General features: G+C 43.4%; 95 protein-coding genes, 6 tRNA genes, 3 rRNA genes and 6 pseudogenes (2 of these 110 running past the window's edge). 36 read left to right on the top strand and 74 right to left on the bottom strand.

What is annotated here, in order from left to right:
* From NQ564_RS02840 to NQ564_RS02815, 6 genes are all read right to left on the bottom strand, one after another.
* A protein-coding gene (locus NQ564_RS02840) for an ABC transporter permease (protein ID WP_008145821.1) crosses the window boundary here: on the bottom strand, positions 1-311 show its 5' end (the start). 910 nt of this gene lie to the left of the window's left edge; only the first 311 of its 1,221 coding nucleotides appear in the window; it begins with the start codon at positions 309-311; its stop codon lies beyond the left edge, outside the window.
* A gap of 10 nt (positions 312-321) precedes the next feature.
* Entirely contained in the window at positions 322-1,542 is a 1,221-nt protein-coding gene (locus NQ564_RS02835) for an ABC transporter permease (protein WP_008145819.1), read from the bottom strand.
* A gap of 2 nt (positions 1,543-1,544) precedes the next feature.
* Complete coding sequence (locus NQ564_RS02830; RefSeq protein ID WP_008145817.1) at positions 1,545-2,540, bottom strand: HlyD family secretion protein; 996 nt, start codon at positions 2,538-2,540, stop codon at positions 1,545-1,547.
* Between the two features lie 18 nt (positions 2,541-2,558).
* The gene (locus NQ564_RS02825) at positions 2,559-3,992 is read right to left on the bottom strand and encodes a TolC family protein (protein WP_008145815.1); all 1,434 of its coding nucleotides are present in this window, start codon (positions 3,990-3,992) and stop codon (positions 2,559-2,561) included.
* A 74-nt stretch (positions 3,993-4,066) separates the two neighbouring features.
* Entirely contained in the window at positions 4,067-5,272 is a 1,206-nt protein-coding gene (locus NQ564_RS02820; protein ID WP_008145813.1) for an MFS transporter, read from the bottom strand.
* A gap of 421 nt (positions 5,273-5,693) precedes the next feature.
* Positions 5,694-6,227, bottom strand: coding sequence for an FHA domain-containing protein (locus NQ564_RS02815; RefSeq protein WP_008145811.1), 534 nt, complete (start codon positions 6,225-6,227; stop codon positions 5,694-5,696).
* 522 nt (positions 6,228-6,749) lie between these two features.
* Here NQ564_RS02815 and NQ564_RS02810 point away from each other — a divergent pair.
* Complete coding sequence (locus tag NQ564_RS02810; RefSeq protein WP_370758597.1) at positions 6,750-8,324, top strand: PAS domain-containing sensor histidine kinase; 1,575 nt, start codon at positions 6,750-6,752, stop codon at positions 8,322-8,324.
* Between the two features lie 17 nt (positions 8,325-8,341).
* Here the strand turns inward: NQ564_RS02810 and NQ564_RS02805 are convergent, their stop codons facing one another.
* Together NQ564_RS02805 and NQ564_RS02800 are read right to left on the bottom strand one after the other, a co-directional pair.
* Complete coding sequence (locus NQ564_RS02805; protein WP_008145807.1) at positions 8,342-9,220, bottom strand: NAD kinase; 879 nt, start codon at positions 9,218-9,220, stop codon at positions 8,342-8,344.
* Positions 9,221-9,259: 39 nt separating this feature from the next.
* Positions 9,260-9,919 (bottom strand): CBS domain-containing protein, encoded by a 660-nt coding sequence (locus NQ564_RS02800; RefSeq protein WP_008158683.1) that lies wholly within the window; start codon positions 9,917-9,919, stop codon positions 9,260-9,262.
* An 85-nt stretch (positions 9,920-10,004) separates the two neighbouring features.
* Here NQ564_RS02800 and NQ564_RS02795 point away from each other — a divergent pair, with 85 nt between their 5' ends.
* The 5 genes from NQ564_RS02795 to NQ564_RS02775 all read left to right on the top strand — a co-directional run bounded on the left by NQ564_RS02795 (position 10,005) and on the right by NQ564_RS02775 (position 13,545).
* Entirely contained in the window at positions 10,005-10,736 is a 732-nt protein-coding gene (locus NQ564_RS02795) for a pyridoxine 5'-phosphate synthase (protein WP_008153509.1), read from the top strand.
* An 83-nt stretch (positions 10,737-10,819) separates the two neighbouring features.
* On the top strand, positions 10,820-11,530 hold the full coding sequence (locus tag NQ564_RS02790) for a MotA/TolQ/ExbB proton channel family protein (protein WP_129649751.1): 711 nt from the start codon (positions 10,820-10,822) through the stop codon (positions 11,528-11,530).
* An 82-nt stretch (positions 11,531-11,612) separates the two neighbouring features.
* A complete protein-coding gene (locus NQ564_RS02785) occupies positions 11,613-12,023 on the top strand; it encodes an ExbD/TolR family protein (protein ID WP_008145800.1) in 411 nt (136 codons plus the stop codon).
* Positions 12,024-12,125: 102 nt separating this feature from the next.
* Positions 12,126-12,980, top strand: coding sequence for an energy transducer TonB family protein (locus NQ564_RS02780; RefSeq protein WP_008145798.1), 855 nt, complete (start codon positions 12,126-12,128; stop codon positions 12,978-12,980).
* Between the two features lie 7 nt (positions 12,981-12,987).
* A complete protein-coding gene (locus tag NQ564_RS02775) occupies positions 12,988-13,545 on the top strand; it encodes a DJ-1 family glyoxalase III (protein WP_008145796.1) in 558 nt (185 codons plus the stop codon).
* A 105-nt stretch (positions 13,546-13,650) separates the two neighbouring features.
* Here the strand turns inward: NQ564_RS02775 and NQ564_RS02770 are convergent, their stop codons facing one another.
* The 3 genes and pseudogenes from NQ564_RS02770 to NQ564_RS02760 all read right to left on the bottom strand — a co-directional run.
* Positions 13,651-14,034 carry a hypothetical protein gene (locus tag NQ564_RS02770; protein ID WP_129649749.1) on the bottom strand — a complete coding sequence of 128 codons (384 nt, stop codon included), beginning with the start codon at positions 14,032-14,034 and terminating at the stop codon, positions 13,651-13,653.
* Positions 14,035-14,163: 129 nt separating this feature from the next.
* Positions 14,164-15,822, bottom strand: a pseudogene (locus NQ564_RS02765) (IS1182 family transposase).
* A 463-nt stretch (positions 15,823-16,285) separates the two neighbouring features.
* Positions 16,286-17,227: pseudogene (locus tag NQ564_RS02760) on the bottom strand (IS30 family transposase); the annotation flags it as partial.
* Positions 17,228-17,449: 222 nt separating this feature from the next.
* Between NQ564_RS02760 and NQ564_RS02755 the strand changes: the two are divergent.
* From NQ564_RS02755 to NQ564_RS02745, 3 genes and pseudogenes are all read left to right on the top strand, one after another.
* Positions 17,450-18,385 carry a transposase gene (locus NQ564_RS02755; protein ID WP_227963209.1) on the top strand — a complete coding sequence of 312 codons (936 nt, stop codon included), beginning with the start codon at positions 17,450-17,452 and terminating at the stop codon, positions 18,383-18,385.
* A 125-nt stretch (positions 18,386-18,510) separates the two neighbouring features.
* Positions 18,511-19,323 (top strand): annotated as a pseudogene (locus tag NQ564_RS02750) (GntT/GntP/DsdX family permease).
* A 270-nt stretch (positions 19,324-19,593) separates the two neighbouring features.
* Positions 19,594-20,547 (top strand): glycosyltransferase family 2 protein, encoded by a 954-nt coding sequence (locus tag NQ564_RS02745; RefSeq protein WP_008153337.1) that lies wholly within the window; start codon positions 19,594-19,596, stop codon positions 20,545-20,547.
* On the opposite strand, the gene NQ564_RS02740 is transcribed toward NQ564_RS02745, so the two are convergent.
* Positions 20,530-21,525, bottom strand: coding sequence for an O-fucosyltransferase family protein (locus tag NQ564_RS02740; RefSeq protein ID WP_008153338.1), 996 nt, complete (start codon positions 21,523-21,525; stop codon positions 20,530-20,532). The genes NQ564_RS02745 and NQ564_RS02740 overlap by 18 nt on opposite strands.
* A 225-nt stretch (positions 21,526-21,750) precedes the next feature.
* Between NQ564_RS02740 and NQ564_RS02735 the strand changes: the two genes are divergently transcribed.
* Genes NQ564_RS02735 through NQ564_RS02725 form a run of 3 tightly spaced genes read left to right on the top strand, consistent with a single transcriptional unit; the run spans position 21,751 to position 23,787 of the window.
* A complete protein-coding gene (locus NQ564_RS02735; RefSeq protein WP_008153339.1) occupies positions 21,751-22,833 on the top strand; it encodes a glycosyltransferase family 4 protein in 1,083 nt (360 codons plus the stop codon).
* A gap of 14 nt (positions 22,834-22,847) precedes the next feature.
* Positions 22,848-23,309, top strand: coding sequence for a PssD/Cps14F family polysaccharide biosynthesis glycosyltransferase (gene pssD / locus NQ564_RS02730; protein ID WP_039848467.1), 462 nt, complete (start codon positions 22,848-22,850; stop codon positions 23,307-23,309).
* A gap of 46 nt (positions 23,310-23,355) precedes the next feature.
* Entirely contained in the window at positions 23,356-23,787 is a 432-nt protein-coding gene (locus NQ564_RS02725; RefSeq protein ID WP_229091024.1) for a glycosyltransferase, read from the top strand.
* 7 nt (positions 23,788-23,794) lie between these two features.
* On the opposite strand, the gene NQ564_RS02720 is transcribed toward NQ564_RS02725, so the two are convergent.
* The 7 genes from NQ564_RS02720 to NQ564_RS02690 are packed head-to-tail and all read right to left on the bottom strand — an operon-like array spanning position 23,795 to position 32,172.
* Positions 23,795-25,039, bottom strand: a complete 1,245-nt coding sequence (locus NQ564_RS02720) for an O-antigen ligase family protein (RefSeq protein ID WP_087375787.1) — start codon at positions 25,037-25,039, stop codon at positions 23,795-23,797.
* Positions 25,040-25,066: 27 nt separating this feature from the next.
* Positions 25,067-26,059, bottom strand: coding sequence for a glycosyltransferase (locus NQ564_RS02715; protein WP_008153351.1), 993 nt, complete (start codon positions 26,057-26,059; stop codon positions 25,067-25,069).
* A gap of 8 nt (positions 26,060-26,067) precedes the next feature.
* Positions 26,068-27,063 carry a glycosyltransferase family 2 protein gene (locus NQ564_RS02710; RefSeq protein ID WP_008153352.1) on the bottom strand — a complete coding sequence of 332 codons (996 nt, stop codon included), beginning with the start codon at positions 27,061-27,063 and terminating at the stop codon, positions 26,068-26,070.
* Positions 27,060-28,196: a CDP-glycerol glycerophosphotransferase family protein gene (locus NQ564_RS02705; RefSeq protein WP_008153353.1), complete on the bottom strand. Its 1,137-nt coding sequence runs from the start codon at positions 28,194-28,196 to the stop codon at positions 27,060-27,062. The genes NQ564_RS02710 and NQ564_RS02705 overlap by 4 nt, the downstream gene beginning before the upstream one ends.
* 9 nt (positions 28,197-28,205) lie before the next feature.
* Complete coding sequence (locus NQ564_RS02700; RefSeq protein ID WP_087375785.1) at positions 28,206-29,738, bottom strand: lipopolysaccharide biosynthesis protein; 1,533 nt, start codon at positions 29,736-29,738, stop codon at positions 28,206-28,208.
* Positions 29,739-29,742: 4 nt separating this feature from the next.
* Entirely contained in the window at positions 29,743-31,347 is a 1,605-nt protein-coding gene (locus NQ564_RS02695) for a GumC family protein (protein WP_008153357.1), read from the bottom strand.
* 9 nt (positions 31,348-31,356) lie between these two features.
* Positions 31,357-32,172, bottom strand: a complete 816-nt coding sequence (locus NQ564_RS02690; RefSeq protein WP_008153358.1) for a polysaccharide biosynthesis/export family protein — start codon at positions 32,170-32,172, stop codon at positions 31,357-31,359.
* Between the two features lie 216 nt (positions 32,173-32,388).
* Here NQ564_RS02690 and NQ564_RS02685 point away from each other — a divergent pair, with 216 nt between their 5' ends.
* Both NQ564_RS02685 and NQ564_RS02680 read left to right on the top strand, forming a co-directional pair.
* Complete coding sequence (locus NQ564_RS02685) at positions 32,389-33,576, top strand: glycerophosphodiester phosphodiesterase (protein ID WP_087375786.1); 1,188 nt, start codon at positions 32,389-32,391, stop codon at positions 33,574-33,576.
* Positions 33,577-33,615: 39 nt separating this feature from the next.
* Entirely contained in the window at positions 33,616-34,455 is an 840-nt protein-coding gene (locus tag NQ564_RS02680; protein WP_008153360.1) for a CvfB family protein, read from the top strand.
* Between the two features lie 263 nt (positions 34,456-34,718).
* On the opposite strand, the gene rrf is transcribed toward NQ564_RS02680, so the two are convergent.
* From rrf to NQ564_RS02590, 18 genes are all read right to left on the bottom strand, one after another.
* Positions 34,719-34,829: ribosomal RNA gene (gene rrf, locus NQ564_RS02675) — 5S ribosomal RNA — on the bottom strand.
* Positions 34,830-34,941: 112 nt separating this feature from the next.
* Positions 34,942-37,818: ribosomal RNA gene (locus NQ564_RS02670) — 23S ribosomal RNA — on the bottom strand.
* Positions 37,819-38,008: 190 nt separating this feature from the next.
* Positions 38,009-38,082: transfer RNA gene (locus NQ564_RS02665), tRNA-Ala, on the bottom strand.
* A 77-nt stretch (positions 38,083-38,159) separates the two neighbouring features.
* Positions 38,160-38,236: transfer RNA gene (locus tag NQ564_RS02660), tRNA-Ile, on the bottom strand.
* A 156-nt stretch (positions 38,237-38,392) separates the two neighbouring features.
* Positions 38,393-39,923, bottom strand: a 16S ribosomal RNA gene (locus tag NQ564_RS02655).
* The 16S, 23S and 5S rRNA genes sit together here with 2 tRNA genes alongside, the layout of an rRNA operon.
* Positions 39,924-40,876: 953 nt before the next feature.
* Positions 40,877-43,300 carry an alpha-L-rhamnosidase-related protein gene (locus NQ564_RS02650; RefSeq protein ID WP_087375617.1) on the bottom strand — a complete coding sequence of 808 codons (2,424 nt, stop codon included), beginning with the start codon at positions 43,298-43,300 and terminating at the stop codon, positions 40,877-40,879.
* A 102-nt stretch (positions 43,301-43,402) separates the two neighbouring features.
* Complete coding sequence (locus NQ564_RS02645; RefSeq protein WP_008154939.1) at positions 43,403-44,191, bottom strand: 4Fe-4S binding protein; 789 nt, start codon at positions 44,189-44,191, stop codon at positions 43,403-43,405.
* Between the two features lie 5 nt (positions 44,192-44,196).
* A complete protein-coding gene (locus tag NQ564_RS02640) occupies positions 44,197-44,706 on the bottom strand; it encodes a TlpA family protein disulfide reductase (RefSeq protein WP_129649747.1) in 510 nt (169 codons plus the stop codon).
* 4 nt (positions 44,707-44,710) lie between these two features.
* On the bottom strand, positions 44,711-45,295 hold the full coding sequence (locus NQ564_RS02635; RefSeq protein WP_021862035.1) for an indolepyruvate oxidoreductase subunit beta: 585 nt from the start codon (positions 45,293-45,295) through the stop codon (positions 44,711-44,713).
* A complete protein-coding gene (locus NQ564_RS02630) occupies positions 45,292-46,890 on the bottom strand; it encodes a thiamine pyrophosphate-dependent enzyme (RefSeq protein ID WP_039848169.1) in 1,599 nt (532 codons plus the stop codon). Before NQ564_RS02630 ends, NQ564_RS02635 begins: the two co-directional genes overlap by 4 nt.
* A 196-nt stretch (positions 46,891-47,086) precedes the next feature.
* The gene (mltG, locus tag NQ564_RS02625) at positions 47,087-48,115 is read right to left on the bottom strand and encodes an endolytic transglycosylase MltG (protein ID WP_008154930.1); all 1,029 of its coding nucleotides are present in this window, start codon (positions 48,113-48,115) and stop codon (positions 47,087-47,089) included.
* Between the two features lie 58 nt (positions 48,116-48,173).
* A tRNA-Ser gene (locus tag NQ564_RS02620) sits at positions 48,174-48,260 on the bottom strand.
* Positions 48,261-48,325: 65 nt separating this feature from the next.
* Positions 48,326-48,399 (bottom strand) — tRNA-His (locus NQ564_RS02615).
* 87 nt (positions 48,400-48,486) lie between these two features.
* The gene (locus tag NQ564_RS02610) at positions 48,487-49,572 is read right to left on the bottom strand and encodes a CapA family protein (protein ID WP_008148754.1); all 1,086 of its coding nucleotides are present in this window, start codon (positions 49,570-49,572) and stop codon (positions 48,487-48,489) included.
* The gene (gene folD / locus NQ564_RS02605) at positions 49,569-50,465 is read right to left on the bottom strand and encodes a bifunctional methylenetetrahydrofolate dehydrogenase/methenyltetrahydrofolate cyclohydrolase FolD (RefSeq protein WP_005646594.1); all 897 of its coding nucleotides are present in this window, start codon (positions 50,463-50,465) and stop codon (positions 49,569-49,571) included. Before folD ends, NQ564_RS02610 begins: the two co-directional genes overlap by 4 nt.
* Before the next feature lie 20 nt (positions 50,466-50,485).
* The gene (gene ffh / locus NQ564_RS02600) at positions 50,486-51,811 is read right to left on the bottom strand and encodes a signal recognition particle protein (protein WP_008148760.1); all 1,326 of its coding nucleotides are present in this window, start codon (positions 51,809-51,811) and stop codon (positions 50,486-50,488) included.
* A gap of 159 nt (positions 51,812-51,970) precedes the next feature.
* A complete protein-coding gene (locus NQ564_RS02595) occupies positions 51,971-52,375 on the bottom strand; it encodes a hypothetical protein (protein ID WP_008148763.1) in 405 nt (134 codons plus the stop codon).
* 149 nt (positions 52,376-52,524) lie between these two features.
* Positions 52,525-54,372 carry a hypothetical protein gene (locus tag NQ564_RS02590; protein WP_021862150.1) on the bottom strand — a complete coding sequence of 616 codons (1,848 nt, stop codon included), beginning with the start codon at positions 54,370-54,372 and terminating at the stop codon, positions 52,525-52,527.
* A 440-nt stretch (positions 54,373-54,812) separates the two neighbouring features.
* On the opposite strand from NQ564_RS02590, the gene NQ564_RS02585 reads away from it, so the two are divergent.
* Together NQ564_RS02585 and NQ564_RS02580 are read left to right on the top strand one after the other, a co-directional pair.
* On the top strand, positions 54,813-56,873 hold the full coding sequence (locus NQ564_RS02585; protein ID WP_008148768.1) for a tetratricopeptide repeat-containing sensor histidine kinase: 2,061 nt from the start codon (positions 54,813-54,815) through the stop codon (positions 56,871-56,873).
* Between the two features lie 123 nt (positions 56,874-56,996).
* Entirely contained in the window at positions 56,997-57,770 is a 774-nt protein-coding gene (locus NQ564_RS02580; protein WP_008148769.1) for a LytR/AlgR family response regulator transcription factor, read from the top strand.
* Between the two features lie 5 nt (positions 57,771-57,775).
* Here the strand turns inward: NQ564_RS02580 and NQ564_RS02575 are convergent, their stop codons facing one another.
* From NQ564_RS02575 to NQ564_RS02545, 7 genes and pseudogenes are all read right to left on the bottom strand, one after another.
* The gene (locus NQ564_RS02575) at positions 57,776-58,924 is read right to left on the bottom strand and encodes a BACON domain-containing protein (protein WP_260057017.1); all 1,149 of its coding nucleotides are present in this window, start codon (positions 58,922-58,924) and stop codon (positions 57,776-57,778) included.
* A 5-nt stretch (positions 58,925-58,929) separates the two neighbouring features.
* Positions 58,930-60,456, bottom strand: a complete 1,527-nt coding sequence (locus NQ564_RS02570; RefSeq protein WP_008154913.1) for a serine/threonine protein kinase — start codon at positions 60,454-60,456, stop codon at positions 58,930-58,932.
* A gap of 3 nt (positions 60,457-60,459) precedes the next feature.
* Positions 60,460-61,497, bottom strand: coding sequence for a PP2C family protein-serine/threonine phosphatase (locus NQ564_RS02565; RefSeq protein ID WP_008148775.1), 1,038 nt, complete (start codon positions 61,495-61,497; stop codon positions 60,460-60,462).
* 18 nt (positions 61,498-61,515) lie between these two features.
* On the bottom strand, positions 61,516-63,159 hold the full coding sequence (locus tag NQ564_RS02560; protein ID WP_039848162.1) for an FHA domain-containing protein: 1,644 nt from the start codon (positions 63,157-63,159) through the stop codon (positions 61,516-61,518).
* Between the two features lie 35 nt (positions 63,160-63,194).
* Complete coding sequence (locus NQ564_RS02555) at positions 63,195-64,487, bottom strand: FHA domain-containing serine/threonine-protein kinase (RefSeq protein WP_008148779.1); 1,293 nt, start codon at positions 64,485-64,487, stop codon at positions 63,195-63,197.
* 16 nt (positions 64,488-64,503) lie between these two features.
* The gene (locus NQ564_RS02550; protein ID WP_008154905.1) at positions 64,504-65,229 is read right to left on the bottom strand and encodes a zinc-ribbon domain-containing protein; all 726 of its coding nucleotides are present in this window, start codon (positions 65,227-65,229) and stop codon (positions 64,504-64,506) included.
* Between the two features lie 135 nt (positions 65,230-65,364).
* Positions 65,365-65,949: pseudogene (locus NQ564_RS02545) on the bottom strand (MATE family efflux transporter); the annotation flags it as partial.
* A gap of 251 nt (positions 65,950-66,200) precedes the next feature.
* Between NQ564_RS02545 and NQ564_RS02540 the strand changes: the two are divergent.
* The 7 genes from NQ564_RS02540 to NQ564_RS02510 all read left to right on the top strand — a co-directional run bounded on the left by NQ564_RS02540 (position 66,201) and on the right by NQ564_RS02510 (position 72,807).
* Positions 66,201-67,433 (top strand): site-specific integrase, encoded by a 1,233-nt coding sequence (locus NQ564_RS02540; RefSeq protein WP_054856192.1) that lies wholly within the window; start codon positions 66,201-66,203, stop codon positions 67,431-67,433.
* Positions 67,434-67,450: 17 nt separating this feature from the next.
* The gene (locus NQ564_RS02535; protein ID WP_039848164.1) at positions 67,451-67,843 is read left to right on the top strand and encodes a hypothetical protein; all 393 of its coding nucleotides are present in this window, start codon (positions 67,451-67,453) and stop codon (positions 67,841-67,843) included.
* Positions 67,844-68,428: 585 nt separating this feature from the next.
* Positions 68,429-69,796, top strand: coding sequence for a MobV family relaxase (gene mobV / locus NQ564_RS02530; protein ID WP_054858168.1), 1,368 nt, complete (start codon positions 68,429-68,431; stop codon positions 69,794-69,796).
* Positions 69,797-70,131: 335 nt separating this feature from the next.
* Positions 70,132-70,869, top strand: coding sequence for a DUF1266 domain-containing protein (locus NQ564_RS02525; protein ID WP_008144975.1), 738 nt, complete (start codon positions 70,132-70,134; stop codon positions 70,867-70,869).
* 45 nt (positions 70,870-70,914) lie between these two features.
* Positions 70,915-71,373 (top strand): hypothetical protein, encoded by a 459-nt coding sequence (locus NQ564_RS02520; RefSeq protein WP_008144976.1) that lies wholly within the window; start codon positions 70,915-70,917, stop codon positions 71,371-71,373.
* Positions 71,374-71,478: 105 nt separating this feature from the next.
* Entirely contained in the window at positions 71,479-72,219 is a 741-nt protein-coding gene (locus NQ564_RS02515) for a toxin-antitoxin system YwqK family antitoxin (RefSeq protein WP_008144979.1), read from the top strand.
* A gap of 6 nt (positions 72,220-72,225) precedes the next feature.
* A complete protein-coding gene (locus NQ564_RS02510; RefSeq protein ID WP_008144980.1) occupies positions 72,226-72,807 on the top strand; it encodes a DUF4948 family protein in 582 nt (193 codons plus the stop codon).
* Positions 72,808-73,010: 203 nt separating this feature from the next.
* On the opposite strand, the pseudogene NQ564_RS02505 reads toward NQ564_RS02510, so the two are convergent.
* The 3 genes and pseudogenes from NQ564_RS02505 to panC all read right to left on the bottom strand — a co-directional run.
* A pseudogene (locus NQ564_RS02505) lies at positions 73,011-73,775 on the bottom strand (MATE family efflux transporter); the annotation flags it as partial.
* Positions 73,776-73,881: 106 nt separating this feature from the next.
* Positions 73,882-74,232, bottom strand: a complete 351-nt coding sequence (panD, locus tag NQ564_RS02500; protein ID WP_005646588.1) for an aspartate 1-decarboxylase — start codon at positions 74,230-74,232, stop codon at positions 73,882-73,884.
* Positions 74,233-74,434: 202 nt separating this feature from the next.
* Positions 74,435-75,274: a pantoate--beta-alanine ligase gene (gene panC / locus NQ564_RS02495; protein ID WP_005646584.1), complete on the bottom strand. Its 840-nt coding sequence runs from the start codon at positions 75,272-75,274 to the stop codon at positions 74,435-74,437.
* 99 nt (positions 75,275-75,373) lie between these two features.
* Here panC and NQ564_RS02490 point away from each other — a divergent pair, with 99 nt between their 5' ends.
* Positions 75,374-76,192: a glycogen/starch synthase gene (locus NQ564_RS02490; RefSeq protein ID WP_036607025.1), complete on the top strand. Its 819-nt coding sequence runs from the start codon at positions 75,374-75,376 to the stop codon at positions 76,190-76,192.
* A gap of 10 nt (positions 76,193-76,202) precedes the next feature.
* The gene (locus NQ564_RS02485; protein ID WP_008148796.1) at positions 76,203-77,588 is read left to right on the top strand and encodes a DUF4270 domain-containing protein; all 1,386 of its coding nucleotides are present in this window, start codon (positions 76,203-76,205) and stop codon (positions 77,586-77,588) included.
* Between the two features lie 88 nt (positions 77,589-77,676).
* On the opposite strand, the gene NQ564_RS02480 is transcribed toward NQ564_RS02485, so the two are convergent.
* From NQ564_RS02480 to NQ564_RS02470, 3 genes are read right to left on the bottom strand one after another with little or no spacing between them, the layout of a single operon-like run.
* A complete protein-coding gene (locus NQ564_RS02480) occupies positions 77,677-78,984 on the bottom strand; it encodes a glycoside hydrolase family 57 protein (protein WP_129649745.1) in 1,308 nt (435 codons plus the stop codon).
* 17 nt (positions 78,985-79,001) lie between these two features.
* A complete protein-coding gene (locus NQ564_RS02475) occupies positions 79,002-80,270 on the bottom strand; it encodes a glycosyltransferase (protein ID WP_008148801.1) in 1,269 nt (422 codons plus the stop codon).
* A 14-nt stretch (positions 80,271-80,284) separates the two neighbouring features.
* The gene (locus NQ564_RS02470) at positions 80,285-82,225 is read right to left on the bottom strand and encodes a glycogen debranching enzyme N-terminal domain-containing protein (RefSeq protein WP_008148803.1); all 1,941 of its coding nucleotides are present in this window, start codon (positions 82,223-82,225) and stop codon (positions 80,285-80,287) included.
* A 322-nt stretch (positions 82,226-82,547) separates the two neighbouring features.
* On the opposite strand from NQ564_RS02470, the gene NQ564_RS02465 reads away from it, so the two are divergent.
* The 4 genes from NQ564_RS02465 (at position 82,548) to NQ564_RS02450 (ending at position 87,514) form a co-directional block, all read left to right on the top strand.
* On the top strand, positions 82,548-84,638 hold the full coding sequence (locus tag NQ564_RS02465; protein ID WP_039848165.1) for a M3 family metallopeptidase: 2,091 nt from the start codon (positions 82,548-82,550) through the stop codon (positions 84,636-84,638).
* Positions 84,639-84,874: 236 nt separating this feature from the next.
* On the top strand, positions 84,875-85,309 hold the full coding sequence (locus NQ564_RS02460; RefSeq protein ID WP_008148812.1) for a dCMP deaminase family protein: 435 nt from the start codon (positions 84,875-84,877) through the stop codon (positions 85,307-85,309).
* A gap of 11 nt (positions 85,310-85,320) precedes the next feature.
* On the top strand, positions 85,321-87,054 hold the full coding sequence (locus NQ564_RS02455; protein WP_008148814.1) for a S41 family peptidase: 1,734 nt from the start codon (positions 85,321-85,323) through the stop codon (positions 87,052-87,054).
* Positions 86,999-87,514, top strand: coding sequence for a 5-formyltetrahydrofolate cyclo-ligase (locus tag NQ564_RS02450; protein WP_039848166.1), 516 nt, complete (start codon positions 86,999-87,001; stop codon positions 87,512-87,514). The genes NQ564_RS02455 and NQ564_RS02450 overlap by 56 nt, the downstream gene beginning before the upstream one ends.
* Here NQ564_RS02450 and NQ564_RS02445 read toward each other — a convergent pair.
* Positions 87,507-87,800: a DUF721 domain-containing protein gene (locus tag NQ564_RS02445; protein WP_008148818.1), complete on the bottom strand. Its 294-nt coding sequence runs from the start codon at positions 87,798-87,800 to the stop codon at positions 87,507-87,509. The genes NQ564_RS02450 and NQ564_RS02445 overlap by 8 nt on opposite strands.
* The gene (gene recF / locus NQ564_RS02440) at positions 87,797-88,900 is read right to left on the bottom strand and encodes a DNA replication/repair protein RecF (RefSeq protein WP_008148820.1); all 1,104 of its coding nucleotides are present in this window, start codon (positions 88,898-88,900) and stop codon (positions 87,797-87,799) included. Before recF ends, NQ564_RS02445 begins: the two co-directional genes overlap by 4 nt.
* 135 nt (positions 88,901-89,035) lie before the next feature.
* Between recF and NQ564_RS02435 the strand changes: the two genes are divergently transcribed.
* The 4 genes from NQ564_RS02435 to NQ564_RS02420 all read left to right on the top strand — a co-directional run bounded on the left by NQ564_RS02435 (position 89,036) and on the right by NQ564_RS02420 (position 90,545).
* Positions 89,036-89,722, top strand: a complete 687-nt coding sequence (locus NQ564_RS02435; RefSeq protein ID WP_008148822.1) for a tetratricopeptide repeat protein — start codon at positions 89,036-89,038, stop codon at positions 89,720-89,722.
* Positions 89,723-89,797: 75 nt separating this feature from the next.
* Complete coding sequence (gene ribH / locus NQ564_RS02430; RefSeq protein WP_008148823.1) at positions 89,798-90,280, top strand: 6,7-dimethyl-8-ribityllumazine synthase; 483 nt, start codon at positions 89,798-89,800, stop codon at positions 90,278-90,280.
* Between the two features lie 55 nt (positions 90,281-90,335).
* Positions 90,336-90,418 (top strand) — tRNA-Tyr (locus NQ564_RS02425).
* Positions 90,419-90,472: 54 nt separating this feature from the next.
* A tRNA-Gly gene (locus NQ564_RS02420) sits at positions 90,473-90,545 on the top strand.
* Between the two features lie 581 nt (positions 90,546-91,126).
* Here NQ564_RS02420 and NQ564_RS02415 read toward each other — a convergent pair.
* A pseudogene (locus NQ564_RS02415) lies at positions 91,127-92,061 on the bottom strand (ISAon1 family transposase).
* 28 nt (positions 92,062-92,089) lie between these two features.
* On the bottom strand, positions 92,090-92,449 hold the full coding sequence (locus NQ564_RS02410; protein ID WP_087375800.1) for an ISAon1 family transposase N-terminal region protein: 360 nt from the start codon (positions 92,447-92,449) through the stop codon (positions 92,090-92,092).
* Here NQ564_RS02410 and NQ564_RS02405 point away from each other — a divergent pair.
* Complete coding sequence (locus NQ564_RS02405) at positions 92,435-93,220, top strand: hypothetical protein (protein ID WP_129649743.1); 786 nt, start codon at positions 92,435-92,437, stop codon at positions 93,218-93,220. The two genes, NQ564_RS02410 and NQ564_RS02405, sit on opposite strands and share 15 nt — an antisense overlap.
* 107 nt (positions 93,221-93,327) lie before the next feature.
* Positions 93,328-93,651, top strand: coding sequence for a hypothetical protein (locus NQ564_RS02400; RefSeq protein WP_008154884.1), 324 nt, complete (start codon positions 93,328-93,330; stop codon positions 93,649-93,651).
* On the opposite strand, the gene NQ564_RS02395 is transcribed toward NQ564_RS02400, so the two are convergent.
* Complete coding sequence (locus NQ564_RS02395) at positions 93,648-93,851, bottom strand: hypothetical protein (protein ID WP_008148830.1); 204 nt, start codon at positions 93,849-93,851, stop codon at positions 93,648-93,650. The genes NQ564_RS02400 and NQ564_RS02395 overlap by 4 nt on opposite strands.
* A gap of 523 nt (positions 93,852-94,374) precedes the next feature.
* Between NQ564_RS02395 and NQ564_RS02390 the strand changes: the two genes are divergently transcribed.
* Positions 94,375-94,599 (top strand): hypothetical protein, encoded by a 225-nt coding sequence (locus NQ564_RS02390; RefSeq protein ID WP_008148834.1) that lies wholly within the window; start codon positions 94,375-94,377, stop codon positions 94,597-94,599.
* A gap of 19 nt (positions 94,600-94,618) precedes the next feature.
* Here NQ564_RS02390 and NQ564_RS02385 read toward each other — a convergent pair whose 3' ends face one another.
* The 19 genes from NQ564_RS02385 to NQ564_RS02295 all read right to left on the bottom strand — a co-directional run.
* Positions 94,619-94,930, bottom strand: a complete 312-nt coding sequence (locus NQ564_RS02385) for a DUF4491 family protein (protein WP_008148836.1) — start codon at positions 94,928-94,930, stop codon at positions 94,619-94,621.
* 177 nt (positions 94,931-95,107) lie between these two features.
* Positions 95,108-95,476 carry a preprotein translocase subunit SecG gene (gene secG / locus NQ564_RS02380; protein ID WP_008148837.1) on the bottom strand — a complete coding sequence of 123 codons (369 nt, stop codon included), beginning with the start codon at positions 95,474-95,476 and terminating at the stop codon, positions 95,108-95,110.
* A 7-nt stretch (positions 95,477-95,483) separates the two neighbouring features.
* Positions 95,484-96,245, bottom strand: coding sequence for a hypothetical protein (locus NQ564_RS02375; protein WP_008148839.1), 762 nt, complete (start codon positions 96,243-96,245; stop codon positions 95,484-95,486).
* 2 nt (positions 96,246-96,247) lie between these two features.
* On the bottom strand, positions 96,248-96,760 hold the full coding sequence (gene lptE / locus NQ564_RS02370) for an LptE family protein (RefSeq protein ID WP_008148841.1): 513 nt from the start codon (positions 96,758-96,760) through the stop codon (positions 96,248-96,250).
* Between the two features lie 3 nt (positions 96,761-96,763).
* Complete coding sequence (locus NQ564_RS02365) at positions 96,764-97,951, bottom strand: sigma-54 interaction domain-containing protein (protein ID WP_008148843.1); 1,188 nt, start codon at positions 97,949-97,951, stop codon at positions 96,764-96,766.
* Between the two features lie 98 nt (positions 97,952-98,049).
* A complete protein-coding gene (locus NQ564_RS02360) occupies positions 98,050-98,877 on the bottom strand; it encodes a lysophospholipid acyltransferase family protein (RefSeq protein ID WP_008148845.1) in 828 nt (275 codons plus the stop codon).
* Between the two features lie 6 nt (positions 98,878-98,883).
* Entirely contained in the window at positions 98,884-99,771 is an 888-nt protein-coding gene (locus NQ564_RS02355) for a CDP-alcohol phosphatidyltransferase family protein (RefSeq protein ID WP_005646531.1), read from the bottom strand.
* 7 nt (positions 99,772-99,778) lie between these two features.
* The gene (locus NQ564_RS02350; RefSeq protein ID WP_021862639.1) at positions 99,779-100,507 is read right to left on the bottom strand and encodes an SDR family NAD(P)-dependent oxidoreductase; all 729 of its coding nucleotides are present in this window, start codon (positions 100,505-100,507) and stop codon (positions 99,779-99,781) included.
* 8 nt (positions 100,508-100,515) lie between these two features.
* Positions 100,516-100,986 (bottom strand): adenylyltransferase/cytidyltransferase family protein, encoded by a 471-nt coding sequence (locus NQ564_RS02345; protein WP_005636362.1) that lies wholly within the window; start codon positions 100,984-100,986, stop codon positions 100,516-100,518.
* 309 nt (positions 100,987-101,295) lie between these two features.
* Complete coding sequence (pdxA, locus tag NQ564_RS02340; protein WP_008154873.1) at positions 101,296-102,396, bottom strand: 4-hydroxythreonine-4-phosphate dehydrogenase PdxA; 1,101 nt, start codon at positions 102,394-102,396, stop codon at positions 101,296-101,298.
* A gap of 58 nt (positions 102,397-102,454) precedes the next feature.
* Positions 102,455-103,486 (bottom strand): DUF4837 family protein, encoded by a 1,032-nt coding sequence (locus NQ564_RS02335; RefSeq protein ID WP_008148848.1) that lies wholly within the window; start codon positions 103,484-103,486, stop codon positions 102,455-102,457.
* A gap of 59 nt (positions 103,487-103,545) precedes the next feature.
* Entirely contained in the window at positions 103,546-104,577 is a 1,032-nt protein-coding gene (rlmN, locus tag NQ564_RS02330; RefSeq protein WP_008148849.1) for a 23S rRNA (adenine(2503)-C(2))-methyltransferase RlmN, read from the bottom strand.
* A 112-nt stretch (positions 104,578-104,689) separates the two neighbouring features.
* Entirely contained in the window at positions 104,690-106,828 is a 2,139-nt protein-coding gene (locus tag NQ564_RS02325; RefSeq protein ID WP_021862641.1) for a peptidylprolyl isomerase, read from the bottom strand.
* 97 nt (positions 106,829-106,925) lie between these two features.
* On the bottom strand, positions 106,926-108,182 hold the full coding sequence (locus NQ564_RS02320; RefSeq protein ID WP_008148852.1) for a hemolysin family protein: 1,257 nt from the start codon (positions 108,180-108,182) through the stop codon (positions 106,926-106,928).
* Complete coding sequence (gene lptC / locus NQ564_RS02315) at positions 108,182-108,922, bottom strand: LPS export ABC transporter periplasmic protein LptC (protein WP_008148853.1); 741 nt, start codon at positions 108,920-108,922, stop codon at positions 108,182-108,184. Before lptC ends, NQ564_RS02320 begins: the two co-directional genes overlap by 1 nt.
* A 2-nt stretch (positions 108,923-108,924) precedes the next feature.
* Positions 108,925-110,289, bottom strand: coding sequence for a tetratricopeptide repeat protein (locus NQ564_RS02310; protein WP_008148854.1), 1,365 nt, complete (start codon positions 110,287-110,289; stop codon positions 108,925-108,927).
* A 29-nt stretch (positions 110,290-110,318) separates the two neighbouring features.
* On the bottom strand, positions 110,319-111,608 hold the full coding sequence (locus tag NQ564_RS02305) for a membrane protein (protein WP_008148855.1): 1,290 nt from the start codon (positions 111,606-111,608) through the stop codon (positions 110,319-110,321).
* Positions 111,595-112,374, bottom strand: coding sequence for a type III pantothenate kinase (locus NQ564_RS02300; RefSeq protein WP_081450213.1), 780 nt, complete (start codon positions 112,372-112,374; stop codon positions 111,595-111,597). The genes NQ564_RS02305 and NQ564_RS02300 overlap by 14 nt, the downstream gene beginning before the upstream one ends.
* A 75-nt stretch (positions 112,375-112,449) precedes the next feature.
* Positions 112,450-115,343 carry the 3' portion of a glycoside hydrolase family 2 TIM barrel-domain containing protein gene (locus NQ564_RS02295; RefSeq protein WP_449406519.1) on the bottom strand. The gene runs 1,078 nt beyond the window's last position, so the window shows 2,894 of its 3,972 coding nt (coding positions 1,079-3,972); the start codon falls outside the window, past its right edge — the gene reads right to left on this strand; it ends in the stop codon at positions 112,450-112,452.

The following is a 115,343-nucleotide window of genomic DNA, read 5'->3' as shown; positions in this document are numbered from 1 at the left end:
TCCGGCAGGTAGAGGATACCGGCCACCTGGCCCGCTTTCATCATGTCCTGAGCCTCCGGGTAATCAGTAGCCGTAGTCACGACATTGACCTGCGGGGTGGCGTCGAGCAGACGGACGTAGTGGCGGCCCAATTCGCTATGGGAATGATCAACGACGGCGACCGGAACTTTACGGACCAGGTCGGGGGCGTACATATAATTGTACAGCAAGCCGTAGACAAATATGCCTCCCATCAGTACGAGCAGGATGGCATAGCTACCGGCAATCGTCTTGAACTCATCATGTATAACAGATATTACCTTCATATTCATATTTCTTTTTTTAAGAGACGAGATGCCTCCACATCTCTTCGTTCACAATCGCTTTCTTCAAACGGGGCAACATCAGCAGCGAGGGAAGAAGGAAGCAGAGCAGCGCAGCGTAATTCACCCAAGTCCAGGCAAAACCGTAATCCCCGTAAAGCAAATTCTGGTAAATCTCGGTGAAATGGCGGACAGGGAACAAGTAAGAAGCATAATGCACAGGAGCATACATCGAGGACACAGGAAAGGTCACACCTGACAGCGTTGCACCAAGCGAACCGACCATCGACACGATGCTGATAATGATGCTGAGTGCGGGAAAGACAGAGAAGATGAAGACCGCCAGTGCTTGTGTCGAGACGACAAACAGGATTGCCGTAAGGTTGAGCGGCCAGAAACCACATGAAAACGGTATGTGCATAAGACCGAACATAACATAGTTCGCCAATATACTCATCAGGCTGAAAATAACGGTGTAGGGCAACAACTTTCCCGCTACCGCCGTCACAATATTGCCGCCTGCCTCCGAGAGCCACTCTGCCCCCGTCCCGAACTTAATCTCGCTACCGACGGCATAGACCGTTGTCAGCAGGATAATGACCTGAAAGAGGATAAAGAAGAAGGGGTTGCTCAAGTAAACTGAGTAGTCCAGATCAGGATTGAACAGAGGATGGCTACTGGCCTTGACGGGGAGCAGGAAGGTAGTGATCTGCTCCTCTCCGATTCCCAAGGCGGTGGCTTGCATCACAATCGGGGCCATCGAAAGTTGGCGGAGGACGGTTTCGAAAGCGCCACGCACCTCACCGCCTACGCTCAAGAGAGCATAGTGATAGTAGTAGGCAAGCGTCGTCTGCCGTCCGGCCATGACATCAGCCGTGAAACCAGTAGGGATCACGAGATAGCCGTATATTTCTTTCGACTGGGTGGCACGCCGGGCAGCCGTCTCGTCGGTATAGCGATGCATAACCTTGAAAGTAGGGACGGCTTCGACTGTCCGCACGACTTCCCTCGACATGGAGGTATTATCTCCATCGACAATACCGACGGGTATGTTCTCCATCTGCCCATTCCCGAAGATCGTGGACATGAAGAAGATGCAGAACAGCGGCAGCACGATACACACCCCAAAATAGAGACGTCGCGAGACCATCCGTACAAGTTCTCTTCGAAGAACCCGTATGAATGGACAATTGATAATTGACAGTTGACTATTCATCATACTATTCTTAAAATTGCCCATTGTCAATTATCAATTGTCAATTCAACCAGTGCCGACATTCCGGGACGCAACCCATCCACCTTTCCGACCGGCAGGGCGTGTATCTCGAACGTACGGAGATCGTAGCTACCTGTCTGCTTGGTCGATTTCCAAGTGGCGAAGCTACCTAAAGGGCTGACATAATTGATCTTAAACTCGATATTCTTCTTATTGATTGCCGGAACATCGGCAACAAACGTCCCTCCCATCGGGAAGAACGGCAGGCGGTCTTCGCGGACATTCAGCACAATATGCACGTCGTCAAGCACGATCAGGTTCATAATAGGCATACCGGCTCCGACCAACTCCCCCCTTTTCGGGAAGATGGTCGATATCTGGCCGGATTCCGGGGCTGTCAAACGGGCATCCTGCAAGAGAGCGGCAACCTCTTCAACCGTACCTTTAGCTGCGCTCACCAGAGATCGGGCACTCTCTTTATCCTGTATCTGGGCACCGTCGAGTGCCATCTGGTATTGGTTCCAGGCTGCCCGCTCACCGGCTACGGCGGCCTCATACAAAGCTTTCACCTCGTCCCTCCGTTGCGAAGAAACGACGCTGTCTTTATACAAGGCTTCGATACGGTTGTAAGTGGTCTTTGCCAGTTCGAGGTCCGACTTCGACTTGTTCCAAAGTTGCTGGACAGTGGCAATGATCTGCTTACGCGTTCCCTCGTCTACCTTCTGGTTCTGGAAACGGGCGATACTTTCGAGAGCGTTCACTTGCTGATATTTGGCGAGTGCTTCGGGGCTGTTGATGACCACAAGGGTATCGCCGGCCTTCACATTCTGCCCTTCCTTTACTAAAAATGTGTCGATACGGCCGGGCAGTTTCCCGGAGATGCGTATCTCGGTTGCTTCAATTTGTCCCTGCAAGATCACAGGTTTGTCTTTCAACAGGAGCATACCTGTGAAAGACAGGATGATGACGGCGATCAGCACTACTATGAAGGAGATCGTCAGATATTTTTTCGATTTGTCCATGATTATACGGTTTTATGTTTATAAGATCTCTGTTTTACCGTCCATCCGGTATTGATGAAAGGTTTCGGGAATACCACAAATAGACAGGAGATTGGCGAGCGCTACATCATACTGGTAGTAAGCGAGCAGGAAGGCGGTCTTCACTTTCGAGAGCACCACTTCAGCGTCTACCACATCCGAGGAGGTCGCCATTCCCTCTTTGAAGGATTTCTCACGGATACGGACCAATTCATTACTCATCTCAAGTGTCGTATTCAACGCCTTGACATTGTCCATCGCATTCTGCATCTGGGAGTAGAACTTATCGACCCCAACCTGCAAATCGCTCACAGCCTTCTCTTTTCCGATGGCGAGCGACTGACTGGTCAGGCGTGCCTGCCGGATACGTTTCTCCCGGTCGAGGCCGTCGAAGATGTTCCAGGTAAAACCAACCCCGATCATCGTACGCGGCATGAGGTACTTGTCGAGTCCGTCCGCATAGAGAGTCTGCTTGCCGATCAGGGCGATGTTGGGGAGGTAGCCTGAACGGCCGATCTTCAACTGGTCACCGGCGATATTTTCCTGTAGTTTCAGTTGGTTGACCAGGTAGTTGTTAAAAGGGATCATCTCCTTGAAGTAATTGGCCGAAGGGATGCTCTCGTTGATAAAGAGGGAGGTTGTCGTACGGATCTCCTGTTCTTCCCCTATATTGATCAGACTCTTAAGTGCCTGACTGGCGACTTCGAGGTCTTTCCGGGCAGATTCGAGTTCACGCTTCGCCTCTTCCATGCTTACCTGAGCGACAAGGCGTTCGGCCCGGTTGATCATCCCTTGCTGTTCTAACTTCAAAGCTTGGTCGTAATGGGTTTTCAGGGAGTTATAGGTTTCCGCCTTTACCTCGACAACCCGCTGGCCGAGTCGTAAACCGAAATAGCTTTCGATCAGCAATGCTTGCTGGTTCGCGCTTACCTGTTCGCGGTTGACTTCGGCGACGGACACGAGCTTCTTGCCTATCTTACTGGCATAAATACGTTTACCACCTGTAAAGATAGGCCAGGTCAGGTTGGCATCGATCGACGTGACGTTCTGCGAAATGAGCGGCAACGTCAACGTGTTTTGTCCGATCTTATCAAGAAGTGATGAGATAAACTGGTCGTTGGGCAAGATAGAATGGACATACTCTTTCGCCGGATCGGTGAATTGGTTCAAGGACTGGTGTACCTCGACCGGGTTCGACATATGCACATAAGCTCCTGCGGCACTGATAGTGGGATACCAGAAAGCATTGAGCTTCTGATGTTCGTTCTTCGCCAGCTCCACTTCCTTCCCGGCAATCCTGAGACTTTTGTTCTCGCTTTGCAAGAGCGTGAGGGATTGCTCCAGCGACAAGTCCATTGCCTCTGTTTGGGCAGAGGCAAAGGCAGGAAGAAGCCACAGCAGGGCAATGCTGAAGTGAGTAAAGTTATAAATCATAAGTGTGTCTAAATTTAGTTTGTGCGAAATTTATGATTTATAACAAGGCGATCGCCTTTATTGTTCCCCTGCCCCTATCGTTTCTTCTTAAGGTCGGGCAAGAACCACGTGACCAGTCCGATAAGGGGCATATAGCCACAGACGTTATAGACCGCCTCTATACCATACCGGTCAGCCATATTCCCCAATACGGCCGATGCAATCCCTGCCACCCCGAAGGCAAAACCAAAAAAGAGTCCGGAAATCAAGCCTAATTTATAAGGTAGCAATTCCTGTGCATACACCAATATAGCCGGGAAAGCCGACGACAGGGTCAAACCGACACAGAAACTGAGAATCGCCGTCAGATACAGGTTTTCCACATGGGGCATGATCAGTGTAAATGGGGCGGCTCCTAAGATAGAGGCCCAGATCACGTATTTCCGTCCTACTCGATCACCGATCGGTCCTCCTAATAACGTTCCGATTGCCGTCGCGATCAGGAAGACGAACAGGTAAAGTTGGGAGGCTTGCACACTAACCCCGAATTTATGAATCAGATAGAAGGTGTAGTAGCTGTTCAAACTCGCCATATAAATATATTTGGAGAAGATCAGAATCAGCAGGATCACTATCGAGAAGACGGTCTTTCCCATCGGGAGCGGAGTACGGACATGCGTCTTTGGCATTTCTACTTCCGCTTTCTTCAACCGGAGCAGGAGACCTTTATACCAGTGTCCGACGGGGATCATCACCATAATCGCGGTAAAGGCCAAGATCGTGAACAAGGCGATATGCTTCCGCCCGTAGGGAGCAACAAACACGGCAGCAAGTAACGGTCCCAATGATCCGCCCAAATTTCCCCCGACCTGGAACAGCGATTGTGCCAATCCTCGCTTTCCGCCCGATGCGAGTGAAGTCAACCGGGAGGCCTCCGGATGGAAGACTGACGAACCAATCCCGACCAATGCTACCGAGCAAAGGACCAGCGGCAACGTACCAGCAAAAGCCAGGCTCAACAACCCCACGAGCGTAAAACTCATCCCTGTCGGCAATGACCATGCCGAAGGCCATTTGTCAAAAAACAATCCAGTCAATGGCTGGCATACGGATGCTGCCGACTGGTAGACGAGCGTTATCAACCCGATCTGGGCAAAACTCAACCCTAAATCTTCCTTAAATAGTGGATAAACAGCCGAGATAACGGACTGTAACGTGTCATTCAAGCAATGACATATACTCAAAGCGACCAGTACCCGGAAGGTGATTCCCGTAGTGGCCTGTACCTTGTTCTGTTCCATTTAATTAACCTTATTGCCTCTTTCGATTGCAAAAGTACATATAAAAAAGGATCTGTCAGAAAGATTGTTCGAAATATCCGATTTAACACTTACATTTTAATACAATACAAGGATTACAGGCTAATTGATAGCCTTTTAAGGTCCACTTGGTCATAATCAATGAAACTTTCGTTTAATATCTTTGTGGTTCTTTATGTAAAAGGGCGTGAGCCAAACCCGATATGAGTTGTTTTATACTCGAAGTCGAAAACAAAAAGCATGAATAATGATTCTTTAGCTTAGTTTACTGCCCCGGAGTCGAAAGAGATTTTTTGCATCCATCTCTCCCGAAACCTACGCCAAATTCCCCCTATCTCCCTTATCGCCCTGATGCAGGAGGTCAGTTTCACTCCGGACAGTATCTAAGTTCAAATCGAAAAGACTACTCTTCCTCTCCTCCCGGTACATGGAGAATAAAGGTGGTAGCACCGATCGTTACAATGGCGCCTTCACCGATCCGCACCTGTTCTTTTTTTCCGACAAGTACGCTGCACAAAAATGTTCCGGTAAGACTCGGGAAATCGCGCAATGTATAAACGAGCTTCCCTCCTTTATCTTCTTTCACATTTATCACACAATGCTTACGGCCCATACTGGGGTCACTCGTGATGATGGGGACATCGACTCCGTCGGTATCTTTATTACGGCGACCGATCACGTTATCGCCCATTACGAGGGGAAGTTCCTGCTTGAACCCGAAAGCATTTTCGATTACTGTAATATAACCGCAGGAAAAGTCCGGTTCCTTCACCTCTTTTTCCTGTCCCGATTCGGTACGGACTATTTTTCGTCCTAACTTGATCTTGAATTGGGAACCACATTGCGGGCATACGAACGCCAACACTTTACCTTCCGGATACTTTGTTTCATCAAACGCTAACTGATTATCACATTTAGGACAGAAAACTCTCTTCATATCTATTTTTGGGTATTGACATATAAATTGTGTACAAAGATACAGTTTTTCCCTTATATAACCACTGTTCTACGGTTATCCTGCAAATCCATGTTATTATAGTCCAATGGCAAAACGACAGATATGTTATAGAAAATCATATACAAAAAAAGGCTATCCGTCACGGACAGCCAATCTTCATTGTTAACCTTAAATCTAATACCATGAAAAACACAGTGCAAATATATAGACTTTTATGTTATGTAGCATACTTTTTTACTTGGAAAATTCATTCACTTAACCATGTTTAACAAAATCATGCTACAAAACATAATTTTAGATACACATTTTCCCCCTTAGGCAACGACCTGTTCCAGTTTTGTATACAAAAGCAGCAATTCCGTATAACTTTAGCCGGGTATCAAAAATAACAATCCATTTATATTCCCTAATTTCACAATTATTTTTTTACAAAATCATAGGATTATCATTACCTTTGTCATAAAACAACAAACCAATAAACGAGATATGCAAAAAATGGATATGCCTCATTTTTCTACACACAACCCTTTGAAAAAAGAACTGAACTTGGAAAACATCTACCAGAAACTTCCAATAGGTATCGAACTATACGACGGAGAAGGCAATTTGATCGATCTGAATGAAACAGACGAACAGCTATTCGCCATAAAACGCACGGATATTATCGGCATAAACCTATTCGAAAATCCCAATTTTCCGGCAGACCAGATTCACCGCTTGAAAAAGGGTGAGGAAGTCGCGTTCGATTGCCAATATGCTTTTGACAAAATAAAGACAAACCAATATTACCACATAAATCCCCAACAAGAAAATACGATCTTATATCTATCTATCAAGTGTCTTCCTTTGAAAGACGAGGATGAAAACATATACGGGTACATCATCATGTTCAGCGATGAAACAGAGAAATATAAGAAGATCGAAGAAACCAACGAATTGTTTAACAAATTGAAAACAGTTATCGGAGACGGAGATTCTCTTATGTGGGAGTACGATATCAAAGAGGATAAGATGCATATAGACCTCGAACTACGCGATCCTGCCAAACCTTCTAAATTAAAAGAATGCAACCTGACCTCTCGAAAAGACTTCTACCAGCTTGTACATCCGGACGATCACCAACGGGTATTGACGGAAGCTTTCGAAAAGTTGATCAAGGGGGAAATAAAAGGATATACTGCCCAATACAGGCGCCTGTTCAGGGATGAATACATCTGGGTCAAAGCATTTGTACAACCATATAAATATGATGAAAACGGAAAACCTCTGAAAATACTCTATTATTTGACCGATATCACAAATGAAATAAATATACGGGAGAAACTACGTGCAGCAGAGAAAGAACGACATCAAAAAAACATCGAACTCGCAAAAGCCCAGGAATCCAATAAACTCAAATCGATGTTTCTGGCAAATATGAGCCACGAAATACGGACGCCCCTCAACGCAATCGTCGGTTTTTCCAGCATTCTCGCAGATATGCAAGAGGAAGATATGGACGAACGGCATTTCTATGTGGATATCATCAACAAGAACAGTGACCTGCTCTTGCAGCTGATCAACGACATTCTCGATTTCTCAAAAATAGAAGCCGGCACATTCGACATCCATCTAAAAAAGTTCGACTTCAAAGAAATTTGCGAGGAAATCTATGCTGTCCACGCCTTGAAAATACCAGATCATGTATGTTTCTCTTTCAATCGGGACTTACCATCCGTCGAACTCAATTCCGATCCGAAACGGCTCACACAGGTAATCTCCAATTTCCTGACCAATGCTATCAAATTCACATCGGATGGCGAAATCAAATTGGATTACCTATTGGAAAAAGATAAGATATATGTATCCGTGACAGATACAGGCATCGGAATCAGCGAAGAAGCATGCAACAACATATTCGACCGGTTTGTCAAACTGAATACCCACAAACAAGGGACGGGTCTCGGACTATCCATCAGCAAAAGCATCATTGAAAAATTAGGTGGGAAAATCGGCGTCTATTCCACTTTGGGAAAAGGCTCTACGTTCTGGTTCACACTTCCGCTAACAACAAACGGGGTTTCAGGCACACGATAACACACAAAGAGAACTACCTATTTCATCCTTGTATCGGCTCCCCACATGAGCTTTTCACGGAGGGTCTGATAAAAAGTATGGTTATATCGTTTGATCACTTTGGTCGTATAATCGGCTTTGCTCACCCGCAATTGTATACCGGTCGGGAAGATCTCGGAACGCCCATCAAGAGCGATCAGGAAATATTTATTCCGGCTTTCCACCCCCAGAGTAATCGTAAAGGAATCCGGAATTACCAGCGGACGGACATTCAACGAATGCGGTGCGACCGGGCTCAAGACTAAATTCTTGCTTTGCGGAATGATAATCGGACCGTTCACACTCATCGAATAGGCCGTCGAACCTGTCGGCGTAGAGATGACCAAACCATCAGCCTGATAAGAAGTCAGATATTCCCCGTCGAGCGCCGTATGGATCGTAATCATGGAAGAGGTGTCCCGTTTCAGGATCGCAATCTCATTCAAGGCATAATTATAACCGTGAAACACCCGGTCTTCCGTATGAAGGCGCAATAAAGTACGTTCCTCCGTCTTATAGTAATTCTTAAATAATTCATCCAGCGTATCTTCTATATCCTTGCTTGCCACATCTGCCAGAAAACCGAGGCGGCCGGTATTGATGCCCAAAATAGGAATGTCCTGCTTATTCACCCTGGCGGCAGTACGCAGGAATGTCCCGTCCCCCCCCAGACTCAACGCCACATCCAAATCAAACTCGTCGCTTGTCAAGATGCCCGATACCGCAGGTTCATAATTCAAAGCATCCGTAAGGAAGAGATAAAAGTCACGGTCCACAAAAACCTCTGCCTCCAAAGAAGCCAGTTTTTCAAATAACCGCCTAATCACAAGTTGCTTATCCGCCTGATATTCGCTCCCGAAAACCCCAACTTTCTTCATACCCGATTCATATTTTCCTAATTGTCAATTATCAATTGCTTATATATTCATATAATAGACCAATTCTTCCATCCGTTGTTGCAATAAGTCGTCCACCATCCCCTTTTCCATAAAATAGTAGAGGACTGTATAATTAAAACGTTCAAAACTACGGATCACAGGAGATACATCTTCCAGATCGATCTTGATAATCAAATGCAACCTCCCGGTCGTCTTATCCGTATAGGAAAGCAGGCTCAGGACATGCGCATTATTCGCCTCTATCAAGCGGGCGATGTCCGTCATCGAATAATCCTGCGGCATCACTTCCAGCACAAAAACACTTCCGGCCGTATCGGCATTGCAAAGTTCGGACAGGATATCGATCAGTTTATCACGCGTAATGGCCCCGCTATACTCCCCCTCCGCACTCACAACCGGAAGGAGGCTCAACTGATAGCGGGCGGCCAGTGCCAACGCCTCATGGATATGGGTATCTTCTCGGACACTCGGTGAAAACAATACCGGATCTCCGATAGTAGCAGTCGGATCAGGCATCGCCAACAGGTCTTTTTCAGAAACCAGACACCGATATACGTTTTCGTTCAACAATGGCAGATGCTTTAACTTAAAATCATCCATCAAAGCTAATGCATATTCCCCGGTGTCAAAACTTTTTAACACCGGAAATTCCTTCGTTATGAAATCTTTCACCAACATTCTTCTGTATATTCCCTAAATACTGCTAAATTTGCCGATACTTTTGTGCAAATGTAATGAAAGAAAAAAGATATAACGATATACGATGACAAATTTAAGTGTAAACATTAACAAGGTGGCAACCATTCGTAACGCACGCGGTGGCAATGTACCAAACGTATTAAAAGTAGCATTAGATTGTGAAGCTTTCGGTGCACAAGGGATTACCGTTCATCCCAGACCGGACGAACGTCATATCCGGTACAGCGATGTGTATGCCTTGAAACCGGAAATAAAAACAGAGTTTAACATAGAAGGTTATCCTTGCGAGAAGTTTATAGACCTGGTTCTGAAAGTAAAACCGACGCAGGTGACATTGGTGCCGGATGCTCCCGATGCCATCACATCGAATGCAGGTTGGGATGTAAGAACCCACTTCGACCAGTTGAGCGAGTTAGTCGAAACTTTTACCTCACACGGTATCCGTACCTCCATATTCATCGGAACAGATCTTGAGAATATTGAATGGGCCGCCAAGACAGGAACCGACCGTATCGAGTTATACACGGAACCTTATGCGACCCTCTACCCTCAGAATCGTGAAGAAGCAATCGCTCCCTTTATCGCTGCCGCCCAACTTGCCAAGAACTTGGGATTAGGTGTAAATGCCGGTCATGACCTGAGCTTAGAAAATCTGGCTTATTTCCATCAAAATATCCCGGGACTGGATGAAGTTTCCATCGGCCATGCCCTGATCAGCGATGCTCTCTATTACGGGCTGAAAGAGACGATCCGTTTGTACAAGGAGGCATTGTTAATTAAGGAATTAAAGAATTAAAAATCGACTATTCATTCTTTCATTCCTTAATTTTCAACTCTTTAAGTCTTTAATTATTCATTCTTTAATTTTTTCAAAACAATATGAGCATTTTACTTTCCCTACAAGCAGTAGGGGCACAAACAGCAGAACAGATGCCGGACCTCACGGCGGTAACAGCACCCACGGAAGCTGAAATCAATGTAATCGACCTCGCTTTTAAAGGCGGTTGGATTATGGTTGTCCTATTGTTACTCTCGTTGATGGCATGTTATATATTTATCCAGCGCCTGATGGTCATCCGTCGCGCCGGGCGGGAGGATGAAACATTTATGAACCGCATCAAGGACTATATCCATGAAGGAAAGGTCGATTCGGCCCTGAACCTATGCCGGAGCACCAATACCCCTTCCGCCCGCATGATCGAGAAAGGCATCACCCGCCTGGGACGCCCGATGAACGACGTACTGGTCGCTATCGAGAACGTGGGTAACCTGGAGATCGCCAAGCTCGAAAAAGGATTTCCGCTAATCGCCACCACAGCCGCCGGCGCCCCTATGTTAGGGTTCTTAGGTACGGTGACCGGTATGGTACGCGCTTTCTTCGATATGGCAAATGCCGGAACAAATGTAGACGTATCCCTGTTGTCCGGAGGTATCTATGAAGCGCTGGTAACAACGGTAGGCGGTCTCGTAGTCGGTATCATCACCCTGTTTGCCTACAACTATCTGGTTTCGCAGGTAGACAACGTGGTAAACAAGATGGAAGCCCGCACAATGGAATTTATGGACTTATTGAATGAACCTGCAAACTAAAGATTTATGATTTATGATTTATGATTTATGCGTCGATGATAAATCATAAATCATAAATCATAAATCATAACTCAAAAAAGTTATGGCTTTAAAACGAAGAACAAAAGTAAACGAAAGCTTCAGCATGGCTTCCATGACGGACGTCATATTCCTGCTGTTGATTTTCTTTATGGTTACCTCCACCGTCGTGATTCCGAACGCTATCAAGGTGACGCTCCCGCAGGCGCAAAAGCAGACAGCCGCCAAACCGCTTACACGTGTCACGATAGATGCGAATTTGAATTACTATGTCGCTTTCGGTAACCAGCGGGAAAAGCAAGTGTCATTCGAAGAAATCACGCCGTTCCTGCAAGACAGTTATGCAAAAGAGCCGGAGATGTTTGTTGCATTGTATGCTGACGAAACGGTCCCTTATAAGGAAATCGTGCGTATCCTGAACATCGCAAACCAGAATAAGTTTAAGATGGTGCTTGCCACAAGGCCAAATAGTTGAAAGTTGAAAGTGGAGAGTTGAAAGTGGCTTCGCGTCGCTATTCTAACTTTCAACTTTAACTCTTAAAAACTTTCAACTTTCACCTTTCAACTCTTTAAAATTATGAAGTTAAACAAAGATGACATATACGGTATAGCAGGTTCGGTGGCTTTTCACCTGTTTATCCTGCTGATTCTGGGTTTCACGGTCCTGAGGACCGTCGTGCCCGATGAGGATGGCGGTATTCTGGTGAATTTCGGTAATGTCAATGCGGCAGCAGGGACATTCGAACCTAAATATACCGGCCAGGAACCTCCCGAGGAAACGACTACTCCCCCTCCCCCCGTACCCCAGCCGAAGGTTGAAACACCCAAGGAAGAACTGATAACGCAGGATATGGAGGAAAGCGTCGCGATCGAAGAAGCGAAAAAGAAAAAAGAGAAAGAAGAGTTACGCAAGAAAGAAGAGGAAAAGAAACGGAAAGAGGAAGCCGAAAAAGAACGTATCCGCAAAGAGGAAGCCGAGAAGAAACGCCTCGCCGAAGAGCGCCGTAAGAAAGAACAGGCCATCAGCAACAAGGTCGCAGGAGCTTTCGGCATGGGAAGTCAGGAAGGGAACAGCCAGGGGGATGCCGAATCAGGAACCGGCAACCAAGGCAGCCCGTTCGGCAATTCCGACCACGGAGCCAATGAAGGCGTGGGAGGCTACGGCTCATTCAACCTGAACGGACGCTCGATCGGCCGAGGAGGGCTTCCCCGCCCTGCCTACACGATCCAAGAAGAGGGACGAATCGTAATCAACATTACGGTAGATCCAAAAGGAAATGTTATATTTGCAGAAATAGGTAAGGGTACTAACATCGACAACGGTTCTATGCGTAAGAGTGCTCTGGACGCGGCTAAACGCGCCAAGTTCAACAGCATTAGCGGAGCGAACAACCAGAGTGGTACGATCACCTATCTGTATAAACTTAAATAAGAACAACATGAAGAAAGCAATTGTATTCTTAGCGAACGGTTTCGAAGAAATGGAAGCCCTGGGCACAGTCGATATTCTACGTCGTGGAGGAATCGAAGTGACAACCGTTTCTATCACAACCAACACGGTTGTCATGGGTGCACATAATATTCCGGTCACGGCCGACACGACATTGGACAATCTCTGCCAGGGGATAAATTCCCCGGCATACGATGCCCTCATCCTCCCCGGAGGCATGCCGGGGGCATCGAACCTGAACGATTCGGAGGCTGTCAAAGAAGCATTGCTCGGGCAATACCGCGAAGGCCGTATCGTAGCAGCCATCTGTGCCGCTCCTATGGTATTGGGCGGACTCGGCTTATTAAAAGGCCGTAACGCGACCTGCTATCCAGGGTTTGAAACGAAACTGATCGGCGCAAACGTCACCGGTGAAGCCGTTGAAGTTTCCGATAATGTGATAACCGGCAAAGGTCCCGGATTAGTCATGAACTTCGGCCTCGCCCTGGTAGCCGCCATCAAGAGTGAGGCGGTAGCGGAAGAGGTGGCGGCAGGGTTGCTATTGTAAAGACGGTTCTCAAATCGCCCGTACACGAACTGCCTGTACTTGAAAATCAGAAAAACTTTAGTATGGATCATTTTTCCAAGTCCGATAAAGGAGGATATGATTTCGTTATTCACATGCATAGCGCAGCAACACCGGATTATCATCCTCCTTTATCATTTCAAAACCATCCTTTCCAGCCAGATCAACGGCTTCTTTTATCGCATATAGAGAGCCAGGGACAGATGTTTTCATCAATCTCCTACCCTTCTCCACCGACAAGTAAGCATATGAAGAAACGAGATTCGCATGTGGATAAAACAAGTTCTGTTTTTTATCATATAGTGCCATAAACGGTTTCATCTTTTCTCCCTTATATTCCGAAATTGTATAAAAGACAAAACAATAAGCATTTGTTTCAAACAGGTCGAATATCTGAATGCGCGGTCCGTCCGGTCTTACTTTCGGTGTAAAGTCCGCCACTATCGTCAATTCGTCATACCTCCATTTCATTTTACCTGTCCGAAAAAGCCATGCAGGTTCAATCCGGTTTCCATCCATGTGGTACGGGGCTGTGTCATAATTCCTGATTATGTGCAGCCTCTTTTTTGTGTCTATACAGCAATAAATTTGATTATGCCGTCATTTTTTCAAACTTATCCTGGCATATTTCCAGTTTATGCATGTAACAAATAAAAATAACCACGAATTTTCCATAAAAAGACGCTTTTCTTCCCTTTTTGTCCACTTTTCTCATCATTGAACATAGTTTCTTTATATTGAAGGCTATGGCAAAGAAGGTAAAATCCATCACGACCTTGTCTTTTCCCATATGCCTGAAACGGCGGTAAGCCATATTGGACTTCATCTGTCCGAAGACTGCCTCCGGTTCAATGCACCGCCTTCCCCTTTCCTTGATCCCTTCTTCTGAAGTCAATAATTCACAGGCCTTTCGCTTATAGGCATTAAGCCGGTGATTGACCCTGATCGTCCTTTGGTTGGCCTTGGCCTTGTAACAGAGGCAGCGCAAGGGACACCCCTTGCATCGTATGGCGCGATAACAGGCGCTCTGGGAGATATAACCGCCCTCCGTCCGGGTTTGCACCGTACCGGTCCGGGACATGCGCTGCCCCATCGGGCATATGTAATAATCTCCTTCCTCATTATAATAGAGGCTGTCGGGATGAAAGGTGTCAGGTTTATAGCGGGGACGGTGTTCCAAATGGAAACGATTGTATTTGACGAACCCCTCAATGCCGGCTTCGTCCATGAAACGGTAGTTCTCTTCCGAGCCGTATCCGGAGTCGGCGACGACCCTTTTTGGGAAACGACCGTAACGGCCCGGGAAAGAGCCAAGGAATGGTATGAAGGTCAGCGTGTCGGTCGGGTTCGGAAAGAGGGCGAAGTCTGTGATGAATTGGTTCTCGGAGGATATCTGCAAGTTGTAGCCGGGCTTGGTTTGTCCATTACACATGGCGTCTTCCTTCATGCGCATGAATGTGGCCGAGGGATCGGTCTTGGAGATGGAATTGCGGCCTTCCATCTGTTCCAGGCGGCTGTTATATTCCGCTAGCTTCTCGCCATGCCTCTCCAATTCTTTGAACATCTTGTTCTTTCCTCTTTGCGCGGCCTTCTCTTCCTTTGTCTTTGCCTCAGGTGCCGAACCGAGTGCCTCCTTGAATTCCTTGGAGATCTCGCACAATGTCTGGGGGTAAGCTCCAAGGTGTCAACATCGGCCGCCTTGTCTTGTGCCATCTGCTCGTTGATCTGCTGGAGTAACACACGGATTTTCTCCAACAGCTTCTCACGGTTCCTTTCCACGCTCTTGCGCCATACGAAGGTATACTTGTTCGCCTTGGATTCTATCTTCGTCCCGTCAAGGTACTCGACCTCAAGCGTGACAAAACCTTTCTCTACCAATATCAACACTAAGAGGGTGAATATATGTCCGATCTCATTCTTGACACGGTTACGGAAACGGTTGATGGTAGCGAAGTCAGGCTTCTGATATCCCGACAGCCAGATATAATAGATGTCCCGGTATAGGAGTTTCTCTATTTTTCGGCATGAGTATACGTTATTCATGTAACTATAAAGGATTACCATGAGCATCATTTTGGGATGATAAGGGCTGCGGCCACGCTCATGGTATAGTTTCTTGAAACCTGACAGGTCCAGGCTCTCGATAACCGACTTGAGGATACGTACAGGATCATCCTTAGGGATATCCCGGTCGATCCTCTGGGGAAAAAGTAGCGTTTGATCGGGATCATAACTTCTGAAGTGTAAATTTTCTGGCATCTTGCAAGCGTTTATTTGTCACTAAATTACAAAAATATCAGAACTTGGGCAAGTTCTTGCAATAGAAAATCAAGATAAATAACTTGATTTTCATATCTTATAAAAAGAATAAGACTGCTGTGGGAATACCGGCTTTTACAAAAGGAGCGCGCCCCAAATATGGGACACGCTCCTCGTCATAATTAAAGTTTCGGCTGTCATTATTATATTATTATTTATCCTTGTCAATCCCATATTACAAAAAAAGCCTGACACGATAAGTTGTCAAGCTACACATCCCGTATAGTCAAGGCTTCTTTTGCTTGGTTACTCTCTACTTATAATATCTCTTAAAACGAGTGACTTTGCAAAGGAACAATTTTATTTTATACAAAACAATTTTTTTAGACTTTACTTTATATGTTGGCCAGCATAAAAAAAGAAAGGGGGAATTTTGACACACCCGTTTTTGTTGCTCCCATTTCTCGAAAAAATACTCTTTGGGGCTTCTGAAGCCCAGCTTTTCCCGAGGCCTACGGTTGATCTTCTTCTGTATCTCCATGACGAAACGCTCGCTCACCGTATTAAAATCAGTGCCTTTTGGGATGTACTGCCTAACCAACTTATTGGCATTCTCTATAGCCCCTTTTTGCCAAGAGCAATAACTGTCCGTAAAATAGACGGTAGCTCTTAACTTTTTCTCTATGAGTTCATGGCAGGCAAACTCGCCTCCGTTATCTGTTGTTATGGTCCTAACGCCTTTGCCCCTATAAGGGAACAGAAGGCGGTTCACCACTCTCGGTAGGGAAGCTGCCTTCTTGCCATCGGGGAGCTTTTCCATCAGCAATAAGTTGCTTGACCTCTCGGTTAAGGTAAGGATCGCCCCTTTGCCCTCCTTGCCAACGATAAGATCCATCTCCCAGTCGCCGAAGCGGGTGCCATCCGCTTCCAAAGGGCGTTCGCGGATACTCGTGCGGTTGGGGATATTCGTGACTTTTGTAGGACAAAGACGGGATATATGCCGACGATACTTCATCTTGTGACGACAATGGGAAGCAAGCTCACCACTAAAGTCCGCACGTATACGTCTATAGAGGGTCTCATGGGAGATCTTATACCCTTTCCTCTTCAAATAACCGGATATTTGCATGGGAGACCAATCTTCTTCTACCAACAAACGCAACGCCTCTTTTTCTATGGCGCTAGGAATTTTACGATTGCCGGGGAGACGTTCACGCCGTTCGCGCGACATCTCATCCGCAAGGCTATAACTATAAACACGATGACTTTTATTGCGTCTGAGCTCACGACTTACCGTACTGGCCGACACTCCTATTTGAAGAGCTATCGCTTTTTGGGTCTTACCTTCTTTTAGTCCCAAAGATATTGCATATCTTTGCTCACGGGTTAATTGTTTATACTTCATAACAATACAAAAATAGTTAATCCTAAGGAGACTTCGGTCTCCTTTTTTATTGTATTGCTAATTGATTCTACGCTCTCAGGGGCTATGCACCCCTGCCGCTGGGCAAACCCGCAGTGGTTTTTTCATGGAGAACACACTGCGAAGTTGCACTTCTAAGTTGAATTTGCATTATTCTCATTTTGTAGGTCTTGATGTAGGGAAAAAACTTTCGATGCATCATTAATGTCTGCGGCCGAAAAAGAGTTGTCTCACAAGTCTTTTGATAACACTCCAGAAGGGATCCAATCTTTATTGGATTGGATAGCAGGTTATCATCTCTCTTTATCCAAACTCTTGTTCTGTGCTGAAAACATGGGAAGCTATGTCACAGAGTTATCTGTTTCCAGTGTCTCCATGGGATTTTCCCTGGCTTTGGTTTGCCCGTTGACCATCAAGAAGTCCATGGGCTTGCAACGAGGCAAAAACGACCGTATTGACGCCAAAAGGATAGCGAACTATGCGGTATTACACTATCGAAAACTAGAGTTATACAAATTACCTAACAAAGACTTGGTGAGACTGCGGGGATGGATTATTATACGTGACAATTTGGTCAAGCAAAAAGTATCAAACATAAAGTTATTGGAAACATTCTCCCAGATGGCTAAGTTGGCTGATGTGACAGAATCCATTTCTTTTTTAGAAGAGCAGCTCAAGTCGATAAAAGAAAAGATCCTGGAAGTGGAAAAGGATATGGAGCAACTAATAGCCGCCAGTACATCGCTTTACACAAACTACTTGCTATTAAGAAGTATAAAAGGAATAGGAATTATCAATGCCATTGTATTACTGTGTGTTACTGACAATTTTCAAAGATTTGACAACCCGAGGAAATTTGCCTGCTATTGTGGGGTTGCCCCATTTGAACATACTTCAGGTATTTCCATACGGGGAAAAACGCAGACTTCTTCATTGGCTAACAAAGAAGTAAAAGTAGACTTTACCCGAGCAGCTATTACTGCCATATCTTGGGATCCGCAGATGAAAGCATATTATAAAAGGAAAATAGCGGAGGGGAAACATAAAGCATCTGTAATCAATGCTGTAAGAGCCAAAATCATAGCAAGATCTTTTGCTGTGATACGAAGGCAGACTCCATTTGTAACATTAGCCGTATAATAAAAAGGTCCTTAACTTCGAAAACATCTTAGGTTTAGGAAGTAGCTATACACTTCTGAAGAGTTGTTATGTCTATATACGAACTTACCCAAGGATACGTTAATGTTCGTAAACTTGGGTAAGATTTGAGAGATATTGTTTGGAGAGGACTTAGAATTCAGCCCCCTTATATCGGAAACAAAATACAGGTTGCTCCTCCGCCTCACATAACCGAGGAGCTGGCAAAGAGAGACGAGACAGCCAAGGCACATTCGCTGCCTCCCTTTTGGATGGTGTCTTTCATCATCGGCATTCCATTACTCCTGATGGTGGTCAAGTCGATGATTGAATTATTCATCAAATTAGAGTATATGTATGAAGGAAAGTTTTACGAAGTTGCATCTTTCCTCGGTCATCCGTTTACAGCTCTAATCATTGCGACACTGATCTCCACCTGGTTGTTAGGCACATGACAAGGATACACGCGCAATGAACTGCTCGACATCAGCACGAAAGCTTTGGCTCCGGCTGGTATGATCATCCTGATTATCGGGTCGGGCGATGAATTTAAACAAATGTTAATCGATAGTGGTGTCGGAGACGTACTGGCGCAATCGATCTCAAAAACACAGTTTCCTCCGATCATCCTCGCCTTCATCATTGCAGCGGCAGTCCGCATCATCCTGGGCTCCGCCACAGTCTCGATGATCACAACGGCAGGTATTGTCGGACCTATATTAGAATCCTACACTCTATCGGACATACATTGTGCACTGATTGTCATATCCATAGCCTCCGGCGCCACTATCCTCTCCCACGTAAACGACAGTGGCTTCTGGCTGGTAGGTAAATACCTTGGACTTACGGAAATCCAAACACTAAAATCCTGGACAGTCATGGAAACGATCATTGCACTCGGTGGATTCGCATTCGCGTTGCTGTTCAGTTTCTTCGTATAGGATGTAAAAATTCAAATAAAACTAATATACAGACTCTTAACAACTAAAATTATATAACTGGAAGATATACAAATACTATTGTCGAAATCCCGAATAAGTAGTACCTTTGTAAACAAATGGAAGATCCCAATAACCATTGGGAAGCTCTGTGGAAACAAGGCATTTTATATCCTTATAGATGGAAGAATTGCCTCTGAATTCATTCCTAGGGGTTGCATAAACCGTTAAAAATGACAAATTAAATAAGTGTGATACAAAAACACTAATGGCATGGATACGATAATCTCTATAATAGTTCCCATTTACAATGCCGAAAAATTTCTGGCATCATGTATAGATAGCATACTTTCCCAAACTTTTAAAAATTTCGAATTATTACTTATCGATGACGGGTCACAAGATTCCTCTCTCTCCATCTGCCAAAAATACCAACAAAACGACAACCGGATAACAGTATTCCATAAAAATAACGAAGGTGTCACAGCTGCACGTAAATATGGCGTAGAAAAAGCAAAAGGAGAATATATCAGTTTTGTAGATGCAGATGATATTATACCAGAAAACTCATTGGCTCTATTATATAAAGAACACGATAATGCAGATATGGTCATTGGAAACTTTATAGAAGTAATGCCACACTATTCTAAAAAAAATAAATTATACTCTCCTCAAGTTGGTCGATTTAACGGTATTGATTATATTAGTTTGCAACTTGAAAACAAGTTATACCATGCACCTTGGGGAAAAATTATCCGTAAGAACTGCTTCAATGACGATATATTTACCACTCCACGAGACATTTTCAGAGGAGAAGACTTGATTATGAATATAAAATTAGGATTAAATATTAAAGATATAAAAATCGTCAATACAATTGTATACTATTACATGATTAGACCTTCTTCTTGCATGCAAAGCCGTAAGCCAACACTTGAATATGAAAAAATGTTTGATCGGTTTCTTATGCTAATCCTGAAAAGAAACAAACTAGATACTAAACTAAAAAAATCCATTCTTTCTCAGCGTATAGATGCCCTTACAGGCCTACTAACCGAAAAAATACATTTAGATAAAAATGACACATTTGTAAAAATGATATATTCTCAACTTAAAATATCATCCTTCGACATGAGACAAATTCTTCTAAAAACCTGCTTATCTCATCCATCTATTTTTAATATCCTTTATCGGGTCTATAGAAAACTTTCATCTATAACAACCTAAATCAAATAAATGAGTATACTCATATTTCATATTATTCATAAACATAGCGGCACAGCTTCCACCAGTATTTCCTCCAATCAAGGCTTGACACCGGGAAAGAATAACAATCGATGAAAAATATTCTAATCCTTTATAATAACTATCATTCTCTCTTTCAAAATTCACTTCCCGGATATAGGTACATTTATTTTCATAATAGTTATCATAATAAGAGCGTTTATTAATTAATATTTTTCCAGAAAATTCTTGTTTAAACCTTTCTTCTATTTTCTTTTCTTCTGTAGCCAGATAGATATAATCCATACGTAACTCTTTCATCTTAACTTTCAACAAAGAAAAGACCTGTTCCAGCGTCGGCTGTATTGGATGGCCTAAGGGTCTCAATGTAACATAATCAGTACCACGGCACAACACCCCCATTACACGTCGTCCATCTCGAAATACTTCTTGACATTCACGTTCTATATAGGTACTGGTTTCATCATTCAATTTCACAAAATTATCATAAATCTTACACCACAATTTCAAATCATTCTTATTATATATACTCTTAAATGATGGAGAAAAAAAACTTTGTATATTCTCATTTTCAACGGCCAAATAAGATGATTGATCTAAATAATTAGAAAAAGGTTGTTTCAAAAACATATCCCAAATATTTAAATCTGCATATCTAACATTAATCACTGGAATATACCCTTTATATAAGGAGAGTAAAACAATCCCTAACATATTATTCAAAAAGCACATATTAAAGAAATCATATTCATAAGCACCTTTCGTACATATATATAATTTCTTATTAACATCATCGACACCCTTAAAATCAATCGCAAACTTATATAAGCAAGCTTTATCAACCAAACTAACACCTTGAAATATTTGTAACAAACTTAAAGGAAGAAATCTTAAAGAGTGTTCAATTACTTCTAAAACATACTCCAATACCTTCCTTAAAAATCTTTTCAAAATCTTCATATTATTAAATCTAATAGAGAAAGTCCAATACAAAAGCACAATATTACACATATTTGGTAACAAAAACAAGAAAACATAAGCAAACTTACCCTTCTAAGTTGAATTTGCACCCTCTAGTTAAAACAAAACATTTTCCCGAAATTGGATTTTAGGTATTCGTTTTTTTCCTATATTTGTCAATAAATATCTGTACAGAAGCAAACAGGCTTCATTAAACCTTTAGAAATGAAACAGAATAAGCTCATTCCCAATGATCTTTCAAAAAAAATATTGATGGTAGGCATCAAACGAGATGCACCAGGAGGTATGGCTGCCGTGGTAAAAATCTACGATACATATTTTGAAAATATGCAATATATAACCACATGGACATTATCTTCCCAATGGGTAAAAGCATATTATGCACTGATTTCTATCATTAAATTCTTTTTTATCTTACTGTTCAATCCACAAATAAAGATTGTCCATATACAAGGAGCAGCAAATGCATCTTTTGAAAGAAAAGCAATTTTCATAAAACTATCGTCATTATTCAAGAAAAAAATAATATATCATATGCATGCTTGCGATTTTATCCCTTATTACGATGCAAGTAAAAAAAAAGAATGGATAAGATCAATAATTAACACTTCCAACCATTTCTTTGTGTTATCAAAATCCTGGGAAGAATATTTCATTTCAATTGGAATTGATCCAAAGAAAATTTTCGTAATGAATAATATTATTGCACCTCCGATAAAAGTTTCCACAAAAAAAGAAAGCGGAGTCATTAATTTTTTATTCTTAGGTGAAATTGGTAAGCGCAAAGGCATCTATGATCTATTACAAGTAATCTCCGACAATCAAAAGCTATTCAGAAATAAGATAAAATTACGAATTGGAGGTAATCTGGAAGAAGATATTATCAAAGCTTTCATCCAAAACAACCAAATATCAGATATAGCTGTATTTGAAGGATGGATTACAGGAGATAAAAAAATCGAATATTTGAACTGGGCAGATATCTATATCCTACCTTCTTATAATGAAGGCTTACCTATTGCCATTTTAGAGGCAATGAGCTACTCACATCCTATTATTTCAACTCCTGTCGGGGGAATTCCTGAAGTTGTTAAAGACCACCAAAACGGAATATTGGTCGAACCTGGCAACCTCGAACAAATTAAAGAAGCATTACTATTCTTTATCAAACATCCGGAAGTAATCGAAAACTATGGGCAGAAGTCTTATGAAATAGTTCAGCCCTATTTCCCTGAAAATGTATTTTTACAACTAAAGAAGATTTATTACGATCTATTAGAAAAATAAAATCGGTACACTCAATGAAAAAAATATGTTTTATATCTTCATGCGGAGGCCACCTGATGGAACTCAAACAATTATTTCCTATTGCAAAAGGATATCAATATTATATTGTTACTGAAAAAAATGAAGTAACAAAGAATGAAATCAAATCAGGTAAAAGTTATTTTCTTTTTCAACAGGAAAGGCGTAATTGGAAATTTATATTCATTTTTCTTTTTAATATATGCAAATCATTATACATTCTTGCAAGAGAAAGGCCGACACACATCTTTACAACTGGAGCTGGAGCTGTCTTTCCAACCTGTTTAATGGGTAAAATCATAGGAGCTCGAATTGTCTATATAGAATCTTTTGCCAAAATAAATTCAAAGTCTATGACAGGAAAACTCATCTATTTATTTGCAGACAGATTCTATGTCCAGTGGAAAGAGATGTTGAAAGTTTATCCTAAAGCATTATATTATGGTCCCGTCTATTAAATTATTTGTCATATTGGGAACGCAAAAATTCCCTTTTAACCGGCTAATGAAAGCATTAGACGAATTAATTGAAAAAGGTATTTATAAGCCAGAAGAAGTTTACATACAATCTGCCTACTATGATTACATCCCCCAAAAGGCTAAATATTGCAAACTATTACCCCCTGATGAATTTATCTATCTTATAAAAACAGCATCTGTCGTCATAACACATGCCGGGGTAAACAGTATCTTAACTTGTATGCAGCAAAACAAGCACTTTCTTGTTGTACCCCGCCTCAAACAATATGGTGAACACGTAGACAATCATCAAAAAGAAATAGCTCAAGTGATGGAAGAACAATTCAATGTTTTAGTACTTAAAGACACCTCAAACCTAGCAGATTATATCCAGATGGCATCTACCCACACATATATACCTTGGAAACCAAATAACCAAGCATTATTAGCGTCCCTAATCGAGTTTTTAGACAATTAAACAAGTATTATGATTTCAATTGCAACCTGTTATCCAGCACATTCTGTTCTGAGAGGATTAACCCTAAAAAGATCATCATAAAAAAGCCCCGATTGCTGGTAAAAGTCGCATCCGCAACATTTTCAATTGCCAAAAAACCAATAATAAGCAAGGACATTATTATCAGGCGGGTATCATTCGTTTTCATAAAAAACGAAAATGCCTTCTTTATAATATAGAACCAAAACAAAACAAATAGAACCAAACCTACTACTCCGAATTCAGCCAACGACGGGTAATAAGTATCCGCAATAAAAGCACTGTATGATTTACTCAATCCCCAAATATAATCGATTCCATATTCACCATAAATAGGAGAATAGTCGACTCTGGATGCATGAGTGGCAAAAGTACCCAACCCACACCCAAAAGGCATGTAATCTCCAAATATCTTAAATGATGTGGCATATAACGCAAAGCGAGCAAGTGAATCGGTACTTTCATCTCCCAAATTTTGGATAAAATAAATTTCTATTTTCTGCCAAGCAACTAATAAAACAGCGACAAACATGCCTACGAATGCAACTATATTTTTCAGATTTAATTTTAGATTCTTTGCTGTCCCGAAATAAAACACTAAAACAAAAGCACAAGCAAAAAAACCATAAAACTTCGCCCTGCCCGATAGAAGTCCTACAGATAACATTACGATAAATATAATTTTATCTTTCATAGTATAATTACTACTATATAAATATACCAACGAAACAGAAACTACTGTAGCGGCAAAAACCGTAGGATGTCCCATTACTGTAACTAAAACATCCCTAACAAAAAGTTGAGATACACCTAAAAAACACAAACAGAACCAAATAAGTAAAGATAAATCCTTTAATAATTTCCGTTGCCAGCCTGTAAACTTAGGAGCAATATGATAAACACAAAAAAAAGCCAAATAGGGTTTTAGCTGGATTATAAAATCCATAAATATACTTTTTATCGTATTACTTTTTATCTGTATCGAATAAAATAGATAAAACAAAAATACAAAAAGGATAAAGAGAAGTACTTTATTAATTCTCCATTCTGGGGTCTTGAAAACATAGAATATAAATAAGACAAGGAGCATTCCGGCACACAATTCATCAATCGCCTCAAAGCCGACTATTGTATAGAATATAACACCTAAGATCCAAGATGCTATAAACAGCTCAAAAAAATGTATATTCACAAATTTTTGCAACTGCTCTATTTTCCCATTTTCTGTTATCATATCATTACTCATATAAAACTCAACAAACTATTTCAATAGACTATTTCTCAATCTAACTACTGGAGACAACAACCCTATAACATTTGTACCTAACACATTATACAAAACAGAGACTATCACTTCTTTTATATTTCCAAACACGAGTAAAGAAGAAATAGATTTCATATCTAACTGTTTCAATAACTCTTTTCTATCTTTTACTGTAAAATTAGAAAGACTTATAAGCAAATAAACAGTTAATTGGCTAATCGTCTCCTCCAAAACACGATTTGTCTTTTCTGGATATATAATCATACCAGAATAGGACTTCAGTCCCTTTATTGCTGCAAACAAATCTAATATTTTTTTATATGTCAAATTCCTTGTAATCGAGCCATCCCTTAATCTATAAATATAAAATACTATCGGAACATACATTACCCGTTTCGCCAGAAGTGACAATTTAAAAGCGAACTCAATATCTTCAAAATAAACATGTTCTCTAAAATACAACCGGTTCTCAAGTAAAAGAGAACGTCTGATAAGAAGTAGCGGTATATAGAACTCCTTGCAATAAATACATTGAAACAAAAGATCTCCATCAATGATTTTATAAGAATACTGATACCTGTGTCTTTTCGTATCATCAAGAAGAAGAAAGTTACCAGCATCGTCACAATAGCGATACTCCCCTCTTAATACATCTAAATCTAAATCAATCGCTTTTTGCAATAAATTAGAAATAGAATCCTGTATCAAAAAATCATCAGAATCAACACATAAAATATAATCACCTTTAGCTTGCCCAATCCCATTATTTCTAGCAACAGATAAACCTTGATTTTCTTGATCTATCAGCGTTATATTCTGATATAAAGATCTATACTTCTCTATAATTTTGAGACTATTATCTGAAGATCCATCATTTATGATCACGACTTCAAAATCTACCAATTCTAAAGATTGATTATATAGACTTTGAAGACATTTATCTAAGTAAGCTTCAACGTTATAAACTGGTACTATATATGATAATTTCATGTATACAATTATTTTACGTTTAATCTTTTAATCATTCGCTTACAAAATAATAACACATATGGATTACCCACACGTATCAATTTGGACAGCCAAAAACCTTTTAATGATGGAAATGAAAAATCACGTATAACTGATAGTTTTTGAATTACAAATCGTATAGACAATACAGGATCTGGCTGGACAGAAGCCCAATCCAAACATTTCCCCCATGCCCAATACTTCATATGATTTAATATATATTCCTTCTTATCAAACGGTATTTCCTTAATGACTGCCAATCTTTCCATTTCCTTGATACGTTCTATCACAATATAACAATAATTATCTGGTATTCGGCTACTTAAAGTAATTTTTTCACCTGTATAACTCACATAATGATAAGGCTGTATATCTAATGAAGCAATCCTTGATGCTTTAAATAAACATTGATAACAAAAAATCGAATCCTCATGAATAGAAATATCCTCTCTAAAACGAATACGATTATTACGAACTAAATCCAATTTTATAGCCATAAAGCACATATACCCTAATATGCCATTCTTAAATAAAGAAAAAACAATATCAGAAAAAGCATCCTCACTCGTTTGCATAGATAATGGAGACATAATTTCCAATTGTTCTCCTGACAATTTCTCAACTCTACCTCCAAAAAATACCATATCATGGCTCCTCAGGGATTTTATTATCAAAGAAAAAAAATCTGAATCAACCCAATCATCCGAATCTATGAAACAAAGATATTCTCCCCTTGCTTCTGAAAGTCCCTTGTTCCGAGCTGAAGAAACTCCATCATTCACTTGATGAAAGACTCGAACACGGCAATCCTCGACAGAAAATTGCTCACAAATACCTCCACTAGAATCAGATGAGCCGTCATTTATCAGCAATATTTCAAAATCAGAATAGGACTGATGCAATATGCTTGTCACACATCTACATAAAACTTTTTCTGCATTATAAACAGGTACAATTACTGATATGGTAGGTCTATTTACTATCATCTTAATAAAGCTTGAATTGTATCATCCATTGTCCGATTATCAAAACACTTTTTCAGCCATCGCTTTCGATCTTCAGCATGACTATCACGCTTATAGACTTTTTCCTGCAGATTCTCTTTCAATTCATCCAATGAATAGACTCTATCTGCCGGTAAAGATTGATAATCAATTAGCAAACCTTTATCTTCATGTTCATACATATATAGATCGTAAGCATAACAAATAATATCTCTGTCCAAATACAAAAAGTCAAATAAGACAGATGAATAATCTGTTACCAAAATATCTGTTTCCTTTAAAAAGGGATAAATATCTGTTTGAGGAGGTAAACTTAATATCCTCTCTTTTACAGAATCAGCAATTGTATCATTATTACTATAATATCCTCCCGTATGAATTTTAGTCATTAGAAAATAACCATGATCATCTAAAAAATCAAAAAATAGATTTATCTTTTCAAGGTCAGTTATACCCAAAAACTGTAATTGATGTTTCCGAAATGTAGGAAGATAAAACAATATTTTCTTATTCTCTCTCTTTTTTTTCTGAATGAAATCTATGTAAAAACGTTCATCTTTTGTTAAATAAGAAATCGGCTCAGTTAAATAATAATTCCGAGGATACATCCCATGAATATAATGATTAGGTTTAGTATGGAAAGCCTTTCCTATCAATTTATCCCCAAAATCAGAACACGTAAACAAATAATCCGATTTCAAATTCCAATCTAATCCACTCCATACTCCAAATTTTTTTATCGGCATCCCATGCCAAAGGTTTACCATGCGAGACCTACGGGTAAGAACTACAAATAAATCATTATTAAACTGATCATAAAAAATATATCCAGCTCTCAAATGATAATAAATACTCATAAAAGAACGTTTCATATAGGCGGTATACCCAGCCTCATTCAACTCACGACATATCTGAGAGTCATTGGACAACCAGACAACTTGGCCTAAGCATATATTTTTTCTATATGTATTCAGATACAAAAAAATATATCGTGAATTATCTGCGAACCTTAAGCCATTCCATCCGGTACAAAGAACAATCTTCTTATCTCTTTTAAAGAAAAAAAGAAATAAGTCAATCAGACAAATAACAAATGGTCGAAAAAAATTTTTCATTTTTCTATTCTAAAAACCTATTTTTGTTTTTAATGCCATTAAGGGAACTTTGATTTGATTTTTTTCAAATTCATTACATCCCCACTTCCACATAAAAACCACATACATGACAGAATACAAGATTCCTTCTGTCAATACGACAGTAAAGGCTGAACTACTCAACCATCTCATAAACATTGCCATAAAAAAAGCACACAAAGCTGCCGGTATTGTCAATTTGAATATTTGTTTCCAGAAATAAATCAGATCCAAATGAATCTTGGTATGATAGTACCAATTCAAAATGACACCATGTCCCAAAAACAAAGCTACACTGGTAGCAAAAGCACACCCATATATACCATATCTTTTAGTTAATTCATATCCAATAAAAACACTGATGAGGGAAACGGCTACATTCAAAAAAGAACGAAATCGCTGACGGTTTTGCGCCTGTAAAATAGCAATCCCCAAATTCTGTATCAAAGGTATAGTCTGAGGGATCATAATCATGATTGCCAAAGGATATACATCATGATAATCCATTCCTGCCCAATAATAAATAAAATCACGCCCAAAAAGGGCAAAAGCAAACAAAATATAAATCATCACAAGATATTGAATACGTCCTATCCGGATAAACATCTCTGACAACTCCTTTCGTTCGCAACCTTCCGCAATCAATTGAGTCATCTTAGGCAGGAAAACTCCCGAAATAGCAACCGAAAAACTCATATAATAATTGCAGAACTGAACTACTATAGAATAGATCGCAACATCTTTTGTTCCACTCAACATTCCCAAAATAAACTGTCCCGTACTCCAAAAAGCCCGGTCAACAATAATAGTCAGAAATACATAAAAAGAATAGCTGGATATTTCTTTCAATAAAGCACCTTGATGTTTATTTTTGAAATTCAACCTGACATGCAAACGTGCAAAACAATACCAACAACAAATCAACAACGTTCCTATGTTTAGCACTGTCGTCAGAACGACCATACCAACAGCCTTATACCCAACGAGTAGTAAAGGTATCATTAGACAAGGCTGTAGGATAACTCGGGCGAGATTGATAAACTTATGAAAAATAAACTTTTCATAAGCCACCACTACTGACGAGAAAACACTGAGAGGAAAAGTCAATGCAACATTAAAAACCAACAGAAGGACCATGACACGAGCCTTTGACAGCTCCTCCCCCGTCATGGATTGTTCAAATAAAAAATCTATATTAAAATACAGTCCTAACCCCAAGAGAAAAGAAATGACTCCTATAATTGAATATAATATGAAAAAAAGTCCAAACAGTGAATATTGATCTTCAACTTTACCTTCTGCCCTATATTTAGCGGTATAGCGAACTATAGCATTTCCAAAACCAAAATCAAGTATTGTAAGATAGGCTACAACCGAAGCAACCAAAGAATATAATCCATACTCCGACTGCCCCATCATACGAAGCATGAAAGGAGTATAGATTAAAGCGATCAGATTACTCAATCCTAAAGTCAGATATGACAAAAGTACACCTACTTTAAGCTGTTTCGTGCTATTCTTCAAGACATTAAGAATGTTTACTATTTTTATATTCTATGATCAATGAACGTATTTGTTCTTTTCCGAACAAATATCCTACAGGTATAAGAATTGTAAATACGACCATAAATATTGCCGCATATAATTTGCGAGGCCCGATTGGTATATATTTCACATATGCTGAATCAAGAATTAATCCTTTATCTCGTCCATGGCCGGAAGACAAAGCTAACTCTTCTCTTTTTTGTAACAAAATCAAATATACACCCTGTAAAATTTCTTGTTGACGTTTCAAATCCAGGTATTCTCGTTCATAGGTAGGGACATTGCCCATCTTGTCCATAATCTTTTTTTCTTGTGATTTCAAATCATCCAAGACCAATTGATAACTTTTTTTCATATTAGAAATGGACTGAACAACTCCTTGACGCAATTTATCTACTTGATTGTTTGCTATTTCCGATAACGGGTTATCTGTAGTAGAAGATTTTATCAACTTCTCCCGTTCAAGTAGTGCTTCATTATAAGAACTAACAGCTCCTCCTTTTTCGCCTTCACCGACAGACAACATAGGTGGGATAATACTATACTTATTCTTAGGATCTTTGACAAAATCATCCAACAAATCAATCAAATATCCTTGAGCTTCCATTTCTATAATCTTTTCCCGGAACAATTTGACAGCATCCGTATAGAACTGAACGTCATATTCCATATCAGTCATCTTATTAGATATCTTATATGCTTCGATTGTACGCTCTATTCCATTCAAATCCTGCATCACACTCTGGACACGGCTATCCAAGAAATCCATCATTTTGAGATTTTCATCCTTCTTAATTGCATCTGTATTTTTATTATACTCCTCCATTAAAGTATTTAACAAATCAACAGCACGTTTTTTTTCATAATCCGTACAAGACAACTCCAAGGTATTCGCATTTTTAGAAAACTCCTCGATCTGAATAATTTCTTGCAAATCCTCTGCTGTCCATCCTGCAGGAGAAACCACAACATTCAACGTAAACGGTTTCTGGATTTTAGAAGTTTCTGTGCATACGATATCAAATGAACCACTTGGTGTTTTTAATTGTGCGGGTAATGATGCAAAAGAATAAGTTTCTCCAGTTTCTTTCATTTTCAATTTAGCACTTCCATCTGAATTCACCTTTATTTTAAACTCAAATCCATCTTTCAAATTATATTGAGTCACCGAATCCGGAATAACACGCAAAGGTGTATCTTCATATAATTGAATGAACGAAAAAGGTTGCTCATAGGTCACATTCAATCCTAAACGGATAGCAGTCTTTTTCAACAACTCGTTAGACGATAACATTGCTATTTCATCATCCAAAACAATCCCTGCCACACTACCGCCACCAAGGCCAAAAGATTTCATTAAACCGGCAGCCTCTCCCAATCCCATACTTCCACTGCTCGTTAAATCCTTATCTTCCTGTATTTTCATCTTAGCCATTATTTCGTATGTCTTGGGATACAACACCAAGTACAAGACAGCAGGAATAACAGAAAAACAAGCTGCAGCAACAAATAATTTCCAATGGCTTATATAATTAACTATTATCTTTTTTAAGCTAATTGTTTCATTATCAGTTTGAATAGATTCCATATTTTTCCTTTATTTGTTGTTTCTGTTTAAATTCACAATTGTAATAACCATACTTGTAATGATAGACACAGAGCTGATAAGAGACGTTAATACAGACATTGTAAACTGTCTGTCAGAACTTGTACGTGCTCGTTGCTTAATCTTAATAGGTTCAACATAGACTACATCATTCTGTTTCAAATAAAAACATGGAGATTCAAATATTGCAGGATCTGTAATGTCCATACGATGAATTTCCTTTTGGCCATCATTTTCACGAATCACCAAAATATTTTTTCTGTTTGCAGTCAAAGGCAAATCACCAGCCATCCCAATTACATCTAATATAGTAACACGATCATTTTTTATAGTATAAGACCCAGGACGATTTAGTTCCCCCATTAGCGTAACCTTAAAATTAAGTAATTGAACATTTACCAATGGATTTTCCACATATTTCGAAATCATCTCCTGCATTTTTGTTGCTAATTCTTGTCTTGTCATTCCTGCCACATGAATTTTACCTAATACAGGGAAATTAATATTTCCGTCTTTATCAACCAAATAAGTATACAATGATTGAGAAACGGATAAAGGCTGTTCGCCCTCGGTAGAATAGGCAAATGTTGGAGGATTAAAAGGTGTTACTGCAGCAGGATCCCAAGCAGCAACAGTTATAGATAATAAATCATCATAAGTGATCTTTGTTGAGTACGTTTGACTCATTTTACTAAGCTGTTCTGGAGACAAAGAGTCAACACCTTGAAAATAAACGATATCTTTTGGTGCTGAACAGGCAGACATTAAGCCACAAAAGATAACCAACAAATAATACTTCAACTTCATATTTTTTATATATTCTAGATTTTAAAAATGCAAAGATACAATTTTAGCTACTGCAAACTATAAAACAATTCTTATAAAATGCTGTTACCTTTATAAACGATGCAAATTTTGAGATATTGCTGCTTTGCTATAGAAAATATTTGGATAAAACAAAAAAGAAAATTATTTTAGAAGCAAAATCATATATTACTCAATGTTTGTAATTAATGATAGAATATGCAAAAATCATTTCTTCCATACGTAATATTCGCTATATGTATTTTGTTTCTCATTTCTTGTTCCCAAAAAGATGAGATTATCATCTATGAATTAACTCAAGAACAAAAAAATGTACTTAAGAATATTCCTCAACCATCTATTATCGCCCATAGAGGAACTTGTTATTGGGCTCCTGAGGGAACAGAAGCCGCCATGAGATGGGCCAGAAATGCGGGTGCAACGTATTTAGAATGTGATCTACAACGAACAAAAGATGGATATTTGGTTCTCTTTCATGATCTACGGCTAACACGGACTAGTGACATTGATTCAAAATATCCAGAACGTAAAAATGTTGCCATTTCAGATTTAACATTAGAAGAACTATTTAAATTAGATATGGGATCTTGGTTTAATTATACCTACCCTTCAAATGCCAGATCTTCTTTTAGCAAGTTGGATATACTCACTCTAGAAGACTTGACTATGATAGCAGAAGGATATAGGATACAAAGAGATACTTTTCAAAAACGAATTTATAAAAAAATCAATGGACGCATCATCACCTTATATGAACCTGACCCCGCCGACAATGGAAATAGACCTGGTATATACACTGAAACAAAAGAACCGGATTTATATCCTGGAATTGAACTAGATTTAAAAAAGGAATTGGAAAGATTAGGTTGGTATGCCGATAATGTTTCAAATCTAAAATCAATCAAGACTAAACCTGGACACATATATATAGCAAACACTCCAGCTCGTATAGTTGTCCAAACTTTTTCTCAAGCTTCTTTAAAAAAACTCAGACAGTCTTTTCCTCGTTTAATCCCTATGTGTTATCTTATCGGAATTGCAGCAAAGGACAATGTAAACAAAGAAACGTACGAAAAATGGATCAATTTCGCCATTGAACAAGGGGCCGTAATCATCGGCCCTAGTATTTACGAAAAAGACGGATTACTTGGTGATTTATTAAAACCTTGGATGTATGATCTTATAAAAGAAAAAGGCTTACTGATACATGCCTACACTTTCAAAAACAGGGAACAAATCATAAACTACCTTGATATGGCCGATGGATTTTTCACTAATGAGGCAGATGATTTACTTTCATTTCTCCTTAAATTAGGAAAACAGCCATTAAACAACTCAAATGATTATATTGATGGCTTGCATATTTTAGACGCATTAGGATATTAGGCTATTTTCCCGTACTTTTGCCTCAAAATAAATAGCAAAATGGTAGAGATAGGAAAATATAATATATTAAAGATCGTAAAAGATCTGGACTTTGGAGTTTATCTGGATGGTGGAAATGGAGTGGAGATACTTTTGCCGGCCCGTTATGTACCTAAGAATGTAAAACCTGGAGATGAAGTCGAGGTTTTTATTTACCACGACAATGCAGGTAGGCTGATTGCCACGACAGTTAAACCGCTTGCTCAAGCAGGAGAATTTCAGTTTATGGAAGTAAAATCGGTTAATAGTACTGGTGCTTTCTTGGAATGGGGATTAATGAAAGATTTGTTGGTTCCTTTTAAAGAACAAAAAATGCCCATGCGGGAAGGAAAATGGTATTTGGTATATGTACACGTAGATCATGTAACCGGACGTATAGTTGCCTCTGCAAGAATTGATAAATATTTGGACAATGTAATACCGAATTATACTTTTAATCAAGAAGTCGATTTGTTGGTTGCTGAAGATAATGAAATAGGATATAAAGTAATTATCAATAATACCCATTGGGGACTGGTTTATCACAGTGAGGTTTTTCAACGTCTGGAAAAGGGAGATCATGTAAAAGGATATATCAAAGAAGTCAGAGAAGACGAAAAAATAGATGTCAGCCTCACTCCTTTAGGATATCAAAAGGTCGAAGGCATTGCCAAGACGATTCTGGATTCGCTCAAAGCTCAAGGAGGATATGTAGCCGTTCATGACAAAAGTGAACCTGAACTTATTTATTCTCTATTTCGCTGCAGCAAAAAAGCATTCAAACAGGCAATCGGGGCTCTTTACAAACAAAAAATAATCAATCTCGAAGCTGAAGGAATCCGATTAATCAATAAAGGCTAACCAAGATTTCCCCCTACACGATAAGATGTATCATCTTACCCCAATAACATGACACATCTTATCCGTGTAAGATGATACATCTTCCAAGAAAGCCTTTGCCGGAAGATACTTAATCGAAAAGACATATACAAAAAGGAGCCAGCCTCACGACCTTCCCTTCCTACCTATAAAGAGAATCACCTAAATAAATATTAAACAATAAAAAAGCCGACTCAAAAATGAATCGGCTTTTTTATTGAGAGCTCTTTAACTCTACTTTCTAAAAACGGCGGCTATCTACTCTCCCACTTTTACGCAGTACCATCGACGTGGTTGGGCTTAACTTCTCTGTTCGGAATGGGAAGAGGTGGATCCCCAACGCTATAACCACCTTAATAACTTTTATATTAAGATTTTTGACCGGACAACCCCAAGTTAAGCTACATAACTCCTGAGCTAACGACCCAACTTCGGATCGTCCTAAGCGATATATCAATCCTATCCATGATACGAAAGTCTCGGGCGATTAGTACTACTCGGCTTCGACATTACTGCCCTTACACCTGTAGCCTATCTACGTCGTAGTCTACAACGACCCTCAGGGATATCTTATCTTGAGGCTGGCTTCGTACTTAGATGCTTTCAGCACTTATCCAATCCAGACTTAGATACCCGGCGGTGCACCTGGCGGTACAACCGGTAAACCAGTGGTCTGTCCAACACGGTCCTCTCGTACTAGTGTCAGAGCCCCTCAAATATCCTACGCCCACGATAGATAGAGACCGAACTGTCTCACGACGTTCTGAACCCAGCTCGCGTGCCACTTTAATGGGCGAACAGCCCAACCCTTGGGACCTTCTCCAGCCCCAGGATGTGACGAGCCGACATCGAGGTGCCAAACCGCTCCGTCGATATGAGCTCTTGGGAGCGATCAGCCTGTTATCCCCGGAGTACCTTTTATCCTTTGAGCGATGGCCCTTCCATGCGGAACCACCGGATCACTATGCTCTAGTTTCCTACCTGATCGGCTTGTAGGCCTCCCAGTCAAGCACCCTTATGCCATTACACTCTACGACCGGTTACCAATCGGTCTGAGGGTACCTTTAGAAGCCTCCGTTACTCTTTTGGAGGCGACCACCCCAGTCAAACTACCCACCATACAGTGTCCTCGCTTCTGCGAGTTAGAACTCAAACAACCAAAGGGCCGTATTTCAACGACGACTCCACAAACACTGGCGTGCCTGCTTCATAGTCTCCGGCCTATCCTACACATTAGTTGCCCAAATTCAATGTAAAGCTATAGTAAAGGTTCACGGGGTCTTTTCGTCCCATCGCGGGTAATCGGCATCTTCACCGATACTACAATTTCACCGAGCTCACGGTTGAGACAGTGTCCAGATCATTACACCATTCGTGCAGGTCGGAACTTACCCGACAAGGAATTTCGCTACCTTAGGACCGTTATAGTTACGGCCGCCGTTTACTGGGGCTTCAATTCAAACCTTCTCTTGCGATGAGTTCTCCTCTTAACCTTCCAGCACCGGGCAGGTGTCAGGCTGTATACTTCATATTTCTATTTCGCACAGCCATGTGTTTTTGTTAAACAGTTGCCTGGACCTATTCTCTGCGCCCCACATCTCTGCAGGGACCCTTTATCCCGAAGTTACAGGGTCAATTTGCCTAGTTCCTTAACCGTGAATCACTCGAGCGCCTCAGTATTTTCAACCCAACTACGTGTGTCCGTTTACGGTACGGGTACTTTATGAATTTGCTTAGCGGATTTTCTAGGGAGCCTGATTACGTCCATATTGCCTTGTACAAGTACGCGACATACTGTCAGGTTCGACTCTCAAAGCGGATTTGCCTACTTCGATCTACATCTACACCCTTTAACCATCTATTCCGTCAGATGGCAGGACTGTCACTTCTCCGTCTCCACATCGCTCCATAAAGTAGTATGGGAATATTAAACCATTCTTCCATCGGAATCGCCGTTCGGCTTATCCTTAGGTCCCGACTTACCCTGATCCGATTAACGTTGATCAGGAAACCTTAGTCTTTCGGCGAGGAGGTTTCTCACCTCCTTTATCGTTACTTATACCTACATTTGCGTTTCCATGCACTCCAGCAAGGGTCATCCCTCACCTTCGACGTACATGGAATGCTCCCCTACCATCTCATACGAGATCCATAGCTTCGGTAAACAGTTTATGCCCGAGTATTATCCACGCCAGACTCCTCGACTAGTGAGCTGTTACGCACTCTTTAAATGAATGGCTGCTTCCAAGCCAACATCCTAGCTGTCTCTGCAGTCTGACTTCGTTAGTTCAACTTAACTGTTATTTGGGGACCTTAGCTGATGGTCTGGATTCTTCTCCTCTCGGACGCGGACCTTAGCACCCGCGCCCTCACTCCTTATAAATATATATAACGCATTCGGAGTTTATCTGGACTTGATAGGCGGTGAAGCCCTCGCATCCAATCAGTCGCTCTACCTCATTATATACTATATAAAGGCTGCACCTAAATGCATTTCGGGGAGTACGAGCTATCTCCAAGTTTGATTAGCCTTTCACCCCTACCCTCAGTTCATTGGAACACTTTTCAACGTATACCCATTCGGACCTCCAGTTGGTGTTACCCAACCTTCATCCTGACCAAGGGTAGATCACTTGGTTTCGCGTCTACTCACTCCGACTATACCGCCCTTTTAAGACTCGCTTTCGCTTCGGCTCCGGACCTGAAGTCCTTAACCTTGCCGGAGAAAGTAACTCGTAGGTTCATTATGCAAAAGGCACGCCGTCACAATCAAAAGATTGCTCCGACCGCTTGTAGGCAGACGGTTTCAGGGACTATTTCACTCCTCTGTTCGAGGTGCTTTTCACCTTTCCTTCACAGTACTGGTTCGCTATCGGTCTCTCGGGAGTATTTAGCCTTACGGGATGGGCCCCGCTGGTTCACACAGAATTTCTCGTGCTCCGCGCTACTCAGGATACCACTAGGCTTCATTAAAGAGTCGTATACTGGGCTTTCACCGTCTACGGCCGTTTTTTCCAAAACGTTCTACTTCCTTAATCGCTTGCCATGGCGTGGTCCTACAACCCCGATATTGCCTAAACAACATCGGTTTGGGCTGTTCCGCGTTCGCTCGCCACTACTTGCGGAATCACTTTTGTTTTCTTCTCCTATGGGTACTTAGATGTTTCAGTTCCCCACGTTCGCTTTCCTTACGGAATGACTGGCCTTCTACCAGCCGGGTTGCCCCATTCGGAAATCTTGGGATCAAAGGTTATTTGCACCTACCCCAAGCTTATCGCAGCTTATCACGTCCTTCATCGCCTCCGAGAGCCAAGGCATCCACCGTCTGCCCTTGCTTACTTTCTTTATCACTGACACAGTTTTCAAAATTAATAATTAAACAATTAATAATTAATCTTGCGTGTCGGATTGATATATCTTTAGCTTGCTCTTACTTTTTTTGTTACTTTACTTTTTTGAAGTTGTCCAATACGTCAAAGATCTTATGTTTAATGAATAATTAATAATTAATAAATCAATAATCACTCATCTTGTGTGGAGAATAACGGATTCGAACCGTTGACCCTCTGCGTGCAAGGCAGATGCTCTAGCCAGCTGAGCTAATCCCCCGTAGAGAGTTGAAAGTGCAGAGTGCAGAGTGGAAAGTTGTTTACCTTTCAACTGTTTACTCTCAACTGTCAACTGTTTGGTAGTCCCAGGCAGAGTTGAACTGCCGACCTCTACATTATCAGTGTAGCGCTCTAACCAACTGAGCTATAGGACTGTCAACTGTTGTGCGCCTGAGATAAATACCTCAGCCTCATCTTTCTCTATACCGGCATGCCCGGTTAAGATCATATTTTATACATATTCAACCGTAGTACCAGAGAATAACATACCTCATTGAAATTACTACTTTCTCATGAGACTCTGGCTCCAGAAAGGAGGTGTTCCAGCCGCACCTTCCGGTACGGCTACCTTGTTACGACTTAGCCCCAGTCACCAGTTTTACCCTAGGCCGATCCTTGCGGTTACGGACTTCAGGTACCCCCGGCTCCCATGGCTTGACGGGCGGTGTGTACAAGGCCCGGGAACGTATTCACCGCGCCATGGCTGATGCGCGATTACTAGCGAATCCAGCTTCACGGAGTCGAGTTGCAGACTCCGATCCGAACTGAGACATGGTTTAGAGATTAGCATCCTGTCGCCAGGTAGCTGCCCTTTGTCCATGCCATTGTAACACGTGTGTCGCCCCGGATGTAAGGGCCGTGCTGATTTGACGTCATCCCCACCTTCCTCACAGCTTACGCTGGCAGTCTCACCAGAGTCCTCAGCACGACCTGTTAGTAACTAGTGATAAGGGTTGCGCTCGTTATGGCACTTAAGCCGACACCTCACGGCACGAGCTGACGACAACCATGCAGCACCTCGTAATCAGCTATTGCTAGAAGACCTCTTTCAAGGTCGGTCTGACTACGTTCAAACCCGGGTAAGGTTCCTCGCGTATCATCGAATTAAACCACATGTTCCTCCGCTTGTGCGGGCCCCCGTCAATTCCTTTGAGTTTCACCGTTGCCGGCGTACTCCCCAGGTGGATTACTTAACGCTTTCGCTGTAGAGCTTACTGTGTATCGCAAACTCCTAGTAATCATCGTTTACTGCGTGGACTACCAGGGTATCTAATCCTGTTTGATACCCACGCTTTCGTGCTTCAGTGTCAGTTATGGTTTAGTAAGCTGCCTTCGCAATTGGAGTTCTGCGTGATATCTATGCATTTCACCGCTACACCACGCATTCCGCCTACCTCAAACACACTCAAGTAACCCAGTTTCAACGGCAATTTTATGGTTGAGCCACAAACTTTCACCGCTGACTTAAATTACCACCTACGCACCCTTTAAACCCAATAAATCCGGATAACGCTCGCATCCTCCGTATTACCGCGGCTGCTGGCACGGAGTTAGCCGATGCTTATTCATAGGGTACATACAAAATGGAACACGTCCCACACTTTATTCCCCTATAAAAGAAGTTTACAAACCATAGATCCTTCATCCTTCACGCGACTTGGCTGGTTCAGCCTCTCGGCCATTGACCAATATTCCTCACTGCTGCCTCCCGTAGGAGTTTGGTCCGTGTCTCAGTACCAATGTGGGGGACCTTCCTCTCAGAACCCCTATCCATCGTCGGTTTGGTGGGCCGTTACCCCGCCAACTGCCTAATGGAACGCATGCCTATCTATCAGCGATGAATCTTTAACAAATAGTCCCATGCGGAACCCCTGTTTTATGGAGTATTAATCCGACTTTCGCCGGGCTATCCCCCTCTGATAGGTAAGTTGCATACGCGTTACTCACCCGTGCGCCGGTCGCCATCAATAAGTATTGCTACTTACCATGATGCCCCTCGACTTGCATGTGTTAAGCCTGTCGCTAGCGTTCATCCTGAGCCAGGATCAAACTCTTCGTTGTTGAAATTGTTTATATCTTCGCTCAGAATCTCGTCTTTATCGTAGTCACTGACGGTATGTTTCGTATTTCATATACGTCTCTTGTACTACTTGTTGATATGTAATATTTTCAAAGAACTTATCGCTATCGTTTCGATTGCGGCTGCAAAGGTAAGGACTTTTTTTAAACTGACAAATTTTTTAGAAGAAAATTTGAAAAGTTTTTTTCGAAACCCTCCGGGTGGTCGGACATCTCGCTTAGCCTCGCTAACCTCATCCTTCCCTATCACCGTTACCTACTTCGCATCATGTCAATCACGGCCACTCTCGCTCGAATGTGGGTGCAAAAGTAGAACGAAGATTTCTTTTATGCAAATGTTTGGGAAGGTTTTTTTTATCTTTTTTTCTCTCAAAAGAAGGAATATTATATGGTACGCATATGCGAGAAGTGATACAGCATTTTTTACAATAACCCGATGTTTTTTCTATTTTGATCCTCAAAACGGATGATTTTAAATTGACTTTTCTTCGTTAAAATTCTGCTTTTTGTGACATACGAGTAAAAGAACCGCCTACCTCACCTCAAAAACATACATTTTGTCAAGAAGTCCTCCCCCATATTATAACATACCGAAAAACCTTAACTCTCGGAGAATTGAATATTTGAACCTAAGCCGGGGAGCCATACGGAAACAGGCAAGAAAATAAGGGCTATTTTTGAGAAGCCGGGCACTTCATTTCTACGATGACCGTTCTCATGACAACAACGACCGTCCTCATCATCATGAAGTACCGAACTCGTCATACACGAAATCGGACTTCACCGCAATGAAGACGGTCATCATAGAAATTATCTGTGCATCTTTATGGAATAAATCGTTTTTTTAACCTGAAAATAATAGACCAAATACAACTTGATTTGAGTTTTTTCTGTTTTCAGGATTATTTTATACAATAAGGGAGATACCCGCTAACCTATTCTACCGTCAAGACCTGTTCACCGGATTTAAGTTGGTATTCTTTTCCTTTCCAGAGGAATACACCGTTCGTACCCGCAGGTAATACAAGACGTGCCGTCAGCTTACCTTTTTTATCGAGCTTGTAGGAAGCAGTCACGCTACCTGCCGGGTGCGGCATCGTGCCTGACACCTCTTTCAGGTTGCCCAATGACGGAGCGATACGGACAGATTTGAAACCCGGCGCATTACTATCTATGCCTAACAAAATACGGAAAAACTCAATATTCGGGCTAGCTCCCCAAGCATGGCAATCGGAACGGGTCGGTTCAGGCATTTCCGCCCAAGTTGTCAGTCCCAATGCCATCTGGTCTCGCCAAATCTGCATATTGTCTAGCAGGCGATCCCCCATCCCGGCAGCCTTCAATGCCTGATGCACATAATAACGGAAATAGATTGTCGCTTGTATCAGCGACGGATCGTTCAATGTACGTTCCATCACCTCCGTGGCCTCCTCGCCCGCCACGATACCAGCCAGTATAGCCAATGAGTTGACATGCTGCGAGAAACTGCGGTGATCGTAAGTATCGGCAAACAACCCACGGGCAGCGTCCCAATATTTCGTCCGGATCGTCCCCCGGATCGCAGAAGCAATCTGCATATAATGATCCGCCATCGACGGGATACCGAAAGCCCGTTCCATCCCGGCAGCCGATTCAAGCGTTAAGATGTACATCAAGTCCTGAAAAGCAGAGTTGCCTTCCTTTTCACGCACAGGTTCGCCAGACTGAAAACCAGCAGCCCAGTCGGCAAAGAACCAATGCGGCACATACCCCAGGCTATGATCCGGCTTCAACCACTGCTCGTACCAGGAAAGTACCCCGCGATAAGCAGGTAGCAAAGTCTTCATATAAGCCTCATCTCCACGATACATCCAGTAGTCATGCCCCATACAAATCCACCAAAGCGAGAAGGAAGAAATGAACTGATGCAGGCTCGACGGGTAACGGCTCATCGTGATCCCGTCTGCCACAATCGACTGCCGCCCCTGCTCGATTGCGTTCTTCACCATATAAGCATCATGCGTATTATATAAGGTAATCATTGCCTGAATGCGGGTATCACCGAAATACTGCAACTGCTCGTAATAAGGGCAATCCATATAAGTCTCGTTCGCACAAAGGCGTGCCGTGTGCCAGCCTATATCGAGCATCTTATTCAACTCATCATGTCCGGGTGCAGAAAAAGCGATCTCGCTTCGGAAAGGATAAGCAGAGAACGTACCATAGACATCTTCCAGCACAAGCGGTTCGTCAGCAGTCGAGATCGTCAGATCCACATACCGCCACGTACGCCACCAAAGGGTGGTAAAATCGCGCCCTTCGCCTCCGTCAGCAATCACTTTATCTTCATATCCTATGAATCTTTTCCCTTCCACCTCATTACGGTTTCCTTTTGCCGGAAGCGAATAAGATTTAGTCGTACCCTTCTCCTTACCTTCATAAAGAGCTTCGGCATAGGCAATCGCAATTTCGGCATTCTTGCCGCGACTGAACAAAAGGGAAAGATAACCCGTTGTCAGCTTTCCATTATCAAGCAGGAGATGCACCTTACTATTCGCAGGAACCGTCAGCGATGTTTCTGTTTTCAAGAATCCATCAGGCACCTTCACTCCTTCGGAGATACGCACAGCCTCAAAACGCTCGGACTGCAAATCCATCGGGGGAATCGGACAAGGCACAAGCAAGCGTCCGGGATAGTCGCGCGATCCCTTCACTCCTCCCTCGATTCCCGTGCGGGCAGGCAACCACTTGCTATCATCATAAGCAGACTGTTCCCACCCCCAAGGATACTTCGATGCAGAAAGAAGTTCACCAGGCCCTGCCACATAATAGCCCAAGACAGGCTTATGCCAAGGAGCATAGGCTTCGTTTTTCATGCACAACCAGGAAGCATCCGTATTGACCACAGCCTCAATCTCCGTATTCCCTTGCAGGAGAAATCCGGTCTGATTAAAACTGATTTGTGCAACCGGCTTCTGTTCAGCATAATTCCAAACCACGGCCGCCAGCACGTTTTTTCCCCTTTTCAGGTAAGGAGCCAGATCAACCGTTTCAAAATTCCAGTTATAGATATCCCCACGTGCCGGCCCAAGCGAGACGAAACGTCCATTCAGATAAAGCTTGTAACGGTTGTCAGCCGTCACATGAACAATAAAGCGGGATGGGACTTCACCCAGTTCGAACGTCTTGCGCATATGGTAGACGCCATACACATTGGCAGGTTCTCCTGGCATGGAAATCCAGCGTGCTTTCCAGCGTCCGGTAAGAAGTTCGGGATTGATATCGGCTTGCCGGTAACCTTCCAAACGGATCTGGGCGCCAAGCGACAGACTACAAAGCATAAAAAGAAAAATCAGTACACGTGTCTTCATTCGATACATTGGTATTAGATATTAAACAAATAAGGATAGAGGCAAAAGCCGATCCCTCGGTTCAGAAACTGAATCTCCGTGGAATCGGCTATTAACTGATATTTTAGAAAATCAAATAAACAACTCCGGTTCGCGTCGAGCACTAAAGTTCTTATGCAGCATCGCTGTATAAGGAGTATCGAACGTGCGGGCACCTTCGGGACATTCCTTCACACACGCACAACACTTGATACAAGTCGCCGGATCACTGAACATACGGTCGTCGACAATCGAAATAGCCGATACAGGGCATACATCGATGCAATATTCGCATTGCGTACACAAGTCCTCATCCGTCACAGGAGCCTGCGGCGTGGAAGGACCTTTCACCTTGTAGGGGAAATTTCCTTTCATCTCCAACGGCTTCAGACAGGAAAGTTCGTCCACCTTTTCGAGTTTCTCCTTGATGGCACGTCCGAAACTGACAGCAGTTTCATGATCAGCCTCATCGGGACGCCCGGCGGCGATAGGCATATCCTTACGGCTGAAAGAGTGCTCTCCCACGAAAGCACCTGCCGAAACAGGGACAAAACCAGCATCTACTAACGTGTCGGACAATTCCTTCAACGCATCCTCGTAATCACGGTTACCGTAAACCACGACCGGAACGACCGGAGCTTGGTGGGCGTGGAAAGCACGGAGGCGCTCCATCGCCGTCTCGGCTACACGCCCGCCATAGACGGGGGCGGCCACGATGGTCAGTTCATCATCATGGATCTCAAGTTCTTCCGCCGGAGCATCATAAGTAATGTCCGACTCCAGCAGGACGTCGCCACTCAGTCCTTCCGCAATCGCATAAGCAGTCTTGGCCGAAGTATGCGTCGGAGAGAAATAAATGATATGTATATTCTTATATTCCATATTCCTTATTTTAAAGCTGCTTCAATCTTTTTCATCAGTTCGGCAAATTCCTCGTCGCTATAGCCTTTGGTCGCATATACCACTTTACCGGTCTTGTCAACCAGATAGCTGCGCGGGATCAGATTTTTGGCAAATGCGCCATAGATAGCCCGGTTCTTATCTGGATAGAGGGGAAAGGTGAACCCTTTCTTTTCGTTATACTTCTGCAATTCAGCGTCCGTATGCTCACGTCCGATCACCAACAAGGCGAAATCCTTGTTATCCTTATACTTCAGCCAGAGCGTCTTTTGTACCTCTGCAAGCTCCTTCTGACAGGGAGGACACCAGGTTGCAAAAAAATTCACCAAGATCACTTTCCCCTTCAAAGAAGAAGAAGGCACCTGCGTACCATTGTCGTTCACAATCGTAAAAGCCGGCATCTGCTGTCCTTCTTTTACAAGATCGCCACTCTCATCCTGCGCCCTTACAACAAGGGCTAAGAGAGCAAAAAAGGCAAGGAATACACACTTTCTCATTTTATTACTTTTGCATGCTCTGCGCTACATCGTAGCCAGCTTTCAGAGCCTTAAGGTTCATTTCTACGATTTCTTCACCTTTGCGTCCGAAGATGCGGCGAATACCATCGGCAATCTTATCATATTCGATACCAATAAAGGGGGCGGCAGCTCCCAGCATCACGATATTGGCCGCACGAACGGACCCCACCTCTTTGGCGATAGCTTCTACATCCAGCACGACCTTGTGCGGCAGTTTCCCCAGTTCTTCGTTCACTTTTTCCACCTCCGGATAGTTGGGGATGTTGATGAACGGCTGCGAATTGGTTACCAACCACCCGTCCTTCTTCAGATAAGGCAGGTAGCGGAGCGCTTCCATCGGTTCGAGCGAGATGATCAGGTCAGCCTGCCCCAGCGGGATCAGGTCAGACGCAATCGGCTGGTCGGACAGGCGAAGGTTCGACTGCACGTCACCTCCACGCTGGCTCATTCCGTGAACTTCGGCTTGCTTCATGTACAAACCTTCCTTTAATGCGGCTTCTCCGATAACGGCAGCGATGGAGAGGATACCCTGTCCTCCCACACCGGATAATATGATGTCTGCTTTCATTTCTTGCTTGCTTTTTTCTTTCTTGTTAATGTCTGGATACATTCACGACGGGGGATCAGAACAGATACGCCTTTATATTCGATCTCTTCCCGGATGATCGCTTTCATCTCATCGTAGTTCTTCTTCAAAGGAACCATGACGCGGATATGGGCCGGATCGACACCGATACCGGCACATATCGATTCGAGACGGCCTGTTCCTGCAGAATCCTGTCCACCAGTCATAGCCGTTGTCTCGTTATCGGAAATAACGATCGTAATATTCGTGTTTTCATTGACGCAATCAAGCAAGCCGGTCATACCGGAGTGCGTGAATGTCGAATCGCCGATCACCGACACAGCAGGATAAACACCCGCATCGGAAGCACCTTTGGCCATCGTGATAGAAGCTCCCATGTCGATACAAGTGTCGATCGCCCGGAAAGGAGGCAAAGCTCCCAACGTATAACAACCGATATCACCGAACACTTTAGCTCCTTTGTAGCCGGCCAACACCTCGTTCAGTGCTTCGTACATATCGCGGTGTCCGCAACCCTGACATAATGCAGGCGGACGTTGTTCAACTACTTCCGGAGTGGCATAGTAGCTCTCGATCTGCTTGCCTAATGCCTTACCGACAGCATCGGGAGTCAGCTCGCCATCGCGTTGCAATGTTCCGTCGAGACGGCCATGCACCCGGATACCGATCCCGAGGAAACCTTTCAGTTGCTCCTCGACTACCGGATATCCCTCTTCGAGTACAAGGATTTCCTTGCATTCACTGACGATCTTTTCGATCATTTTGCGGGGCAACGGATACTGGCTAATCTTTAATACCGGATGTTCAAAACCGTCAGGATAGTTCTCCGAAAGATAATTGAATGCAATACCGGTCGTAATGATGCCAAGCTCCTTGTTCGGGCCATCGAAATAGGCATTATAAGGTGAAGCTTCGGAAAAAGCGGTAAATGTATCCTGCGCCACGATCAACGTCTTGAAGCGTTTGCGAGCAAGCGCCGGAAGAAGGATGAAACGCTGACGTCCGTCTTCAGGTGTATGCATTTCGTTTTCCACCTTCTGTTCACGTCTGATCACACCTGCACGGGAGTGAGCCATACGGGTAGTGATACGCACCAGAACGGGGTAACCCAACTTTTCGGATAATTCGAACCCATCATATATCATGTCGTATGCCTCCTGCTGGCTGGACGGCTCAAGCATCGGGATCATGGCAAAGTTGCCATACATACGGTTGTCCTGTTCATTCTGTGAAGAGTGCATCGAAGGGTCATCGGCTGTAATGATGATCATACCGCCATTGATACCGCTCATGGCAGCATTCATGAAACAGTCGGCGGCAACGTTCAGCCCCACATGCTTCATACAGCAAAGAGCCCGTTTACCTGCGTAGCTCATACCCAACGCTGCTTCCATTGCAGTTTTTTCATTCGTGCTCCAACGGCAGTGAATACCCCTTTCCTTTGCGACGGCCGAACTCTGTATGAATTCGGTTATCTCGGTCGAAGGGGTCCCCGGATAGGCATAAACACCGGACAGACCTGCATCGATAGCAGCTTGCGCCACGGCTTCATCCCCTAAAAATAGATGTTTTTCCATGTAACGTTTATTTTGTTTTACTTGATTTTTTCTGTTATCTTCCCACAAAGATAAGACTTTTACCCATACCCACAACAACCGGGCTATATTGGATTTTTAGTTTCATAGGCATGAAACTGTTGTTTCCTTATAATGGAACTGCCGTTTCCCTATAATGGAACGATCGTGGCATACCGGGAAAATGTTTCCGTATTGCCTACCGGATCTTCCTTCGGTTCAATTCCGCCCGATAGCGGTTAGCATTACGATTATGCTCGGCAAGAGTGACTGCAAAATTATGCCGTCCGGAGAAATCTTCTTTTGCACACATATATAGATAGTTATGCTTCATGTGGTTCAACACGGCATCCAGTCCTCTGATAGTCGGGATACGGAGCGGTCCGGGAGGAAGTCCGGCATGTTTATAGGTATTATAAGGAGAATCGATCTCCAGATGCTCAAACAGGATGCGCTGGAGAGAGAAATCGCCCACAGCAAACTTCACGGTCGGATCTGCCTGAAGGGGAATACCACGCTGCAAACGATTGAGATACAGACCTGCCACGATAGGATATTCGTCTGTGGCAGCCGTCTCTTCTTCCACAATAGAAGCGAGAATGGCAACTTCGACCGGTGTCATTCCGATTGCCTTCGCTTTTGCCAGACGAGTGTCACTCCAGAAATTTTTATATTCGCGCTGCATACGCTGCATCAGTTTCTCAGCGGAAATATTCCAGTATACCTCATAAGTATTGGGAATAAACAAGGCAAGGATCGTCTCGGGCGTAAAGCCCAGTGATGCGCAGTAGACAGAATCGGCAAGCAAAGGGAGCAAGTCATCCTCCCCGATCATCAACTGCCCGGCAAGCCTTTCGGCCAGATCCTGCTTGAAGCGTATATTATTAAAGGTGACCCGAGTGGCCTCCTGATGTCCCCGGCGCAGATTGTTAAGCAATGCCAGGTTATTCATACCTGGCTCCACAGCATAACGTCCGGTACGCATATTGGCGGGATATTTCAACATTCCGGCAAGCTGCTTGAAACTTCCGATGCGCCGGCAACCGGCAGAGTCGACCAACTGGAGGCAGAGATCACCAAAATCTTTCTTCTCGTCAATATAAACATATACGGTCTTGCGTGGCTCAAAATCAGGTGCAAGTATCAAACGGTATGCCCAGAATCCCAAACCTGCTAACAGGAGGATGATAAACGAGAGGATTCCAACAATGAGAGTACGCTTTCGCATCATAATTTCTGATTTAGCCGTTAAACAAAAAAAGGCTACTGATAATCAGTAGCCTTTGCGGAAGCGGGGGGATTCGAACCCCCGGTACGGTAACCCGTACGTCAGTTTAGCAAACTGGTGGTTTCAGCCACTCACCCACACTTCCATGAGTTTCACGCCTCATTTCCTTTAATTGCGTTACAAAAAACCGCCTTTACAGGCGGCCTTATGGGTGAAAAATGGGACTCGAACCCACGACCCTCGGAACCACAATCCGATGCTCTAACCAACTGAGCTATTCTCACCATGTTTATCTTATCAAGTGTTTATCTCTTTAAGACGGTGCAAAGATAGAGGTTTTATTTTAAACTGCAAATAATTCGGGCATTTTTTTATTCAAAAATATACTCTTCGACCTCCTTATTGTTGCCTTTTAAAAACAGGCGCGTATTATTTACATACTTAATCAATGCTGAATCGACTGAAAAAGAGGAATTTTGATTCTTTCCCGACCAAGAGGCTGCCGGAACCACCCGAATATCTTCTTTTCCTTGTTCATTCTTATAACGGGAAGAATAAATCAACGAATATTGTGCAGAAGCAATGTATCGACGCAAACCCTTCCGGCCTAAAACGACTTTCACCATGACACCCCCATCGGTATGTTCCCGGCTCATGTTCGATATAAAATTACCCAATGAATAGACAACCAGACGGTCGGGAACTCCCTCCTTTCCCCTGCGAAACTCCATTGGCTGGACAACATGAGGGTGACTGCCTATGACCAGATCGACACCCTGTCGCATCAGCCAATCGGCCAGTTCGCGTTGTTCACGGGAAGGTATCCGTTCGTATTCCAATCCCCAATGCATATTAGCTATAATAAAATCCGGATTAAAGAGCTTGGCTTCAGCAATATCACCCTTCATTATCTCCTTATCGATATAATTGACGATTCGGGGTATATCGACTTTCAAACCGTTGGTACCATAGGTATAGTTGAGCATGATGATACGAAAATCTTTCTTACGGAGCAACATCGGATATGTGCGGTGACGGTGATCACAGTCAAGAAAGGTTCCGGTATGACGGATTCCGATAGAATCCAGTGCTTGGATGGTACGGACAAGTCCGCGAGTCCGCCTATCTAAACAATGATTATTGGCTAACAAGAAAAAGTCGAAGCCTGCTTTTTGCAAAGCCAAAGCGAAGTCTTCCGGAGCGCTGAAAGCCGGATAACCACTATACGGCTCCCCTCCTAACGGGACTTCGAAGTTCACAACAGCAATATCGGCAGCTTTCACCTCTCTCTCGATATTGGCAAAATAGCTACCCAAATCAAAAAAATCCCCCCTCCGGGTATTGTCAAGTTGTTTCTGGTGCATCATGGCATCACCGGCAAACAAAATTGTCAGCGAGTCCTGAGCGGATAAAGACAGAAAGCTCAAAAGACAAAACCCGGAGAGGAGGATTTTCATTTATAAATCTCTTTCTTTCCGGCTAAAAGCGTATTGCGCATCAAAGAAATAATCGTCATCGGACCTACACCACCCGGAACCGGCGTGATATAAGAACACTTAGGAGCGACCTCGTCAAACTTGACATCGCCAGTCAACTTAAAGCCGCTTTTGCGAGTTGCATCCGGCACACGTGTCGTACCCACATCCACGATTACAGCCCCTTCTTTTACCATATCGCCTTTCAGGAATTCGGGGACACCCAATGCCACAATAATAATGTCGGCACTCAAGCACATTTCCTTCAGGTTCTCGGAGCGACTGTGGCAAACAGTAACCGTACAATCGCCCGGATAGGCTTTCTGCATCATCAAAGTAGCCATCGGTTTGCCCACGATATTACTACGCCCCAGCACTACGCAATGTTTACCGCGAGTAGGAATCTCGTAACGCCTCAACAGCTCCAAGATGCCAGCCGGAGTTGCCGACACAAAACAGGGGAGACCGATAGACATACGACCCACATTGATCGGATGGAAACCATCTACATCCTTACGGTAGTCGATCGCTTCGATAATCTTCTGTTCTGAGATATGTTTCGGAAGCGGGAGCTGTACGATGAAACCATCCACGTCCGGATCGTTGTTCAGTTCGTCCACTTTATGAAGAAGCTCTTCTTCAGTAACATCAGCTTCATAACGGATCAGAGACGATTTGAAACCGATCTCATTACATGTCTTCACTTTACTTGCGACATACGTTTCACTTCCACCATCATGACCGACCAATATGGCAGCCAAATGAGGGATTTTACCACCGGCAGCCTTGATGCGGGCCACTTCTTCCGCCATCTCCTGCTTCATCTGAGCCGAAACGGCTTTTCCGTCCAATAGCTTGTACTGCTGTTCTTCCATACTCTATTATCTTTTCGGGTTTATCTTCTGAATGAAGGGAATTTCTTGCTTCCCGGTTTGGCAGCTGTCAACATACGCATCATCTTGCGTGTTTCGTCGAATTGCTTGATCAGCTTGTTTACTTCCTGGATCGTCGTGCCGCTACCTTTGGCGATACGCTGGCGACGCGACCCGTTCAGGACAGCCGGATTCGTACGTTCTTCGGGCGTCATGGAGTAGATGATTGCTTCGATGCTCTTGAAAGCATTGTCGTCGATATCCACATCTTTCAATGCCTTACCTACACCCGGAATCATGGAGGCCAGTTCTTTCAGATTACCCATCTTCTTAATCTGCTGGATCTGAGAGATGAAGTCGTTGAAGTCGAACTGGTTCTTGGCTATCTTCTTCTGCAAGCGTTTGGCTTCTTCTTCGTCATACTGTTCTTGCGCACGTTCCACCAAAGAAACGATATCACCCATACCGAGGATACGGTCTGCCATACGTTCAGGATGGAAGATATCCAAAGCATCCATCTTTTCGCCCGTTCCGACGAACTTGATCGGTTTGTCGACCACTGTTCGGATAGAAAGAGCGGCACCACCGCGAGTATCACCATCCAACTTAGTCAATACCACACCGTCAAAATCGAGGCGTTCGTTGAATTCTTTCGCCGTATTAACTGCATCCTGTCCGGTCATGGAATCAACCACAAACAAGGTTTCATCCGGTTGGATAGCACTCTTGATCGCAGCGATCTCTTTCATCATCTGCTCATCGATAGCCAAACGGCCGGCAGTATCGACAATCACGACATCATTACCTTTCGCACGTGCTTCGCGGATCGCGTTCATCGCGATCTCCACCGGATTCTTGTTTTCCAGTTCCATATAGACAGGCACTCCGACCTGTTCACCGACTACGCGCAGCTGCTCGATAGCGGCCGGACGATACACGTCACAAGCAGCCAACAACGGCTTTTTATTTTTCTTTGTCTTCAGCAAATTCGCCAACTTACCTGAAAAAGTCGTTTTACCGGAACCTTGCAAACCGGACATCAGGATGATTGCCGGACTACCCTTCAGATCCAGATCGGTTGCCGTCCCTCCCATCAGGTCTGCCAACTCATCATGTACGATCTTGACCATTAACTGACTGGGCTTAACGGATGTAAGCACGTTTTGTCCTAATGCTTTCGTCTTTACCGTATCGGTAAAACTCTTGGCTACTTTATAGTTTACGTCGGCGTCGAGTAATGCTTTACGCACATCTTTCAATGTTTCGGCCACATTGATTTCCGTGATCTTACCTTCACCTTTCAACAGTTTAAACGATCTGTCTAACCTTTCGCTTAAATTCTCAAACATAATTCGTATGTATATTTATTTTATTTTCTATTCTTTGAATGAGGGGCAAAGGTACAAAAAAGAGGCGAATATATAACACAAAGAGAAGAATCAACAGAGGAAATAGCAAAAAAAGAGGAGGTTGCCTCCCAACCCCCTCTTACAACCGAAAGATATTCTTTATTTACGCACATATGTAAAATTTCCCCAAACCAATCGAGTCGGAGCTATCGTTACTTCATATTCGCGGTTTTCTTGATAAATGAGATTATGGGTTCCCGTCCATATAATAGTCAAGAATGTATCCCCGTTTTGTTCCTTTTTTATCACATATTCAAAATTATAGGAATCAGGATCAGTTCCATCTGTATATATACCACTTATTACACCCTTGTTATTTGAATTAAATTCAACTCTCAAAGTACCCGGATGGCCATTTATAAGCTGATCTCCAACTTCCCATACACCTACAATAGAACTATTTCCTGGAGTCACATCATCGTCATCATCTCCACAAGAAGTAAACGTGAACGACATAGTCATTGCTATGATAACCAGCAGTAAATAAGTGAATTTTGTTTTCATACACTGTTTGTTTTTTAATTAATTATATGTTTATAATATTTAATTCCGTGCCGACAAAGGTAATTATCATCTATATTTCCAAAAATCTAACATTCCCTCAAACGCAATTATTATACCAATAACAATTACTATCCGGTCAAAAAAAGAGCCTATTCGGATACTCGTATTTTCTTTCCTACCCCTGCTGCCTGAAAAATATAAATTCCAGAGTGACTGACCGGAATCCGGATCGTCCCACCATCGGACACCCCTTTCGCCAGAATAATTCCTGACAAATTGTAGAGTGCATATCGGTGGCCTGCGGGAATTCCGTCTGCTTCAACCATCCCATTACCAGTTCTGATCCGAAGTTGAGCGGGATCGATCTTTTCGTTGGCAGAAGGATCTATTTTGCGCATCAAGATACAGTCGTTGTCAAGATAAAACTCGCAACCATCTGTGATACAATTCAGTTTCAGAAGGTCGGACTTCGTCAGCCTGTAGCCGTCCACTCCTTCGGCAATCAACACCGGATTACCTACTTCGGGCTCCATTCCTACGCCAGTCAGCACATCCAGCTTGTCTCGCAGAGGGTCTGTCAAGCAAATTTTTCCTATATATGTATCGATTCTTCCCAAAAAGATCCCGACATCGATCTTCGCGTTACCTGAAAGTTTGAAAGAGGTAAACGAACTGACCTGGCCATGAACTGCTCCGGCGAGCAGCGACAAAGAACCGATACTATGAAGATGTCCCTCCATAATACCCTCATACACAAGCGTACTGGTCTTGTCGACATGCACCGTCGCCAGATGATCCGATTTCGAGTGAATCATCGTATTCGGATGAATGTTCAAAATCGATCCATTCAGCACCTCCAAAAGCGGTCGTTTGTCTATCCATTGCCCCTTTAACGTAATATTATCCAACACCAGACCGCCATTATTGACCGAGAAGATCCCGCCACTGTTCAGCGAGTTGAGCGTTCCACCGCCTCCCAACGTAATATACTTGTCCTTAACCGTCACCGGATTTGTCACTGAAATCTCAGTCTCCACTATAACATCCGACGGTTCCTCTTCCGTCCCGGCTGGCAACTCGTCAATGGCTCCTGTCAAATCCTCTTCCGTTTCGATCACCGGATCTTCCTGTCCTAACTTTACAAAAACGATCTTCCCGTTTTTCACACCGAAACCAAATTTTTTCCCGACATCATAAAATCTCGAAGCATCGGAACGGGTCGGCGTATATCCATCCACTCCGATGGCCACGACTTGTCCCAACACATTAGCACCAGGATAAAGAAATGAGATACTATGCGCAAAAATCTCATCCGTCAAAGGAGCGAATATCTCTAGTGGTTTCATGGAACTACAAAACTTTCTGATCACAGCATCCCCTCCGATTTTAGTCGTTCCATTGTTGATGACCCAGTTGGCTCGTCCGCCGTTCATGACCAATGTTCCTCCCTCTGCAACATTGATCTCCCCTTCTCCAACCGCATTCTCGCCATTGATCACAGTACCATTCATAATAAAAATGCCGCCTCCAGCTATCCGCACGCAACTGGGTACAGCCTCATCGACCCTTGCCTCCGTAATGGCTCCTCCGTTCATCTCCAAGATACCTCCTGATTTGACGTAGACTATCGGTGCCCCTTTCGAGAACTCTCCCCCCTTCAACTTTACCTCATCCAAGATCAGTTTGAAGCCGCCCCCAATTCCGAACAACAGCTCCACTTTATTCACAGAATAGCCATCCGGCCGAATAATCGTTCCGTTTTTCAACGTGACCGTTTTTTTACCGGAAAACTCGATATAATTCCACTCATAGGTTTCACCCTTCAGATCAATCACATCTCCATCTTCCGCTTCTTTAATCTGTTGCCAAACAGTTTTTCTACTTTCCTGCGCAACGGCTTCCTGTGACAGAAAGAAGGCCATCAGGAAAAATAAAAAAGAAAACAGGCAGCCCGGCTGTAGTGGGCGTTGGAAAAATTGTAGCGTCTTATGTTCCATAATATTTTTAGTTTTTAACGCTAAAATAGACATTCGCGGAGCATCGAAGATTGGAAAAAGGAAGAAAAAGTCCTATCCGGTAATTTACGACTGCTATCCGGTAAAAAAAAGCACTTATCCATAACAAATTCATCTATTTCTATCACGACACATAACATTACATTTAGACACCCAAAACAGCTATCACCTTCCTTATAGATATGTTAAAATATATTACCCGCAAGGGTAATCCTCTAAATATGCCCTACTAATCCGATTTTCATGGATAGGTAGTGACATTTTGATACTACCGTCAATCGCCATATATCAGAAAAAACAAGGGTATAATAAATAATTTATCTTTTTATCGGAACAATCTATTTTTATATCATTATATCTGTTACATTTGCCCAAACAAATAGGTTTATTTCAATACAAGCTCATCAAAAAACATCTCTTATATGAAAAAAGAATACCCTCTTTACACCATTGCTATCTTTTTATTTTCCGCAATCCTGTCCTGCAACAAGCAGGTTCCGGTAACACAGGAGATCAACTTTGCGCCTAAAGGAGATACGGTTTATGAACAAGCTCAAAAAGCGATCTATTCAGATGCCCTTTTCGCACGCCAGATATTGGAGGAAGCGATGCAGACACGCCCGGTGCAGGACAGCGTCGACTGGTATATCCTTTATAATTTATATGTCAAAACTTTTCTGACGACTTCCGAGTTCGACACGATCTTGCCACTGTGCAGGAAAGTCGAACAGTTTTGTGCACGCCAAAAGATATTGACACCCTATCATTATTACCTGCTGGCAGATGCAAGTAACAACATAGGGAACCGGTATGCAATCACCAGCATGAACGATTCCGCCCTTAAATATTTCAAACAAATGCTCTCGTACGGCCGGCAGACACACAACAGCGAGGTGCTGCTGACAGGCTACACGAACCTGGCCGACGTCTATGTCCGTAGCGGCCGCTACGACCAAGGAGCATGGTACTACCGGCAGATACTCTACATTGCCGACTCGATCGATCTGCCCGAACCAGAGCTGATCAATATCTACACCGGACTGGGACAAACCTATTCGGAACTGCGGGATTTCGATCTTTCGCACTACTACTTCAACTTGGCTTACAAGCTCTTCGACCAGATGGACATCAACCGGAAATTCGTCTATTGCACGAACCACGGAAACGTCTACTTTTTTGAAAAAAAATATCCCGAAGCGCTCGACCTATTCAAAAAAGGATACGAACTGGTCAAACCTTCACCCGAATATGTTTATGCCCAAAATGTCTGCATGCTGAATATCGGAGCCATCTATCTACTGATGGGACAGCTCGACTCAGCCCAATACTACTTGGATCAAAGTTATTCCTATTTTGAAAAGATCGGTAATTCATCAGCACTGTACCACGCCCAAACGCAGATATTCGAACTCGCGCTCCGAAAAGGGAATATCGCCGAAGCGACAAAACAGCTCCACAGCATGACCGATAATTTGCAAGCAGAACCGACTTTAGTCGATATCCGAAAAAAATTCCTACAACATTATTATGAAGAGACAGGTGATTACCGCAAGGCCTACCAATATCTCAAAGAAAACATGCGGATGGACGACTCCATCCGTAACGACCGCATCCGGATGCGAGTGGCAGAAACGGACCTTCGTTATAAACAGGATACGACACTGATGAAACAAAGGCTGTTCATACAAGAACAGCAGAGCGACATGCGATCGCTGGAACTAAGTGTCTATATCTGGATTCTCGTTTGTGTGATACTGCTGACCATTGCAGCTTTCATCTATTTCTACCAGAAAAAACAACGAGCCTTTCTGCTGGCGGAAACACGCAACAAGATCATCAGCCTCCGGATGGAAAATATCCGCAACCGCGTATCACCCCATTTTATCTTTAACACGCTCAACCGGGTCATCAGCCATTACAGCCAAAGCGACAGCAGCTACAAAGAGCTGTATAACCTGATCAAAATCATGCGCCTCAACCTGCGCCTGACAGAAAAACTATGTATCACGCTTGCCGAGGAGATAGATTTCGTCCGTACCTATCTCGACCTCGAACAAGAACGCTTCGGCTCCTCCCTTCAAACCGAGATACGGATAGACCCGCAAATCAATGCCGACCAGTTCGAACTCCCCTCCATGATGATCCAGATTCCGGTCGAGAATGCTATCAAACACGGACTTCGGGATAAAGAGGGCGAAAAACGACTATCCATCACTGTCTTTCGTCAAGACGGGAATATTATTATTAGCATAGAAGACAACGGTACCGGGTTCCGGCTGCAAACTGGCTGTCCAGCCATGCAAAGTACAGGAACGGGCCTGAAAGTATTGAACCAGACTATCGAGCTACTGAATGCTGGAAACAGTGTTCCTATCACGATCCTTATCAAAAAAAGTAGCCAGGGAACGGATGAAAACCCAGGCTGCCTCGTACAATTCACCTTGCCAGAGGGTTATTCGTACACTTTGCCGGAAGGAAAGTAATCCGCTTAGCTCCTTTTTGTAACCGAATAACCGTCCAAAAAGGGAGAATATCCATGATTTTGCCTAAAAAGGACCGGAACACTTTGGTGACAACTATTAAATTTGTAAAAAAAGAGAGTGCACATGAAGAATAACTACAAGATAGTAATCATCGACGACGACGAACTGGCTGTGGACAATTTAGCTTTCGAATTAAAGTCCTATCAGCAATTTAATGTGGAAGGGATAGCCAAAAACGGGGCAATGGGGAAAAAATTGATTTTCAAAACGATGCCGGATCTGGTATTTCTCGATGTCGAGCTTCCCGATATGCAGGGACCCGAATTACTGAACTTGGTCCGCAACGAGATCACATGGAACATGCAAGTCGTCTTTTATACGGCTTACAATAAATATATGCTCGATGCGATCCGCGAATCGGCCTTCGATTACTTGTTGAAACCAATTGACAAAAGCGAATTGTCCAATATGATGAAACGTTTCATCGAAAAGGTGGAGGAACAGCAATTGCAGACAGTTCCCTTTCATATCCTGTTAAGGAGCCTTTCACCGTTGGAACAGACGATCATCATCCCGTCGCCGACAAACGATCTGCAGTTCCTCAGGCCCGAAAACGTAGGCTTTTTCAAATACAATTCAGACAGGAAGCAATGGGAAGCGTACCTGAACAATGCGTCAGCCCCCATCGCCATCCGTAAAAATATAGCGGCGGATCAGATACTGGCAAGTTCTCCCTCGTTCATTCAGATTCATCAATCCTATATCATCAACATCAATTATCTGATCATGATCAAGGATAAGAAATGCGTGTTCTATCCGCCGTTCGACAATGTCCGCGACCTGCAGATTTCCAAACTGTATCTGAAAAAACTGCAGGAAAAGTTCTTGATGTTGTAAAAATGTCAATCTTCTTCGGGAGTGAACAAAACGGCTCGCTGGTACAAAGATTTCGTTTTTTTCTTTTTACCGAAAAGAGGTTGGAAGGTCATGTATTTCGAACCTTTGCCCAACTGGATGACCGTTATGGAAATCAGCTTGCGTCCTTTTTTCACGAAGATCGTGCCATCACGATCTTCTTTCATTTTATTAGACAGACATTTTAAGGTCAAAGAGGCGTTGCCTTCACGGGTTGCCGTGCACCAATTCGGATAGGAGTAGATTTCCCACGGCGTCTCATTTTGACTGACCGTATATTCGACGGGCAAATCTACCGTTCCTCCCTTCGGAATAAAAACAAGTGTATCGTTCTCATCCGGAGTGAATATCCTGAAATTATCCATTTCCTGCATCAAACGGATTTCGGCATGACGCGAACCGGCACCGATACGGATCGTCCCTGTACGCCTTGCCGACCCTTCGTTGATGGAAGGTTCAACATACAGGTGCAGGCTATCTTTACGCCATGAGCACCAAGGAGCATCATTGCTTTCAACCGCCCAATCGCAATTCGAAGTTATTTCGATCACTTTCTCCGTATCGTCAGCCTGGAAAAAAAGATCGGATTCACTCAACGTCAATTTCTCTTCCGCCCCTTCCTGCACGATCTTGACAAGTTGTTTCCTGCCGGACCATTTCAATGTGATAGTTTGCGAGCGGCGTACTGTCGTCCGATTCGGATTGACGACGATTTTCAATCCATCTTTCTCCTTTGTGGCCGTGCACCAGTCATGGACATCGGAGAAACTCCAACTTCGTTTCGTTTTTACCGGGATGATTTGCTCGCCTCCTGCCTCCGGAAACTCATAGCTTTCTTCTGCAGTTACCTTGGCGGTCTGTTGCGTGAAATAGTTCAGTATCTGCTTACAAGCAGTGATCTGCTCATCACAATTCAGCACGCCTTGCTGGTCGCGGTTTACCTTGTAGCATCTCTTGGCCGACTCGAACTTACGGACCGCTTCTTTGACAGACGCCTCCGTCCGCTTTTTCAACAAAGCCAAACCGCCCTCATACGTCCCGTTGCAATCCTGTGAAAAGGCAGACGCTACAAAAAGAAACAGGGACAGAAGGCTACAAAAAACTTTCATATAAAACTTGTTTATCGTTGTCTTCATCTTCTTCAATTATTAATGTGAACGGCGATAGAATCCTGAATGGCCTCCCTGCGAGCACGAAAATCTTTCAACACGGCAGATTCCGGTTTAACGCCGGATGCCCGTTTATAAAAAATTTCCGCCATATCGTAATCCTGGGTTTGTTCCGCTTCTGCCGCCATAGATACGAATAAGTTATAAATATCTTCAATCTTTTTCTGCACACTGTCTTTCCGGGCTGAAACGCCTGCCACATCGGGAAATGCGGTCCGATATTCATCCTCCAGCCTTAAAGCAGCATCATAACGCCCAACAGCCCCCAGATAGAACTGCTCATAATCTCCTCCCTGACTTTTATTGCCAAGGTTGGTCAGACTATCGCCGGCATGAATATACTGAAGATATTCGTTGTAGCGGGCCTCAATTTCCATTGCTTTCGCCTTGGCCTCCTCCTTCTCTTGTCTCTGTTCCATACTACGAAAAATGAAAAAAACGATTCCTAAAAGAAAAACAAGCGGAAGTCCCCACTTCAATACTTTGGGAAGCATAGGAGAAGCATTGTCTGCTATATTATCTATTTCAGGGTCAGGTGTTTCTACTTCTTGTATCTCCAAACTTTCATCCTTGCTATCTTCTTGTACCACAACCGGGACATCCGAAAGTTCCGGTTCTTGCGGCTGCACTTCAGGCAAAGGTTCCGTTTTTTTCTCTACCTGCTTACCAGGTAAAACCGGGATTTCACCATTCAGGTATTGTTCGCAATAGATCCGTATTTCCATCGCGGAAGGACGTTCCCAGGTATCTTTCTGTAAGCACAGATCGATTATTGCCTTCAATTCATCCGACCACTCTCCCTCCAAGACTGGGATTTCAGCACCATGCTGCAACAACAGTCCGCCATGTTCTCCGAAAGGGACCATCCCCGTCAATAACTCGTAAAGTGTCGCTCCCAGGGAGAAAATATCGCTCGCTTTGATCGGTAAAGGATATTTGCTAAAGCGTTCCGGCCCCATATAGGCTAATGTGCCCACGGAACCCTCCGTCTTCATGATGCTTTTCCGCAATGTATTCCGCGCCTTTATGCTGATACCGAAATCTGTCAACAGATAACGTCCCGACACATCCATCAGGATATTGTCTGGTTTAATGTCCTGATGGATAACCGGAGGCTCCTGTCCGTGCAAATACTCCAACCCGCTCGCAATATCCCGCAAAAAAAGCCATGCCTCCTTTTCTCCCATTTGTCCGATCAGACTGGCTGCCGAACCCTGCCGACAATAAGGCAAAACCAAATAAGGCATCCGCTCGAAGGTGTCGTAATAAGTAGGCTTAAGCAAATTGCCATGATTCAAATTGAATACAAGGGAAAACTCGGTCGAGAATAGTTGCACGCCATGCTCATCCATACCGCCTCCCGGAGCATAGACTTTTAATGCGACTTTCAGGGAAGTCAAAGTATCATCAGCCAACCACACTTCAGAAAAGCCACCACGCCCCAAAAGTCGTTCCAGCCTGTAACGGTTAGCAAATAGTATATTTTCTTCTAACTGCATAGTTTATTTTACTGTTTGTTCATACCATTGGATAATCTTGTTTTGCCATGCTGTGGAAAACGACCAAGCCAGACACGCCAGAAGAAGAACAAAAACAAAAGCGACCATCCAAAGAACAAATTTCCGAAGTGGCTTTTTCCGTTCTTTTTCAGTGAATGTCGAGACGGTTTGCTGCATATCCTGTACCGACGGCTTATTTTCTTCCGGAACAATCTGGCAAAGAACGACTGTGACGTTATCGTGGCCACCCAAATCCAATGCACCTTGAATCAATGCCTTCGTACAAGTATCGATTTCGTTCGAAGTCTCTTGCATAACTGCTTCGATCTCCTCATCCCGTAGCATTGAATTAAGCCCGTCCGTACAAAGCAAAATCACCTCTCCCTCCTGCAAAGGCAAACGGACAAAATCCGGATTTGCCACTTTCTGGGGATTGCCGAGGCTACGAGTGATAATATTGTTGTCAGGATGGTCAAAAGCATACTCCGGAAGAAGACGGCCACTATCAACCAGTTCCTGTACATAAGAATGGTCTTTTGTCACTTGCGCAAGCCCAGATACGGAATTGAACAGATACCCTCGGCTATCGCCACACCAAATAATATTGGCATAACCGTCAAATAACCAAGCAGCAACGAGAGTAGTCCCCATCGACTTGACACTCTTTTCCTCTCTGCTCTTTCTTTTTATAGCGTTATCGGCAGCTACCACCGCTTCATACATATATTTGCGGATCGTAGAAGCGTCTTTCACAATCTCGTCCGTTATCTTATCCGCCGAAAAAAACTCTTTCATCGTATCGACGGCTATTCGGGATGCTATTTCACCGGCCTCCAAACCTCCCATGCCGTCCGCGACAACAAGCATCGCCCCTTTATTACCTAAGGTAAGAACGGTATGGCAATCGCGGGGAAGCAACCACTCCCCCGCGTTAAGATCCGCACTCACGACAAAATTATCCTCGTTATTCGTACGGACACACCCAACGTTCGTTTGTGCTCCGAGCTTAAACTTAAAAGGATTATTATTCGTTTCTCCCATATATTGTTCTAATTTTCACTATCGGACAGCTGCTATCGGTACGACCACTCCCCGCAGTCCTTCAGCCATAGAAGAAATCAACCCGACTACTTCATATTCCCCGGTCTCCGAAACAGCGAAAACAGGTGCACCCGAACCGCCTATCTCAAAACTCGTATTCGTCGTCATGATATCGCCACGATCCAACCCGCTGTGAGCCGTCACACCACTTCCATAAACCGGGCCGGAAGCCGAATTGATACCTACTTCTGCCGGAAATCCTAAAATGGTCAAAGGAATGCCTCGGCCCAATGAAGTCGATTTAGAAGTATCGAATTTCAAACCACCTTTTTTGGCTGTCTGGAAATAAGCCCAGTCCTTCCCTCCGTTAGACGGGGCAATACGCAAACGGGCTCCTTTGACGAGACCTCCTAATGGACCCCGAAGAACCGTATAGGTATCGGCACTTCGGTCGCAGGTGAACTGATCACTCGTGAAAGCCAACGCATCTCCGGTAGAAGAATAAGCAGTAAAATAGGCCACCACCCTTTCCAGATTACAGACTGCCTTATTCAACGGGCGCATATCTTCGTCCATCAGATTACCGTTTACCTGGAAATACCATCTTTCAATGATTCGGCGGGATGTGACAAAGCGTCCGTCACTCAACAAGAAACCGGTTCCCGCCCAACGATTGATGATATTGATCACTTCTGTCTTGCCTTTTTTATTTGTACGCTCCACTTTATCCAACTGTATATAATAGATGTAAGGAAAACAACTCTCATACGAAGTCATGCCTGTCGCCACCGGAACGGCAGAAGCTGCGGTCTGCTCGCCAGCAGAAACCGTTTGTTTGGCAGATTCACTTTCCGTTTTTTCCTCACGGGCTGATTTCAAATCGCTTTTCAGGTCCACCAATTCGCTACGAAGCTGGTTTATGCCCTGCGAAGTGCTGGCTTGACTAGCTTGGCTAGCCTGTATGGCTGCCTGAGCGGCAGTCTGGGCCTGATTAGAAACGGCAGCGAGCTGCTTCTGCGCTTCAATGCCAGCGCTATCCTGCCGGGCACTCACAGATGCGATACTTCCCGCCAACATTTCATTCGTTTTCTGGTTTTGCTGTTGATTCAGAACACTCCAACCAATAAACCCTCCGATCACCAGCAGGAAAACGACAGACATCCAAACCATCATCTGCTTATAAGGTTTCAATGCCTGCTGGCGGAACAAGCTGAAGCGTTCCGTAAAGTTTATATTTTTGATCATGCTCCTGTCACCCTGAGGAACGATAAATCCAATGCGAGGTCCATTGGAAGAAAGCTGTATCTCGTCCCCATTCTGCAGATACCATTCATCTGTTACCGGACGGCCATTCAAAAGAGTCGTATTGACCTTAGACAAATGCACCAGTTTCCAACCGGCTCCGTCACGAACGATAGCCGCATGGCGACGGCTCACTGAAGTAAACGAATCGTCAAAACGCACCTGGCAACGCGGGTCACGCCCCATCTCTATTTGATCGACAATGATCTTTTGTGTTTCACCGGCACGATGATATTTAGAAGACATGCGATGCTCCAATACATAAAACTGCTTATGCGCACCTCCCATCAGTGCCCCCATTCCTGCGCCAACCGATCCGGAAAAGGACCGTCTGTATGGCTCTGTTTGTCTTTGTACCATAGGTCTATATTCTATTTTTCATTAATAAATTAGAATTAATAATCTTCAATCCGAAAGGTGACATCGCCAACTGTAATGATATCCCCCGGATGAAGTTCGCTTCCCTCCGGAGTCACCGGAGCTGAGTTAATATAAGTTCCATTCACCGACTCTTTCCAGTATCCCCCTCGTCCCTTCTCAGCGATCCATTGCCCGTCACGAATAAACCAGCGCCCTGTCCTGACATCCGTTTCGATCGTACAATGCCGACGTGAAATATAAGGGCTCTCGTTCTCCGGGATACATACGACATTCGAGTCTTCCCTCCCTATCGTGATCAGTCTTTTCCGGTCTCTGAACAAGTGACTCAGATCGTAGACCTTCCCATGTTCCAATCCCTGCATTACACGCATGGACAATCCTTTTTTTCCGGGTTCAGGTTTCCCCCCTACCCATTGCTGAATATATGAAACAGGCTGTCCTTGAGGCATCTGATTAAGGACAGCGGTAGCCGATTGCATACGCTGCTTGAAATCCGGGATCAAGCAACCTTCGATCACTTTTTGCCAGACCGCACCATTTTCGGTACGTTCCAATAACCGCCTGTCCCAATTGCCGTTTTTCCCATTCCGCTGATAGGAGACCAAATCGTTATGGTCATTCAGTTCACCGAAAGGCAACTTGCCCGTCAGCAATTGATACATCATCACGCCAAAAGAGAAAATATCGGTTGTCGGAAGTACTGTCGCATCTCCTCGCAAACGGTTTACCTGCTCTGGGGGCATATAAGCATAGGTTCCGAAAATCTGTTGGGGACGCCCCAATATATTCCGTTCCGTCATTCGCTTGTTTCGATCGCCACTGATTCCAAAATCTGTCAAAGCAGCAGTTCCATCCTCTTTGATCAACACGTTTTCAGGTTTAAGGTCTCGATGTACCTTACCACTTTTGTGCAAATCGTTCAGCCCACAAAGAATCTCCCGTCCGACTTTGACCAGGTCGACAGAGTAACGTTCCATATATTGGGTAAGATTCCCTTTCGGACAATAGTCCATAACGATAAAAGGATTTCCGCACTCCAGCCCATGGCCAACTGAGTGAACCAAGAATCGGCTCTTTATCAACCCAGTCTCAAATTCCATGACGAAACGGTCCATCAAAGGCTTACGAAGCTCTGGGACTATTTCCCACAATTTCAACAACTTCAAAGCATACACCTGCGAACCGGGGCCCGTCACTTTGAACACTTTTCCGAAAGAACCTTCCCCTAAAACAAGGTCCACCCGATAGAGTCCGCCGATATATTGGCCAACCGTAAAATCACACCTGTTAACGACAACTCCGGACATGGCTATTCATTTGAGGTTATTCGTCAAACTCAAATCTCCTATTCCCCAACACAATAATGTCTCCGGGCTTTAGCTCTATTTTTTCGGTTGTATATACGAATGTAGTCTTTTGTTCACTCCTGTCCTGAAGATACCATTTCTTATTCTCGTAGGTCAAAACTGCCTGTTCTTTAGAAGTTATCGTCATATTGCCTTCATCCGTATTGTCACGATTCAGGATGATCTCCTCACCTGAAAATACAAGCGGAGAGGTCACAGCTTCCTCATTCGCGTTTGGTATCATGGAAAGACGGCATGCACACACCGGAGCCTGCATCTCCCATGGCGTAATCGTTTTCCTTCCATAACTCGAACGGGATTGCTTTACCGGTTCTTTCTTCTGCAGTTCATACCCACAATGCGAACAAAAGAATGCATCTTCTCGATTTTCATGGTTACACTTAGGACAATTCAAAGAATCGGATACTACACCTGCCGGAGCTTGTCGGGAACAGTTACAATTCGGGCATTCCGACATACCCGGCAAAAGAGGATAACCGCATTGAGGACAACTCTCACTATCCCCTTGTTCGCAAACTGTCGGCCTGCCGACATTTATCCCTATATTCTCATTCACTGTACGCCGAGCATAAACATCCGTCACCGCATGTTCACGCATGGCATAATTTGATAACGGAGAATTACATTTCTCACAATTTGACCTGTCACCGGAATTCTCCCAACCGCAATTAGTACACCTCATAATTCGCCTTTTTTATATATACAAAAAAACAAATTCAAGGCATCACGCAAAAACAGCGACAATCACGAACAGGGATATCCGGTCATTTTACCAATCTATCAGGTCAAAACAAACCACTATCCAGACAAAACAAAGTCAGATTTTCTTATTTTGCCAGGACGCTTTCTTCAAATAAATGACACTTGCGACCAACAAACCGGTATAATACACCACCTCAGTCATGAAACAGATAGCAACCGGCAAATGCAAGCGCATTCCGGCCACATATATAAATAATGTATAGAAAACCAGGGTAGCCAGCTCCATCACAAAAGCCGAACGAGTATTTCCCGTACCCGTCACTCCATTGAACACGATATTGGCAACCGCTCCGATCAACAAAGCACCTGAAATCACATAAAGGGAAGGGATAGAAGCTTGTATCAAAGTCACATCATTGGTATAAACCGACAATATTGTAGAAGGAATCAGACAAGTGACAGACACAAAAACAGCCATGATCCCCAACGATATCCAGGTTATATGGCGGATGATCGGAATGACCTGATCCTTATGCCCCGCCCCGATACTGTTACTCACAAACGTATTCGTTGCTGTCGATAAAGAATTGACAGGGATCAATAAGACGATGTAAACACTCCGGACGATATTCGCAACTGCCAGTTCCCGCTGCCCTAAATGTTCCACAGCCACAAACAACATAAAATAAACACATAGCGAAAAAGTAAATTTGGGCAGAGCGTAGCGAATTAGCTGATAGAGCGTTCGTTACGCTTTGTTTTTCTATGGGACAGAGCCAACGAAATACCACCTCGAAGCCAAACGGTGCAGAAGTTCAGTTACCACCTCGTTACTCCCGTAACGGGTGCAGATTTCTTGCTAAACGGTTCTGTTTCTGCGTTTTGCGTCGATTTACATAGCTGTCGGTAACTCACTAATAACTAATTTTGTAACCAAAAAAGGAGTGAGTTATGCGTAGTACATTCAAGGTATTATTTTACGTGAAGAAAGGCAGCGAGAAGCCGAACGGCAACCTGCCTCTGATGTGCCGTATCACGGTGGACGGCGAGATTAAACAGTTCAGTTGCAAAATGGATGTTCCCCCACGGTTGTGGGACGTGAAGAACAGCCGTGCTTCGGGCAAGAGCGTCGAAGCACAGAGAATCAACCTTGCGGTAGATAAAATCCGTGTGGAGGTAAACCGCCGCTATCAAGAACTGATGCAGACGGACGGTTATGTAACCGCCGCCAAACTCAAAGACGCCTATCTCGGTATCGGCGTCAAGCAGGAAACTTTGCTGAAGCTGTTTGAGCAGCACAACGCCGAGTTTGAGAAGAAAGTCGGACACAGCAGGGCGCAAGGTACATTTACCCGTTACCGGACGGTCTGTAACCATATTCGGGAGTTCCTGCCCCACAGCTACAAGCGTGAGGATATTCCGTTAAAGGAACTCAACCTCACATTCATCAACGATTTCGAGTATTTTTTGCGCACGGAGAAGAAATGCCGTACCAATACCGTGTGGGGCTACATGATTGTGTTGAAACACATCGTTTCCATTGCGAGGAACGACGGACGTTTGCCCTTTAATCCCTTTGCCGGATATATCAACTCTCCCGAAAGCGTGGACAGGGGCTACCTCACCCGAACGGAGATACAGACGCTCATGGACGCACCGATGAAGAACGCCACCCACGAGCTTGTACGGGACTTGTTCGTCTTTTCCGTGTTCACGGGTCTGGCGTATTCGGACGTGAAGAACCTCACCGCCGACCGCCTGCAAACCTTCTTCGACGGCAATCTTTGGATAATCACCCGAAGAAAGAAAACCAACACCGAATCGAACATCCGCCTTTTGGATGTTCCCAAGCGTATCATCGAGAAGTACAAGGGACTGGCTCGGGACGGTCATGTTTTCCCCGTTCCGAGTAACGGAAGCTGCAACAAGATACTCAAAGAGATAGGCAGGCAATGTGGCTTCAAGGTACGTTTGACCTATCATGTCGCAAGACACACGAACGCCACGACCGTGCTTTTGTCGCACGGCGTACCCATCGAAACCGTAAGCCGCCTTTTGGGACACACGAACATAAAAACCACCCAAATTTACGCCAAAATCACCGCCCAGAAGATAAGCCAAGACATGGAAACCTTGTCGCACAAGTTGGAGGACATGGAGAAGAATATCTGCCGAGCCATCTAATTAAAAGCAGAATACCGATGAAAGAAGAAAGGAACATTATCACGATGGACGAGCGGGGCAATATCTCCCTGCCGAGCGATATAGGTGCAACCGCCATGACCGAGTGGGAAATCTGCGAACTGTTCGGGGTTATCGCCCCGACGGTTCGGGCAGGGATAAAGGCACTCTGCAAAAGCGGAGTTTTGAGTATATATGACATAAAGCGCATTATCCGCATATCGGACAGATACAGCGCGGAGGTTTACAACCTCGAAACGATAGCCGCCCTCGCTTTCCGTGTCGAATCGTTCGGGGCGGCGAAAGTCCGCAAGGCATTGCTGGAAAGGATTATGCACGTGCGAAAAGAAAAAACGACGGTGTTCGTGTCGGTTGTTTCGGACGGCAAGCCCAACAGCCGTTGGAAAGCGTGATGATATACCAACATAGCAACATGCAAACGTACCAGCATGCCAACATGCCAACATGCAAACCTATCACTATGGTGATATATATTGCAGGGTCTATTTCTCTTTTCAGAAGAAAGCGGAGCAATCATTTCCGTTTACAAAGGCAAAGCAAGCACGGGGCTTTCCGTCGGCTAAAAGGTCGGGCGGCTGCGCCGTTTCCCGATAAATCTTCCTCTCGCTTCGCTGCGAGTGTATTTATCGGGAAAACCTTGTATCCGACCGCCCCATGCAAAAGAGCCTTTGAAAACGAAAACGACCGCCCCGCCACCCACCGACCGAAAGGGGAAAAATAAGGTGGGGTTATATGGGTAAGCAGACGGCAGGGACAGCCATAGCCGAAAGGCAGGCAGACGGCACGCCGCAGGGTATTTACGGAGAAAATACCGTAGCTTATTAGGGAATTTTCCGAGCCGCAATACTACGTATCGCTGAAAATTCCCCAATAAGGCAAGGGGCAAGCCCCTCTGCACACCCCATCGGGGACGGCATTTCGCCGCCCTCAAAGATAGTCAGATTTATTGTTTCACAAGCCAGAAAAGAAAGGAATATATGGGTTTCGTAGTTTTACACATGGAAAAGGCGCACGGCAGCGACAGCGGAACGACCGCACATATCGAGCGTTTCATCATACCGAAGAACGCCGACCCCACACGCACGCACCTAAACCGCAGGCTCATCGAATACCCCAACGGGGTGAAAGACCGTTCGGCGGCTATACAGCAGAGATTAGAAGAAGCTGGGCTGACACGCAAAATCGGAAGCAACCAAGTACGGGCTATCCGCATCAACGTATCGGGAACGCACGAGGACATGAAGCGGATAGAGGAAGAGGGGCGTTTGGACGAGTGGTGCGCCGACAATCTGAAATACTTCGCCGACACGTTCGGAAAGGAGAACATCGTGGCGGCTCACTTGCACAGGGACGAGGAAACGCCGCACATACACGTCACACTCGTCCCCATCGTCAAGGGAGAGCGAAAGCGCAGGAAACGGGAGGAGCAGACGAAGAAGCGATACCGCAAGAAGCCGACCGACACCGTGAGACTGTGCGCAGACGATATTATGACACGGCTGAAATTGAAGTCCTACCAAGATACCTATGCCGAAGCGATGGCGAAATACGGGCTGCAAAGGGGCATAGACGGCTCGAAAGCTCGCCACAAGTCCACGCAGCAGTATTATCGGGATATACAGAAACTCGCCGACAGTCTGAAAGCGGAGGTGGTGGATTTGCAGCAGCAGAAAGAAACGGCGCAGGAGGAATTAAGGCAGGCGAAAAAAGAGATACAGACCGAGAAGCTGAAAGGGGCGGCAACTGCTGCAGCCGCCAACATTGCCGAGAGTGTCGGTTCTCTTTTTGGCAGTAACAAGGTCAAGACGTTGGAAAGGGAGAACACCGCCCTGCATAGGGAGGTAGCCGACCACGAGGAAACCATCGAAGCCCTGCAAGACAGAATACAGACCATGCAGGCAGACCACAGCCGGGAGATACGGGAAATGCAGCAAAAGCACGGCAGGGAGATAGCGGACAAGGACACAAGGCACAAGCAGGAAATATCGTTTCTGAAAACGGTAATCGCAAAGGCGGCGGCATGGTTTCCCTACCTGCGTGAAATGCTCCGTATCGAAAACCTGTGCCGCCTTGTGGGATTCGATGAAAGGCAGACCGCAACGCTCGTCAAGGGAAAGACGTTGGAGTATGCGGGGGAACTCTACTCGGAGGAACACGGACGGAAATTCACGACCGAAAAGGCTGGGTTTCAAGTGCTGAAAGACCCCACGGACGGGACGAGGTTGGTTCTTGCCATTGACCGAAAGCCCATTGCCGAGTGGTTCAAGGAACAGTTCGAGAAGTTAAGGCAGAACATACGGCAACCTATACAGCAGCAAAGGAAAAGCAGGGGTATGAAACTGTAAAGCTCCAATTTTATACAGCGAGCAAATAAATCTATTGCAACATAAGTGATTATCACAACTTTTCACTACCTTTGTGGTTGGATTAGGGAAACTCCGTCCAAGACATATTAGAAAAGAAAGAAGCGTTATGCTTATCTTGTTGTTGAAAACGTAGGAAATTTTCAAAATGAGCAAGGATGGCATAGTGGTTCTCACGCTATAGCGTGGGCTGCTATTACTACATCTGCTCATTAGGTTTTTCCTACGACCTTCAACAAAGACGTGGCATTGCAGTTCCACGCTTCGTGGTTTAATAATAAAAGGTCTTAAGGAGCTGGAAAGACAAACATAGTACTATGGACATGACATCTCTTTGGGGAAGACTTGCAAAATTGCAGAGTTTCTTTCAGGATGGTTTGAATGTGGATGAAAATTCACATTTGCCAGAAGCGGATTTACGCAAGATAAGTCTTGGCAATCTGTATGTATATCAACAACAAGGTGTATTGAACACATTCGAAACTGGCGTAACTCCCTCTGTTCGTAAAGTTATTTTAGGTGAATACTTTGGTATAACGGATAGGGATAGTGCCATCGAAACTTTGAATTGGTTGTCGCAAGCTCCCTCGCAAACAATGTTTCACTATGCTTATACGGCTTTTCTTCAAGGAGGGGGTAATATAAGCAGGAAGTGGCTTAATGAAAATGAAGAATTGAAAGAACACACCGATTTCCGAAATGACTGTTTGGAAAAGTTGGAAACGATGGAGGAAAAATATCCGGACATTGAACAAGCTGGAATTGTCGTATCCAAAGAAGAAATGGGCAAACTCGGAGTACTTGCGTGGGATGCAGGAAGATTAAACTTTATCAGCAGACTTTGCCTTGAGCAAGAGTACATTGTAAAAGAAGAATGTATGCAGTGTATCAATGCCGCTTACGAGATGACCAAAGAAGTTTATACCAATTGGAAAGACTATGCTTATAGTTATGTTCTTGGTCGTACTTTGTCGATGGGAACTACCAACATGATTGGATTGGCAGAAGATTTACTGACAGATACCAAAAGCCCTTGGACTTATATAAAATGGTGATACTTTATTAAAAAATATTTATTAACTCTACATTTTTTTTGAATTATGAAAACGTTTAATTATGCTCCAGCCTCTCCTATCAAGGATAACATTACAATGTTGGCTGTATCAGTCGGTATGGTTGTCGTGCCGCTCGTTTATCCATTCGGTATAAGAATAGGCAGTACCCGAATACTTGGCCCTACGAGTACTGCCATTGTTTTTATAATCGGAGGACTCGTTCTCTTGGTAATAACATTGAACAAGGTTCATCTTGCCCGTGCTTTGGCGGCGAACGGAGGAAAAATCGTTGTCGATGCAGATAGTGTAACCTATCCTATAATAAAGAAAGGGGAGAAAACCGACAAAATATTTAAAATATCGGATATAAAACATCTTAAATATGACGATGAAGAAGGAGAATTGGAAATCTTCTTGACGGATGATACACAAATAACATTGCATGCAGGATTCTTTGAATCTTTCGAGCGATACGAGGAATTTTTCGCTTTGTTGAAGAAGTGAAGAGGCTAACAAGTTCGATTTATGCGGATAATGGCGTGTGGCTCAATCGCTTTTCGTGGTGATTGAGCCACGTGTTAGCCGCAACCTTGAAAAACAAAAAATACAATGAATAGAATATTGGCACTATACATCTTTTTACTATTGTGTGGCACGGTTTCCGCACAACAAATCGTAGAATGGAGCGATTTGCAGACTATAACAGATAACTCACGGCGCACGGTCTATTATAAAAAAGGCAGAAAACAGCCGTTACGGGGAAAATATCGCATTATACGAGGACTTGACGAGGAGTGTGTTAAATTTTCCGATGGCATGATAAACGGTGATTATCGCCGCTATCGTGATGGGGTGCTGCGTGAATCGGGTATATATGCCAAAGGCAAGCGTAACAGCACATTCACGGAGTATTACCAAGACGGCGTTACTCCCCGAAAGGAAACACCCATGCAGCAAGGCAAGATAGACGGAACTGTAAAGACCTATTTTCGTAACGGCAAAATAGAAGCCGAAAAGGAATATAAGCAGAGTGTGGAGAGCGGGCGGGAGCGCCGCTTTGACAGCAAGACAGGAGAGCAGATTTTTGAATCTCATTATATCGACGGGAAAAAAGATGGCGAGGAGTGGGAAATCTTCGAGGATGCGAGCACGCTTCGCAGCAGGATAATACGCCACTACCGTAACGGAAAACTTGACGGCTCTTATCGTGTGGAATCGACACGGGACGGCAAACCCTATATAACTATCGAGGGACAATACACTGACGGCGAGAAATCGGGGCAATGGATAGAACATAACTATGATAACAATACCCAAACCTGCACATGGCATGGTGAAGGTGGGGCTTAAACAGAGATGAAGATAGTTATCATAATACTACTTTTAACGCTTGCATCGGTCGTAAGCTGCGAGCCACCCATGCCGCCGACGGACGAGGAAATGATACGCCACTTCGCCACGCACGAGGCGGCATTCGACAAGATACGCAAAATCATGGCGGAGAGTTCGGAGGGAAGCTTTCACTATCCACCGCTCTCTCCCTGCGATATTCTCATCCTTGATTCGGCAGGACAAATATCCTACCAACCGAACCAAGTGCAGGACACGCCGGTACACGGGTTATCAAGATCTGACCGAATACAACTCGACTCCTTGTTGTCAGAGATTGGATGCGGTCTTGTCCTTGTTGACCGCAGGGAGCAGGAAACGGCAGATTCGGTATATGTGAGCTTATTTATGCTGTACTACTCCCACGGCATCGTGGATGCGGGAACATCCAAGAGTTTCGTTTACGATCTCGAATTGAGAAGCCGCCGTGACATCCGTATCACCGAACACGGCGACCTGAACAAAATTTACCGCAGGACATACAATGACACTACGCTATACAAGCCCGTCAAGGAAGGCTGGTATATAGAGTTAGACCATTCACGATAATTTTCTTTTTTCGCAAGTCGATTTTATAAAATTGTCACCGAAAGTTCGTACTTTCGGAAAAAGATGTTATATTTGCAAATGAAAGAGTTATTTGACAGCATAGCAATGTAAAACGCTGAAATTCGCACAGTTGCTAAATCGTTACCTCTATTTCTCAAATAATTCGCTAAAAGTTTATTTCTCAATCGGTTAAGTCAAACCGAGAAAAATCTAAAATAAGTACTGAGCGAAATAAAATATTGCAACATCGTAAATATAGAGATGTCTAACACACGCCCCAGCAATTTAACATCAAACGATCGGAACTGATTCAGTGCGTACTTCTTAATATCCACCGTCATCCGGGTATAGACCATATAAAACACGATAGACACCGCCTCCGCCATCACCGAAGCGATAGCTGCCCCTTTCACTCCCAATTCCGGGAAACCGCAGTTACCGAATATCAGCAGATAGTCCAGCAGCACATTCGTCAACGCCATCACAATCGCATTCAATGTCAACACTTTCGTCCGGGTAATACCGATAAACAATGCACGAAACATTACATTCACAAAAGAGAAAAAGAACCCGAACACACGCCAGTCCAGGAACTCTTCCGTTGCGTTCAGAATCGTATCGGAAGATATCAGTATCCGCATAATATCTCCGGCAAACAGGCGTGACAGAGTGAACATGACAGCAGCCAGCATAAACAGGAAAAAGACGCCCTGTATCATCACCGGTCCGACTTCCTTATAATTTCGCTCCCCGTTACGGCGGGCCATGATGATCTGCGATCCGGTGCTAAAACCAAAAGCAATCGTAAAGGCACATATATAATACAAGCCGCCCATTGCCGAAGCTCCCAACTCAACTTCACCGACCCGGCCCAAAAACGCAGTGTCCGTCACATTAATGACATTCTGTGCCAGAAGACTCAAAAAGATTGGATAACTAACATTCCAAATTTGCTTGTTTGTGTACATATACTATATATTTACGAAGGAAATCCATACTCATAAAAAAAGCCCGCCACATCAGGCGAGCTTCTTCTTTATATGCTATTGCATTTACTTTTCAGCTACCGATGCTTCATATCAGTTTATTGGTTGCCGTATCAGGGAACACAACCGACGGCTTAAATGTTTTCGCCTCCTCAAAATCCATCAAGGCATACGACATAATAATGATGATATCGCCAGGCTGTGCCTTACGGGCAGCAGCTCCGTTCAGGCAAACGACTCCCGAGCCTCGTTCACCTTTAATGATATACGTTTCAAAACGTTCACCGTTATTATTATTCACAATAGCGACCTTTTCGTTGGCAATCAGGTTAGCTGCATCCAGCAAATCCTCGTCGACAGTGATACTCCCGATGTAATTCAGATTGGCTTCCGTTACCGTCACCCGGTGAATCTTTGATTTAACTACTTCTATAAACATACGATCTGATTTATGATTGATGATTTATGAATTATTGAGTTCTACTTGTTTCTCCAGCTTGAAACTTTGGTTTCATAGGTATGGAACTTTGTTTTCACTTACGGGAAACTATAGTTTCATAAGCATGGAACTATGTTTTCTCCCATATAAAACAATGGTTATCCGGGAAACAAATCATAATTCATAAATCACAAATCCATATTTAGTATTTAATATTATCTATCAGACGAACCTCTCCGCAATAGACCGTAATACATCCTACCGGATAAGTCGTATCGGACCAGTTCTTGATGGACTCCATCGTATTGCCATCTACAATCTCATAGTATTCCACACGCATAACAGGGTCGGCATTTATCGTGTTGATTACATAGTCGATCACCTCCTGCACGCTCTTTTCGGGTGCAAAGTTAGCACTTTCTTTTAACGTACGAGCTATTAATGGAGCTTTTTGACGTTGTTCAGGTGTCAAGCGCACATTACGGCTACTCAAAGCCAGACCGTCTGCCTCACGCAAAATCGGACAGTCGTTGATTTTCACCGGTATATCCAATTGCTTCACCATAGCACGGATCACAGCGATCTGCTGGAAATCTTTTTCACCGAAATAGGCGTTATCCGGTTCGACTACATAAAAAAGTTTGCTCACTATCTGAGCAACCCCATTGAAATGTCCGGGACGGCGCGCTCCTTCCATTACGGCCGAAACAGTGCCGAAATCGAATGTGCGGGTATCAGGCTCCGGATACATTTCTTCTGCCGACGGAGCGAATACATAGTCACAACCGGCCGGTTCCAACAGAGTACAGTCTTTATCCAACGTACGAGGATACGTTTCAAGGTCATGCTTGTCGTTAAACTGGGTCGGATTGACAAAAACACTGACTACACACACGTCATTTTCTTTCACACAACGTTCAACCAGGCTCAAGTGTCCGTCATGCAATGCTCCCATAGTGGGAACAAAGCCAATTTGTTTGTTATTACGCTTTTCTTCAGCGAGATAACTCTTCAATTCTTTAATGCTGTTTACTATTTTCATCCTTTAGATGCTTATTGACGGTGCAAAGCAAATAAATAATTGCGGTAAATGAAAGAAATTTTGTATCTTTGTAGCGTCTTTATAAAACTAGTTTACAGAATGGATGCAAAAAAAATCTTGTTTATAGCTCAAGAAATAACACCCTACCTTCCCGAATCAGAGATTGCAACGATATGCAGAAACCTGCCACAAGGCATACAGGAGCGCGGTCGTGAAATTAGGACTTTCATGCCCAAGTTCGGTAGCATTAACGAACGCCGCAACCAGTTGCACGAAGTAATCCGGCTTTCGGGTATGAATCTCATCATTGATGATACCGATCACCCGCTGATCATAAAGGTAGCATCCATTCAAGCAGCCCGCATGCAGGTATACTTCATTGACAATGAAGATTTCTTCCAAAGAAAGCATACTATTAGCGATGATGATGGAAACGAATACGAGGATAACGACGACCGTTCGATCTTCTACGTTCGTGGTGTATTGGAAACAGTGAAAAAACTCCGTTGGATACCGGATGTCATTCACTGTCATGGTTGGATGTCAGCGCTAACAGCACTGTACATCAAACGTATGTATGCCGACGATCCTTGCCTCAAGGATGCAAAGATTGTATACTCTATTTATAACGATGACTTCAAAACACCGTTCAGAAAAGAATTTGCAAGCAAGTTAAAGATGGATGGAGCCAAGGACAGCGACCTGAAAGGCATCAAAGCCGATACAAGTTTCACCGGGCTGACCAAACTCGCCATTGATTTCGCAGACGGTGTGATACAGGGTAGTGAAACGATCAATCAAGATGTGCTGGATTATATTGCCACTAAAAAGCACACTCCATTCCTGCCTTACCAGTCACCGGACGTTTATATGGATAAATTCAACGAATTCTACGATGTCGTATTAGGCACAAAATAAATTTAGAGAAATGAAAATCAAGCTTTTTATACTTGGCCTGAGTCTCGGAATCTCAATTCTGAGCGGGTGTAATGATGATTTGACGCAGGTAGGAACAGGTATTCAACCGGAGAATGACAGACCGCTGGTATATGCGGACACATTCTACATGAAAGCAAAAACATTACAGACAGATTCAGTCTATGCCCGAACAATTTACGGTTCATTAGGGGAAATATACGATCCTTTGTATGGAAACCTAAAATCTGATTTTATGTGTCAGTTCTACTGTCCGGAAAATTATCGGTTCAGGTATACACCCTACAACGACGTAATAGATTCAGTCGAATTTAAAATATATTATAGCCGAAGCTGGACAGGGGATTCTCTAACTCCGATGCGTGCACAACTATATGAAATAACGACTCCACTAACGAGGGATTTTTATACGAATATCGATCCGGAACAATACTGCAATATGCAGAAATCATTAGGTATGCAGACGTATACGGCACGTGATCTAAGTGTTTCGGATTCTCTTTGGAATGCGACAACAACAAACGGTAGCCAAACAGTATATTCCTATGATCCTAATATCACAATTCGTATGCCTAAAGAATTGGGGCAACGTTTCTATGACGCAACAATCAAAACTCCGGAAGTTTTTAACGATCAGAATACGTTCAATCAGTTCTTTCCCGGTATTTATGTCACAAATACATACGGTACTGGAAACATCCTGAACATCGAAAGTACCCAAATGAACATTTACTATAAGTACACGGTAAAAGGCTCCGCCGACCAAGATTCACTCGTACAGACTCGGGAGACTTTCAGTGCGACATCCGAAGTCATCCAATTGAACAGATTCAAGAATACAGACATTAGTCATCTGCTGGAGCCCAATGACAGCATCGCTTATCTGAAGAGTCCGGCAGGCGTATACACCCAGTTGACAATTCCGGCACAAGATATTACCCCGATTATCCAAGGGCGTATTGTCAGCAATGTGGACTTTTCTCTAAAGGTCCTTCCGCAAGAAGACTGGAAATTTGCATTTGAAGCTCCGGACAACGTGCTGATACTTCCGAAAGACTCAATGGATACATTCTTCAAAAACAATAATGTAGAAAATAATATCACTTCCTACCGGGGAGAATATGTAGCTTCAACCCGAACCTACTCATTCGGAAACATAGCCAAGCTGCTTAAAACCCATATCGAAAACTCTCCGGATGAAGATTTGGTTATCAATGTTATCCCCGTACAACGTAGGGTCGGGACGACATACAATTATTACAATCAACCGCAAGATTACACTGTCGCCATCGAGAACTATTTGAAACCTTCCGGTGTAAAACTGCGTATCGACAAAGACGCCATGGAAATGCGTATCGTAACAATCGAATATAGATAAACAGACCGACTATTTATTATCTATCAGATATAAAAAAACCGGGGCTCCCTAAAATAGAAAGCCCCGGTTTTCATTTATTACTTTATCTCTATTCTGCAGCAGCTTTTTTCGCAGCTTTTTTCTTATACTTGTCAAGTTCTTTCTGTAACTTTTCAATTTCTTCCCCTTGGTTCTTTATTGTCGTAAGGAGAGAATTCAATTCTTCGTTCTCTATCTCGACTGGATATAAAGCATCTACACGGCTGATAAAATCACCCAATATATTCATATAATTGGTAAATGCATCATACGGAGAATCATAAATACCACGATTCAGCCAAAGCCCCGTTTTCTTGGTTGTCATAAAACGGAAGTTATTACTTGCCTGCAAATAATCCCAGTCTTGCTTGATACGGCGATCATTGCACAAATGAACACGACCAGCCACACTATACAACTTATTAAACGCTTCACGCTGCATCACGTTACCCAGCCAACAACTCGTGTCTCTTTCCTCATCTGCCCAAGACAAAGGATAAGGAACATCAACCTGGTCGACCGACTTAAATTTCGTAACGATTTCAGTCGGAGTAGAGAAAGAAATGCCTTTTTCCTTTGCACAAGCCGGCAACGCTTTGAAGAATTGCAAAATATTGGAAGACAAAGACTGTGAGATACCCAAAGCCGAAAGTTCCATAAAAATATTGATAACCTGTTCTTCTTCTGGCAAACCAGCAATCCAACCGATATATTTATCAGCGAATAACGGATATTCGCTCCAATCCGAATTCGAGAAACGCAAACTAATATCGTCCGACAATTTGAAATCACGAAGCAAAATCTTCAAATTAGGATTATATGCACAATGATACACATAATGCGGGCTCTTCCATCCCAACACATGTTTGGCACCTTCGGTCAAAATCCCTTTGAATCCCATACTTGCGACAACCGATCCGATCTCATTCGAATAAATCAAGCTGGAATTACGGAAAACCTTGGGAGTTTGTCCAAAAACTTGTTTGATCTTCGCACTCATTCTGGAAACTTCTTCCCGGAAACATTCTTCATTAGCCAAAGAAGAAAGCCCATGAGAATAAGGTTCGCACAAAAATTCACAACAGCCCGTATCATTCAATTGATGCAACAAGTCGATCACGGCAGGAGAATAGATCTCCAACTGTTCCAAAGCCACACCCGAAATAGAAAAAGCGACTTTAAAAGCTCCTCCGTTGCTCTTTGCCATTTCAAGCAAAGCTGTCAATGCCGGAATATAAGAACGCTCTGCAATCTCCGTGATACTGCGTTCATTTTCATAATCATCATAATAGTAATGATCCGTACCGATATCGAAGCAACGATAGCGTTTCAAATGTATAATTTGATGTATTTCAAAATAAAGACAGATTGTTTTCATATCTAATTGTTGTTTGATTATTTACCGTAATTCTTTAAGACATTCTCATAAAGAGCGCGAATCCGCAAGCCGACTTTTTCCCATGTGATACTATCGACCTCCTTCTTCCCTTCCACCTGAAGATATTCGAACAAAGAGGGATTCGTACAGATCGAATAGATAGCGTCAGCCATTGCATAAATATCCCAATAGTCCGTCTTAATCACCTTGTCGAGAATTTCTCCACAACCGGACTGTTTGGAAATAATGGAAGGCGTTCCGCATTGCATAGCTTCCAACGGAGCAATCCCGAAAGGTTCGGAAACCGAAGGCATCACAAAGACATCACTGTTCTTATAGGCTTCATATACCTGCCTTCCACGCTGAAATCCAGGGAAATGGAAACGATCGGCAATTCCACGCTCGGCAGCCAGATTGATCATGGCGTCCAGCATATCGCCCGAACCCGCCATAACGAACCGGATATTACGTGTACGTTTCAAAACAAGCGCTGCTGCTTCGACAAAATATTCCGGTCCTTTTTGCATAGTGATACGTCCCAGGAAAGTCACGACCTTTTCCTTTTTATGCTCCGGACGAGGAATGTCCAAAAGTTCTTGTGACAACGGATAAACCGCATTATGCATGGCAAAACATTTCCGCGGGTCCTGATGATATTCCCGTATAACTGTCTGCCGTGTCAATTCAGATACGCACATAATACAATCCGCATAATCCATACCGTTCTTTTCCATTGCATATACGGTCGGATTAACCTTTCCGCGTGAACGGTCGAAATCGGTTGCATGGACATGAATGCAAAGAGGCTTTCCACTCACCATCTTTGCATGCACACCGGCCGGATAGGTCAGCCAGTCATGGGCATGGATAATGTCAAACTGTTGCTGACGAGCAACGACTCCCGCGATGATCGAAAAGTTATTGATCTCGTCATGCAAATTAGACGGATACCCTCCGGCAAACTCCATACAGCCCAAATCATTTACATTCATATATGAGAAATCGGCATAGATATGGTCACGAAAAGCATAATATTGTTCCGGCGTCATATAATTGGGAAGCCTGGACTTTAAATAATCATAATTAACATCCCTCCATACGACAGGTACTTGGTTCATACCTATGATATTCAGGAAACCTTCTTCTTCACCGGTAGGCTTCGGTAAACAAAAAGTCGTCTCCACATCATTCTGCAGACTCAGACCTTTAGTAATACCATAGGATGCAACCGCAAGACCACCGTATATTTTGGGAGGAAATTCCCATCCAAACATTAACACTTTCATACAGGCTCCTCCTTTCAATAATTATATTTGCTTAATAAGTATAATATTCTCAATATTTCTGCAACATTCATTGCAAATGATACGGCTCCACGCCCCTTGAACGGAGGATTACCATCAAACAGTTCAGGAATGGACCCGATACAATGGGACGACATTTCATCTTCATACCCGATCAGATAACGTTCGATAAATCCTATACCGCTCATCTTATAGATACGGAGATATGCCTCAAAATAGAAACCTGCCAGCCAAGGCCAAGCCGTTCCTTGATGATAAGCATAATCACGCTGAATCTGGGGACCGACATAATTAGGATTGTAGCCGCCGCTTTTCGGACTCAAGGAACGAAGTCCCTTAGGAGTAAGCAATTCTTTCGTTACAATATCGAGCACGCCTTTTTTCTGGCTGGAGTTCAAAGGCGAATAATCAAATGCCACAGCAAATATCATATTCGGACGTACGCTCCACTCCATCATGTTGCCATCAACATAATCGAGCAAATAGCCATATTCATTCAAGAAGACATTGACAAACGACTTCCCGCTTTTTTCTGCCAAAGCACCCAATGATTCGGCGAAAGCGTTATTTCCAGCCTCGCCCGACAATTCTCCGACAAACCGCAAAGCGTTATACCATAACGTATTGATTTCAACGATATATCCTGTACGTGGGATAACGGGATGTCCGTTAACCGTCGAGTTCATCCATGTAACAGCTTTATTCGATCCATACGTATAAAGCAATCCGTTATCATGCAAAACCAGATTCGGATGTTTATCCTGGCAGAGGAACTTCATAATCTCTTCCAACAACAAACCATATTTTTCGCGGCATACCTCACGTGAAACCATTTTAGCATATTGTTGAATACACCAAACGGCCCAAAGCAAGATATCAGGATGCTCCATTTCATAAATTTTGATCCGGCTCGGTTCATTGTGGATAAAATTATAAATGGCCTTACGGGCCGTTTCCATTACCATTTCAAACTTGGAGACCTCATCGATAGCCAAAGTCAACCCGGGCAAAGAAATAAACAAATCGCGTGCCCTGCACTTGAACCACGGATAACCGGCCAAAATATAAGATTCGTTTTCCTGTTTATTCAAAAACTGGTGTGCAGCGTTGATCAAACAATGTTGAAAAGTATCGCGAGGCGTACGTTCTTCAACCTCGTCTTCGAAGGTTTTTTTCAATGTACGAGTTCCGATTTCAGAAACCCCACCGGAAAAGACGATACTTTCACCTTTCTTTATCTCGACTTCAAAATATCCGGGAACATACAGATCCTCGTTAAAATCATAGCCTCTCTCCTGTTCTTTCGGATATTCGATACCCCGATACCAGTCAGGCTGGTAATGAAACTCATTCTTTTTGTTCAATTGCATATACAATTCGGGATAGCCCGGATACATGCATGTTTTGATACCATTCGTCACAACCTGATATTCGCGACTGGCCTGAGCATTCTCGTGTGTATATTCGCGGACACTGCGAAACGCCAAGAACGGACGTAAACGCAATGTTGTCGCCGAGTGAGCATCCAACAACGTATAACGAATCAAGATTCGATTCTCATGATGGACAAACAACTTCTCTTTTTTCAGAACAACACCGCCTACACGATAGATCGTCGTAGGAACTTTCTCGCACTCGAACTCACGAATGTACTTATGACCTCTCGGACTGTAATTATCTCCCTGATACTTATGAAGCCCTAAATTAAATTCGGCTCCATGCTGTATGACAGTTTCATCCAATGACGACAACAATACATGATTCTCATCATCCAGTCCCGGAACCGGAATCACAAGTAATCCGTGATATTTTCTTGTGTTGCAATCAACGATAGTTGTACAATGATAGGCTCCCGAACGATTTGTACGAAGAATCTCTCTTGGTAGCGCTTCTTCCAGGTTCGTCATAAGAGTCTTGTCAAATTTAAGATAACTCATATTTTATATTTGGTTTTAAGTTTATGCTTTAACGTGAAAACAAATAAATTGCTTTTGTATCCTGACCAAAAGTATCACTTAAAAAATAAAAAAACAAATTTGCTTTCATATTTATTTAGAAATTTCATTTTTTACGATTTAAAAACAGTTTGATTGATAATCTGTTACAATTATGCAGAAGTACATATATGTGTTGTCAAACACATGCCAAGCTGTTAAAAACTTCCAAATCCGGTTGTTTGGCATCGCCCGAAAATCAATGCATTTTTATTTGCCGATTATTCCGTACCTTTGTTATATAAATAAATCAACACTAAAGAACATGAAACAAAATAGCGAAAACCCCTTTTTCGGGACTTATCGGACTCCGTTCGAAACTCCCCCGTTCGACCAAATCGAAACAGAACACTACGAACCTGCTTTCGACGAAGGAATCCGGCAACTGGACGAGGAAGTCCGGGCCATTGCCAACAATGCGAAACTTCCGACATTCGAGAACACAATCGTAGCGCTCGAACGTAGTGGCAAGCTACTGGATAAAGTCAGCTCGGCCTTCTTCAACGTATTGAATGCGGAAGCGGACGACGAAATGATGGATATCTCACAACGGGTATCGCCCAAACTGTCGGAAAGCTCCAACAATATTTATTTGAATGAAAAACTGTTCGCACGGGTAAAAAGTGTCTACGACCAGAAAGAAGAACTGCATCTCCCGACGGAAGACGCACGTCTGCTGGAAGAGACATTCGAAGCTTTTTCCGTACGTGGCGCCGCACTCGGACCCGAAAATAAAGAAAAATACCGCAGACTCAGTTCCGAGTTAAGCCTTCTTTCCCTCACATTCGATCAGAACGCATTGAAAGACAAGAACCGCTACGAACTGTTGCTGACAAAAGAAGACGAACTGGAAGGACTACCGGAAAGCATACGCGAAGCCGCCGCACTCAGGGCTAAAGAAAAAGGAAAAACCGGATGGCTATTTAATCTCTCGGCCCCAAGCTACGTGCCTTTCATGCGTTACTCGGCTTTGCGCGGGTTGCGGGAAAAGATGTACCGGGAATACATGAGCGTAGGCAACAAAGGGGATGAATACGACAATAAAGAAATCATACGGAAAATCGTCAATATCCGCCAGGAAATCGCCAACCTGATGGGACATGCCAACTATGCCGACTACAAACTGAAACACACGATGGCCAAAACTCCCGCACGCGTCTATAAATTACTGAATGAGCTACTGGAGGCATACAAACCGGTTGCCCAAAGCGAATACGAGGCCGTGCAAGGATTTGCTTCGGTAACAGAGAAAAAAAACATAACGGTCATGCCCTGGGATTGGAGTTATTACTCAGAAAAGCTGAAAGATACCCGTTTCAACGTGAACGATGAAATGACGCGTCCCTATTTCGAACTGAACCATGTAAAGAAAGGCGTGTTCGGTCTGGCCACACAATTATATGGCATCACTTTTAAAGAAAATAAAGAGATTCCGGTTTATCATCCCGAAGTAGAGGCATACGAAGTCTACGATGCCGACGGGAAGTTTCTTTCCATATTATATACAGACTTCCATCCGCGCGACGGAAAACAGTCGGGAGCCTGGATGAACAGTATAAAGGAACAATACCGGGATCAAGACGGCGAAGACAGCCGGCCGCAAATCATCATTGTGATGAACTTCACACGTCCGACCGAGACGAAACCTTCTTTATTGACTTTCGACGAGGTCAACACACTGTTACATGAATTCGGACACGCCCTGCACGGAATGTTTGCAAAAGGATCATACGCGAGCCTTTCCGGCACAAATGTCTATCGCGACTTTGTGGAACTTCCTTCCCAACTGATGGAAAACTGGCTGACAGAGAAAGAGTTTCTGGATCAGATCGCCATCCACTATCAAACCGGAGAAAAAATCCCGCAAGAATTAGTACAAAAACTGATAGACGCTTCCAATTTCAACGTAGGATACGCCTGCTGCCGTCAACTGAGCTTCGGTTTTCTGGATATGGCCTGGCATACCCGGACAGAGCCATTCGGCGGGGATGTAATCGCTTTCGAGAAGGAGGCCTGGAAGCAGACCGTGATCGTCCCGGAAGTTACCGGAACCTTGATGAGTAGCAGTTTCGGGCACATTTTCTCTGGGGGATATTCAGCCGGCTATTACGGCTATAAATGGGCGGAAGTCTTGGATGCCGATGCTTTCTCGGTCTTCAAAGAAACGGGAATCTTCAACCGGGAGACAGCCCGTTCTTTTCGTGAAAACATCCTGTCGAAAGGCGGCACCGAAGATCCGGATATCCTGTACAGACGTTTCCGGGGAAAAGATGCAGAAATCGGCGCCCTGTTGAAAAGGAACGGGATAGAACCTGCCGACTCATCTGCATCCGGCTCTGATCAAATGCAAGTGTAATTTGTTTTCGACATTGTCGTGTATATTTTTGACAATGTCGAATATATATACGACAACGTCGAGTTTATACACGACAACGTCGAAAACAAATTACACCAGCATCCGGCCACAGTTATCCGGTATATAATTTTATCATACTCGCCGATACAAAAAAACTTCGAACCTATTCCATTTATCCCAAATATATGTACCTTTGCCTACTATTATATAATTAAGGTATATAAAATCAGAAGACGATGTGCGATAAGAAGGAAAAGCAACTCGAATTGGATAAGCGTTATCTCAGGATGGCAGCCGTATGGGCGGAAAATTCGTATTGCAAGAGACGCCAGGTTGGGGCACTGATAGTCAGGGACCAAATGATTATCTCTGACGGATATAACGGTACGCCATCCGGTTTCGAGAATGTTTGCGAAGACGAGAATAATGTCACCAAACCTTACGTCCTACATGCGGAAGCCAATGCCATCACGAAAGTGGCCGCTTCGTCCAACAGCAGCAAAGACGCAACGATCTACGTCACCTCCGCTCCTTGCATCGAATGTGCCAAACTCATCATCCAATCTGGGATCAAGCGGGTGGTATACTCTGAAAAATACAGGGTGGAAGATGGTTGCAACCTATTACGTCGCGCAGGTGTTATTATAGATTATATAGAAATAAACGACTAAAGATACGTTTTATGGACAAGAACAAAAGGCTGGCCGTATGGCTGCCTGTGATTATAGCTTTAAGTGTTGCTCTCGGAATCTTTGTAGGGAATCATTACCTTAGACTGACACAAGGCAAAAGACATATTTATTCCAGTGGAAATAAGATCAATGCCATACTTGACATTATCGACGAACAGTATGTCGATACCGTCAATATGAAGCAACTGGTGGAAGATGCCATTCCTAAAGTTTTCAGCGAGCTGGACCCGCACTCCGTATATATACCGGCCAAAGACGCCCAACGGGTGAATGAAGACCTGGAAGGATCGTTCAGCGGTATCGGGGTTTCCTTCAATATGCAAACCGACACCATCCTGGTTATCAACGTCATTCCGGGCGGACCGTCCGAAAAGGCCGGCCTGAAGCCCTTCGACCGTATCATCACGATCAACGACTCCCTGTATGCCGGCAACAAAAGCGACCAGGAAGTCATCATGAAGACCCTGCGAGGTGCGAAGAACAGTACGGTCAAGCTGGGTGTAAAACGTAAAAACGAGCCGGAGTTATTGTATTTCGACGTGACTCGCGGCGATGTTCCCGTCAGTTCGGTCGATGTGTCTTACGAGGTAAGCAAAGGAATCGGTTACATCAAAGTAAGCAAATTCGGCCGTACCACTTATAACGAGTTTATTACGGCAATCGCCAAGCTGAAGCAGGCTGGCTGCACCTCATTCGTGATCGACCTCCGCGGTAACACGGGCGGTTATATGGACGCCGCCATCAATATGGTAAACGAATTTATGCCGGAAGGTCGACTGATCGTATATACGGAAGGAAAAGCATTCCCACGCAACGATGTCTATACGAACGGCACAGGCACTTGCCAGGATGCTCCGATCGTAGTCCTGACAGACGAGTTCTCGGCTTCCGCCAGCGAAATCTTCTCCGGGGCTATCCAGGATAACGACCGCGGGCTGATCATCGGCCGCCGTACTTTCGGCAAAGGCTTGGTCCAATCTCCTATCCAGTTAAGTGACGGCTCGGAAATCCGTCTGACGATCGCACGTTATTACACTCCGTCGGGACGTTGTATCCAGAAAAAGTATGAATTAGGGAAAGACAGCGAATACGAACAGGATATCTACCAACGCTTCATGCACGGTGAATTCGACTCTGCCGACAGTATCAAGCTGAACAACAGCGAGAAATACGAAACTGTAATGGGACGCCCTGTTTACGGTGGTGGCGGTATCATGCCGGATATCTTCATCCCGCGTGACACAAGCGGTGTAACTTCTTATTTCTCCAACGTAGTCAATTCCGGTACGCTGAACCTGTATGCACTCGAATACTCGGATCGCAATTACGACAAGTTGTCTTCTTTCAAAACCTATCAGGATTTGTATCAATATCTGCAACAGCAACCGCTGCTTTCCGATTTCACCAACTATGCCGCAACAAAAGGGATCAAGAAACGTCCGCACCTGATCAACATATCAGGCAAACTGATCGAGAAACAACTCCAGGCCTACATCGTCCGTAACTTCTTCGACGAAGCCGGCTTCTATCCTATCTTCCAGAACGATGATATCACACTGAAACGTGCCATCAAAGTTCTGAACGAAGGCAAATCATTCCCGACACCGGAGAACAAAAACAATACATCCAATGGAATTGCGCAAAGCCAAACAAACGCTTCGAGAGGATATGGCCTCCTTAAAGAGATCATACACGAAGACTACATTGCAGGATCTCTCTGCTAAGATAATGGAACGGCTGGAAGAGACGGATCTCTTCCGGCAAGCTTCATGCATAGCACTTTACCACGCCATTTCTGGCGAGGTGCAAACAGCCGGTCTGATTGAAAAATGGTATCGGGAAAAGAAATTATTGCTCCCTCTTATAAAGGGGAATGACCTCCAATTACTCCTATACTCAGGAAAGGAATCACTCAAAGCCGGTGCTTTCGGCATTTTGGAACCGACCGAAGATTGCGTGGCCGTACCGGAAAACGAAATAGACCTGATCATTGTTCCAGGCGTAGCTTTCGACCGGCAGCGTAACCGCCTCGGACGGGGAAAAGGGTTTTACGACCGTTTGCTCTCCACACTGAACGTTCCTAAAATCGGAATCAGCTACGATTTCCAACTGAAAGACCAAATACCGGTCGAACCGTTCGACCGGAAAATGGACCTGATCATAACAGAAAAGGAGATTATCTGATCACTATATCTTGTATAACTGTCGCCCCGGCATAATCGTTCAGGCTCTTTACCAGACGCTCTCGGCATAAGACCAATTCACTTCTCAGGACGGAAGAAGTGAGGGAAACATGCAGCACTTTGTCTTTTATATAGATATTACACGTGTACTGTGCAACCATCGGTCCCAATATCTCTCCCCAAGCCCGCAAGACACGAATTTCCTGTATCTTCCCCCGCAACTCGGCATTGTCTTCAAAAAACTCCCGGATCGCATCGCCTAACGTCTGTGCATTCCGGTGCATCATTCCGCCTCCTCCATTGGTTGTACTTCGCCCTGTTCGACCCTGAACAGAGCGTAGCCGTGATTAATCGATTGCAGGATGGCGTCCAGGTATTTCCGGTTCGTATCGGTAATGAAGATCTGCCCGAACTGGTCACCGCTCACCAACTTGACGATCTGCTCCACCCGATCGGCATCCAGTTTATCGAAAATATCGTCCAGCAGAAGGATCGGACATGCCTGTCCCCTGCGGGAAAGAAACACATACTGAGCCAGCTTAAGGGCAATCAGATACGTTTTGTTCTGCCCCTGCGAACCGACACGGCGGATCAGGTAGTCATTCAGCGTCATCTCCAGTTCGTCCTTGTGAATACCGGTCGAGGTATAACCGAGTATGCGGTCGCGTTCCCGGTTGGCAGCCAACATATCCGACAGATTCCCTTTCTCTAGCTGGGAAATATACCGCAAACCGACCTGTTCGGTCGAACGGCAAATCGTCTGGTAATACTCGTTGAAGATCGGGATGAAATCGTTGACCAGCATCTGCCGCTTCTCATACACCATCCGGCCGTACATATCCAGTTGCATTTCCAGCACTTCATAGAGGGAAGCGTCGGTACACTGGTCCTTCAACAGCGAATTCCGCTGGAGCAAAGCTTTATTATATTGTATCAGTGCATGCAGGTAGGGTTTGTCCTGCTGCGAAATAATCACATCGAGAAAGCGGCGGCGCTCTTCGCTCCCGCCCTGTATCAGTTCCGAATCGGCAGGAGAAACCATCACCAATGGCAACAGACCGATATGCTCCGACAGTTTGTCGTACTCTTTCTTATTCCGCTTGAACTGTTTCCGCTGCCGGCGGCGGATGGCACAAAAGATCTCCTCTTCACGTCCCTCATAGTCATAGTTACCCTGCAACACACACATATCCTGTCCGTTGTTGATCAACTGGGAATCGGGCGTGTTGATATGGCTCTTACAAAAAGAGAGATAATGAACGGCATCCAGCAGATTGGTCTTCCCCATTCCGTTATTCCCGAAAAAACAATTTATATCGGGAGAGAAAGAAACTTCTGCCTGAAGAATGTTTTTATAATTGAGTATAGAAAGCTTTTTAAGTATCATCCGCACTATATTAGTCGCACAAAATTAAAAAATATACTTCTAAGTATAGATTTTCTCAGTAAAAAAAACTACTTTTGCGACTTGAATTGCCACAGGCATAAAACAGTGATAAAATAATAACAACTATAAAACATTATGGCTACTAAGGAAAAAGACACCAACAAGGAGTTAGAGGTCGAAGAAATTGTTTCGAGATCGGAACAGTTCATTGAAAACAATTCAAAGAAAATCATTTATGGTATTATAGCACTCGCTCTCGTTGTTGGAGCTGTTTTGGGTATCAAGCACGGATATTTAATTCCGCAAGAGAAAAAAGCCGCAGCAGCTATGTTCAAAGGCGAACAATATTTTGCCAAAGATTCTTTCAACCTGGCATTGAACGGAAACGGTGCGGATTATGAAGGATTCGAAGCTATCATCGATCAATACGGAAGCACATCAGCCGGTAACCTGGCAAAGGCTTATGCCGGTATCTGCTATTTCAAGATGGGTGAAAACGAAAAAGCATTGGACCTTCTGAAATCTTTCAGCGGTAGCGACGACATGATCTCTCCGGCTATCACGGGCCTGATTGGTGACTGCTACGTAAATATGGGCAATGTAAAAGAAGGTATCAGCTATTTCGAAAAAGCGGCCAAGCAGGCAAGCAACGAAGTGATCAGCCCGACTTATCTGAAGAAAGCCGGTATCGCTTACGAAAGCCTGAAACAGTATGGCGATGCAGTTAAAGCATACACTACGATCAAGGAAAAATATTTCAATTCAATGGAAGCTTCCGATATCGACAAATATATCACCCGTGCTTCTGCATTGAACAAATAACGCATATACATTATTATAATCATATAAGAGGATGTCTCGTCAAACAAGGCATCCTCTTCTTTTAAGAACAAGAATATGGCAACAGCTTATCAAAATTTATCGGAATACGACTTCAACAGTGTTCCTGACGGATCGGAGGTGACTGTCGGAATCGTCGTAGCAGAATGGAACAAGCACATCACCGAAAAGCTATTGGAAGGTGCCTGCAACACATTGGAAAAACATGGCGTCAAAGCCGAAAACATATATGTAAAACGAGTACCGGGCAGCTTCGAACTGACTTTTGGCGCAAAAAGAATGGCTGAAACAAAAGAAGTAGACGCCGTTATCGTTTTAGGTTGTGTTGTAAGAGGCGATACTCCTCATTTCGATTATGTATGTTCAGGCGTTACGCAGGGTATTACAGAATTGAACCTTATGTACGATATTCCGTTCATTTTCGGACTATTAACGACAGATACCATGCAGCAATCCGAAGACCGTGCAGGTGGCAAATACGGAAACAAAGGCGATGAAGCAGCAGTAACCGCTCTTAAAATGGTAAATTTTTCTGCCTAAACGCTTGCAAGTTTCAAAAATAATCGTACCTTTGCACTGCAATTGAAAATAACGGGGGCAGTTACCAGAGTGGCCAAATGGGGCTGACTGTAACTCAGCTGGCTTTCGCCTTCGGTGGTTCGAATCCATCACTGCCCACTTATTAATTGACAATTGAGAATGAACAATTGACAATTAAAAAACAAACAAATTGCGGAAGTAGCTCAGTTGATAGAGCATTAGCCTTCCAAGCTGAGGGTCGCGGGTTTGAGCCCCGTCTTCCGCTCTTGAAAAGAGGAAAATCGAAAGGTTTTCCTCTTTTTTAATTCTTCACTACATGAAAAATACAAACTTTCTTTTACTGCTATTTTTTACAACAATAGCATTTGCGTGCACAAAGACAAACACGCAAACAGAAACTGTCATTGAAAAATGGATCATACCGAAATCCTGAGGGATTAAAATATAATCATCTCCTAAAGTATCTATTGCATCTTCCTATAAGCCTCCTGATAGTATTTAAGTATTTATTATAATCCCCGATAGTGTAAAAATAATTCCAGATAAATTTGTTTTGTATAAAATAAAAGCGTTCCTTCGTGCTGTCACTCATTTCCAGAGAGATTATAGGTATAGAGTGAACAAAAACAAAGGAGCCTTGACTGTGCAATGGGTATAGCTTGACAACTTTCAGGTCAAGCTTTTTTTGTAACAGTATATAACGACAAGAAATATAAATATCCCAAACCTTAACTATTAGAAAGAGCGTGTTGCCTCTATATTGGAGGGACACGCTTTTTTAATAGTTATGTTGCATTAGCTCGGTTATGTACGTATAAGGAGATACCTATATTCATAGAGAATTAATTATGCATAAATATTGGTGAGTCTGAATAAGAAAAAAGCAATATCCCTCACGCCTCTTAGCTGTGCTCTAAAAGCTTTGATTTTAGAATTGAAGGACTCACTCGCGGCATTGGTGGAGCGTCTTTTAAAAAAGCCAACAATATTCAAGTAATGTGTTTGTATGGTTCTGGCGACAGTGCCAAAAGACAGGAAACCGGATTTGTCCACCTGATCATACCAATGTGCCAAACGCGTCAAGGCAATATCTGCCGATTGTGCCTGATGATATATCAACCCTAACCTCATGCTTAAGTAATAGGCCTTCTTGATATCGGGATATTCCCGGAAAAGGATTTTAGCTCTTTTTCTTTGGCTCTCCGACCACAGTTCAGTTTTTTTGAACAAAAGATAGCGGCTTCTGGCCAACAGCTGTTTTCGACTGTCCCCATTCTCAAATGTTTCAGTAACAAAAGGCTGTCCTGATGCTTTAGCGTATGTGATCTCAACCATTTCTTTATCCAAAGCTTCCCATCGTGCCTTTATCCGCATTTCCTGAACGGCTTCAAAAGCTAACTTTTGAACATGAAAACGGTCGATAACCAGCTTGGCAGCCGGGAAACAGAGACGGGCTATCCGGGCCATATTGGGTGCCATGTCCAATGTTATTTCCCGAACTTGAAACCGCCTGCGACGGGAAAGTTTGAGTATAACTTGGGATACCTTTTCTACGGATGTCCCTTTGATCATGGCGATGATTGTGCCTTTTCTTCCTTTGGCCTCTTTGTTAATCAGGATTGTATACAGTTCTCCCGACGATAGTGCCGTTTCGTCCATCCCGACGTAGGGCCCATGTTTTTCTCGAAGAGAATCCATTCTTCGGCATGGGCACGTTGCTCCCAATTCCTGAAATGACTCAGATGATTCTTATATTGGGACTCCAACAGTTTGGCTTCCATTCCGTAATGATCCGCCAAAAGACTAATGCTAAGAGCGCGAGAGTCGATCCAATGCTTTTAAAAAAGACGCAAATTCAGTCGTTATTTGCGTTCCTTCTGCCACTAATTTCCAATTGCGGCTTACATATTTGCCAGTACTGTGATTGAACCATCTTCGTTTTTTGATAAACAACAGGCAGCTACGCCCACGCATCGGATAATCCTGCATCCTGACTTGTTCATAAAAGCCCTTGCTTTCCAAGTTATCGGTTGCATATTCTTGGGGGTGTATATTCTTCTCTTCAAAGTATATTTCTACCCTATCCGACTTTTCTTTGAAATCAGACAACTCAAAATAATCAAACATTCCCTCCGGAAAGATAAAACGAAGAAATTGATCGTAACTCATCTCTTTTATTTTTTTACTGCCACTAAGATACGATTTTTCCCCTCAGGATTTCGGTATGATCCGTTTTTACCGACCGAAAAAGGATTCAAAATCTTTTCCCAACCCGATAGAAAGCTAAAAGAAGTATGGATACAGGATTCGACATTATGGATAGACAATGAACACGCTGTAGAATTCGATATAGACGAAATTCCTGCTAACGGCGTTTTACCACTAAATGATACATCCATCATCTATTGGGGTGGAATGGACAGTGATGCCGAATACCTTTCGTTGGATTCTCATTCGACACCGAAAGAATTAACCTCCTACCCAGACTGGGATAAGACCAATAACCAAGAAGAGCCAATCTTCAAATACGTAAAAAACAGCGTCCTTAACAACGATCATACTCGTTTTATTTCCTTTTACGGGTATTTCAAACGGTTCCTCATCTTGAATACGGACGGACATATCATAAAGGACGTAATCATAAAAGCTCCTCCATACGAAGAGGCAATCAAAGAAGATATGCAAGACCGAGTCGTCTATTATCATATTCCCCCGCGCACAAACGGAAAATACATCTATGTCATGTGCAAGAATTCGACCCGAGCAGAAAACAGAATACAGGAATTGCAAGTCTGGAACTGGGACGGAGAACCCATAGCCCGATATGATATGGACCGGAAACTCACCCTTTTCAGCGTATCCGACAAAGAAAAGAAAATTTATGCCGTAGACGGAGACACCGAAGATGTCATATATGTATATGATTTACCTGTCCCTTGATCAACTTTATATCTCACTTCCAAAAGATATTAAAAAAGAACGGACTCTTTTCACAAAATATCATTACTTTTGTCATGTGTTTACTTACTATAAAAACAAAAGAATATATGAAAAAGATAAAATGGATGTATGTACTACTGGCCACATTCCTGCTGACAAGCTGCGGAACGCTTATGCAACCTTATCAAATGGACAGTAAAATGAAAGATATAGAATTAGGTATGACCAAAAAGAAAGTGATTTCCATATTGGGAAAAGATTTCGAATCGGCGGGTGCCCGCATGACCTCCGAAGGTTCAATCGAGACCATCAGTTACAAGACTGCTTCCATGACTGAGAACACGGAAGGATACTACCTGTTAAGTTTCAAAGACGGAAAATTAGTCGAGTGGTTTAAGGAAAAATATCCTGTGCACAACCACCAGCACTAATTGCAATAAACGATAAAATACCAATAAGGCAGATGCCTCCGGACATCTGCCTTATCTCTTTTACGGTTATAAACCTTTTTCGATACATGTACTCGGTTGAAACTAACCGGATGACCATGATTCTCAATCTCCGCTTCCCTACTTCCTTTTCGGTTCGCTTTGATGTAATCCATAAATGAATCTTTCTTTTTTGTTTTCATACTGATGATGTTTAACGAGACAAAGGTACGGATAATATTTGAATATGAATATAGATTCATATTTTGGGCAGAGTAACCTTCCGCATCAAAAACGCGATCAGATATCACCTCTCTATATAAAAACAGAAACAGGGCATAAAATCCTACCGAACAAGGCAGATAAACAGCTCAACATCCCCGTTCCGGTTTCGCAAAGACCCGGATATTCACATCTCCCACACCCGGGTTTCCCACCTGCCTACACCCGGATCTAAAGAAGTTTTTCAAGTTGCTTAAAAAAAAAAGTAGCTTATCTTTGCCCCAAAAGATGGGCGGTTTTAACATATTTGATATCGATCTCAAAGTATATCCGATATTTAACAAATAATTAACATATAGCCTTTTATTATTTTATCTATGATAGTATATGATAGATAAATGATAATAAAAACAGGCACTATCATAATTTAATACATTGGTTTATAGCTATGTAAACTTACATATGACAGTATGATAGTTGTTTCAGAAAAAAACGCTTGTATAGATGTGGAAAAGACTTATCAGCCTTCCTTTCTACCCTACCAGTACAACAGACCAGCAATGGCTCTGCGCCTATAACTCATTCGACCTACTGGAACAGGTCGATATAGAGGAGTTGAAGCGATCGGAAATCCTTCTGCTTGAAAAGCGTGACCAACTAGTCAAAATTCTGGAGAACTTGAAAGAAAATGACAATCCGGTTATTATGGTGGCAACGCTCAAATACTGATTAAGCATAAAAAGCCCGATTAAGGCTTATGCTCCGGATAAGTACGTTTGGGATTCTTAGGAAACCAGCCTTTCAAGACGCGCTCTTCCTGCTCGAAAACTTCCTTTATCGTCCAAAAAGAGGAAAAGGCAAAGACGCCGCAAATAGCCGAGACGAAAACGCTTTCAATCAGCAGGGAAGCGACAGTTCCCACTATTCCCAAAACGAGAAAGATCCACCAACATTTCGTGCCCCAATAATATTCCGCTTTTACCACAACCGGATGAAAAAGCCCGATAATCAGAAAGGTTGCAATACCTATCAACAGTCCATCAAAATTAATCATGTCCATATTTGTTTACGATTTAAGACAAGCCTATCCGCCTGTAGTGACAAAGATACGAAGAAATATGTATCGCCCATGATAAATTATTTCTATCCGCTTATCGATAATTCTATCAAATAAAACAAAAAAAGAGACATCCTTGTTGCAGGACGCCTCTCCATTATATCGAAAATCCGTTTCCGATTAGTTAGCCGGAGCTTCTTCTTCAGAAGAAACAGGAGCTGTTGCAGGCTGCTGGGCAGTGCCAAAGTCAGGAGCAACTGTATTCGGATCAATTGTTACAGCATTATTTATCTGTTCTTTGATTTCAGACTGATTCGTGTGCTGAGCTCTCGGAATAAAAGCAGTAATCACAATACTTAAAACAACAACAGTACCGGCAAGAGTCCAGGTTGCTTTTTCAAGAAAATCTGTGGTTTTGCGTACCCCCATAATTTGGTTGGAAGAAGAGAATCCTGAAGCCAGACCTCCACCTTTTGAGTTCTGAATCAATACAATCAAGATCAATAGTATAGATGCGATCAGGATTAAGATAGAAATAAATACGTACATCTTTGTTTTATTTTTTAGTGTTAATAATCAACTTTTCCAGAAATCTGATTTGGTCTGCAAAGTAAACATTTTTTTCTGGATATTTCAAGTTTAAGTTTTTAATTATTTGCAATGCTTTCTCATATCGCTTCTGCTTTACATAAATATGAGCTAATGTTTCTGTAAAATAAGAATCATCCAGCGGTTTATGCTGGCTCTCCTCCAACTCCGCCAGATTTCCGGGAACTGGTGCTCCGGTTGTCTCCATATCCAGGTTCAGACCACTACCAGGAGTACGCTGCTCTTCATTTTTTATAAAAGAATCGATCAGATCGTGATGTTGCAAACGGACTTCCTCTTCTTTTTCCTCTACTTGCCCGTTTTCCTTCGTCAGTGACCAATAGATGTAATCTGACGAAACGGACGGTTGGAACAGAAGAGACGCATCCGCCTTCGGCTCTTCCTCCTCACGATTGGAGAGAAAAGCATCGATCAGTGAAAAAGCATCTTCACGGGCTGGATTTTCCTCTTTCGCAGACTGTAACTGCAAACCGAACCGTTCACCTTCTATCAGGGTAAACAACTTCCTGCGGTCAGGGACATAGATTGACATCTTCTTCAATTCTACGCTAAAACGTATATCGTTCAAGACTGCCAAGTTCTTCAGGTAAAGCATCCGGGCAATCTGGAAATACGGAAATTCATCGACAATCTGCTTTAACTGCGGAAGTGTATCCTCAGTCAGCAGGGCCGGGTTCTCCATCAGTCGATATAGATCAGCAGCTTTCATTTTTACCAGTTGGCAACCGTTGCATTATAAATTTGATCGACAAGCTCGTCAATAATCTCCTCCGATAACTGGTCCTGTACCTGCTGCAACATCTGAGTCGCATCGAATTCACGGTATGCCGAGAAACTCTGCTCGAAATCCTCATCCGGATTTACCCGGTTGGCATAACGAACCCGAACCGTAATTGTCAACTTGGTCTGTGAGGCATAAGCATCTTCTTTTACAGCCATAGGGGTCAGGTCATAGCCGGTAATTTCACCTTCCAAGTCCAAGTCACCGTTGCTACCTACTAACTGCAAGCGAGTCTGACGGATATAAATATCCTTCAGTGCTTCCGTAAATTTTTGAGAAAGGGGTGGATAGACTAACGGAGCCTGGTTCGGGAAATCCTTGATCGTAATCGTCTTGACCTTCGTATAATCGATAGAAGCACCATTAAACTTATAGGAGATCGAACAAGCCGTCACTATCAGGCCGATTAAGCAGAAAAGCCATATCTTATTATTCTTCAACATCTTTTATTCCAGATTATATTCTTTTATTTTTCTGTAAAGTGTCCGTTCCGATATCTTCAGATCGGCAGCGGCATTCTTACGACGACCGTTATGTTTCTCCAACGCCTTTCGGATCATCTCTTTCTCGACTTCTTCCAATGACAGACTCTCTTCCTCTTCCACTGCTTCAGCTTCCTGGATGGAAGGAACCGGATGGACGGTATGGATCGGATGGGGATAAGCCGTCGGTTCTTCCGGCACCTCGATAGGCATCTTGCCTCCCATAATGTCGTGTACCAACTTCTTAAGTTCGTTGACATCTTTCTTCATGTCGAACAGTACTTGATACAGAATCTCTCGTTCACTGTTGAATATCTTCTGGTCGGAATCCTGCTTGACTAGGACCGGATATTTCTCGATATTCAGATCAGGTAAATACAGACGAAGCACGGAAGCGGTGATATCCCGATTTTCCTCGATAACAGAAATACGTTCCGTTATGTTTTTCAGTTCCCTGACATTTCCCGGCCAACGATAGGAAAGCATCAACTGACGGGCTTCCTCATCCAAACGGATCGGCGGCATCCGGTATTTCTCCGCACAATCGCTGGCAAATTTCCGGAAAAGCAAGATGATGTCCTCACCACGCTCGCGCAGGGGAGGAACCTGAATAGGCACCGTACTCAGACGGTAAAACAAATCTTCACGGAATTTTCCTTCTGCTACGGCCTGCGTCAGATTGACATTCGTCGCCGCGACAATACGGACATTTGTCTTTTGGACTTTGGATGAACCGACACGGATAAACTCTCCCGTCTCCAAGACACGCAACAAACGTGCCTGTGTAGGAGTGGGTAACTCTCCCACCTCATCCAGGAAGATCGTCCCACCATCCGCCACCTCGAAATAGCCTTTACGATCGGACAACGCTCCCGTAAAAGAGCCTTTTTCATGTCCAAACAATTCCGAGTCGATCGTGCCTTCGGGAATGGCACCACAGTTCACTGCTATATATTGTCCATGTTTACGCGGGCTGTTCTGATGTATAATCTGAGGAAAAGTTTCTTTACCGACACCACTTTCACCGGTAATCAGCACAGACAAATCTGTTGGAGCGACCTGTAGAGCAACATCAATAGCCCGGTTCAGCCCGGCATTATTGCCTATAATTCCAAAACGCTGTTTTATCTGCTGCACATCAACCTTTATCATATTTCTTCTACTATCTGTAATTATTTCAGTTTTATCTGCCAAAATTACAAATCTTAATCCAATTAACCGAATCTGAAGGCGGTTTCTATACAGGTTTGTTATTTTTTAGCTGCGTACGTCCGTTGATATAAAAACTCAGCCAGGTCTTTGTCATCGACAATATTTTGGATTTCTTCTGGAGAAACAGGCTCGCCGATGTAAACGTCGACTGTACGCCCGCGCTTATTAAAGGCCTCGGCCGGTATGCGCAACGTACGGATACGCCAGTCGATCCGACCCAGCCAATAGAAAAAACCGGAATTCAGGAAATCGAAATAAACAGGATACACGGGCACTTTGGCTTTCCGGATCAGACGAATCACGCTGTGCGTCCAGGGTAAATCCTGTATCTTCTTAGTCTTCTTATTATACATCGAGATTCCCCCGGCAGGAAAAAAACCCATCGGATGCCCTTCTTTCAGCTGTTGCAGGGATATACGGACCCCGTTTATATTCTTCAGATTAGCTCCTTGATTATTAGAGTCAGGCTTGACAGATACGAAATTATCTCCCATAGCCCCTATTTTAGTCAATACGCCGTTTACCATCACTTTGAAATCCGGACGACGTGAAGCAAATATATCGATCAGCATAATCCCGTCTATAGATCCGATCGGATGGTTCGAGACAGTGGCGAAAGCACCTTCGGGCAGATGGTCCAGTACCTCGGCGTTACGCAGATTATATTTGATATCGATCAACGGGTCATTCAGCAAGGCGGTTGTGAACTCCGCTCCCCGCAAATGGCAGTTATGGGCATGAGCCTTGTTTACCTTATCGATACTCAACCATTTGATCAGCACTTTCCCCACGAAAGTACCGAAACGACTTTTAAAGAACGGGGCAGCTTCCTGTAAATCATGTATGTCTACTACGCTCTCTTTCATAAATTCTTATTTATAGAATGTTGCACACATCTGTTCGTGCTTTCTCATGGCAAGCAGCAAAACGATGTTCAACACAATTATCTCATACAAGAAATAAACCCAGACCTCACCGACCAAAACCACGACGAACATTACGATCGTACGTCCGTTAAAAGTCAAAAGGTCTATCATGTGCATCAGCTCCTTGCTCTGCTTGCGGAAACGGATACGGATATCTTCCGGAATATCATCTCCATACCGCTCATGCAAACTGCGAAGCATCCCCTGTAAGGACGGAGTGGCCTTCACTTGCAAAAGCGTATAACCACGATAGAGGAAATAGAAGAATTTATTGATACCGTACTTCATTTCCTTATGGCGGGCACGTACCTGTTCCAACGACTGGAACTCCGCACCTTTATCCTTGCTGATGAAATATAAATGAAGTGTCTTGTAGTAGTCTGTAATATTCGCCTGTACCAAATGTGACAAACCGGAAAGAACCGCCAATGCGAAGAACCAGTCCGTTCCATAGTCATGAGACAGACGAAGGGCGAAAGCGACATAAATACACGTAAACCAGATATCTCCGGCAAAACCATCCAAAATACGGCCGATCGCCGATTTGATCCCCGTCAGGCGGGCCAACTGCCCGTCCACACAGTCCAGAATATTTGCAAACACCAGCAACAGGATACCGCAAACATTATAAATCAGATCATCATGATAAAAAAAGAAACCGACTGCCGCCCCTACAAAAATAGACACAACAGTCACCATATTAGGCGTAATACCTGTACCCTTTAACATACGGGCGATACGAAAGCCGATAGGACGATAAAAAATCCGGTCAATCTTGTTTTCTGTTTCTATCGACTTCAACGAAGCCTCGTACTCTTTATCCAAGTCGCTCATTTATTTTCTATTTATACGAATAACCGCCATCGACGACGATCACTTCGCCATTAAAATAACTATTTTCTACTAACATTTTATAAACTTCCGCCAGTTCCTCCGGATCACAAAAACGCCCTAATGAAACCTTGTTCTCTATATTACGACGTATTTCAGCCGGTTTCGTTTTCTGCCATTCGGTATCCACAAAACCGGGAGCCACGGCATTCACACGCAACTCGTACGGAACCAGGAACTTCACCATATTCTTCACCAACGCATGCACGGCACTCTTCGTCACTCCATACACCAGCGAAACCGAATGGGGCTGTATTCCCATCAAGGAACCGGTAAAAACAATACTTCCCCCCTTATTAATCAAACCGACAATACGTTGCAACAGGAAGACTGGGAAATGCACATTGGCAAAAAACACTCGTTCCCATTCCGCCATATCCAATTCCTCAAACGGATCACGGCAGGTCAAGCCGGCATTAAAGATCACCGCATCCAAGCGCATAGAGCGTTCGGTTAAAAACGATTCTATTTTTTCGATTGACTCCCGGTCGGAAATATCGGCCTGAAACGTACGAACCTTCACTTTGTATTGTTGCAGCAAACCGTCTGCCACCCGAAGAGCCCCATCTTCATCCGAGGCATAAGTCAAAATCAGGCTGTAACCGGCTTTTGCCAAACATTCTGCAACCGCTTTGCCTATCCCCTTCGTTCCTCCGGTAATCAATACCCATTTTTCCATCATCACCCTTATTCTTTTTCACCGAAGCCTTTAACAGATTCAGGTTTGGACTGCCGCTGAGACTTCAAATTCGCTTCGTATGAATCATGGATCGTTTTCTTCAAGTTGGAAGAGGACACTCCCGTCCCATAAGGGAAATAGAACACCTGTACGCCCAAGTCCTTCAAATAATCATACTTGCCATACCAGTCGTCCCCCACAACAAAAGCGTCGATATTCAGCTTTTTGACTATTTCGGAATGATCCAACGTATGTTGTGGAATGACAATATCGGGAGTCTTCAATGCTTCGATAATTTGCAGACGCTCTGTAAAAGGAATGATCGGCTTCGCCTTATAAGAAGACACCAATTCATCCGTACTCACCCCTACAATCAAAATATCCGCAAGGCTGCGGGCATAGTTTATCATCCGAAGATGGTTGTAATGGAACATATCGAATGTCCCTGATGTATATACAATCGTTTTATCCTTAAACATAATACTTAATATCCTTTTGAAACCGCAAACTTACACAAACTTTTCCTTTCAAAAAAAAAATGGCGAAAAAAAGGACTGTCCCTGATTCAGTTTGGGCATTCTCCCTCTCCGCCTCATATCCACAATTATATATTTAAGTAAAATACAAGAATGACATAACTCCAACTAACAAACGATTAAACAGGAACTTACAACAAAAAACACCCCTCTTTTACTTTTCTACTACGGACAAAAAACAAAAAGCCATTTCCAACTTTGTTCGTAAAGTAAGAAATGGCTTTTTGATTTAAATGATTTCCGAACTTCCGGTTATTCGTCTTCCTCTTTGGTCAGGTCGAGCTTTTCATTGTCGCCTCCCTTATCGAAATACTGCTTGCGTAGCGGGTTGGCTGTTGCCTCCCGATAACGAGTACGGTTCCGGTAAATATCCAAAGCAGCATATAAAGCTTGACGGAAAGATTCTTCAGAGGCTACATTCTGACCGGCAATATCATAAGCCGTACCATGAGCCGGTGAAGTCCGTACGATCGATAAACCTGCCGTATAATTAACACCATCATCCATCGCCAACGTTTTAAAGGGAGCCAAACCCTGATCGTGATACATAGCCAGTACACCATCGAATTTATCGTACATTTGCGAACCAAAGAAGCCATCAGCAGCATACGGTCCGAAAGACATCACCCCCCTCTTCTCTGCTTCCTGGATAGCCGGGACAATTATTTCTTCCTCCTCCTTACCTAACAATCCGGCATCTCCAGCATGCGGATTTAATGAAAGGACTGCTATACGAGGACGCACGATTCCGAAATCCTGCTTAAGAGACTGATTAAAAATACGCAATTTGGACACAATATCTTCAACAGTAATCTTTGATGCGACCTGGGCCAATGGAATATGTCCCGTCACCAGCGCAACACGAAGATTATCTTTCATCAGAATCATCAATGCCTTTTTTCCCAAACCTCCGAAACATTGCTCCAGGTATTCTGTGTGACCGGGAAAATGAAATTGTTCATTCTGTATATTGTGTTTATTGATAGGAGCTGTTACCAATACATCCACCGCACCACGTTTCAAGTCGGTAACGGCAGCCTCCAGAGCCAGATAAGCGGCTTCGCCAGCAACAGTTGTAGATTGACACAACTCAACTTTAGTCTCGTCATCCACACAATTGATAACGTTCACCCGGTTTACTCCGGCATCTTCAGCCTGTGCAATGATACTCAAATTTACAGCGGGCAGCTCCAAGGCCTTTCTGTGATAAGCGGCGATCTTCGACGAACCGTAAATGACCGGCGTGCAAAGTTCGGTTATACGAGTATCCGACAATGTTTTCAGTATCACCTCGTAACCGATACCATTTATATCTCCGTGGGTAATGCCCACCTTAACCAATCGTTCTTCCATATATTTTGATTTATGATTTATGATTTATCCCATCTCTACTATAAATCATAATTTTTTGTTATTTCTCTTCAGGAACATCCAGTTTCTCCACCTGTGTTTCTTCAAATTCACCAGGCAGGCGCAAAGTATACAATGCAGATTCGACACGACGGATAAAATTGCGCTTATCCGTCTCTGGGGCGAATACGAAGCCTTCAACGACTACAACCCGATTATTCTTTTCGTCCAAACGTGCATGACTAACGAACGGACCGCCCATCATATCACCTTTCATATGCCACAAACCACGCAGCACACCACAATATTTGTCATTTACCGTTGTCGGGGTATAAGTCACCCATGCTGTATCCGTAGCCATATAAGATCCCGGAAACGTTCCCGGCATATTCAGCTTCATAACAGAGTCACGTTTTGCAATCAGATAGTCGGCTGTAAAAGTATTGGCATCCTTATATGGAAAATCATAGACGACAATATCCGTACGTCCAGTATTAGCATTGTTGGAAGCCCAGAAAAAGCCGGTCGTGTCACGGAAATAAGTCATGTTTGCCGGAGCACTCAACATAACGTTAAAGCGATCCTTCACATGATCCATAACCACCGGACTGTGTTCTTTCTCCAATTGCTCGATCGTACGGTTTCTTTCACATTTGGTAAAAAAATCCACTATGTTCCGTGGATGAGCCTTTACGTATTCAAGAATGGCTGCATCGTCAGGAGCTGTCAACGTCATCACAACCTGGCCTTTCGCCCAGCGATTGTTCTCATAGTTCAGTGAAACTTTCGTATACTGAGACTTATCTATCTTAACAATCAAAACATTGCGTACATACGTTAACAGACCGTTAAACTGGTCAGGAGTCGCATAGGTGATCTTAAAGGCTGGTTCGGACTGTGGCAGTCCCGGAATATCGGAAGTCAGTTCGGCTTTGATAGCCTTTCCGGCAGGAGCATCCCAGTCAGCTTTATCCATCGTCACAACAATTTCATAGGCGAAACCGGTAGCATTTCTCATCACCGGGCCCGAACTACATGCTCCCATCATGATAAGAAGCACTAAAAAGCTGATCAATAAAGAATGTGTTTTCATACCCGTTTAATTTTTTTGTTATACAAATATAGCTTCTTTTCCCTCAAAAGATACCATTTCTATTCTTTTTGTTGTTTCTTAGCTGTAGAAAGCATCCCGCATGCGGCAAATATATCTTCTCCTCGTGATGCCCGGATCGTACAAACAATGCCAGCTGCATTCAACGTATCCCGGAACGCCTCCATTCTTGCCAAGTCCGAACTTTCCAACGACACATTGGGGATTGCATGAAAACGGATCAGGTTGACTCTGCAAGGGACTTTATCTAATAAACAAACCAAAGCCTTCGCATGTTGAAGATCATCATTCAAATTTTTAAAAACAATGTATTCGAACGAAATACGGCGTTGGTGCGTAAAATCATATTGTTTGATCGTCTCGATAATATCACGCGCAGGAAAAGCCTTTTCAACCGGCATCAAGGAGAGCCGTTCGCCCGGATAAGGGGAATGCAGGCTGACGGCCAAATGGCATTCGCTCTCTTCAAGAAACCGTTTTAATCCTTTGGCAACTCCGATAGTCGAAACTGTGATTCGCTTCGGACTCCATGCATATCCGTAAGGAGCAGTCAGGATTTCCAATACTTTAAACAGCTCATCCACATTGTCCAATGGTTCCCCCATTCCCATAAAAACGATATTGGTCAGTTCCTCCGTTTCCGGTAAGGATTGTATCTGGTTCAGGATCTCGTTAGCTGACAAGTTCTTGGTAAAACCCTGTTTGCCAGTCATACAGAAAAGACAATTCATTTTACACCCTACCTGGGAAGAGACACACAATGTCGCCCTGTCCTCCGTCGGGATATACACAGACTCAACAAAATTACCGGGACCGGCAGGATACAAATACTTGATCGTTCCATCCACCGACTTCATCAAATCGGAAGGAGGCACGGCTCCCACCTCAAAGCTTTCCTCCAACAAGGTGCGTTTTGCCGCGGCAATATTCGTCATCGCTGCTATAGAAGTAACTTTTTTCTTATACAGCCAGTCAGCTATCTGCTTGGCTGCATAACCTGGAAGTCCAGCTTCGGAAGCCACGCCTTTCAGTTCTTCTAAAGTCATTCCCAATAAACGTCTTTTCTCACTCATAATCCTTCTTCTGTTTCTTTCATGCAAAGATACAAAAAAACCGCCAATCGACTGCGATTGGCGGTTTCCTATGATGAATTGGCAGTATCTGGCTGCCACAACAGTTCAACTATTAATAGAAGCGGATACGGTTATCTTCTACATCAGCTTTATTAACTAATGACTGGATAGCCTGGAAACCGAAACGGTAAGCGTTAGAAGCATCCAATGTTTTGATTTCGGCAGCTTCGTCATAATTCTTGGCATCCTTGTTCTGTTCGTATACCTTAAATACATATACACCGTTGTTACCGGCAACCGGAGCGCTCAGCTGATCTTTCTGAGCCAAGGAAACCATTGCATTCAACTTCGGTTCAACACCGATACCTGCGATACGGCGCGTTGCAAAGCTAACGAACTTAACAGAATCTGCAGAAGAATTCATAGCCTGAGCATAAGCATCGACAGAACTCAAATTCTTAGCAGACAGATCCTGCACGATCTTTTCTCCCTTCTTCTGGGCGATCAACTCTGATTTCAACATTGGAGTTACAGATTCCAAAGAACGGTAACCTTCTGGCAACGTACCCTGAATAGCAGCAATCACAAACTTATCGTCACATTCGAAAATTTCAGAAATATCACCTTTGCTGTTCTGGAACGCCCACCGGATTACCGGACGCGAATTCTTGATAGAACCCAGCAACTGGTCGTTAGCAGTTACTGTCACATTAGACAACAGGTTGTAACCGGCTTCTTTAGCGGCATCATCCAATTTATCCATATTCTGATTCTTTGAAATGAACTGGTTCAATTCATTATAAATGTTACCATAAGTTTTTGTACTCGGCGATACGGTCATATCGATATCTGCCACTTTATATTTGTCAACATTTGCAGTCTTATCGGTAACCTTGATGATATGTGTACCATACAAAGATTTTACAATTGAATAATCATTGACCGGAGTCGAGAAAACAGCTTTTTTGAAATCATCATTTACACCTCTCAAAGCTGTCGCTTCAGTAAACCAACCCAGTTCACCCCCCTTTTCAGCAGCTTGGTCAGCCGAATATTCCTTTGCTAAGGCAGCAAAGTCACCACCTTTCTTCAATACGTTCAACAAGCTATCGGCTTTTGCTTTGATAGCAGCTTCATCGCCTGTATTTGCCAACATAATATGACTGACCTTCACAGAGTCAGGAGCAACGGTTTTATCGACCAACTTAAACAATCTGTATTTATCGTTTTCAAAAACAGGACCGTATACGTCACCAACATTTGCAGTCTTTACAAATTGCTTCATTTCAGGGTCTAATGCATTCTCTGTAAAGAAAGCATCCATATAAGGTATTTCAGAATTTTCCGTCACCAAATCAGCCACTTTTTCAGAAGTAGCCAACTCACTCTTCAATGCTTCGATCTCCGCACTTGCTTTGTCGTAGTCTTCTTTGCTTGGACGGATGTCGACAGCGATATATTTGATTACTTTTCCTTCTTTCTGCTTGAACAACTCTTTACGCTGATTGTACAGCTTTTCGATGTCACTCTTGCTTACCTGTATTGTAGAATCAGGAATAGAAGCATAAGATTGCATTGCATAAACGATATCAGAACTTACAGCCGAACCGTCGAAAGCATCTTTTGCATCCAGTTTGTTGGCTGAAACAGCCTTGCTCAACAAAGTCGTATATTTCTGTTCCAGACGCTGACGTTTGATATTCTTTTCCCAGAACATCCAGAACTGACGAGCCTGCAACAACTGCGCCTGCTGGTCAGCAGGATAATTGGCGATATTATCATCGTCGATAGTCTTTAAAAAGTTTAATAATGCAGTTTTGTCAAATGCACCTGTCTGCGGATTCACGAACATCTGCATCTGTTGGATCATCGGAGAAATGTTTTCACCTTGAACCATATCGAACAGTTCTTCAGGACCTACTCCCATTCCTAATTCGGAAGTTGCTTCATTCAAAACGATATCCTGTACCATACCATCGAATACAGACTGACGGATTTGAGTCTGGTATTCTTCGGGCAGACTAGTGGAACCTGTCTGCATTTTGTACATTTCAGTCATTTCGTCCACACGATCCTGAAATTCTTGAATTTTAATAACTTCTCCGTCTACTTCCGCAACCTTCTCCTGCGATTGTCTGAAATAAGTAGAACCGGAGTTCAAAAAGTCACCGATGATAAAAGCGAACAATGCCACCCCCACAACGAGTACCAGCAGTCCTGCTTTGCTTCTGATTTTTTCCAGCGTAGCCATTTATCTTTATCTATTTTAAAGTTTATTATTCTACATTTTAAGGGCACGAAGATACGAAAAAAAGAGATTGCTGCATCTTTTTATGCTCTTTTTTTAATTAACTCACTACTTTCATACGAACTAATTCGATTTTCGTAGCTGTCACTTTTATGATTTTAAAAGAATATTTATCGATTACAACCGTTTCATTCAACTTCGGAAATTTCTGATAAAAATGCAATATAAAACCGGCAATCGTCACATAATCGTCCGACTCCGGCAATTCCAGGTCAAACTTCTCATTCAGCGTATCGATCTCTATACGACCGGACAACAGATACTCGTCATCTTCCACCTTCTTGGCGACATACGACTTGATATCATGCTCGTCTTCTATCTCTCCGAATATTTCTTCCACCAGGTCTTCCAAGGTTACGATTCCCGAAGTTCCTCCGAACTCATCCACCACGACAGCCATGCTTTTCTTGTCCTGCATCAAGACTCTCATCAATTTATTGGCTGCCATCGTTTCGGGAACGATCGAGACGCTCCGGATACTCTGTGTCCAGTCATCCGGGTTTTTAAACATTTCCGAAGAATGGATGTATCCGACAATATCATCTATATTTTCATTATAAACAAGTATCTTGGAAAGTCCCGTCTCTATAAAACGGGAACGCAATTCCTCAAGAGTAGCCGTCTTATCACAAGCTACAATTTCCGTACGGGGAACAATACAATCACGCAAACGCACATTCGAGAAATCAAGTGCATTCTGAAAAATCTTCACCTCCGTATCCATATCTGAATTTTGAGGCGCATCTTCAATACTCTGCTGAATAAAATAATCAAGGTCGACTTTACCCAATGCCCGCTGCGTCGAACCGGTCACATTCTTTACACCTGCAATTTTCAGAATCAGGAAAGAGAGCAAAGAAGAAAATTTAGAAATCGGATACAAAACAACATATATGATTAACAAAGGCACCGAAAATAACGTAAGCGAAAAGTTCGGATTCAATTTAAAAACAGTCTTTGGAATAAATTCTCCGGTAAACAATATCAGGATAGTCGAGATTATAGACTGAATCAAAACAATCAGTGCCTCGTTATTTACCAAATGCGCAATAAACGGTTCCAGTATAATCGCCATCTGCAAACCGTAGACCACCAACGCAATATTGTTTCCGACCAGCATTGTAGATATAAACTGATGCGGGTTCCGGTAAAATACATCCAGAATCTTACTCGTTAGGCTTTTTTCCTTTTTGTCAAGTTCGAAACGTAACTTATTGGAAGAGATAAAGGCGATCTCCATTCCTGAAAAGAACGCAGAAAAAGCCAATGATATTAATATGTATGTAAGTGCGCCCATTACTTCTTTTTATCCATCTCGACCGGCACCAATTTCTGTGGAGCCGCTTTTTCCATTTGTACCGGCTGCTTCTGCGGAACAGTTGCTGTAGCAGGATTGACGGCTACGGGTACAGAATCTGCCGGAACAGTATTTGGGGTCGAATCGGTCGTTGCCGATTCACTGACTGGGAATATCCCCTGAGAATTAAATATCTTATATTGAGTCATATTCTGATTTGACTCGAATCCGACACCTGTTATAATCTTATCTTCTTCTTGTATCCGAATGTATTTATCAGAATAGACTTTTTCTTCTTTCTGGTCCCAAAAAAGTAAGGAAGTTTCAAATTTTTTCCCTTCCAGATTCTCAACCTTCACATTACCTATCAGTTTCCATAGTCCTTTCTTCTCATAGTTATAAGCCGTATCAGCTTTAAGACTTGCTTCAATATTAAACAAGGTATCGAATTTCTCCACATAAATACCTTCTGGAAAATACGAGAACGGTTCTTTTGCTTTATCGAATTTCAAAAATTCTTTAGCGGTAGCACGATAACGCGTAATTCCCGAATCGGAGAACTGAGTAGTATAATCAGTAGTCCTCAGTGTATAAGTTGTTTCGGGATCGAAAGCAACCACAACAACTTCCTTGTTATCGCCATTACAAGAGGCAGTAAATAAAAGAAGCATAACAACTACCACTAAGATAGTTGTTATGCCTTGCTCGTTCGTTTTACAAAGAAAACGCTTCTTAATCATAATTATCTGATTGTGACAGTCTCACCAATCCAGCCCCCGATTTTGAAAGTTTTTCCTTTTTCCAGATCCGGGTGCATGAAAACTTCTTCCGTAGAAGGAAGGTGAGCACGATAAGTATTAGCCAATTTACCAGCGTCTTCTGCTACATTCTGGTCTACCTGTCTTGCCTTTTCAAATTTATCGATAGCTGCATAGTAAACAGCTTTCGCCAAAACGGCATCATTCGGATAGATAGATTTTGCAGATTTAGCATACATATTACCGATCAGAATGTACGGTGCACCGTAATCAGGATTGGTTTCGATTGCTTTCTGGCAATATTGTCTTGCTTTTGACATATTGTTCTGTTCGAACAACAGTACACCGATCAGATAATAGTCTTCAGCCTTTGAAACAGCATCCGTTTCCATATTGGCAGCTTCTTCAAAATACTGAATAGCCTTATCATAATCTTTAGCTTTTACAGCCTGTTTTGCAATACCCAGAGCGGCATCCGCACTCGGTTCCAGTTTATAAGCATAACCTGCAGCAGTATAGAAAGCATCGATTTCCTGGCAACGAACACGTCTCAACAGAGATACGATTTCTTTCAATGCAGGCAGATCGTCCTTTGCTGCTTCAACTTTGGAAGCATACATATTCTGCAATGTTTCGCAATCAGCAGCACCACTTCCTGCAAAACCGCCATCGATGGCAGACTTGTAGGTAGTCAGGTTCTTTACTTCTTTTTCATTATTTGCTGCTTGAGCTGCAGCCAACTGAGTTGCAATGATTTTGGAACATTTCAAATAGTCTTCCAAATAAGTTTCTTTGAAATTAGGATCAGCCAACAATTGACGGTGAGATCCCATCATATACAAGGATACCCCCATTGCTTCAGAGTTTTCACCAAACTCATTGATCACTTCACCTAACCAAGCATAATACACTTTCGGATCTGCATTATCTCCCTTAAGACGGATATAATCAGCAGCCTTACGAGCAACAATCCAGTCCTTACCATACTTCCGGTCATTACCGAAATATTTCACACGCGTATCATAAACCTTCATCAAGTCATCGATAAGAGCAGCTTTCTTAGCCGGATCTTTCTCGGTATTGATTTTCCAGTCCATGATTCTCACACCATACAAGTAGATATCCTTATGAGCTCCCGGGCATTCGGTATAAGCCTGATGCCAGAATTCATAAGCATCCTTGAAATTCCCTGCTTTGGCGTAAGGGACAAACAAGCTGATATTGGTAATACAACGTACGCTATCTTCACCAGAACCGAACGGAGTACCAGTATCCACACCTTTTTGTGCATAAGCTCCGAACGACATCATAGAGCATCCGAGAGCCAACAATAATACTTTGATCTTCATATTTATTTCTATTAAAGTTAACTATTTAGTTAATCGACCTTAAATTTCATAAACCATGCTTCATTGAACGTATAATTCACAGTAAAACGGAAATACTGTTCATCAATCATGTTCATCTTCACTTCCGGTTTCTTTTTCACATACTCAAACGATATATTAATCAATGAACGGTTATCGATCAACGGTAACCCCAGACCGAGACTTGCTCCGATCTCGTTATAACCGTCTCCGGAAGGGTTGGCATCTGTCCGGTTCATACGCAAATAAGAATTGCCATAATGAACACCTGCACGATAACGAATCCGGCTGAAATATGATTTGCGCATATAATCCGGTATATATTCGCCACCTACCGCTACTCGGTAACGATTCTTGAAATTACCTTTTTCCCCAAAGTAAAGCATTTTTCCCCAATCTTCATAGGAAAAATCGGCTGCTAACGTTAATTTATTTTGTTTTACATAAGAAAGGCCCACTCCATACGAATTAGGCAGCGCAAACGCTTTCCCACTAATCGTATCAGATTGAAGCACTTCTCCATCCGATCCGGAAGAAGTATAGGACTGAGTCAATTGATAGGATTTTGCATGCAAACTCTTTTTAGGAGAAAAAACAAGCCCTAACGTCACACTCTCCGTTTTACTTAACGGATGCGTATATTGCAATCCGAAATCCATTTTCAAGTCACGTACCCTCAATTCCTGGTTACGATTCGTATTATATGCTCCTGTTCCTTCACCACTCATGATCACAACTTGTTCATGTTTGATATTCCCAAACAGAAAGCCGAAATTTGCTCCCACAGCTAAACGCTTTTTCCAGATATCTATAGAGATACCTCCATATAAATCACTCAAACCGCCCGAACCGTTATAAGTTTCTGTAAATGTTACTCCTTGGTCGTTACGCAAAGTACCAAATTTATAACCGACATAAGAATAAGGCAACAAACCGATACTCAAGGCTATCCGGCGATGAATCGGAAATTGCATCGCGATATATTCCACATTTCCGTTGATATCGTTCTGCCGGGCATTTCCGTCATCAAACCATGACAACTGACCGGCAACACCAAAATCAAAGAGAAAAGTCAGGGAGTCCATGCAACTGTATGATGCCGGGTTCATCGGATTTATTTGTTTTGGCGAACGTAATCCGTAACCTACACCGCCCATGGCTCGACCTGCGCCGAACGAACGTTCTCCCAAATCACCATACCCGAAACGAGTATAGGGCGAGTTTGTATTGTTTTGCGCCATCAAAGGCAACAGTATGAATATAAGAACGCTTGTTATTAGTACCTTATTAATCTTCAACATTATACTCTAAGATTCTGTTTAATCCTGTCAACACTAAATTAATGTCTGCAAAGATGGAGTTTTTTAGTCGTCTTTCAAAATAAAACGAATGACCGCCTGTTAAAAAAACCAAAAGGTTAGGATATTTTAGCCGAAGCATTTCGATATACCCATCCATCTCGCACACTATACCATTTACTACTCCAGCCTGAATGGCTGTTTCCGTATCCGTTCCGACCAGAGGAATGTTCTCCTGTTCGACCACCAAAGGTAATTTCTTTGTAAACTGGTTCAATGCCCTAAACCGGGTTGTCATTCCAGGCGAAATATTCCCCCCTAAATAAGAGCCGGAAGCATCGATCAATTCATACGTAATAGCTGTTCCGGCGTCAATCACCAACAAATCCTTTCCGGGTTGTAGGTAATTGGCCCCGACAGCGGCAGCCAACCGGTCTCTGCCCAATGTTTTAGGCGTTTTATATTGCACCTTGATCGGAAGAGATACAGTTTCGTCCAAAAACACAAAATTCCGAAGATTGTTTTCCAAATACGCAACCAATTCGCCATCTTTATCTATCACTGTCGAGAATATCCCTTTTGTCAGCGGGTATTTCTTAAAGATAGAAGAGATGACTTCCACGTCGAATTTCTTAAACACAAAAGAAGCCTCCATATGCCTCTTGTTGTATACAGCCACCTTCGATGATGTGTTTCCTTGTTCTATAATGAGATTCACGTGTCTGAATTTTTCCGCAAAGAAAAACAAAAATGATGAGATAACAGACATATCGAAGGCACAAAGTATAAAAAACAGGAAAGGAATGACTTCCTTTCCTGTTCCATTATATAATATAAAGTTCAATTAATCAGCTAAAATCATCAATTCTGCACCCGACGCAAAATCCTGTCCGCGCTGCTCGCTCAATGCGGTAAAACGGATATAGCGGGCTTTGACCGGCTGATCGAACAACACTTTCTTTTCCTTCAGGTTATTTTCAAAAGTACCTTTCAAGATCGGTTCGCCCCAGTTTTTACCATCCTGGCTGACACTGATCGAATAATCTTTGATATTACCATTCGATCCGTCCTGACGGGGAAGGAATGAAAAACCTTTGATCTGTTTTACTTCACCTGCATCTAAGTCCACCCAATGCGGATATTTAGCAACGGTAACAGAAAACATCGTATGCCAGATCGTATTCGGATCACCATCCGTCAAGTTCTTGGCATCTCCGTAACCGGACTCTTCGCTGCTTGTATAGACCACTTCCGTCTGGATACTCTCTATTTTACTAAAAGAAACCGTTGCATTTATTTTCGGATTATCTTTAAACCAAGCTTTTACAGTACCACCATTACGGAAAGGTATGGCTTCCGTATACTCCTTCGCTTTTCCTTTCCCGTCGATCGTATAGCAAATCACAGCATTTTTACGAGCCGATGAAAGTTCTACAGCTCCGGCTCGATTACGCATAATTGTCAACGGCATTTCTCCAGCAGGCACAACATTTGCTGTAACGTTTAAATCTTTTCCGACGGGACGAATTATAAAACCCATGTCATGATGTCCGGCAAAGACGCGATCCTGCTCCAGCGGTCCGCCTTGTCCACAACTGTTACCACCCAGCCCGGTCACAGCCGCATCCAAATGCAGATACGTATCTCCCGCAACCGGCAATTGGTAGGGATGAGAAGCCAAAATCAAATCCAGTGCAGAATATTGAAGAGCCGATACAGACAAACGGTCGGCAGCCACAAACACAGCACCCTCACCCTCCGGATCGGTCAGGGCACACCAGCGTACATCCTCATGATTACCCATATCTTGCGGTTTCGGGAAATTCACAAACTCACCAGCCACCGTATTCTTATGTAATTCGATAAACTGTCCGCTCTTACGGTCGGCATAGTTGTCGATCGGACCACGTCCATAATAGGTAAAGCCAGTATATTGCTGCGGGACTTTCATCACATATCCAAGGCGAGGCAATACCAGACTCGGACGGTTAGAAGTGATGCTCGACTGCAATTCGATAGAGCCGTCAGGATAAACGGTCCAGATCTGATTTGTCGTAAATTTGAAATCATTTTCTCCAAATCTCTTATCTGTCAGTTCCTCTATACTATTCTTCCCTGTGCTAGTTCCACCTTTGATCTTAGCACCATTCGGCGCCTGCGATTCGATAGTAAAGGCCAAGACAACCGAACCATCGTTTCTTTCCAATACCGTACTGTTCATTGCCCGATGTTGCAGGTTATGCAAACCGTGTTCAAACCACTGCGAATAAAACCAATTGTCGTTATTGGTAAAAGCACGCAAAGCGTCAAGCTTCGGACCGTTTCCATCAGCTATAATAGTCTTGCCTCCATAGGTCAGGCTATAGATCGTCCCTGTCTCCATATCGAACTTGGCTACGAAATTATCACCGCTCACCGTTTTAATCGAAGTATCAGACTTATCCAGTTGCACTTTTCCGACAGAAGCCGTCACGGCACTGATGGAAGGGCGTGCTGTGGCTTCCTGCAATAAAATTTGTTCCTCCGCCATCACAAACCCTTTTTCAGCCCACGGCATATCATGCTTAAGAAGAAATTGCACCTTTACAAAGTACTCGGAATCATTCTTAAGTTTATCAAAAGATACAGGTATTGCCACTTGTGCTTTAGTACGAGCAGGGATCGTTCCCGAATTAACCAAGTCGGATCGAATCTCCTTTCCGTTTTCATAAAGCGACCATCTTATATCATAATCCGAAAGGTCTTTAAAATAGTATTTATTGAATATCTCAAAAAGCCCCTTCCGGACATCGACCGCTTTCACATCAATATGCTGATAAACTTTCTTCACCTCATAATACTGCGGTTTCGGTTCCAGATCACCAAACACAATACCATTCATCACAAACTGACCGTCATTCGGAGTATCACCGAAATCCCCTCCATACGCCAGATATCGCTTACCGGTCTTTTTATCATAATTATACATCGACTGGTCCACCCAATCCCAGATAGCACCGCCACAGAAAAAGTTTGTCGACTCTATCGCCTCCCAATAATCCACCAGGTTACCACAAGCGTTCCCCATAGAATGAGCATATTCGGAAATATGGAACGGATATTTGATATCATAATCACCTTTCACCGCACCACGCGTCCAACCGATAGACGGATACTGGTTCGAACCCATATCCACTATATCATTATTACGTTCATATTGGACGGGACGGGATTTATCCACCAGCTTCAACGCATCATAAGCAGCCACAAAGTTTTCCCCCGGTCCAGCTTCATTGCCCAACGACCAGATCACGATAGACGGATTGTTGATATTGGCATGAACCATCTCCATCACACGTGCGACATGCGCCTTTTTCCATTCTACCGGATGCGAAAGAGAGGCAGCGCCGTAATAATATTCATGCGACTCTATATTGGCTTCGTCTTCCAGATAAAGACCATATTTATTGCATAAGAAATACCAATAAGGATCATCCGGATAATGTGAATTACGCACATGGTTGATATTGGCACGCTTCATCAGCATCACCTCTTTTTCCATCATATCGCGCGTGATGGCATGCCCGACCGCCGGATTCGACTCATGGCGGTTGACACCTTTCAACTTGACGGTCTTACCATTTATATAATAGTAACGTCCGGCTAATCCAAATTCATCATCTTCAGCCGGCGTATCTTTGATTTCCACCTTGCGGAAACCGACTATAGTCGAAACTGTTTCCACCGTTTTGTCTTTGG

Source organism: Parabacteroides johnsonii DSM 18315, from assembly GCF_025151045.1.
Classification (GTDB): Bacteria; Bacteroidota; Bacteroidia; order Bacteroidales; family Tannerellaceae; genus Parabacteroides; species Parabacteroides johnsonii.
The sequence above is the reverse complement of the archived record's forward strand: the minus strand, read 5'-3'. Positions and strand labels throughout refer to the sequence as shown.

Coding starts and splice junctions, on each gene's coding strand:
- NQ564_RS02360 (WP_008148845.1), bottom strand. CDS start 98,877: ATGAAAGAGAGCGTAGTAGACATACATGATTTACAGGAAGCTGCCCCG.
- NQ564_RS02725 (WP_229091024.1), top strand. CDS start 23,356: ATGAAAGCATTAGACGAATTAATTGAAAAAGGTATTTATAAGCCAGAA.
- NQ564_RS02345 (WP_005636362.1), bottom strand. CDS start 100,986: ATGTTTAAGGATAAAACGATTGTATATACATCAGGGACATTCGATATG.
- lptC (WP_008148853.1), bottom strand. CDS start 108,922: ATGATTAAGAAGCGTTTTCTTTGTAAAACGAACGAGCAAGGCATAACA.
- NQ564_RS02470 (WP_008148803.1), bottom strand. CDS start 82,225: ATGAGTTATCTTAAATTTGACAAGACTCTTATGACGAACCTGGAAGAA.
- NQ564_RS02695 (WP_008153357.1), bottom strand. CDS start 31,347: ATGGAATCTATTCAAACTGATAATGAAACAATTAGCTTAAAAAAGATA.
- NQ564_RS02795 (WP_008153509.1), top strand. CDS start 10,005: ATGACAAATTTAAGTGTAAACATTAACAAGGTGGCAACCATTCGTAAC.
- NQ564_RS02815 (WP_008145811.1), bottom strand. CDS start 6,227: ATGAAGAGAGTTTTCTGTCCTAAATGTGATAATCAGTTAGCGTTTGAT.
- NQ564_RS02810 (WP_370758597.1), top strand. CDS start 6,750: ATGCCTCATTTTTCTACACACAACCCTTTGAAAAAAGAACTGAACTTG.
- NQ564_RS02785 (WP_008145800.1), top strand. CDS start 11,613: ATGGCTTTAAAACGAAGAACAAAAGTAAACGAAAGCTTCAGCATGGCT.
- NQ564_RS02310 (WP_008148854.1), bottom strand. CDS start 110,289: ATGAAGATCAAAGTATTATTGTTGGCTCTCGGATGCTCTATGATGTCG.
- mobV (WP_054858168.1), top strand. CDS start 68,429: ATGGGTTTCGTAGTTTTACACATGGAAAAGGCGCACGGCAGCGACAGC.
- folD (WP_005646594.1), bottom strand. CDS start 50,465: ATGGAAGAACAGCAGTACAAGCTATTGGACGGAAAAGCCGTTTCGGCT.
- NQ564_RS02705 (WP_008153353.1), bottom strand. CDS start 28,196: ATGAAAAATTTTTTTCGACCATTTGTTATTTGTCTGATTGACTTATTT.
- NQ564_RS02595 (WP_008148763.1), bottom strand. CDS start 52,375: ATGAAAACAAAATTCACTTATTTACTGCTGGTTATCATAGCAATGACT.
- NQ564_RS02390 (WP_008148834.1), top strand. CDS start 94,375: ATGTGGAAAAGACTTATCAGCCTTCCTTTCTACCCTACCAGTACAACA.
- NQ564_RS02820 (WP_008145813.1), bottom strand. CDS start 5,272: ATGGAACAGAACAAGGTACAGGCCACTACGGGAATCACCTTCCGGGTA.
- NQ564_RS02475 (WP_008148801.1), bottom strand. CDS start 80,270: ATGAAAGTGTTAATGTTTGGATGGGAATTTCCTCCCAAAATATACGGT.
- NQ564_RS02630 (WP_039848169.1), bottom strand. CDS start 46,890: ATGGAAAAACATCTATTTTTAGGGGATGAAGCCGTGGCGCAAGCTGCT.
- NQ564_RS02740 (WP_008153338.1), bottom strand. CDS start 21,525: ATGAAGATTTTGAAAAGATTTTTAAGGAAGGTATTGGAGTATGTTTTA.
- NQ564_RS02690 (WP_008153358.1), bottom strand. CDS start 32,172: ATGAAGTTGAAGTATTATTTGTTGGTTATCTTTTGTGGCTTAATGTCT.
- ribH (WP_008148823.1), top strand. CDS start 89,798: ATGGCAACAGCTTATCAAAATTTATCGGAATACGACTTCAACAGTGTT.
- NQ564_RS02680 (WP_008153360.1), top strand. CDS start 33,616: ATGGTAGAGATAGGAAAATATAATATATTAAAGATCGTAAAAGATCTG.
- NQ564_RS02590 (WP_021862150.1), bottom strand. CDS start 54,372: ATGGAACATAAGACGCTACAATTTTTCCAACGCCCACTACAGCCGGGC.
- NQ564_RS02580 (WP_008148769.1), top strand. CDS start 56,997: ATGAAGAATAACTACAAGATAGTAATCATCGACGACGACGAACTGGCT.
- NQ564_RS02585 (WP_008148768.1), top strand. CDS start 54,813: ATGAAAAAAGAATACCCTCTTTACACCATTGCTATCTTTTTATTTTCC.
- NQ564_RS02645 (WP_008154939.1), bottom strand. CDS start 44,191: ATGGAATATAAGAATATACATATCATTTATTTCTCTCCGACGCATACT.
- NQ564_RS02480 (WP_129649745.1), bottom strand. CDS start 78,984: ATGAAAACAATCTGTCTTTATTTTGAAATACATCAAATTATACATTTG.
- NQ564_RS02465 (WP_039848165.1), top strand. CDS start 82,548: ATGAAACAAAATAGCGAAAACCCCTTTTTCGGGACTTATCGGACTCCG.
- NQ564_RS02365 (WP_008148843.1), bottom strand. CDS start 97,951: ATGATAAAGGTTGATGTGCAGCAGATAAAACAGCGTTTTGGAATTATA.
- NQ564_RS02385 (WP_008148836.1), bottom strand. CDS start 94,930: ATGGACATGATTAATTTTGATGGACTGTTGATAGGTATTGCAACCTTT.
- NQ564_RS02775 (WP_008145796.1), top strand. CDS start 12,988: ATGAAGAAAGCAATTGTATTCTTAGCGAACGGTTTCGAAGAAATGGAA.
- NQ564_RS02635 (WP_021862035.1), bottom strand. CDS start 45,295: ATGAAAGCAGACATCATATTATCCGGTGTGGGAGGACAGGGTATCCTC.
- NQ564_RS02335 (WP_008148848.1), bottom strand. CDS start 103,486: ATGAAAACACATTCTTTATTGATCAGCTTTTTAGTGCTTCTTATCATG.
- NQ564_RS02770 (WP_129649749.1), bottom strand. CDS start 14,034: ATGAAATGGAGGTATGACGAATTGACGATAGTGGCGGACTTTACACCG.
- NQ564_RS02825 (WP_008145815.1), bottom strand. CDS start 3,992: ATGATTTATAACTTTACTCACTTCAGCATTGCCCTGCTGTGGCTTCTT.
- NQ564_RS02650 (WP_087375617.1), bottom strand. CDS start 43,300: ATGTATCGAATGAAGACACGTGTACTGATTTTTCTTTTTATGCTTTGT.
- recF (WP_008148820.1), bottom strand. CDS start 88,900: ATGATACTTAAAAAGCTTTCTATACTCAATTATAAAAACATTCTTCAG.
- NQ564_RS02485 (WP_008148796.1), top strand. CDS start 76,203: ATGAAAATCAAGCTTTTTATACTTGGCCTGAGTCTCGGAATCTCAATT.
- pdxA (WP_008154873.1), bottom strand. CDS start 102,396: ATGGAAGAACGATTGGTTAAGGTGGGCATTACCCACGGAGATATAAAT.
- NQ564_RS02565 (WP_008148775.1), bottom strand. CDS start 61,497: ATGGGAGAAACGAATAATAATCCTTTTAAGTTTAAGCTCGGAGCACAA.
- NQ564_RS02540 (WP_054856192.1), top strand. CDS start 66,201: ATGCGTAGTACATTCAAGGTATTATTTTACGTGAAGAAAGGCAGCGAG.
- NQ564_RS02550 (WP_008154905.1), bottom strand. CDS start 65,229: ATGAGGTGTACTAATTGCGGTTGGGAGAATTCCGGTGACAGGTCAAAT.
- NQ564_RS02640 (WP_129649747.1), bottom strand. CDS start 44,706: ATGAGAAAGTGTGTATTCCTTGCCTTTTTTGCTCTCTTAGCCCTTGTT.
- NQ564_RS02510 (WP_008144980.1), top strand. CDS start 72,226: ATGAAGATAGTTATCATAATACTACTTTTAACGCTTGCATCGGTCGTA.
- ffh (WP_008148760.1), bottom strand. CDS start 51,811: ATGTTTGAGAATTTAAGCGAAAGGTTAGACAGATCGTTTAAACTGTTG.
- NQ564_RS02830 (WP_008145817.1), bottom strand. CDS start 2,540: ATGGACAAATCGAAAAAATATCTGACGATCTCCTTCATAGTAGTGCTG.
- NQ564_RS02395 (WP_008148830.1), bottom strand. CDS start 93,851: ATGAAAACAAAAAAGAAAGATTCATTTATGGATTACATCAAAGCGAAC.
- NQ564_RS02305 (WP_008148855.1), bottom strand. CDS start 111,608: ATGTTGAAGATTAATAAGGTACTAATAACAAGCGTTCTTATATTCATA.
- NQ564_RS02790 (WP_129649751.1), top strand. CDS start 10,820: ATGAGCATTTTACTTTCCCTACAAGCAGTAGGGGCACAAACAGCAGAA.
- NQ564_RS02525 (WP_008144975.1), top strand. CDS start 70,132: ATGGACATGACATCTCTTTGGGGAAGACTTGCAAAATTGCAGAGTTTC.
- NQ564_RS02375 (WP_008148839.1), bottom strand. CDS start 96,245: ATGAAAGCTGCTGATCTATATCGACTGATGGAGAACCCGGCCCTGCTG.
- NQ564_RS02715 (WP_008153351.1), bottom strand. CDS start 26,059: ATGAAATTATCATATATAGTACCAGTTTATAACGTTGAAGCTTACTTA.
- NQ564_RS02555 (WP_008148779.1), bottom strand. CDS start 64,487: ATGTCCGGAGTTGTCGTTAACAGGTGTGATTTTACGGTTGGCCAATAT.
- panD (WP_005646588.1), bottom strand. CDS start 74,232: ATGTTTATAGAAGTAGTTAAATCAAAGATTCACCGGGTGACGGTAACG.
- lptE (WP_008148841.1), bottom strand. CDS start 96,760: ATGTTGAAGAATAATAAGATATGGCTTTTCTGCTTAATCGGCCTGATA.
- NQ564_RS02800 (WP_008158683.1), bottom strand. CDS start 9,919: ATGTTGGTGAAAGATTTCATAACGAAGGAATTTCCGGTGTTAAAAAGT.
- NQ564_RS02610 (WP_008148754.1), bottom strand. CDS start 49,572: ATGAAAATCCTCCTCTCCGGGTTTTGTCTTTTGAGCTTTCTGTCTTTA.
- NQ564_RS02560 (WP_039848162.1), bottom strand. CDS start 63,159: ATGGTACAAAGACAAACAGAGCCATACAGACGGTCCTTTTCCGGATCG.
- NQ564_RS02455 (WP_008148814.1), top strand. CDS start 85,321: ATGGACAAGAACAAAAGGCTGGCCGTATGGCTGCCTGTGATTATAGCT.
- NQ564_RS02570 (WP_008154913.1), bottom strand. CDS start 60,456: ATGCAGTTAGAAGAAAATATACTATTTGCTAACCGTTACAGGCTGGAA.
- NQ564_RS02535 (WP_039848164.1), top strand. CDS start 67,451: ATGAAAGAAGAAAGGAACATTATCACGATGGACGAGCGGGGCAATATC.
- secG (WP_008148837.1), bottom strand. CDS start 95,476: ATGTACGTATTTATTTCTATCTTAATCCTGATCGCATCTATACTATTG.
- NQ564_RS02400 (WP_008154884.1), top strand. CDS start 93,328: ATGAAAAAGATAAAATGGATGTATGTACTACTGGCCACATTCCTGCTG.
- panC (WP_005646584.1), bottom strand. CDS start 75,274: ATGAAAATAGTAAACAGCATTAAAGAATTGAAGAGTTATCTCGCTGAA.
- NQ564_RS02745 (WP_008153337.1), top strand. CDS start 19,594: ATGGATACGATAATCTCTATAATAGTTCCCATTTACAATGCCGAAAAA.
- NQ564_RS02350 (WP_021862639.1), bottom strand. CDS start 100,507: ATGGAAAAATGGGTATTGATTACCGGAGGAACGAAGGGGATAGGCAAA.
- mltG (WP_008154930.1), bottom strand. CDS start 48,115: ATGCGAAAGCGTACTCTCATTGTTGGAATCCTCTCGTTTATCATCCTC.
- rlmN (WP_008148849.1), bottom strand. CDS start 104,577: ATGAGTGAGAAAAGACGTTTATTGGGAATGACTTTAGAAGAACTGAAA.
- NQ564_RS02755 (WP_227963209.1), top strand. CDS start 17,450: ATGTCTGCGGCCGAAAAAGAGTTGTCTCACAAGTCTTTTGATAACACT.
- NQ564_RS02320 (WP_008148852.1), bottom strand. CDS start 108,182: ATGGGCGCACTTACATACATATTAATATCATTGGCTTTTTCTGCGTTC.
- NQ564_RS02355 (WP_005646531.1), bottom strand. CDS start 99,771: ATGAGCGACTTGGATAAAGAGTACGAGGCTTCGTTGAAGTCGATAGAA.
- NQ564_RS02515 (WP_008144979.1), top strand. CDS start 71,479: ATGAATAGAATATTGGCACTATACATCTTTTTACTATTGTGTGGCACG.
- NQ564_RS02735 (WP_008153339.1), top strand. CDS start 21,751: ATGAAACAGAATAAGCTCATTCCCAATGATCTTTCAAAAAAAATATTG.
- NQ564_RS02710 (WP_008153352.1), bottom strand. CDS start 27,063: ATGATAGTAAATAGACCTACCATATCAGTAATTGTACCTGTTTATAAT.
- NQ564_RS02460 (WP_008148812.1), top strand. CDS start 84,875: ATGTGCGATAAGAAGGAAAAGCAACTCGAATTGGATAAGCGTTATCTC.
- pssD (WP_039848467.1), top strand. CDS start 22,848: ATGAAAAAAATATGTTTTATATCTTCATGCGGAGGCCACCTGATGGAA.
- NQ564_RS02325 (WP_021862641.1), bottom strand. CDS start 106,828: ATGGCTACGCTGGAAAAAATCAGAAGCAAAGCAGGACTGCTGGTACTC.
- NQ564_RS02450 (WP_039848166.1), top strand. CDS start 86,999: ATGGCCTCCTTAAAGAGATCATACACGAAGACTACATTGCAGGATCTC.
- NQ564_RS02805 (WP_008145807.1), bottom strand. CDS start 9,220: ATGAAGAAAGTTGGGGTTTTCGGGAGCGAATATCAGGCGGATAAGCAA.
- NQ564_RS02445 (WP_008148818.1), bottom strand. CDS start 87,800: ATGATGCACCGGAATGCACAGACGTTAGGCGATGCGATCCGGGAGTTT.
- NQ564_RS02720 (WP_087375787.1), bottom strand. CDS start 25,039: ATGATAACAGAAAATGGGAAAATAGAGCAGTTGCAAAAATTTGTGAAT.
- NQ564_RS02435 (WP_008148822.1), top strand. CDS start 89,036: ATGGCTACTAAGGAAAAAGACACCAACAAGGAGTTAGAGGTCGAAGAA.
- NQ564_RS02575 (WP_260057017.1), bottom strand. CDS start 58,924: ATGAAGACAACGATAAACAAGTTTTATATGAAAGTTTTTTGTAGCCTT.
- NQ564_RS02835 (WP_008145819.1), bottom strand. CDS start 1,542: ATGGGCAATTTTAAGAATAGTATGATGAATAGTCAACTGTCAATTATC.
- NQ564_RS02780 (WP_008145798.1), top strand. CDS start 12,126: ATGAAGTTAAACAAAGATGACATATACGGTATAGCAGGTTCGGTGGCT.
- NQ564_RS02490 (WP_036607025.1), top strand. CDS start 75,374: ATGGATGCAAAAAAAATCTTGTTTATAGCTCAAGAAATAACACCCTAC.
- NQ564_RS02300 (WP_081450213.1), bottom strand. CDS start 112,374: ATGTCTGTTATCTCATCATTTTTGTTTTTCTTTGCGGAAAAATTCAGA.
- NQ564_RS02520 (WP_008144976.1), top strand. CDS start 70,915: ATGAAAACGTTTAATTATGCTCCAGCCTCTCCTATCAAGGATAACATT.
- NQ564_RS02410 (WP_087375800.1), bottom strand. CDS start 92,449: ATGAGTTACGATCAATTTCTTCGTTTTATCTTTCCGGAGGGAATGTTT.
- NQ564_RS02685 (WP_087375786.1), top strand. CDS start 32,389: ATGCAAAAATCATTTCTTCCATACGTAATATTCGCTATATGTATTTTG.